The following is an 86,688-nucleotide window of genomic DNA, read 5'->3' as shown; positions in this document are numbered from 1 at the left end:
ATGGTCATGCACTACAAATCCTCCGCAGTGCAGCTCGACCAGCAGCAGATCAACAAACAGTTCGACTCAATCCAGATACCGGGACTGGGCGGAGGCGGACCGGGCGGACTGCCCGGACTGGACCTCAACGCGCCGCCGACGCTCAACCTGCAATAGCGCTGCGGCAGCGACCGCGATCAAGAAAGCCCCGGATCATGGTGATCCGGGGCTTTATTTCATTCGGGACACACTACCTCAGGCTGGAAACGGCCCAGAGAAGGGCTGCCGCCTACCAGCGCTGCCAGTTGCCTTCGTTAAGATTGTTGTCGCGCCGGACGCGGCCGCTGATCACGGCGCGCATCTCACCGACCGGAGACGGGCTGCGCGCCTCGCCATAGAGCATCGCCTCGGCGTTCGAACCGAAGCCTCCGCGCGAGCTGCCATTCTGCGAGCTCTTGCCGAACTCGACACGAACGCCGCCGCCCACCCTGACGCAGGCTGAGGAGCCCTCGAGCCGGACGAAGCCCGGCCCGTATTCGGGACAGGGCCGCGCCGTGGCCGCCGGCGCAGGGCGCGCCGCAGCCGGCTTGCTCTTCGCCGGTCCTCGTCCGGGGATGGGCTCGCCGATCGACTGGGCTGCGGCGAAGCCCGGCAAGGCGCAGAGGGCGAAGGCCGTTGTGAACAGGAGTTTCATCTGCGTCCGTACACCAGGGCGAATGCGGGAGTGTAACGCTGAAAACAAGGCCCTGCTAGGGCAAGCCAGCCGCTGAAACCAGCGAAAACCCCGGCCTTACGGCCGGGGCTCGTCACTGGTCGCAGGACCACCTTTCGGCCCGCGGCGGCCGAACCGGCTTTGGCTTCAGAGATGATTGGCCGCGCGCGCCCTGATCAGGAAATTGTCATAGGTGTATTCGGCGATCTGGAACCAGAGATACTCATCCCCGCGGAAGACCGACATCGCCTCATAGAGCTTCTTGAAGTCGGGGTTCTTGGCGCTCACCTCGGCATAGACCTCCTTGGAAGCCTTGAGGCAGGCCTCGAGGATCTCCTGCGAGAAAGGCCGCAGCTGCGCGCCGCCGCCGACCAGCCGCTTCAGCGCAGCCGGGTTGCGGGCATCGTATTTCGCCTGCATATCGACATTGGCGAGGCCGGCCGCGGTCGCCAAGATCGACTTGTAGGTCTTGGGCAGGGCCTCCCATTTCGCCGTGTTGATGAAGAAGTGCAGGGCTGCGCCGCCTTCCCACCAGCCGGGATAGTAGTAATAGGGCGCGACCTTGTTGAAGCCGAGCTTCTCGTCATCGGCCGGGCCGACCCATTCGGCGGCGTCGATCGTGCCCTTCTCCAGCGCCGGGTAGATGTCGCCGCCGCCGATCTGCTGCGGCACGACCCCGAGCTTGGAGACGACCTGCCCGGCGAAGCCGCCGATGCGCATCTTCAGGCCCTGCAGGTCGGCGACCGTCTTGATCTCCTTGCGGAACCAGCCGCCCATCTGGCAGCCGGTATTGCCGCCGGGAAGCGCGTAGATGTTGTGCTTCTTGTAGAACTCGTTGAGCAGGTCCATGCCACCGCCATGGTAGAACCAGGCGTTCTGCTGGCGCGAATTCAGGCCGAAGGGCACCGCGGTGCCGAAGGCGAAGGTTGGATCCTTGCCAACATAGTAATAGGACGCCGTATGGCACATCTCGACGGTGCTGTTGGTGACGGCATCGGCCGCCTGCAGCGCCGGCACGATCTCGCCAGCGGCGAAGACCTGGATCTGGAACTTGCCGTCGGTCGCTTCCGAGACGGCCTTCGAGAGGACCTCCGAGGCCCCGAAGATCGTATCGAGCGACTTCGGAAAGGACGAGGTGACCCGCCATTTCACCTCCGGCATGGACTGCGCGATCGCCGGTGCGGCAATGGCGCTGGCGGCGGCGCCGGCACCGGCGGCCTTCAGGAATAGACGACGCTTCATGTGGCTGGCTCCTCCCAGAGCGCTGGAGGCGCGCCGGTGTTTCCGGTTCGCGCGCGGCCCCAGAAAAGCGGCGCCGGAACGAAAGCGCAAGGAAAAAGCATATCGACCATGCAAAATTCGCATGGCGTACGACTTTAGTCCGATCGCGCCGCCGGCATCGGCGCGGATGGCGCACTTCCGCGAACCGCGCATGAAAAAGCCCGGCCAAAGGCCGGGCTTTCGCAATTTCAACGGGCGCAGCGAGCGAGCAGCCGCCCGCCCGAGCGCTCAGCGGGCGCGCGAACGGACCTGGAAGATGTCGAAGGTCAGCTCGGCCACCTGCCACCAGAGATACTGGTCGTTGCGGAAGGCCTGCATCGCGTCGATGGCCTTCTTGAACTCGGGGTTCTTGGCCGAAATCTCGGCATAGAGCTCGTTCGACGCCTTCAGGCAGGCCTCGAGGATCTCCTGCGAGAACGGACGCAGCTGCGCGCCGGCGCCGACCAGGCGCTTCAGCGCGGCCGGGTTCTGGACGTCGTATTTCGAGATCATCGAGTTGGTGGCATAGGCGCAGGCCGCGTTCAGCGCCGCCTGGTAGTTCTTCGGCAGCGAGGCCCACTTCTCGGTGTTGATGAAGGCGTGGACCGCCGGGCCGCCCTCCCAGAACCCCGGATAGTAGTAGTACGGAGCCACCTTGGCGAAGCCGAGCTTCTCGTCGTCATAGGGACCGACCCATTCGGCGCCGTCGATCGTGCCCTTCTCGAGCGCCGGATAGATGTCGCCGCCGGCGAGCTGCTGCGGCACGACGCCGAGCTTGGCCATGACCTGGCCGGCAATGCCGGCGATGCGCATCTTCAGGCCCTGAAGATCGGCCGCGGTCTTGATCTCCTTGCGGAACCAGCCACCCATCTGGGCCCCGGTCGCGCCGCACTGGATGGCGTGGACATTGTACTTCTTGAAGAACTCGTTGAAGAGCTCGCCGCCGCCGCCATGCGAAAGCCAGGCGTTCTGCATGCGGGTGTTGAGGCCGAACGGCACCGAGGACGGGATCGCGAAGGTCGGATCCTTGCCGACATAGTAGTAGGCGACGGTGTGGCACATCTCGACGGTGTTGTTCGAGACGGCGTCCAGCGCCTGCAGGCCGGGGACGATTTCGCCGGCGGCGAAGACCTGGATCTGGAACTTACCATCGGTCAGCTCCGACACCATCTTCGCCAGCGTCTCGCCGCCGCCATAGATGGTGTCGAGCGACTTCGGGAAGCTCGACGTCAGGCGCCATTTCACTTCAGGATTGGACTGGGCAATCGCCGGCATGGCGATGGCGGACGCGGCAGCACCGGCGGTGGCGGCCTGGATGAACTGACGACGCTTCATTATGGGCATCTCCTCGGTAGGACCATTATCACCGCGCCGCCGTGAGCCGGCACCGCTGCTTGAGACGTTGGACTGGCGATCAGGATGTGATGCAGTGGCGACATGAGCCTGGCGCCCGGTTGATCCGCGATCGCCATCATCGGCTTCAAATCTAAACCTGCACGGTTTGTGGGCAGCGCTCCCCGATCGTTGCAGGACCGGAAGCCAGGCCGGGGATGCTCGACAAATGCGTCCCTGGCATGGCACGGCTGCATCACAAGCGCATGATCCAATCCCGGAACGCAGTCAACCTCGTCCTTTGGCGAATCCGCCCGCAGCGAAGAGAGCGCATCATGAATCAGGACCGGCTGGCGAAACTGAGGGCCCGCTATGCTGGGGCCAGTGGCGCCGATATCCATGATCCCCGCTTCGCGGAGGTCGCCGCCGGCCAGTTCAAGGGCGATCGGCGCAAATGGCCCTTCTCCGACGTCGCGACTTTCGTCAACGCACCTTACCGGCCCGATGCGCTGTCGCAGCCCGATCTCGGCGGCCTCGACGTCGCGATCATCGGCCTGCCGATGGATCTCGGCGTGACCAACCGGGCGGGCACCCGGCTCGGACCGCGCGCCGTCAGGGCGGTCGAGCGGATCGGGCCGATGGATCATAGCCTCGGCACGGCGCCGCTCGGCATGCTGAAAGTCGCCGATATCGGCGACGTGCCGTTCCGCTCGCGCTATTCGCTCGAAAGCTGCCACGAGGACATCGAGGCCACCTTCAAGACGATCGTGAAGGCCGGCGTCTCGACGCTCGCGGTCGGCGGCGACCATTCGATCACCTATCCGATCCTGAAGGCCGTCGGCGAGAAGCGCCCGGTCGGCATGGTGCATATCGATGCCCATTGCGACACCTCCGGCCCCTATGAGGGCTCGAAATTCCACCATGGCGGGCCGTTCCGTCAGGCGGTGCTCGACGGCGTGCTCGATCCGGAACGCGTGATCCAGATCGGCATCCGCGGCGGAGCCGAATATCTCTGGGAATTCTCCTACGAGTCCGGCATGACCGTGATCCATGCCGACGAGGTCGACCGGATGGGGCTCGACGCCGTGATCGCCAAGGCGCTCGCGGTGATCGGCGACGGGCCGACCTATGTCTCCTTCGACGTCGATTCGCTCGACCCGGCCTTCGCCCCGGGCACCGGCACGCCCGAGGTCGGCGGCCTGACGCCGCGGGAGGCGCTCGCCATCCTGCGGGGGCTGAAGGGGCGCAACATCGTCGCCGCCGACGTGGTCGAGGTCGCGCCGCAATACGACGCGACGAGCAACACCGCCCAATGCGCGGCGCAGGTCTTGTTCACCGAGCTCTGCCTGATCGCCGAGGCACGCGCGGCCGGCAAGGGCCGACTCTGACAGAGCGGCGCATCTGCCAACGCGCAACCGGCATCACCCAGCCGGCTGCGGTTCGTGGCGGTTAGCCCAGCGATCCTGCCAGGTTGGCCGGCAACAAAACTCGTCATGCCAAGAGAGCATGGCGAGCCCGCCTTTGCGCTCGCGCCATGCAAATGACTTGCACTGAAGGCAATGCGGCGGCAGTATGCTGCGATGCAACACGCGTGACGTGCCGCACCAACGACATCCCATTTTCGGACGAGATACATGCCCCCCGCCAGCACGGGCGACGCCGCCATGCGTCCGCTCGCCGAACCGGCACGACGCACCGGCCTGATCCTGTTCGCCCTCGCTCTGGGCGGCTTTGCCATCGGCACCGCCGAATTCGCGGTGATGAGCCTGCTGCCCTATTTCTCGGCCGGGCTCGGCATCGACGAGCCGACCGCCGGACATGTGATCAGCGCCTATGCGCTCGGCGTCGTCGCCGGTGCGCCGGTGATCGCCGTGCTCGCGGCCCGGGTGGCGCGGCGGACGCTGCTGATCGCCCTGATGGCGGCCTTCGCCATCGCCAACGGCCTCAGTGCGCTCGCCCCCTCCTATGGCTGGATGTTGCTGTTCCGCTTTCTCAGCGGTCTGCCGCATGGCGCCTATTTCGGCGTCGCCGCGCTGGTCGCAGCCTCGCTGGTACCGGCGAACCAACGGGCGCAATCAGTCGCGCGGGTCATGCTCGGCCTGACCATCGCGACCATCCTCGGCGTGCCATTCGCGAATTTCCTGGGCCAGACACTGGGCTGGCGCTGGGGCTTCGGCATCGTCGCCGTGCTGGCTCTCGCGACCGCCGTCATGGTCGCCGCCTTCGCGCCGAAGGATGCACCGCAGACCGGCGCGAGCTCCTTGCGCGAACTCGAGGCGCTGCGGAGCCGGCAGGTCTGGCTGACGCTGGCGATCGGCGCCGTCGGCTTCGGGGGGATGTTCGCGGTCTACACCTATGTCGCCTCGACCTTGATGGAGGTGACCGGCGTCTCGGCAGCGACGGTGCCGGCGGTCCTCGCGATCTTCGGGCTCGGCCTGACGGCCGGCACGCTCGTCGCCGCCTGGGCGGCGGACCGGGCGCTGATGCCCGCGATTGGCGCGATCCTGTTGTGGAGCGCGGCCTCGCTGGCGCTGTTTCCGCTGGCGGCGGGGAACATCTGGGCCGTATCGGTGGTGGTCTTCATGATCGGCTGCGGCGGCGGCCTCGGCGCCGCCCTGCAGACCCGGCTGATGGACGTCGCCGGAGAGGCGCAGACGCTCGCCGCCGCTCTGAACCACAGCGCCTTCAACACCGCCAACGCGCTCGGCCCCTGGCTCGGCGGCATGGCGATCGCGGCCGGCTATGGCTGGACCTCTACGGGCTGGGTCGGTACGGGCCTGGCGCTCGGCGGCTTTGCCATCTTCATGGTGGCCTTGTGGGACATGCGGGCAAGCGGCAGCGCCCCCCTGCCCGCTCCGGCCGAATAGCGAGCGCCCCCGGCTCAGCCCGGCAGCGGCGCAGCGACTAGGCGCATCGCCGCCGGAATTGCCGCGCGGCCCGCGTCGAGCTGGTCCGTCAGCACATAATACCAGTTGAAGCCGACATAGAGCCCAAGCCGCATCTCGACTTCATCCAGGCCGATCTCACCACGCGCCACCGCCGCCGCGAACAGGGCGCGGACATCGCACAGACGCTCCGGCAGGAATTTGTCGCGCAAGGCGGCAAGCGCCGCGGCATCGTTCTGGGCTTCCGCGACCAGAGCACGAAACGTCCGGCCGGACGGCGTGTCACGCCAGAAATCCCAGAGCGCGGCGGTATAAAGGGCAAGATCATCCGCCAGGCTACCGGTCGCCGCGGCCTTCACCATCGCCTTCTCGGCGGCGTAGACCTCGATCAGCAGTTCGGCCTTGTTCTTCCACCAGCGATAGATCGTCGGCTTTCCGGCTCCGGCCCGCCGGGACACGGCGTCGATCGAGAAGCCGGCATAGCCCTCCTCCGCGAGAACCGCCCGCGCCGCCGCGAGAATCGCCGCCTGCGATGCCGGGTTGCGGCGCGCGCCGATAGAGGCACGGCGCGGCGCCGAGCGGTCAGTCGCGTTCATTCTTGTCCCACTGCTTCCACCAACCACGCGTGGTGCCTCCTTGCGCCGGCTCCGGCGGCCAGCCTTCGCTCACCAGGCCAGCGCCGCCCCTTGATATCGAAACGATCCGTATCTATCAATCCAATCGAAACGATACGTTTCGTTATGGAGACCTGATATGTCCCTTCCATCCTTGGCCTCAGCCTTGCTCGCCCGCCTGCGATTTCTCGCAACGCTGATGCTCGGCGCCTATCTTCTGATCAATCTGCTGCTGTCGGCGCTTGCGCCGCTGACATCCGGCTGGTCGACCTGGTCGGTCACCGCCCTCGCCGTCCCGCCAATGGTTCTCGGAATGGTCTATCTCGTCATCCCGATCGCGCGTCGCCAGGGCTGAAGCGCCACCGCTTCGAGGCCGCAGGCACGGCGCGGCAGCGATCGAATCGGGCGCACCGGCCGCCGGCCCGGCTGCCGGTGCTCCCAGCCTTTTTCTCCTTCCACTGGAGGAAACGCCTGCGCCCTGAGGCGCTCCAAGAACAGGCCGAAGCGCCGCAGCGCCGGATTTGCTTCGGCAACGCGCTGGCCAGCCGCGGACGAATTGCGCTTTCGTCGCAAGATCCGACAAGCGCCAAAGGCGAGAAAATCCGCAAATAATCGAGCCAAAGCAAAGCCTTGCAGTGCATTTTTCTTGTGCCGGAAGGCTCAGAAAAGCTGCAAGGCGCCCCTTGCGGGCAAGGCCCGTGATCGCACAATCTGCGCGCACAAGCCGGAACGGGAGCTCGAAACGCCCTGCCTGGCGAACCCAAAGGGGAGGCACCATGAAAGGTTTCGTTCGCTTCATCGCCGCCGCAGCGCTCACCGCCATCGGCGCCACCGGTGCCCTGGCGCAGGCCAAGGAATGGAAAGAGGTCAGGATCGGCACGGAAGGCGCCTATCCGCCCTACAACAACCTCAACGCCAAGAAGGAGCTCGAGGGCTTCGAGATCGATTACGGCAACCTGCTCTGCGAGAAGATGAAGGTGAAGTGCACCTGGATCGTGCAGGACTGGGACGGAATCATCCCGGCGCTGCAGGCCAACAAATACGACATCATCATCGCCGGCATGAACGCCACCGATGAGCGCAGGAAGCAGGTCGACTTCACCTCGCCCTACAGCAAGACCCCGATCTGGATGGTCGGCCCGAAGGCGACGACTTCCACCGACATCTCCCCCGCCGCCCTCAAGGGCAAGGCGATCGGCGCGCAGGGCTCGACGATCCACGCGAACTTCCTCGAGAAATTCTACAAGGACTCGACCGCGCGGCTCTATCCGACCCAGGAAGAGGCCAATCTCGACCTGCTGAACGGCCGCCTCGACTACATCGTCGCCGACGCGCTGGCGCTGGCCGACTTCCTCAAGGGCCAGGGCAAGGATTGCTGCAAGCTCATCGCCGAAGTGAAGCGCGACGACGCGATCCACGGCGCAGGCGTCGCCGGTGCGGTGCGCAAGTCCGATACCGCCCTCAAGGCGATGTTCGACAAGGCGATCGCCGAGACGATCGCCGACGGCTCGCAGAAGAAGATCGAAGACAAGTGGTTCAAGTTCAACTGACCCTTGGCTGAGGCCCGCCCGCCGGCCATACTAGGCCGGCGGGAACCACTCCCTCGCGCGCCGGCTCTCCCATGCTCGACAAATTCGCCCTGCTCGGCTTCGGCCCCGGCGGCTGGGGATGGGCCCTGCTGCAGGGCGCCGCCATCACCATCTCGATCGCCCTCGCCACCTTGCCCTTCGGACTGGCACTCGGCCTGATCGTCGCGCTCTGCAAGCGCTCGGAGAGTATCGTCCTGCGCGCCTTCGCAACGGTCTACACCACGGTGTTCCGCGGCGTGCCCGAGCTTCTGACGCTCTACATCATCTATTTCGGCATCCAGATCGTGGTGCAGAAAATCTGGTCGGGCTTCTCGATCCCGCCCTTCGTCGCCGGCATGGTGGCGCTCGGCATGGTGCTCGCCGCCTTCTCCAGCGAGGTCTGGGTCGGCGCGCTGAACTCGATCCAGAAGGGCCAGCGCGAAGCCGCCGCGGCGCTCGGCCTGTCCAAGCCGCAGGCTTTCCGCCTGGTCGTCTTCCCGCAACTGATCCGCGTCGCCCTGCCCGGCCTCGGCAACAACTGGATGGTGCTGCTGAAGGAGACCTCGCTGGTCTCGGTGATCACGCTGCCCGACATCATGTTCATCACGACGCGGGCCAATGTCGTGACCAAGGAACCCTTCCTGTTCTTCGGCGCAGCGATGCTGATCTATTTCGGTTTCTCGCTGATCTCCGCCTGGGGCATCGGCAGGATGGAGAAGCGCACCAATCGCGGCTACGCCGCCTTCGGCGGGACGACGCGATGAACTGGTGCGAATATCCCGGCTATTTCGTCGGCTCCGAGGTCTTCCAGAACTATGGCTGCCGCATGTTCGGCGGCCTCTGGGTCACCTTGCAGCTCGTGGTGATTTCCGTCGCGGTCGGCTTCGCGATGGCCGTCGGCCTCGCCGTCGCCCGGCTCTACGGCCCGCGCTGGGCGCAGGTCGCGATCAACGGCTACACCACCTTCTTCCGCGGGACGCCGCTGCTCTGCCAGCTCTTCCTGGTCTATTACGGCTTCGGCCAGTTCCGCCTGTTCTGGCAGGATATCGGGCTCTGGTGGTTCTTCCGCGAGCCGTTCTATTGCGCGGCCTTCACCTTCACGATCAACACCGCCGCCTATCAGGCCGAGATCCTGCGCGGCGCGATCCAGTCGATCCCGCGCGGCCAGTTCGAGGGCGCGCTGGCGCTCGGCCTGCATCGCTGGTCGTCGCTCCGCCATGTCATCCTGCCCCAGGCGATGATCCTGGCGCTACGTCCGCTCGGCAACGAGCTGATCGTGATGATCAAGGCGAGCGCCATCGCCTCGCTGGTGACGCTGTTCGACCTGATGGGCGCGACGCGGCTCGCCTTCGCGCGCTCCTTCGACCTGTCGATCTATCTCTACGCAGCCCTGATCTATCTCGCTTTGACCGAGCTGATCCGCAGGGTCTGGGACCGGCTGGAACTCAGGCTGACCAAGCATCTGGCGATGCGGTAAGCGGCGCTCCGCTCACGCCGGCAAGGTCAGGATCAGCGGGCCGTTGGCGGTCGCGACGACGGTGTGCTCGAACTGGACGGTCGGGGCGCGTGGCTCGGAATACAGGGTCCAGCGGTCGTCGCCCTCATTCTCGGCCCAGTCGGCGCCCAGCGACAGGAACGGCTCGACCGTGAAGACCAGCCCTTTTTGCATGACACGGCGCTCGGAGCGCTCCGGCCAGGTCGCGATCTCCTTCGGCTCCTCGTGAAGCGAGCGACCGATGCCGTGGCTGGCGAGGTTGCGGACCAGGCTGTAGCCGTTCTTCTGTGCGAAACGGCCGACGGCCTGACCGATTCCGGCCAGCGGCTTGCCGGCGCCGACCTGGCCGAGCCCGGCCCAGAGCGCCCGCTTGCCGTCGCGGCAGAGTCGCTCGATCCGGCGGTCGACGGGCGGCACGGTGAAGGAAGCGCCGGTGTCGGAAAAATAGCCGCCCTTCTCGGCGGAGACGTCGATGTTGACGAGGTCGCCGGCAGCGATGCGGCGCTGCCCGGGAATGCCGTGAGCCACTTCCTCGTTGATGCTGATGCAGGTCGCGCCCGGAAAGCCGTAGACGGTCTCGGGCGCCGAGTGGGCACCATGCCGCTCGAGCATCTCGCGGCCGATCGCGTCGAGCTCGGCGGTCGTCATGCCAGGCTCGAGCGCCTTGCCCATCGCTGCAAGCGTCTCGGCGACGATGCGACCGATCTCGCGCAGCGCCTGCAGTTCGTCATCATTGCTGATCGTCATGCACGGTTCCCTGCCGGATTTCCGGCGGGCGGGCAAGGCATCGGGAGCGCAGCTCCGGATGTCGTGAGCGCAGACGTGCGTTTAGGGACAGGCGGCCTTGGCACCGAGCCGCCTTCCCAGGGTCGCGCCCGCGCGCTAAACGCGCTTGGAAGGCAGAGCATCTCCGCGCTTCTTTGAAACGCGCAAATGCTCTAGTGCCTTGTTCTGTCGCATTTTCTTCACGCGAACCGGAATGGAGCAGTCCCATGGCCAAAGTCGCTTTCCTCGGTCTCGGCGTGATGGGCTATCCCATGGCCGGCCATCTCAAGGCCAAGGGCCATGAGGTCACCGTCTACAATCGCTCCCCCGCCAAGGCGCAGGCCTGGGTCGCGCAGCATGGCGGCGCTTCGGCGCTGACGCCGGCCGATGCCGCCAAAGGCCAGGAGATCGTCTTCTGCTGCGTCGGCAATGACGACGATCTGCGCTCTGTGACGACCGGTGAAGGCGGCGCCTTCGCCGCCATGGGCAAGGGCACGGTCTTCGTCGACCACACCACCGCCTCGGCGAATGTGGCGCGCGAACTCGATGCCGCGGCGAGCGCCGCCGGCTTCGGCTTCGTCGACGCGCCGGTCTCGGGCGGGCAGGCCGGCGCCGAGAACGGCGTGCTGACCGTGATGTGCGGCGGCGACCAGGCGACCTATGCCCGCGTCGAGCCGGTGATCGCGAGCTTCGCCCGGATGTGCAAGCTGATGGGCCCGGCCGGTGCCGGCCAGCTCACCAAGATGGTCAACCAGATCTGCATCGCCGGCCTCGTCCAGGGTCTGTCGGAAGGCGTCCATTTCGCCAAGCGCGCCGGGCTCGACGTCGAAGCGATGCTCGAGGTGATCTCGAAGGGCGCCGCCGGCTCCTGGCAGATGGAGAACCGCGGCAAGACCATGAACGCCGGCAAGTTCGATTTCGGCTTCGCGGTCGACTGGATGCGCAAGGACCTCGGCATCGTGCTCGACGAAGCCCGCCGCAACGAGGCGACGCTGCCGGTCACAGCGCTGGTCGACCAGTTCTACGCCGACGTCCAGAAGCTCGGCGGCGGCCGCTGGGACACCTCCAGCCTGCTGAAGCGCCTGGAGAAGTAAGGGCACCCTGCCCTTCCCGCATCGTCATTCCGGACAAGTCGCGTACCGACGCAGCTCCGGAATGACAGCTCACAGCGACATCAGATTATCCCGCCAGCCTTGCCACCTCGGCGCGCAGGACCGGCAGAAGATCGGCCTCGAACCACGGGTTCTTCCTCAGCCAGCCATTATTACGCCAGGAGGGATGCGGCAGCGGCAGGATGCGCGGACGCCGCTCCTGCCCGAGGATGGCGCGCCAATCGGCAACGGTCGCGGTCAGATCGGCCGCCGCCTTCGGGCCGAGATGCCAGGCTTGCGCATAGCGGCCGATCACCAGCACGAGTTCGACCTCGGACAGGCCGGCGAGCACGCGTGCCCGCCAGGCCGGCGCGCATTCGCGCCGCGGCGGCAGATCGCCGCCCTTGCCGTCCAGACCCGGAAAACAGAATCCCATCGGCACGATCGCAACGCGCGTGCCGTCATAGAAGCGCTCCTTGTCGAGGCCGAGCCAGTCGCGCAGCCGGTCGCCCGAGCGATCGGTGAAGGGCCGTCCGCTGGCATGGACACGGGTCCCCGGCGCCTGGCTGGCGATCAGCAGCCTTGCTCTCGCCGTCGCCTGGATGACCGGCCGCGGCTCATGCGGTAATCGCGGCGGATAAAGCGGCGCATCGCGGCAGAGGCGGCAGGCCCGCAGCTCGGCGAGGACGGCGTCGAGAGGTTCGGGCGCCGCTCGTTCCCGCGGCATCATCGGCCGGCCAGCCAAGTCGCCCCGCCCTGCCGGCGCGAAATCAGCCCGTCACAATTCCAGGCCGGAAGCTTCTCGGTATGGCGGTGCGGATCGCCCGGCTCGATGGTGGCGACGCCGTTGATGCGGCCCTCGCGCTGGGTCCGCAGCACATAGAGCTGACCGCTGCGCTCCACCGTGAAGCAATAGGTCCGGCGCGTCTCGTGCGGGCCGTAATAATAGCAGACCGCCTCCTGCGTCGTGGTCCAGCAGGCATCGCGGTTGAGGACGTGCCGGTTATGGCCGGTGGCCCGACCGTCCTTGTGGTGGAACTCGCTGAACGGGCGGCCATTATTGTAGCGGCCGCTCACCGTGTTGCCCTCGAAGAGCTGGCGGATCTCCTCGCCGGACAGGCGCTCTGCGGCGGAAGCAGGCATGGCCAACGCGGCGAGCGCGATCAGCGCAGCAGCGCGGCGGCGCGCCATTCGGGTCACCGCGCAGCCAGCAGGCGACGCGACATCGGCACGGCCGGCGCGCGCGAGATCAAACCGTCGCAATACCAAGGCTGACCGCCATCATTGTGATTGCGCGGATTGGCGAGTTCGACGGCGGCGACCGCATTGATCCGGCCATTTTCGAGATTGCGCAGCACATAGAGCCGCTGGTTCATCTCGACGGTGAAGCAGTGGATGGTGCGGTCGCTCGGCGGGCCGTAATAATAGCAGACGGCATCCTCCTTGATGATCCAGCAGGCATCGCGGTTCTGCTGCCAGCCATTATGGCCGAGCGCCCGGCCATCCGGGTCGTGATACTCGGTGAAGAAGCCGCCACCGGTATAGCGGCCGCTCACCGTGTTGCCGGTGAAAGCCTGCCTGATCTGTTCGCCGGTCAATCTTTCGGTCGCCAGCGCCGGCAAAGCGAAGAGCAGTGCAAGCAGGACTGTGACACCGCGCACCCGTCAGGCCTTCCAGCTCGGGCGGGCGGAGAGTTCGCCATGCCAGCGCCGGATATTGGCGAGATCCTCGGACAGCGGAATGCGCGACGGCTTCATGAAATCGACCGCGATGCCGGCGGTGATGTCGGCGACGCTCAGCTCGTCGCCGCAGACGAAGCGATTTGCGGCCAGCTGGAGATCGAGCAGCATCAGTTGGTCGTCGATCATCTCGCGATTGGCCTGAGCCCATTCCGGCACCTGGTCCTCCAGCTCGGCCATGGAGGGGTGGCTGTGCCGAAACACGGCGGCGACGCTGGAGAACAGGCCGAGCTCGACCCTACGGTTCCACATCTCGATCAGCGCACCCTGCTTCGGGTCGCGGCCGAACAGGGCAGGCGTCGGATGCAGCCCTTCGATGTAGCGGCAGATCGCCATGGTCTCGGCCAAGGCGGTGCCATCGTCCAGAACCAGCACCGGCAGGCGCTGGGACGGGTTGATGCGGGTGAACTCCGGCGTCTTGTGCTCCTTGCGGCCGATGTCGACCGGGACCAGATCAGGCAGCGGCACGCCCTTCTCGGCGAAAAAGATGCGGACGCGCCGCGGATTGGGCGCTCGCCCGCCATCATAGAGCTTCATCGCCACCCTCACAGCATTCTGGCTTCCAGCCGCATTCAGGGCGCCGAGCGCGCCCTGTCAAGACAAAGCCGGACAACAGGGCGCGAGCATGGCCGAGCGGCCCTGGCCCCGCCGGCCCGGCCTTACGGAACCAGCGCGCCGGCCAATCGCGGGCGATTCCGGAAAGCCCGGCGATGCCTATAGCGCCGGCGCGAGCAGCAGGAGCGCGACCGGCACCGTCAACGCCGCCAGCACCGTCTGCAGGGCGCAGATTCCGGCCATCAGCGGCGCATCGCCGCCGAGCTGCCGCGCCATGACATAGGAAGAGGAGGCCGTCGGCAGGGCATGGAACAGGATCGCGATCAGCGCCGCCTGGCCGCCCAGGCCGAAGGCCTTGAGGACCAGGAAGGTCACGAGCGGCATGAGCACGAATTTCGCGAAGGAGGCGGCGAGCGCCGGACGCAGCCCTCGGCCGAGGGCCCCCCAGTCGAGCGCCGCCCCGACGCAGAGCAGGCCGAGCGGCAGCGAGGCCTGGCCGAGTGCCTTCAGGAAACCCTCGATGCCCGGCGGCAGGCCGAGCCCGGCGGCCTGAATGGCGATGCCGATCAAGCAGGACATCAGCAGGGGATTGAGCGCGAGGCCGCGCAGCACACCGCGCAGGCTCGGCTGGGCCACGCCCCAGCGCGCGAAGACCAGCACGCAGAGCAGGTTCACCGTCGGGACGATCGCGGCATTGGCGACGGCAGCCAGCGAAAGGGCGGGAGCGCCGAGCAGGCTGACCGCGGCGCTGAGTCCAACATAGTTGTTGAAGCGGATGCCACCCTGGAAGACGGAGGTGAAGGCCGCGTCGCTCGAGGCCAGCCAGGGCTTGGCCAGTACCAGCAGCGCCGAGACGACAAGGATCGGGACCACCAGCGCGATGGCGAGAGCGCCGACCGGAACACCGCGCAGATCCGCCATCGACAGCGCATGGATGAACAATGCGGGCAGAAGCACATAATAGCAGAGCCGCTCCGCCTGCGGCCAGAAGCTGTCGGGCAGGAAGCGCCGGCGGTGCATCAGGTGGCCGAGCGCGATCAGCAGGGCGATCGGCGCGAGCGCAAGAAGGATGGCGCCGATCATCGGCCTGCTCCGACTGACCTTCGGGGAGAGAAAGACCGTCTTCTAGAGCCAAGCGGGGAGCGAAGACATTCCCCATGACAGCCCGCTGTCATGCGCCGGCCACATGCCTCGCTGCGGGCGTCAGCGGCGCAGAGGCCGGAGAGGGCATCGGCTCCACCCCGCCATCGCACAATGTCGCTCCGGTTCCGAGAGAATGCGGCACGGGCTAGCGTGGATGGCTCTGGCGCCATTCCGAAGGCCGCTGGAAAGTCAGGGCCCAGAGACCGCGACCGGCGGCCCTCGCCTCCTCCTCCTCGGCCCGGTAGTCGCCATAGGCGAGCGCCTGGCCGTTGCGGACGAGCGCGGCGTTGATCTCGGCCTCGCCCTGGCGGCAGCGGGCGAGGCCGCGGCCATAGCGATCCGGCCGCGAGATGGTGCAGGTGACATTGCCGCGCGCCAGCATGTCGGCGAGCACACGGCGCGCCTGTCGCCCGCAGGCGACATCGCGGCCGCTCCTATCGCGGCAGGTCTGGCGGTATTCGGGCGCGTCTATGCCCTCGAGGCGCAGTTCCTCACCAGCGAGTCTGAGGGAATCGCCGTCGATCGCCTCGGCTGCACCGGTCAGGATTTTGGCAGTGCCCAGCCGATATTGCAGAACCGCGCCGGCCACCGCCAAAAGGCCGATGAAGCCGAGCGCCACGACGAGATCGACCGCGCGACCGACGCGCCGCCAGCCAAATGGGCCATGACCATTCGTCCTGATTCCGAAACGAGACATCAGCACTAGCTTAACGATTTCCTGCCCATCATGGCGAGCCGGTGCCGCAAGGTGCGCCACGGGCCAGGAGCCGCTTTTCTCGGGTATGCCGGAACTCACCGTCGAACAGGTCCAACGCGGTCGCGGACCCGACCCGTCGGCGCTGGCGCGCCGCAAGCTGATCAGCCGCGAGGTGCGATCGGCCCGCGAGCGGCTGACCTCGACGACCGGCCTCGACCGTGCCTTCGACTACGAGCTCGTCCGGCTCTTCGCCCAGTACCGGCTGAACGGCACGGCGGGCACATTGGTGCTAGCGCTGCTCGTCGGCGCAGCGGCCTGCGCCTGGGTGCCGCTCTTCAGGGTCTCCGCCTGGTTCGCCTTCGTGGCGATCGCCTGCGTGCTGATGTTCGTGCTCTGCCGGCGTTTCCTGGCCGAGCCCTCGGCAGAGGCGCGGATCAGCTTCTGGCGCAAGACCATGCCGCTGGCCGAGATGCTGCACGGCGTCTCCTGGGCGCTGCTGCCGGTCCTGTTCATCGGGGTCGAGGCGCCGGGCGCGCGCTTCTTCCTGACGACGACGCTGCTGATCGTCAGCGCGATCACGGTGATGCTCTCCGCCACCATGCCGATGGCGGTCTATGCCGGGCTGGTCCCGGTCACCGGCGCCCTGGTGCTGTTCTTCTCCGGCCGCTCCGACATCGACAGCCTCACCATGCTGATGATGGCAGCCTGCGCCCAGCTCTTCTTCATCTTCCTCGCCAACCGGCTCTACTCGACCTCGGTCGCGACCATCGAATTCCGGGCCGAGAAGGACGCGCTGATCGCGGAGCTCGGTACCGCCAAGGCCAATTCCGACGAGGCACGGCGCAAGGCCGAGGAGGCCAACCTCGCCAAATCGCGTTTCCTGGCGACGATGAGCCATGAGCTGCGCACCCCGCTCAACGCCATTCTCGGCTTCTCCGAGGTGATGAAGAACGAGGTTTTCGGCGAGCATGCCAATAGCGCCTACAAGGAATATTCCGGCGACATCCACGGCTCGGGCCAGCATCTGCTCAACCTGATCAACGAGATTCTCGACCTCTCGCGCATCGAGGCCGGCAAGTACGAACTCAACGAGGAGGCTCTCAGCCTCGCCGGCATCGTCGACGACTGCGCGCACATGATGAATCTGCGGGCCAAGGCGAAGAGCCAGACCATCCGCCAGGCGGTCGAGCCCGACCTGCCGAAGATCTGGGCGGATGAGCGTGCCATCCGGCAGGTCGTGCTCAACATCCTCACCAACGCCATAAAGTTCACGCCGCAGGGCGGCGAGATCTCGGTCAAGGTCGGCTGGACCGCGACCGGCGGGCAATATGTCTCCGTGAGCGACACGGGCCCCGGCATCCCCGAGGACGAGATTCCGGTGGTGCTGCAGAGCTTCGGCCGCGGCTCGCTCGCGATCAAGACGGCCGAACAGGGCTCCGGCCTCGGCCTGCCGATCGTCAAGGGCCTGATCGACCTGCACAATGGCGGCTTCAGCCTGAAATCGAGGCCGCGCGCCGGTACCGAGGTGACGATCACCTTGCCGGCCGAGCGCGTGATGGACGCATTGCCGGCGCTGCCCGAGCCCGGCGAACGCACGGCGGCCTGAACGGGCAATCGCGTCTTCCGGCGGTGCACGGGGCCACCCCGGATTCAGGCAAGCCGCTCAGGAACGGAGCCGGGGCGCAGACCGAGAGCGGGTTGCGCGCCCGCCGGCCTTTCGCTCCGCTATTCGCCCTTCTGCGAGACCTGCGCTTGCGTGAAGGTCGCCATGCCGGAATGGACGCCGGCAGCGGCCTTGACGAGACCGGCGGCCAGCGCCGCGCCCGTGCCCTCGCCGAGCCGCATGTCGAGCGCCAGCAGCGGCTGCTTGCCGATCCGGACCAGCGCCTGCGCATGCGCGCCCTCGGCCGAGAGATGGCCGGCGAGGCAATGGTCGAGCGCGGAGGAGTCGAGCGCGTGCAGGATCGCGGCGGCGGCAGTCACGACATAACCATCGAGGATCACCGGGATGCGCTGCAGCCTGGCGGCGAGGATCGCGCCGCAGATCGCCGCGATCTCGCGCCCACCGAGGCGGCGCAGCACCTCCAGGGGATCGCCGAGATGGGCGGCGTGCAGCTTCAGCCCGGCCGCGACGGCCGCGACCTTGCGCTGCAGCCCGTCATCGTCCACCCCGGTGCCGCGGCCGCACCATTCGGCAGCGCTACCGCCATAGAGCGCGGCGAAGATCGCCGCGGCCGAGGTCGTGTTGCCGATCCCCATCTCGCCGAGCGCCAGCAGGTCGGTGCCTCCGGCGAGCGCTTCCATGCCGAAGGCCATGGTGGCGACGCAGGCCCGCTCGTCGAGCGCGTCCTCCTGGGTGAAGTCGCCGGTCGGCAGATCGAGGGCGAGATCGAAGACCTTGAAGCCGAGGTCATAGGCGGCGCAGATCTGGTTGATCGCGGCACCGCCGGCGGCGAAATTCTCCAGCATCTGGCGCGTCACCGACTGCGGATAGGCCGAGACCCCCTGGGCGACGACGCCGTGATTGCCGGCGAAGACGCAGACCAGCGGCCGGTCGACCCGCGGCGGCGCCTTGCCCTGCCAGGCGGCGAGCCATTCGGCGATCTCCTCGAGCCGGCCGAGGCTGCCGATGGGCTTGGTCAGATCCTTGTCGCGGGCGCGCACGCTGTCGGCGGCGGCCATGTCGGGGCCGGGCATGCCGGCAATGAGTTGGCGGATATCGTCGAAAGGCAGGCCGGAGGAAGACATCGCGTCTCGTCTTTTTGCAAACTTTTGGAATCCGGCGGCTGAGCCATCGCCGCCTGCTTGCCGCTGCTGCTATAGGCTGAGGCGAGCGAAGACAATCTGGGATATCGACGCGGAATGGCCGAAGCCGAAAGCGAGAATGCGCCTGCCGCGCCGCCGACCTGGCCGGGCTGGCTCGCCGCGACGGCCGCCTGCCTCCGCTTCTATTCGCGCCTGCCGGTGCCGGAGATGCCGGGCGAGAGCGCCCATGCGACGCCGGATTTCCGGCTGCTGCCGCGGGCCCTGCCCCTCGCCGCCCTGCTGATCGCGCTGCCTGCGGCGCTCGTCACGCTCGCGACCGGCCTCGCCGGGCTCGACGACCTCGTCGTCGCATCCCTCGGCGTCGCCGTGTTGGTCTTCACCACCGGCGCCTTCCATGAGGACGGGCTGGCCGACAGCGCCGACGGGCTGTTCGGCGGCTGGACGCCCGAGCGCCGGCTCGAAATCATGAAGGATAGCCGCATCGGCAGCTATGGCACGCTGGCGATCGGGCTCGCGCTGCTGCTGCGCGTCTCCGCACTGGCGGCGATCCTCGACGGCGCCGGCGCCTTCGCCGCAGCGGCCGCCATTCTCGGGGCCGCCGCCTGGTCGCGTGTGGAGGGTATCCGCGTCGTTGCGACACTGCCGCCGGCACGAACCGACGGCGCCTCGGCGGCGGTCGGCACACCGGAACGCGCTGTGCTGCCCTTCGCCTACGGCCTCTCTGCTGGCATCGGGCTTCTGCTCGGGCTCGCCGGCGCGCTGCCGCCCGCAGGCCTCGTCATCGGCATCGGGCTTTCGGCGCTGGCGAGCGGCTGGCTGATGCGCACCGCTAAGCGGCTGATCGGCGGGCAGACAGGCGACATCGCCGGGGCCTGCCAGCAATTATCCGAGATCGCGATCTATCTCGGCATCGCTCTCGTTCTCGGCTGGAGCGGGCCATGAGCGCCGTATCGAGCCCCTGCATCCGCATCTGCGTGATCGACCCGGCGAGCAAGCTCTGCGAGGGCTGCGGGCGCACGCTTCAGGAGATCGCGCAATGGTCCCGCCTCTCCGAAGCCGAGCGTCTGGCGATCATGGCGCTATTGAACGAGCGGCTGAAGGCGCGGCCCGAACGGCCTCAGCCGTCATTGCGGGCGGAAGCGAAGCAATGACGGCGGCGTCTCACTCCGCTGCGAGACGGCGAAGTTCCTCGCCGCTCAGCCTGAAGAAGACCTTCTCCGGCTGCGGCGAAGCACCGAGGCTTTCATAGAAGTCCAGCAGGCGGACATCGTCGCGGGCCGCCGTCCAGTCGACACGGCCAAAGCCGCGCGCCAGGGCGAGACGCGCCAGCTCGGCCATCAGGCGGCGCCCTGCGCCGAGGCCCCGCGCTGCCTGCGCGACATAGAGCTCCTTCAGGAAGAAGCCGGCCCGCAGGCCGGGCCCGGGATAGATCGCCGCGAAGGCGGCGAAACCGACGAGCGCATCTCCGTCTGTCGCGACCAGGAGCTCGGCTCCGGCCGGGCGGCCCGCAAGCCCAGCCCGGATCTCGGCATCAGACGGGCATGGCACGCGATAATGCGCCTGCATCTCGGCCATCAGCCGGGCGAGCGCCGGATGATCGGCTTCGATGCCGGCGCGGATCGAGAGCACGGTTCTTCGCCTGCTCAGAAGACCAGCGACCAGAAGAAGCGGGCGCAGACCACCAGCAGGAAAATGCCGAAGGCGACTTCGAGCTTGCGCTTCGACAGCCGGTGCGCCAGGCGCGCGCCGATCGGCGCCGTCCAGATCGAGGTCGGGATGAAGAGCAGGAAGCCGATAAAAGAGACATAGCCGAGCGAGAGCGGCGGCAGAATGTCCATTTTCGGCCAGCCGGCATAGATGTAGCCGAGCGCGCCGGGGATCGAGATCAGCACGCCGAGCCCGGAGGAGGTCGCGACCGCCTGGTGGATCGGGCGGCCGTAGAAGGTCATGAACAGGCTGGAAAGCTGCCCCCCGCCGATCCCCATCAGGGCCGAGAGCACGCCGATGATCAGCCCGTAAATCCGCATCAGGAAGGGCCCGGGCATGTCGTCGCCGAGCTTCCAGCGGTCGGAGGCGAAGAGCAGGCGCATGGCGCTGGCGAAGGCGACCGCGACGAAGACCGCCTTGAACACGTCCGGCGGAGCGTAGCGCGCGATCAGACTGCCGAAGCCGACACCGAGGATCACCGGGAGCGCCCAGATCCGCAGGATTGAGGTGTCGACGAGGCCCTTGGCGAAGTGCGCGCGGTAGGAACGGATCGAGGTCGGGATGATCACGGCCAGCGAGGTGCCGACGACGAGAGGCATGCGCACCTCCTCGGGAACGCCGATGACCCGGAAGACCTCGTACAGCACCGGCACGATCACTGCGCCGCCGCCGACGCCGAAAAGGCCCGCAAGCAGGCCGGTGACGGCGCCGGCCGCGACCAGAGAGACCGCGAGGAAGATCAGGTCGTTCAGGGGAATGCCGGCGATCATAGCGCTTCCGATCCGGGAAAGTTCGGGCTGCTCTTAGGGATTTGCCGAAAAAGGGCAAGGTTGGCAGGGCAGAGCCGCCATGCGCCGGGGCGCTTTTTCTCGTCGGCGGATCCGGCTCAGTCCCGGATGCCTTCGCGGCCGGTGATCGTCATGCAGGTCGCAGTCAGCATGGCGCAGAGCCTGCGCGCCTCGCCGGAGACCGCGAAGACCTCGGCGGTGGCGAGGGTCAGGGTGCGCCCGGCCTTCACCACCTTGCCGAGCGCCCGCAATTCATCACCTGTCGCGGGCGCCAGCAGGTTGATCTTGAACTCGGCGGTGAGGATGCCGGCGCCTTCCGGCATTGCGGTGAGCGCGGCATAGCCGGCGGCGCTGTCGGCGATGGTCGAGACTGCGCCGGCATGGACGAAGCCGTGCTGCTGGCAAAGATGGGCCGAGACCGGCAGGGCGATCTCGACCTCGCCCGGCCCGACGCGCACCAGCCGGGCGCCGAGCGTCGTCATGAAGGTCTGCTTGACGAAACTGCTCTCGATCCGCGCGACCAGCGCGGAATCGACAGCGGCAGGTGCACCCGTCATCGGGAAGGTCTCGTTCATTCGGCAGCGATCGCGGAAGCCGCCTCACGCTCGACATGCGCGATGGCGGCGCGCAGATCGGCGAGGCCGGCACCGGCGCCGACGCAATGCTCGGCGAGATGGCGGCGGAACAGGCGCGAGCCGCGTCGGCCGGGGAAGAGCCCGACGAGATGGCGGGTGAAGGCATGCAGGCGCCCGCCCCGCTCGAGATGCGCCGCGATGAACGGCTCCAGCGCCTCCAGCATCTCGAAGGCGTCGGCGACCGGCGCCGCCTCGCCGAACAGCAGCGGATCGACGCTGAGCAGCACTTCCGGGTTCTGATAGGCCTCGCGGCCGAGCATCACGCCGTCGACATGGGCAAGATGCGGCAGCCATTCTGCGGGCGCGCGGATGCCGCCATTGAGGGCCACCGGCAGATCGGGATTGGCGCGTTTCAGGCGATAGGCCCGCTCATAGTCGAGCGGCGGAATCTCGCGGTTCTCCTTGGGCGAGAGCCCCTGCAGCCAGGCCTTGCGGGCGTGCACGATCAAGGCATCGACGCCCGCAGCGCGGACCGTGGCGGTCAGAGCGTCGAGCGCGACCTCCGGGTCCTGATCGTCGACGCCGATGCGGCACTTCACCGTGACGGGAATGGAAACGACCGCCTTCATCGCCACGACGCAATCGCCGACCAGTTCGGGCTCGCGCATCAGGCAGGCGCCGAAGGCCCCGCCCTGGACACGGTCCGAGGGGCAGCCGCAATTCAGGTTGATCTCGTCATAGCCGAAATCGGCGCCGATCTTCGCCGCCTCGGCCAGCAGTGCCGGATCATTGCCACCGAGCTGCAAGGCGACCGGGTGCTCGAAGGTGTCGTAGCCGATCAGCCGCTGCCGGTCGCCGCGGATCACCGCCTGCGCCGTCACCATCTCCGTGTATAGCAGGGCGCGACGCGACATCAGGCGATGGACCACCCGGCAATGCCGGTCGGTCCAATCCATCATCGGCGCAATGCAGAATTTCCATTCCATTTCAGCGGCTTATACGTTTTGTTCGTCCAGCGCAACGATGAGCAAGTTCTGTTGGCCTATTGTCGGCGACCGCCGGAATCCGTCACATGAAGCCCGGATTTCGCGGAAGATACCGCCTCCAATCGCCGAATTCGCGCGTCGAAACCAGAACCATGGGAAAAGTAATCCGCATCCCGTGCTTGAGAGCGACACCGGGAGCTTCGCTCGGGCCGGGAAGGAACGCTGACACATGCGCGCAACCGCCGGCTGCCGCCAAGTCCAGCGCGGTCGCGAAGGCAGCGCCCATATGGTCCGCTTGCGCGACCGCCAGGGGGCCGATGTGACCGGTCGTCGAGACGTAAGCGTAGCCAACGCAATCGCTACCGTCGTGGAGGAGAACGCCTTTCATCGAGGCGTCGTCCAGAAGATAGCGGTGATGCTTCTCGCGCGAGACCCCCAAGGCGCTTACATCAAGTTGCGCCAAAATGTTGCGATGCGAGGGCGAAGGTTCGATGGCGACGCAGTGGAGCTTGGCGCCCGGCTGATTGGCGGTCAGCCCGGAACTGGCACCGCTGAAAAAGTAGATCGGCAGGCGCGGCAGCAAGCCATGTCGGATATAGAGACCCTGCGAAACGACATTGAATGTGAACGTGATGAGGCTTCTGTTGGTGGCCTTCGATTTTCTGGCATGATCGAGAGTATGGGCCAGCAGCTTATTGCCAACGCCGCGACCTTGCTGACCAGGCGCGACGAAAAGCTCCGCTAGAAACCACAGATCGCCGCACGCCCAACTGAACGCGAAGCCGACAATCTCGCCGCCGGCTTCCGCGACCCATAGGCCGTCGGGATCATCCTTGAGTGAAAACAATTGAAAAACCGGGCGCCGCACGCTGGCCATCGGTCCAAATCCATGACGTTCGGTCAGATCATTGATGCTGCGAACGACGAGTTCCTGGGCCTGCTGCAAATCATCAGCACAGGCGGGTCGGAAGACGAGCGGCATAAGCGTCATCCTCTCGCGGGCTACGGTGATAGCGCACCAAACCGATGCAGCTGCGCGACGATCATGCGTCTTGGGAGCAGTCGTCGGTCACAGGATTCATCGCAATGAAGATTGGAGCCCGGCAGCCTACCGGAACATTCTAACAACCTCGTTCAGTCCGTCCAATCCATCATCGCGGGACAGAGAAGCGAAGCCGCTCAGTAAAGGCCGTAATGCCGTGTTTCACGGGCGTTTCGGTCAAGATCGCGCCTGCTGATGTCTCGTTCCTTGCCGTTTTTCCGGTTCTCGACAGCAGTTTCAGCAGATGCCGTAACGCGGGCGCCGATGCTGCAACAGGCGCGGTCGTCGAAAAGACGGAGCAGCCGCCTGTATGGCGCAATCGCATGCGGCGCGAGAGGGACGCCCGGAGCAAGAAGCGGGAGGCGGAGCCTTCCGAGCCGGGCGTCGTCGCAGCGGCAGATGACATTCCGCGACGCCGTCGACCAAGCTCCCGTCCATGGACGACGCCCGCGAGCGTCTGAGAGCTCCGTTTCGGAGCCTCGGCGGACCTCGCCGCGCGCAGCACGGCGCCGGACCTCAGATCAGTGTGGAAGCGCTGGATCTCGGAAATGCTCATCCGGCCGCCCTCGCCTATTGAGATCGATGCGACACGGTGACAAAATTGAAACAATCAGAAGCTTTCTTTACTTTATGCGTCATCGAAACAATAATTAAGAGAATTCATGAAGCTATATATAATTTATTTTGAAAATAAAATCAGATATTTATACAAATTTAACTTATATAAACAGGTTTATACGAATTCTAAACCACAGAAAGACACGCCGCCCGCCTACGCCGCAAGCCGAAATTTGATTGTCGTCACCTGGATGGCACCAACCTTCCCCCGGGGACCATTCCGCTCGGTTGAACCTCCGCGTTGCGACCACTACCTTTCGGACATGACAGATTCCCCAGACATCATCCGTTCGGCCCTTTGCCGGAGTTTCACCAGCGATGGACTGACGGTGCAGATCGAGATCTACCGGTTCCCAGACAGCGACAGCTGGACGTTGGAACTGGTCGACGACGAAGGAGACTCGATCGTGTGGGAAGAGCAGTTCGCGACTGATGCTGCGGCCTTCGCCGAGTTCACCGAAGGGCTTGAAGAACTCGGCTTGGAAAAGCTGATCGAGCCGGACGAGGAAGACACAGCCACGGTGCATTGAGGTCGGCGCGACCAATCCCTTGACAGCAGGCTCAGCTGCGCGGTCGGTCACCCCATTGTCATGCAAAGATGCCAAGGCTGCGTTTGCAGTCTTCGCTCTTGTTCCGTTCCTGGCGATCACCATAATGGCGAGGATTACGACGTAGCCTGCTCTCGCCGCCGGTGGAGTCGCCTATGTACGAAGACCAGTTGAAGCAATTTTCCGCGCGATCGATCGAAAAGACGCTGCGCGCCGGCTTGCCAGCTTACATCATGGACGAGGCCCGAGGCGAAGGCGTCATTCGCTTCCGCGTCGATGGCGTCAAAGAGCGCATAGTCATCGTCAGAGGAAAGGCTGTGATCGAGCCTTTTGAAACGCGCCCGAGCTGCAGCGGATCTTCCTCCTGGCGATGAAACGGACGAACCCGCTTCTCGCCATCTGAGCGCCGCGCGCGCCACGCCTCAGCGAATTCGAACAGGCCCGAAACCGGCTGGTGATGAGCCCGGCTGCAAACAACCCGGCCAGGGCCGGGTTGCATGGTCGGTATCGCCGCCAGGGCGGGCCTCGAAGGCGGTCGCCTCAGGCGAGTTCGGCGGCGCCGATCCGGTTGAGCAGGGCAAGCCGGTCCGCCGGATCGGCAGCGCCTGGAGCGAGCGCCTGCTCGATCAGTCCGGTGAGCTGCTGCAGCGCGCTCTCCGCGACGTCGAGCGGCAACGGGCGGCGATCATAGGCTTCAGAGAAACGGCCGGCCAGATCGGCGAGCAGGCGCAGCAGCGCGGCATGCTCGGGCTCGGCGGCGCGCAGTTCGAGGGCGCGGCCCTGGAATTCGAGATAGGTATTCATGCTGCCCTTCTGCTGGAGCAGCCAGTTCAACAGCTCGTTCATCATCCTCTCCGGGTAGGCGGCCGTCCGATTGTGCGGCGGCCGATCGTTCAGGCCCGCGCCTTTCCGGCGGGCTTCGGGCGCGACGGGGCCGTCATCGCCTCGATCTTCAGGAGCTCGTCGAGCTCGGCACGACTGAGCAGGCCTTCCTCGAGCACGATCTCGGCGACCTTGCGCTTCTCGGCGAGGGCGCGGCGCGCCACGCGCGAGGAGGCCTCGTAGCCGAGCCGCGGCCCCAGCGCCGTGACGAGGCCGATCGAGTCCTCGACCAGCGCCATGCAGCGCTCGCGATCGGCCTCGATGCCGGTGACGCAACGCGTCGTCAGCGTCGTCACCGCGGCGGTGAGATGGCGCAGCGAGGAGAGCAGGCAATAGCCGATGGTCGGCTCGAAGGCGTTGAGCTGGAGCTGACCACCCTCGGCGCAGAGCGTCACGGTGAGGTCGTGGCCGATGACGAGATAGGCGACCTGGTTGACCACTTCCGGGATCACCGGATTGACCTTGCCCGGCATGATCGAGGAGCCGGCCTGCACCGCCGGCAGCCGGATCTCACTGAAGCCGGCGCGCGGGCCGCTGGAAAGCAGGCGCAGATCGTTGCAGATCTTGGAGAGTTTGACCGCGACGCGCTTCAGCACGCCGGAGAACAGCACGAAGGCGCCCATGTCGGAGGTCGCCTCGATCAGGTTCGTCGCCGGCACCATGGGCTGGCGGGCGGCGCGGGCCAGTTCCTCGATGGCGAGTGAGGCATAGCGCGCATCGGCGGTGATGCCGGTGCCGATCGCGGTCGCGCCGAGATTGACCTCGCGAAACAGCGCCGCCGCCTCGCGCAGCCGCGAGACATCCTCCTTGATCGTGGCGAAGAAGGCGTCGAATTCCTGGCCGAGCGTCATCGGCACGGCGTCCTGGAGCTGGGTCCGGCCGATCTTCAGCACATCGGCGAACTCGACCGCCTTGGCCTTGAAGGCGAAGGCGAGCTCGTCCAGCGCCGCGATCATCGGCTCGGTGGCGAAGATCACGGCGAGGCGCAGCGCCGTCGGGTAGGCGTCGTTGGTCGACTGCGCCATGTTGACGTCGTCATTGGGATGGAGCGCGGCGTAGTCGCCCTTGGCCTGGCCCATCAGCTCGAGCGCGACGTTGGCGATGACCTCGTTGGCGTTCATATTGGTCGAGGTGCCGGCCCCGCCCTGGACGGCATCGACGACGAACTGGTCGTGGAAGCGGCCGTCGCGCGCGATCAGATCGCAGGCGCGCTCGATCGCGTCCGCCTTGGCGGCGGGAAGATTGCCGAGGCGGCGATTGGCGCGCGCCGCCGCCTGCTTGACCAGGGCCAAGGCCCGCACGAATTCCGGGAAATGACCGACCGGCACGCCGGTGATCGGGAAATTGCCGACGGCGCGCAGCGTATGCACGCCCCAATAGGCGTCGGCCGGCACGTCGATCTCGCCGAGCAGATCATGCTCGCGGCGGGTTTTGACCTCGGCGAGCGCGATCGTCTGCGTCGTCGCGAGCTGGACGCTGTCGGCCTGCGGCGGCGCGGTGATCGGCGTTGCTGCTGCGGCATCGGCCATGGCGGAATCCTTGCGGGATCTGGGCTTCATCACAGGCCCTGCGTGTCAGACGCGCGGGGAAAGGCTGACGCGGCCGCCATGGCGGGTCGACCAGGCGACGGGATCGGCCAGGAAGCGCTCGATCTCGGCACGATCCTCGGCCGCGAGCTCCTTGCCGGCATCGGCACGCAGCACATCGGCCCAGGTGGCGAGCGGGTGCAGGGAAAGCCCGGCCTCCTGCAGGCGCTCGCCGGCGCCCGGAAAGACGTCGTGATAGAAGATCGTCAGGATGTGCTCGACGCTGGCGCCGGCAGAGCGCAGGCCGCGGGCGAAGCCGAGCTTGCTGCCGCCATCGGTGGTCAGATCGTCGACCAGGAGCACGCGCAGCCCATCGACCGGGCCGCCCTCGACCTGGGCATTGCGGCCGACGCCGAGCGGGCGCTTGCGGACATAGCGCAGCTTCAGCCCGGTGCGGTCGGCGAACCAGGCCGCGAAGGGAATACCGGCGGTCTCGGCCCCGACGACGGCATCGAAGCTGCCGGCGGGAAAGGCCGCCTCGGCATAGCGGACGGCGAGATCGGTGACGGCGCGGCGCAATTGCGGATCGCCGAGCAACAGGCGAACGTCGACATAGACCGGGCTCGCCCAGCCGGCCGCGAGCACATAGGGCTGCTGGCGGCTGACATGAATGGCGCCGGCCCGGAACAGCAGCCGGGCGACCGCCTCGCCGATCTCGCCGGCGCTCACGGACGCACCTCGCCGATCGACCAGGGCAGGTTCTCGGCGCCGCGGAAGATCACGACCTCGCTGTCCTCGACCTCGACCGCGGCGAGCGCCCGGCTCGGCTTGCGCTCCAGGGTGATGGTGCCCTCGTTCAGCGGCAGGCCGTAGAAGCGCGCGCCATTCTCGGAGGCGAAGGCCTCGAAGCGGTCGAGCGCGCCCGCCTCGTCGAAGACCTGGACATAGGTCTGCAGCGCGGTGGCGCCGCCGAAGACGCCGGCCGAGCAGCACTCGGCCTGTTTGGCGCCGCGCAGATGCGGGGCGGTGTCGGTGCCGATGAAGAAGCAGGCATCGCCGGAGGTCACGGCCTCGCAGAGGGCGAGGCGGTGGCTCTCGCGCTTGGCGACCGGCAGGCAATAGAGATGTGGACGCAGGCCGCCCTGGAAGAGCGTGGTGCGGTTGATGACCAGATGGTGCGGGGTGATCGTGCCGGCGGCGCGCCCGGCATGAGCCCGGACGATCGCGACCGTCTCGGCTGTGGTGACATGCTCGATCACGACCTTGAGGCCGGGATGGCGCTTCAGAAGGGGCAGCATCTCCTGCTCCATGAACACGGCCTCGCGGTCGAAGATGTCGACGGCCGGGTCGGTCGCCTCGCCATGGACGAGGACAGGCATGCCGATCTTCTCCATGCGCTCCAGCACGGGAGCGAGCTTGGGAATATTCGTGACGCCGTGATGGGCATTGGTGGTGGCGCCGGCCGGATAGAGCTTGGCGGCGGCCCAGACGCCCTCCCGGAAGCCGCGCTCGATCTCGTCCGGCACGGTGGTGTCGGTGAGGTAGCAGGTCATCAGCGGGATGAAATCGCAGCCCTCGGGCCGGGCGGCGAGGATGCGCTCGCGATAGGCGGCTGCCGCGGCGATGGTCGTCACCGGCGGCACGAGGTTCGGCATGATGATGCCGCGGGCGAACTGGGCGGCGGTGAACGGTAGCACCGCCTTCAGCATGGCGCCGTCGCGCAGATGGACGTGCCAGTCGTCGGGCCGGCGAATGGTGAGCGAAACCGGCGCCTCCGCATCCGCAGCCGGCGCACCGTCGAAGAGTTGCGAAACGCTCATTGTACCGCCTCCCGGATGGCCGCCCGCATCACCGCAATGCCGGCTAGGAAATCATCGATCGCCATCGCTTCCCTGGGATTATGCGATCCGTGCTCGTTACGCACGAAGATCATCGCGCTCGGGATGCCGGCATTGGCGAAGACCGCCGCATCATGGCCGGCGCCGCTCGGAATCTCCTCGTCGGGAAGGCCGAGTCCGCGCGCCGCCGCCTTCAGCCGGGCGATCCAGCCAGCATCCATCACCGCCGGGGCCGATTCGAGGCGGCGGTCGAAGCTGAATTCGACCCCCCTCTCCTCGCCGACCAGCCCGCACTCCGAGAGGAATAGGTCGTAGAACGCCTCCAGCGTCTCGCGATTCTGGCTGCGCACCTCAAAGGAGAAGCTGACCTTGCCGGGAATCCGGGCGATGGCGTGCTCCTGCGGGTCGGTGCCGAGCACGCCGGCCGTCACCACCACGTCGCGGCCGCGCTCCAGCAGGGTGCGCCAATGCCGGTCGAGATGGGTGATCAGCTCGGCCGTCGCGAAGACCGCGTCGCGCCGGAGCCAACGCGGCACCGCGCCGGAATGGCCGGCCTCGCCGAGGCATTCGACGCTGCGATGGCGGACATTGCCGCGGATGCCGGTGACGATGCCGACCGGCAGATCGCGCGCGACCAGCACCGGTCCCTGCTCGATATGCAGCTCGATCCAGGCCGCGACGGTCGCGGGGTCGAGCAAGGGCTCGCCCTTCTCGACCCGGGCCATGTCGACTCCGATATCGGCCATGCACTGCGCCAGGTTTCGGCCGGTGGCATGGTCGCGCACCGCGAGATCGGCGGCGGTGAGTTTCCCGAACAGCGCGCTCGAACCCATATAGGCCTTGCCGAAGCGGGCACTTTCCTCGCCGCGCAGCGCATAGACCTTGATGGTCCGGCGCGGCACGAAGCCTTCCTCCTTGAAGCGGGCGAGGATGGCGAGCCCGGCGATGACGCCGGCGGCGCCGTCGAAATTGCCGCCCTGCGGCACCGAATCGAGATGCGAGCCGCAGGCCAGGAAGGGCAGCTCCGGCTCGGCACCTTCCAGCGTCACCACCAGATTCGCGCCGGCGTCGCGCTCGGTGATAAGCCCGAGTTCGCGCGCCTTGGCCTCGACGAGGTCGAGCGCCAGGGATTCGCGCTCGCTATAGGCCTCGCGGGTGATGCCGACACCGTCGCCCGTCGCCTCGCGCAGCGCGTCGAACAGGGCCTCGGACAGGACGCGGTCGCCCTCGTCACCACTGAAGACGTTGCTCAGATTGGCGGGGTGCGCGGTCACGATACGGGATCCAGCCAGGCGAGGTCCGGCTCGTCGGCTTCCTCGATGACGACGCCGCGGATCAGATCGGTGATGCGCGGGATCTCGCGATGCAGGCAGAAGCTCCTGAGACCGTCGATGATCGTGGTCATCGCCGCCGGCTGCAGGAAGGTCGCGGTGCCGACCTGCACGGCGCTGGCGCCGGCGAGCATGTATTCGATCGCGTCCTCGGCGGTGGAGATGCCGCCGCAGCCGATCACCGGGATCTTCACCGCCTTGGCGCATTGGAAGACCTGGCGCAGCACGATCGGCTTGATCGCCGGGCCGGAGAGCCCGCCCATAATGTTGCCGAGGCAGGGCTTGAAGGTCTTGAGGTCGATCGCCATCGACAGAATCGTGTTGGCGACCACCACCGCATCGGCGCCGGCGGCTTCCGCGGCACGCGCCACCTCCGGCACGTCGCCGGTATTGGGCGTCAGCTTGACCCAGAGCGGCAGGTTCGTCGCCTCGCGCAATTGCCGCGTCACCTTCTCGGTGGATTCGGCGCGCATCGCGAAGGCCTTGCCGTCCTCCTCGATGTTCGGACAGGAAATATTGGCCTCGATCGCGGCGATGCCAGGGATCGAGAGTTCGGCGGCGAGGCTGGCGAAGCCCTCGGCGGTCGGCGCCGAAATGCTCACCACCAGCGGCGTGTCATAGGCCGCATAATGCGGCATCGTCTGCTCGACGAAATAGCGCACGCCCTTGGAGGGGATGCCGATCGCATTGATCAGGCTGCCCGGCCGCTCGACGACGCGCGGCAGCGGGTTTCCGGCGCGCAGCTCGCGGGTGATCGTCTTGGTGACGAAGGCGCCGAGCCGGTTGAAGTCCATCACCTTCTCCAGCCCTTCGGCGAAGGTGCCGGAGGCCGGCATGACCGGATTGCGCAGGGTCAGACCGCCAATGGCGACCGAGAGATCGATCTCCGACGTCAGGCTCATGGCAGCGCCTCCATCAGGTCGAAGACCGGGCCGTCCCAGCAGACGCGCCGGTTGACGATCTCGCCATTGACGTTGAAGTCGCGCACGCAGCAGTAGCAGAGCCCGATTCCGCAGGCCATCTGCTGCTCCATCGCGACCTGGCCGGGCAGGCCGAATTCCTGCGCCAACCGCTGCTGCACGCGCATCAGCCGGCTCGAGCCACAGGTGAAGAAGGCATCGCAGGCCCCGTCGGCGATCAGCCGGCGCAGGATGCGCTCGACATTGGCCGGACCGCTGGTCGATTCGGAATCGGTGACGGCGATGACGTCGGCACCATGGCTGTGGAAGAGATCGACCGAGACGAGCAGGTCCGGCCGGCGGGCGCTGAACACCGCGGTGACGCGTGTGCCGTTGGCCTTGGCCGCCTTCGCCAGCGGAGCGAGCGTCGCAAGGCCGGCGCCGCGGCCGACCGCGACGATGCTGCGCCAGGACGGATCGAGGACGAAGCCCGTGCCGAGCGGCCCCATGATGTCGAGCCGGTCGCCGACCCGCAGCGTATCGAGGCCGCGGGTGCCGGCGCCCGTCACCTTGTAGAGGAACTCGACCTGGCGCTTCTTCGGATCCGCCCCGTAGAGGCTCATCGGGCGACGCAGGAAGGGCTGCTCGCCGACCGGCTGGGGGCAGAGCAGCTGGAAGAACTGCCCCGGCTCGGCCGCAGCGGCTTCGGCGCTGCAGCGGACGACGAGGTGGCGGTATTCGCCGTTGACCGCCTCATGCGAGACGACCTCGGCGAGTTCCGCGACGACGCTGGCCTTCCAGGAGGCGCAGGAAGCCGCGGCTCCCGCGCCGCCTGTCGTGGCGGCGAGCGAGCCCTGGTGAAGCGGTTGCATCGACATGGCTCGCTCCTTTCAGCGGCTCAGGAGAGCTCGGCGCCGCGGCGCTCGGGGATCAGCAGCCACATGGCCAGGATGTCGAGCACGTAGAGCGTCGCCAAAAGGCCGATCGCCAGTTCGAAGCTGTAGGTGGCGGCGATCGCGCCAACCACGACCGGTCCGAAGCCGCCGACGCCGCGCCCGATATTGAACAGCACGTTCTGGGCGGTGGCGCGGGCCGTGGTCGGGAAGAGCTCGCTGATCAGCGCGCCATAGCCGCCGAGCATGCCGTTGACGAAGAAGCCCATCACCGCGCCGCCGATCAGGAGATGGATCGGGTCGGTCAGCCGCGAATAGACCACGACCATCACGGCGGCACCGAGCATGTAGCCGAAGAAGGCCGGGCGCCGGCCGATCCGGTCGGCGATATGGCCGAAGGCGAAGATGCCGAGCGCCATGCCGGCGATGGTGACCGAGGTCCAGACGGCAGACTGGGTCAGGGCGAAGCCGAAGCGGGTCGCCAGATAGTTCGGCAACCAGATCATCACGCCGTAATAGCCGAAGTTCTGGACCGAGCAGAGGATGACCATGCCGAGGCTGAGCTTGGTGGTGTCCCAATCCTTGACGAGGGCACGCAGCGCGGATTCCTTCGGCTTGTCCTTGGTGCGGGCGACGAAGACGTCCGGCTCATGCAGCGAATGGCGGATGAAATAGGCGGCGATCGCCGGCAGCACGCCGATGGCGAACATGCCGCGCCAGCCGATCGTGGGCAGCAGCAGCGGAGTCGCGATCGCCGCGGCGAGCACGCCGACCTGCCAGCCGAGGCCGACGTAGGAGGAGGCGCGGGCGCGCTTCGAAGCCGGCCAGGCCTCGGCGACGAGCGCCATGCCGATGCCGAATTCACCGCCAAGGCCGAGTCCAGCGATGGTGCGATAGATCAGGAGATCCCAATAGCCCTGCGCGAGGGCGCACATGCCGGTGAAGACGGCGAAGAGGACGATGGTCCAGGTCAGCACGCGCACGCGGCCGAGCCGGTCCGAGAGCATACCGAAGCCGATACCGCCGATCACGGCGCCGACCAGCGTCGCGGTGACGAGCGAGGCGCCCTGCGCCTGGGTCAGGTTGAGATCGGCCGAGATCGCCCGCAGCATGAAGCCGAGGATCAGGAGATCGAAGCCGTCCATGGCATAGCCGATGGCCGAGCCCCAGAGAGCCTTCCTGGCCTCGCTGTCGACCTCTGTCGGTGCGGAATGGGCGATTGAGCCGGCGGTTGCGGCCTGGTTGTCACTCACGGCGGAGTCCCCTGTCTGGCTTCTGATGACGTGCACAGGAACGCAAATGCATCAGGGCACGCCCCGTGCGTGCCGCTGCCTGCCGTCCCTAGGAGTTTGGGCGTGCACCCATCTTCTCCGGACGCTTCTGCGTCACTTGACGGCCGACCGCTAGGGCCTGCCGCGAGAAGCTCACCGCTGCGCGAGACATAGCCCCTCCGCGCTGCACGGCGGCATGATTGTCACGGCACTATCTCATTTGCAATCCTAAATCTCAATTTTGCGACACTTTCGGAAAGCGGCGGAGTTTCCACAAGCATCGCCGTGTCGGAGCGCGATTCAGGGATTGACCTCGACCGTCATCGCGCTGAGAAGGGGCCGTTTGCGAGCCCGACATTGCCCCGCCCGAACGCCTCAGCCGGCGAACGATGGCGCTCAGCCCCTGGAGAAGAAGACCATGCCCAATCTCTACATGCCGGTCGACAGGGACACGATCGCCCTCGAGGCGGCCAAGATGCTGCTCGAAATCAAGGCCGTCCATTTCTACAAGGACAAGCCCTTCATCTTCACCTCGGGCTGGGCGAGCCCGGTCTATATCGATTGCCGCAAGATCATTTCCTTCCCGCGGCTGCGCTCCTCTCTGATCGACTTCGCCGCGACCACTATCGTGCGCGACATCGGCTATGAGTCGATCGACATCGTCGCCGGCGGCGAGACGGCCGGCATCCCCTTCGCCGCCTGGATCTCCGACCGGCTGGCGCTGCCGATGCAGTATGTGCGCAAGAAGCCCAAGGGCTTCGGCCGCAATGCGCAGATCGAAGGCGAGGTGGTCGAGGGCGCACGCACGCTGCTGGTCGAGGACCTCGCCACCGATGGCGGCAGCAAGGTGAACTTCTGCAAGGCGCTGCGCGACGCCGGCGCCAAGGTCGATCATTGCTTCGTGCTGTTCTACTACGACATCTTCCCGCAGGGCCGCGAGATGATGAAGGAAATCGGCGTCGGCCTGCACTATCTCACCACCTGGTGGGACGTGCTCAAGGTCGCCAAGGCGAGCGGCCATTTCGAGCCGAAGGTGCTCGACGAGGTCGAGAGCTTCCTCAACGAGCCGGCCAAGTGGTCGGCCGCGCATGGCGGAATCTCGGACTTCAACCAGGCCAAGCAGGGCTGAGCCACCACGCCATGCGCCTCATCCTCGATCGGGCGCATGGCCGCCTCAGCGACGACCGTGGCGGCAACTTCGATGCCGCCACGCGGCAATGGCAGCCGGACGGTGCGTCCGCAGAGGGCGAGCCAGTCTCGCCGACGCAGGCCCTGCACTGGCTCCAGCATGGCAGTGGCCGGCCCTTGCGCACGCCGGTCGCGGTGATCGGCACGCGAACACCCACGCAGGCACAGGAGCAGGCGGCCGAACAGACCGGCCTCCTGCTCGCCCGGAACGGCCTGACGGTGCTGTGCGGTGGGCGCGCCGGCGTGATGGAAGCCGTCTGCCGCGGCGTCGCCGAAGGTGGCGGCCTCTCGATCGGGCTGCTGCCCGACACCGAGCCGGAAGCCGCCAATCCCTATGTCACCGTGCCGCTCGCGACCGGAATCGGCGTCGCGCGTAACGCCCTGATCGCGCGCGCCGCGCACAGCCTGATCGCGATCGGCGGCGGCTATGGCACGTTGTCCGAGATCGCCTTCGCGCTGCAGTTCGGACGCCCCGTCTTCCTGCTGGAGGGCGCACCGGCGGTGGACGGCGCGATCCGCTGCGCAAGCCCGGGTGAAGCCCTCGAACAGGTCGCCCGCGCGGTGCTGCGCCTGCCGGAATCAGAGGCTGGCTGAGGAAAGGTCCGGCGCGCGCTCGACTGTCGCGCCGGAGCGCGCCAGCACGGCGCGCAGCACGGCCCCGGCCTCGCTGCCCTTCAGCGCCCGGCGCCAGAGATCCTCGGCCAGCGCCTCATAGAGCCTGACCGGCTGCTCATCCGCCGTGAGCATGGCGATGCCGGAGCGGATATTCGGCAATTCACCGCCGAGCCGGAACGGGCTCAGGCCGAGCAGCGTCTTCTCGGCGGTCCGGAACAGCTGGAAAGTCATGTTCGGCAGGGTTTCCTCGATCAGCCCGATCTGGATGCCCATCGGCTCACTCTCGATCAGCGCCAGGAGATGCTCGACCTCGGCCCGCGCGGCGAGACGCCGCCGGGCGAGCTCGTCTTCCGGGAGATTGAAGCGGCCGACGATGCCGAGCTTCAGCCAACGCTCGATCTCCAGCACGTTGACGAAGTTGACGACGCTGAGCCGGCGACGCTCGCGCGCCTTGCGGCGCTCGTCGAGGATGGCGATGACCGCATCGATCTCGCCCTCGGCCTTGTCGCGGTCCTCGACATGAGGCGGCAGGGCCTCGACCAGCGTCCGCCGAAGATAGGCGGCATAGTCGCCGGAGGTCAGCAGATAGGAGAGCGGCGGAAAATGCGCGACGACCTGGTCCGCCTCTTCCTCGATCTGCCGCATGCGCTCGAAATAGGCGACGGGGCTCGCATAGTATTCGACCCCGGCCCCGAGCAGCGACGCCACCGTGGTCTCGAGGACCGTCGCCAGCCGCTCGAGCGTCTCGATCTTGACGACGCCGCCGGCCTCGATGCGATAGACTGCGGCGCGCGAAATGCCGAGCCGCTCGGCGACTTCCTCGGCCAAAAGCCCGCGCCCGAGCCGGTAGGCCTTCAGCCGGTGGCCGATCTCGTCGAAGCGGATAGCCATCGGGTCGGCCCTGTCGTCGCGTAGAATCTCAGATTTTAGACAAGCTAGCCCAGTTCGCTGCGGATGCGAAGCGGCGCGACTGACACAGCAGGCCGTTTCCCGCCGGGCCGGCATCGGCTCCGGCTCTCGGCATCAGCCCTTCCGGCGAAGCAGATAGGTGTCCATGATCCAGCCATGGCTGGCGCGGGCTTCGGCGCGGCGCTCCGCAATCTCCCCTGCGACCTCGGCGAGCGGGCCGGAAGCGAGGATTTCCTCCTCGGCGCCGAGATAGGCGCCCCAGTAGATGTCCAGCCCCTCCGGCGGGATCTTCGCGAAGGCCTGCTCGCCATCGAGCATGACGACGACGCTACCCTGATCCCCCGGCATGCCGCTCTCGGCGAGCTTCCGGCCGGTGGTGATCAACACCGGCTCGCCGATGCGGTTCAATACCAGCCGGTGCGCCGCTGCCAGCGCCTGGACGCTGCTGATTCCGGGAATGACGTCGTAGTCGAGGGCGAAGCCGCGGGCACGCACCGCCTCGATGATCCGCAGCGTGCTGTCATAGAGCGCCGGATCGCCCCAGACGAGCAGGCCTCCGACCTCGCCCTCGCCAAGTTCGTCGGCAAAGAGACGCTCATAGGCTTCGGCCAGCGCCGCATGCCAGTCATCGACGCTGCCGCGATAATCGGAGCCGGCGGCAGCACGCTGCGGCACGCGCAGCGGCACCATGCGGTAATCCTGCTTCTCGATATAGCGCCGGCAGATCTCCTCGCGCAGCTCGCGCAAAGCCGCCTTCTCCTCGCCCTTGTCGGGCACGAAGAAGACATCGACCTCGTTCAGCGCCCTGACCGCCTGGAGCGTCAGATGCTCCGGGTTGCCGGCGCCGATGCCGATGATCCTGATCCTGCGCATGGGGTCCCTCGTGGCGGCCGGCTCGAGCCGCCATAGCACGATCTTCCCGATCGAACAGAAGGCACCGTCATTCCGGACAAGCCGCGCAAGCGGCGCAGATCCGGAATCCATCGTAGCGCGCTGAGCCCTATGATGGTTTCCGGCGCTCCGCTGCACAGCGGCCGGAATGACGGGTAGCTTGCCCGCCCTACCCCAGCAGATTCCGGATCGTGCGCATGAAGACGCGGGCGCCCGGGGCTATCAGGGCGTCGGGGAAATCGTAATCGGGATTGTGCAGCGGCGGCGTATCCTCGCCGGAGCCGAGCAGGAACATCGCCGATTTCGAGGAGCGGCCGAACAGGCCGAAATCCTCTGAGCCGCGCTGCGGCGGCGTCTCGCCATGGGCGATGCCCTCATCGTCAAGCGCTCGGCGCAGATGCGCTACCGCCTCGGGATGATTCTCGCAGTGATGGAAGACGTCGAAATAGTCCATGGTGACCGAGAGCCCGCCGGCTTCGGCCGCCTCGCGCGCCAGCGCCTCCGCTTCGGCGCAGAGCGCGCCCATCAGCGAATCGTTCAGGGTCCGCAGCGTCGCCCAGATCTCCGCCCGGCCGGGCGTGATTCCGAAGGCCTGTTCGCCCATGCTGGCATGGGTGACGGTGACGAGCCGGTAATTGGCATCGAGCGCCGCGCCCGGACCGAGGGCCGTCAGCCCCGGCAGCAGACGGGCGAGCGCCTTCATCGGCGAGATCGCATGCTCCGGCGTCGCGGCATGCGAGGTGCGGCCGTTCAGCACGATCTTGAGGCCGCGCGAGGCGCAGTTCGCAGCCCCCTCGGACAGACGAATGGCGCCGAGCGGCATACCCGGCTTGTTGTGCAGCGAGAAGGAGAAGTCCGGCGCGATCTCCGGGAATTTCGGATCGGCAATGACCGCCGCGGCGCCCGCGCCGGTTTCCTCGGCCGGCTGGAACATCAGGATCGCCCTGCCCCGCCGTGGCCTCTGGCGCCCGAGCCCGCGCGAGAGCGCCGCAAGGATGGTCATGTGGCCGTCATGGCCGCAGAGATGCCCCTTGCCCGGCACCTGCGATGAGTGCGGCACGCCGGAGAGCTCCTCGATCGGGAGCGCATCGAGCTCGGCCCGGACCAGCACGGTCGGGCCCGGCTCGCTACCCTCATAGATCGCGGCGACGCCATGGCCGCCGATCCCGGCGACGACCCGGTCGGGCGAGCTCGGGGCGAGGAAGCCGACGATGGCCCGCGCCGTCTCGCGCTCCTCGCCCGACACCTCAGGCTTGCGGTGCAGCGCATGCCTGAGCTCGATCAGATCGACCATGTCGGAATTGGTGAGAAACATGCTGGCGCTTCCTCGGCTGGTTTTGTCCGAGCTTCACCACTGGACAGCGCATCGCAAGCCCCGGCAGCCGGATTTGTCGGGCGGCGGCCATGCACTGCGGTCAGGTCATGCCGCCAGCAATCCCAGCGCCCGTTCGATGCGCGAGCAGCCGCCGCGCGCCCTCGCCCGGCGATAGACCCGCTGCAGCTTGCCGCTGGCATAGGAGCTGACCACGATGGCGTGGACATAGCTCTTGCGAACCACCGCCGGTGTGTTGACCAGCCGCTCCGAGATGGCGCGCATGATGTCGGCGAGCTGACGCTTGCGGCCGCGCTCGCTGGTTGCGATGTCGGTCGCGAGCAGGAGCTCGGCCGCCGCGGCATTGGCGGCGAGCATGCGCAGATCCTTGCTCGACACCGGCAGGCCGGCGGCCTCGCGCAGATAAGCGTTGATCTCGGCGGCGCTGATCAATGCGACCGCGCCGTCCTCGTCGCGAAACTGGAAAAGCCGCCGGCCCGGCAGCGTGGCGAGGCGCGTCAGGGCGCGGGCGAGCGGCGCGTCGTCGCGAGCGCAGGCGATGTCCTTGCCGCCCTTGCCGCGGAAGGACAGCGCGACATGCCTGCCGGTGACGGCGATATGGCGCTTGAGCAGGGTCGAGGCGCCATGGCTGCCGTTGCTGCGCGCATAGACCTCGTTGCCGACGCGGATATGGCAGCGGTCGATGATCGCGGCGGCGCAGGCCAGCGCCTTGGCACGCGAAAGTTCCCTTCCCTTCAGATCGGCTGCGATGCGTTCCCGCAGCCGCGGCAAGGCCTCGACCAGTTGCGCCAGGCGCTTCAGCTTGCGGCGCTCGCGCACCTTTTCCCAATCGGGATGATAGCGATGCTGGATGCGCCCGGCCTCGTCGCGCCCGACGGCCTGGAGATGGCCGCGCGGATCGCTGGCGATCTGCACGTCGCGATAGGCCGGCGGGATCGCCAGTGCGCGAATGCGGGCGAGCGTCGGCTCGTCGGTGATCTTGCCGCCCTCGGCATCGCGATAGCCAAAGTTGCGGCCGACGCGGATGCGGGTGATCGAGAGATCCTCGGGCGTGGTCCGGCGAAGCCGGCCCGAAGCACTGGCCTCGCCTGTCTTGCGCCTTGCGACCATGGCACCCTCCGCAGCTCGAACGGCTGCGGAGGAATGCGGGAGGCGGCGCGAAGTTCCCGGGAGCCGGATCCGATCAGGTTGAACCAACCTGATCGGATCCGGCTCTCACCTTGAGTTGGAGACCGCTTGTCCAATCGGCTTGCATCGCAAGCCGATTGGAACGGGCTCTATCGCTTAGCCCGCGCCACGATCTGCGTCGGATTGACGAAACGCAGCGCGATGACGAGCCAGATCAGCGTCGTCGCCATGTAGATCACCGCCATGGCGTCGATCGACTGCACGGCGCGCACGCCGGCGGCGAAGACCGCATAGTAGAGCGCCACCACCAGCGTCTGGCTGGTCGGCCCCGCCGTGAGGAAGGTCAGCTCGAACATGGCGATGGTCCTGACCAGCACGAGCAGGAGCGCGGCGAGGATGCCGGGCATCAAGAGCGGCAGCAGGACATGGATGAAGAGCCTGAAGGTGTTGGCGCCGAAGACCCGCGCCGCCGCCTCGATCTTGGTGTCGATCTGCTCAATGAACGGGATCATCACCAGGATGACGAAGGGCACGGTCGGCACGAGATTGGCCAGCACGACGCCCGACATCGAGCCTGCGAGCCCGGTCCGGTAGAGCACCGTCGCCAGCGGGATGCCGAAGGTGATCGGCGGCACCAGAAGCGGCAGCAGGAAGAGCAGCATGACCAGCTTCTTGCCGGGGAAATCGCGCCGCGCCAGCGCATAGGCGGCCGGCACGCCGATCAGCCCGGAGAGGAAGACGACGAGGAAGACGATCTGGAAGGTGACCGTCAGCACGTCGCCGAGCTGGAATTCCGCCCAGGCGGCGCCGTACCAGCGCGTGGTCCAGCCATCGGGCAGCCAGGAGCGCAGCCAGCGCGTCGAGAACGAGCTGGTGAGCACCGTCGCGATCATCGCGAACAGGTTGACGATGAAGAAGCCGATCAGCGTCCAGTTGGCCGCAGCCCAGAGCTTGGTCGAGAGACGTGTATCCTTGACCATCGGATCAGCCCTTTCCGCCGCCGGCCGGACCGCGATAGAGCATCCCGCGCAAACCCAGCACCGCGACGACGATGGCGAGCTGGACGAGCCCCATGATCATCGCGACAGCCGAAGCCATGGAGTAGTCGTACTCCTCGAAGGCCGCCTGATACGCCGCGATCGAGATCACGCGGGTCGGCCCCGCTGGCGCTCCCAGCAGAACCGCCGAGGGAAAGACCGAAAAGGCCTGCACGAAGCTGAGGCAGAAGGTGATGGCGAGCCCGGGCAGCAGCAGCGGAAAGAGGATGTGCTTGAAGCGCTGCCAGGGACCGGCGCCGAGCGTCGCGCCCGCCTGTTCCAGCGCCGGGTCGACGCCGGTGAGATAGGACAGGGTCAGGAGAAAGGTGAAGGGGAAGCCGGTGATCACCAGCGAGAGCATTACGCCCCAGTAATTGTGCAGCAGCTTCACCGGCGAGGAGATCAGGCCGATCGTCATCAGCGTACGGTTGAACCAGCCCTGCGGGCCGAGATAGTTCAGCAGCCCCTGGGCGACCAGCACGGTGCCGAGCGTGATCGGGATCACCAGGATGGTGGTGAGCAGGCGCTGGTTCTTCATCAGCCGGACGCGGAAGGCGATCGGGATGGCGAGCAGCAGCGTCACGATCGTCACCGGCAAGGCGAGCCAGAGCGTGGTCGCGATCGTCCCGTAGAGGAAGGAATCGGAGAAGAAGCGCTGATAGTTCGCCAGCGCCCCGCCGGCCTTGGGCGTGAAGGAGAGGAACAGCCCGTAGAAGAACGGGTAGACGAAAAGCGCCAGCAGGAAGATCACCGCCGGCAGGACGAGGAGGGTCAGCCCGTCGAGGCCGCGCGCGGCGAGGCGCTGCGAGAACGGGATATCGGGAGAGGCCGGGCTCATGCGGCGCCCCCGAAGACCAGCACCCGTTCCTTGTCGGCGGCGAGACGGATGTCCGTGCCCGGCGCGATGCGCCGATCGGCCAGGAAGGTCAGCGGCGTATCGTCGGCCATGCGGGCGAAGCCGACGAATTCGCGGCCATGGAACTCGGTCGAGACGACCTTCGCCTCGAGCCCCTCCCCGCCCTCGGATACGGGATGCAGATCCTCGGGACGGATCGAGAGATGGGCGCTCTCGCCGGCCGCCGCCTTGGTGCGAACACGGCCGGTGACGCCGACATTGCCGATGGTCACGGTCGCGAGATCGCCGGCGACGCTCGCCACCTTGCCGGAGACCTTGTTGCGGAAGCCCATGAACTCGGCGACATCGAGATGGTCGGGCCGCGAGAACAGGTCCTCGGGCCCGCCGACCTGGCGGATCTCGCCATCGCGCATCACGACGATGCGGTCGGCGAGCGACAGCGCCTCCTCCTGGTCGTGCGTGACATAGATCGTGGTGGCGCCGAGCGTGTTGTGAATGCGCCGGATCTCGGCGCGCATTTCCAGGCGCAATTTGGCGTCGAGATTGGAGAGCGGCTCGTCCATCAGCACGAGCGGCGGCTGCACGGCGATGGCACGGGCGATGGCGACGCGCTGCTGCTGACCGCCGGAAAGCTGGCCGGGGAGCTTGTCCTCCTGGCCCTGAAGCCGAACCAGCGCCACCGCCTCGGCGACGCGGCTCTCGCTCTCGGCCTTGGGCATGCCGCGCATCTTCAGGCCGAAGCCGATATTCTTGCGCACGCTCATATGCGGGAAGAGCGCGTAGCTCTGGAAGACCATGCCGAAGCCGCGTTCTTCGGGACGCAACGGATCGATGCGCTTCTCGTCGAGCCAGATGCCGCCGCCGGTCGCCGGCAGGAGGCCCGCGATCAGGTTCAGCGTCGTCGACTTGCCGCAGCCGGAAGGGCCGAGCAGCGCGATGAATTCGCCCTGCCGGATGGTCAGCGAGACGTCCTTGACGGCGTTGTGGCTGCCGAAATCGCGGCAGAGCCGGTCGAGCCTGAGTTCGCGGAAGTTCGCAGCATGTATCGTCATGTGGACCATCTGGTTCGGACGGACGGCGGGCGTCCGGAGACAGGCGACAGCAAGGCGACAGGCCGGTCAAGGACCGGCCTGTCGGGTAGCGGAGGGTGCAGGTTACTTGCGCTTGGCGCCGCCGACCTGCTCGTCCCACATGCGGAAGGCGACGACCATCTTGTCGGGGTCGAGCGGGGTTTCCATCGGGTTCTCGGCGATCAGCTTCTCGTATTCCGGGCGACCATATTCCTGGATCGCCTTCTGGCTCGACTCAGGCGCCATCGAGAGCGGCACGTCCTTCACCGCCGGACCCGGATAGAAATAGCCCTCGTCATAGGTGTAGGCCTGCTGCTGCGGCGTCAGCATGTGGCGGATCAGGTCGAGCAGCACGGCGAGCTTCTCGTCGGAGACGCCCTTGGGGATCATCATGTACTGGGCGTCGGTGACCCAGTGGAAGCCCTTCAGCGTCTGGATCTTGGCTTCCTTCGGCACGACGCCGAGGACGCGCGGATTGATGTCCCAGCCGGTTGTCGAGACGATGATGTCGCGGGTGCCGTCGCCGAGCTCCTTCATCGTCGCACCGGTGCCGCCGGGATAGTACTCGATGTTCTCGCCCAACGCCTTGAGATAGGCCCAGGTCTTGTCCCAGCCCTTGGCCGGATCCTTGGGGTCGCTGTCGCCGAGGATGTAGGGCAGGCCCATGATGAAGGTGCGACCGGGCCCGGAGTTGGCCGGGCGGGCATAGAGGAAGCGGTTCTTGTTCTGCTTGGTCCAGTCGAGCAGCTCCTGCGCGGTGGTCGGCGGAGTCTTGACCTTGTCGGGCATGTATTCGAGCAGCGGGCCGGACGGATAATAGACCATCGCCATCCCCTGCCCCGCCCCGAGATTGTGCATGGCGAGCGCTGGCTTGAGGAAGATCTCCTCGGGCTTCGGCAGCTCGGCCGCGAAACGCGGCAGCAATTCGACCCAGAGCTTCTGGTCGATGCCGGCGGAGAGCACGTCGAGACCACCGATGACGAAGTCGATATCGACGCGGCCGGCGGCCTGCTGCGCCTTCAACTTGGCCGGCAATTCGGGCGCCGGCGCCTTGGTGAAGGTCATGCGCGAAACGAGCTTGGGGTTCGCCTTGGCGTAGTTCTCCAGCGGCTGCTGCACCAAAGCGAGCGCACCGCCGACATCGATGATGCTGATCCCGAGCGGCGATGACGGCAGCTTGAGCTGCTGGGCGAAAGCGGCCGGCGCGTGCGCCAGCCCGGCCACACCGGCGACGCCGCCAAGGAACGTACGCCTGTTGATGCTGTCCTGGACCATGTTTCCCTCCTCGCGGCGGCTTTGCCGCTTCTTTGCTTGCGCCGAAACCGGCGCCGGCCATCTTGTGCCGGCCCCTGTCCGGCCCTTATCGCACGCAAGGCATTCGGAGTTGACGCCTCCCTGCCTTGACCAGTATCCTAGTATACTAGTGAACAAGAGCTTGGCAATGGGCATCGCAGCAGCACGGCAGACCACGGAGCAGATCCATCGCGCCTTGCGGAGCGACATACTGAACGCGGTGCTGCGCCCGGGGGAAGCGATTTCCGAAGCACGCATGGCGCTGCAGTTCGGCGTCAGCCGCACGCCCGTGCGCGAGTCCTTCAAGCGGCTGGTCGAGGAGGGCTTTCTGCTGGTCGTCCCGCAGGTCGGCACCTTCGTCGCACCGATCGACCTTGCCGCCGTCTATGACAGCCAGTTCGTGCGCGAGACGCTGGAGTGCCGCACTGTCGCCCTCGCCGCTCAGCGCATCGACGCGGAGGGCAAGACCAGCCTCGCGCAATTGATCCGCCAGCAGGAACAGGCGCTCGCGGCCGGAGACCGCGCCGGTTTCTTCCGCAGCGACGAGGCCTTCCATGCCGAGCTTTCGCGCCTTTCCGGCCATCCTTCGGTCTGGGGGCTGATCGAGGGCGTCAAGGCCCAGCTCGACCGGGTGCGCTGCCTGTCGCTGGAGACCAGCGGCTGGTCCGACATGATCCTCTCCGAGCATCGGCAGATCGCCGCCGCGGTCAGCGCCGGCGACGAGGCGGCGGCCGAGACGACCATGCGGGCACATCTGCGCACCGTCTTCGACGCGATCGAGACCATCGCGCGCAACCAGGTCGACGCCTTCGCCGCCACCGGCGGCCTGAACAAGCCCGCCTGAGACGGCAACGACAGAGCCCGCAAGAGGACATCCGACAATGGAACAGAGCTGGCGCTGGTTCGGCCCGGACGATGTGGTGACTCTTGCCCAGGCGCGGCAGGCGGGCGCGAGCGGCATCGTCAACGCGCTGCACCAGATCCCCTATGGCGTGGTCTGGAGCATCGAGGAGATCGAGAAGCGCAAGGCGATCATCGAGGCCGACAAGAGCCTCGGCCTGCGCTGGTCGGTGGTCGAGAGCCTGCCGATCCATGAAAGCGTCAAGATCGGCGAAGGCGATCTCGAGCCGGTCCTAGCCAATTACCGCCAGTCGATGCGCAACCTCGCCGCCTGCGGGCTCGAGGTAATCTGCTACAATTTCATGCCGGTGCTCGACTGGACCCGCACGGAACTCGCCGAGCCCCTGCCCGGAGGCGGCACGGCCCTGCGCTTCAACCTGCACGAATATGTCGTCGTCGACCATTTCATGCTGCAGCGTCCGGGCGCCGATCAGGGCCATCCGGCAGAGGTGATGGACAAGGCGAAAGCCTGGTTCGAGCGCTCCTCCGAGGCCGATCGCGCCCGCCTCCTCGCCAACATCATGGCGGGCCTGCCCGGCGCCTATGACCGCTATGACGTGCCGGGGCTGAAGCGCATGCTGGAGCGCTATCGTGGCATGAGCCATGAGCGCCTGCGTGCCAATCTCAAGCGCTTCCTCGAGGCGGTGATCCCGACGGCGGAAGAGGTCGGCATCCGCATGTGCATCCATCCGGACGACCCGCCACGCCCGCTTTTCGGCCTGCCGCGGATCTGCTCGGACGAGGAGGACATCGCCTTCATCCTCGGCGCGGTCGACAGCCCGTCGAACGGGCTCACCCTGTGTTCGGGCTCGCTCGGCGCCAATCCGAAGAACGACGTGCCGGCCATCGCCAGGCGCTTCGCCGACCGGATCTGGTTCGCGCATCTGCGCAATGTCGCCAAGGACCCCGACGGCTCCTTCATGGAGGCCGAACATCTCGGCGGCGACACCGACATGGTGGCGCTGGTCGACGCGCTGATGAGCGAGCAGACCCGCCGCAAGGCCGCCGGCTGGAAGCACTGGCGCATCCCGATGCGGCCCGACCATGGCCATGAACTGCTGGACGACGCCGGCAAGGGCTCGTTCCCGGGCTATCCCGCGGTCGGGCGGCTGCGCGGCCTTGCGGAGTTGCGCGGCGTGATGACAGCGCTCGCCAGCGTGAAGGGCTACGCCGCCTGAGATTGAGCGGCTGCCGGCGCGGGACCGCGCCGGCAGGGTCGCGGCTTACTGCCCGACGACTTGCGGCAGCGTCTGCACGCGCGTGACCGGCGGCGGATTCCATTTACCGGTAAGCGCTTCCGATTTCGGCCCGTAGAGCCGCATCGTCAGGTTGAAGCCGTCCTTCGGCGCCGGAAGCCAGTTGGCTTCCTTGTCCTTGCCGGGGCTCTCATTCTGGAAATAGAGGTCGAGCGAGCCGTCGGCATTGTATCTGAACGGCATCCAGCTGCTCACCGCGAAGCGGTTCAAGACATTGCCGACCTGGAAGCCCTGCGGATCGTAGAGCGTGATCGACCAGAAGGCGTTGACCGGCGGGGCAGCCCCCTTCTCGAAGTGCAGCATGTATTTGTTGGCGCCGTCGAGCGGCCGCCCGGCCTCATCGGCAAGGTTGAGCGGGTAGATCGCATCCTCGGGCAGGTTCGCTCCGAGTCCCTGCTGCGCGACGATGGCGCGCTTGAGATAGTAGTTGCCGTAGACGCCCATCGTGTCGGTGTTCATCGACCAGTTGTTCGTGACGCGGGCGAGCGTCGGCAGTTTCCAGAGCATCAGTCTCTGCCCCGCCTCCGGCGCACCTTCGAGGCCTTTTTTCACCGCGGCCGGCAATGCCGCGAAATCGAAGCTCTGGCCCGGCACGATGCCGATGCGCTTCATCTGCGCGACGATCGGCTGGTCGGTGAGATGTGGCGGGTGGAGCTTCAGCAGTTCGGCGGCATAGGCGAAATACTTGTCCGCCGGCATGCTGTCGGCCTGGGTCTTGGGCGGCGTCTTCATGTCGATGCTCGGGTCGATCTTCGCCTCGACCGGCTTCGGCGCCTTGCCCCAGTCCGACAGGGCCGTGACCTTGTAGCCGGCCTGGATCTTGTGGACGGCGTCATAGTCCGAGGGACCATCCGTCTTCGTCCGCCCGATCACCCAGGTATAGGGCGTCGGCGCGCTGATCCGCGACATCTCGGCTGGCACCGTTCCGGTCCAGCCGGGCGGCGTGACGAGGAAACTGCCGGCCTGCGTGCCGGTAGTGCGCCATCCCGGCGACGCGAACACATCCGACCACATGTCCAGCATCGGCAGGAGATAGAAGCGCCCGCCGGTATCCGGCGCGGAGACGATTTGCGGTTCCTTCGTGAGGTCGAGCCAGGCGATGGAGTAGAGCGTGTCGAAATTGACCCTGACAACCAGCTTCATGTCGGCCGAAGGAAATGACGGCACGTTGACGAACATGTTCATCGGGCCTTTGCCGAATTCCTTGCCGGCCTCGATATTGGTCGATTGCTTGCGCGTGATGTCCATCGTGACCAGTGGATAGAAGTAGATATAGGCATCGACACCGATGGCATGAGCCTCGGCCTCAGTCAGCGCAGGCTGAGCGCTTTGAGCTGAGACGCCCTGGACCAGCGCGGGGGCGAGGAAAAGACCTAGAAAAACTGCAACGATGCTCCTGCTCATATCGCAACTCCCCAATTGCCGGATCGAAACTCCATGTGACTGACGAAAGAGAGATCAATACTTCAGCCAATGCTAATGACCTCGCGTCAGGCGAAAACATTAACATGACTCAGTATTTCGACAATCGCGCCTTGCCGGCGGATACAACGGTAGTTCCGCTACGAAAGCACAAATTCGTTACTTCCGAGGCGAGCGGTGCAGGCAGGAGCCTGCACCTTCGACCTCGCGCTCAGGCGAGGATGCGCTGATCCACCAGATGCACCACCCGCCCGCCGGCAATGGTCGCGACGATGCGCGGCTGCGGCTCGGCTGCGACCAGCACGAGATCGGCGCGCTTGCCGGGTGCGATGACACCGCGATCGAAAAGGCCCAGCGCCTCGGCCGGCCCCTGCGAGACCAGTTTCCAGGCCTCCTCGAAGCTCGCCGCCCCGCGCTCGGCGAGAATGAAGGGCGCGAGCGGCAGCGCCGGATAATAATAGTCGGAGGCGAGGATGGTGCAGAGCCCCTGACGCACCATCTCCTCGGCGGCCGGGCAGCCGGTATGCGAGCCGCCGCGCACGACATTGGGCGCGCCGAAGACGATCGGCTCGCCATGGGCTGCGGCCTCGCGCGTCGTCTCCTCGTCGATCGGGAACTCGGCCACGCTGACGCCGAGGTCGCGGTACCAGCGCCGCATCTGCGGGGTCATATCGTCATGCGAGAGGGCCGGCACACCGGCCGCCCGTGCGGCGGCGGCGAGCCGCGCGATCGAAGCAGGGACCTCGTCGCGGCGGCTATGGACGTTCTCGACCAGCAGCATGAAGTCCTCATGCGAGAGGCCGGTGCGCTCGACCATCTTGCCGGCCTTGTCCGGCCGGCTGCGCGATTTCAGCGTGCCCTCCATATGGTCGTTGAAGGCGAGCAGGCCGACGCGGCCGGCGGCCAGCCAGGCGAGGATCTCCGGCTCGGCATCGAGATTATAGGTCTCGTGGCGGAGGTGAAAACGCGTATCGGCGCCGAGCTCGGGTCCGAGCCGCTCGATCGCCTCGATCAGGCGCCTTGCATTCTCGGCTCCGCGCAGGCCTGGCTCCCAGGACCAGGTGACGCCGTGGAAGGCGGTGGTGATGCCGCTGGCGAGCAGAGCCCGGTCGGCATCACGCAAGGCGAGATCGATGTCGAAGGAAACGCCGGGGCGCGGCATGATATGGCGCTCGAAGGCATCGCCATGGCAGTCGACCAGGCCGGGCAGGACGAGCAGGCCGATGGCATCGAGGCGCAGGGCATTGTCCGGCAGCGCCGTGTCGGACGGGGCGATCACGCCATCGCGCACCCGCAGATCGGCGATTTCGAGGCCGCCGGCCAGCACCCGGCCACCAGAGATCAACAACGCCACCGCATCCACTCCTTGTCTCTGGCGCCGGATCATCCGCGCCACTTCGGGCGAAGGCGCATGCGACCGGCAGATGACAGCCGCATGACGAGACCGGTCACTCAACCGTCGCGCCACTGTCACCGCAACGTCGCACGGGCACTTTAGCGCCGCCTCCGAACCCCGCAGGAGGACGTCCATGCTGAAAAAGCTGGCTTATGCATTCATCGCGGCTGCCGCCGCCTTCGTAACCCCGGCCGCGCAGGCGCAGGAGACGATCCGCTTCGCCGTGACCGATGTCGACGGGCTGGAATCGCTGCAGCGCGAATTCGGCCCGTTCAAGGCCGCCTTCGAGAAGCTCTCCGGGCTGAAGATGCAGTTCTTCGCGGTCTCCGGCCGCACCGCGGCGGTCGAGGCCATGGCCGCCGACCAGATCGATTTCGTGCTGACCGGCCCGGCCGAATATGTGGTCTTCAAGGCGCGCACCGGCGCGGTGCCGGTCGTCGGCTGGCAGCGGCCCGACTATTTCTCGCAGGTCGCCGTGCTCGCGAACGGCCCGATCAAGACGGTCGCCGATCTCAAGGGCAAGACCGTCTCCTTCGGCGAGATCGGCTCGACCTCGCAGCATCTCGGCCCGGCCCAGGCGCTGGCCGATTTCGGGCTCAAGTACAATGTCGACTACAAGCCGATCTTCGTGAAGCGCAATGTCGCGGCCGAAGCGATCAAGCGCGGCGACATCGCGGCGGTCGGCCTCAATCTCGGCCATCTCAACAGCATCCGCAAATCCGATCCGAAGACCGGCTTCACGGTGGTGGCACGCGGCCGCGATCTGCCCAACGACGTGATGATCGCCAGCCCGAAGGTGAAGCCGGAGGTGCTCGCCAAGGTCCGCAAGACCTTCCTCGACAATGGCCAGGAGCTGATGAAGGCCGTGGTCTCCGACACCGACGACAACAAGAAGTTCGCCGGCGGCGTCTTCCTGCCCGAGGTCAAGGACAGCGACTACGACTATGTCCGCTCGATCTACCAGACCATCGGCATCACCGAGTTCAACAAGTTCATCGAGTGATGACAACGCATCTGCAGACGGAACAGACCACGGGCGCGCAAGCGCCCGTGGTCGCCATTTCCGGCCTCGCTAAGAGCTTCGGCACGCGCCGGATCATCGAGCGGCTGGACCTCACCATTCCCCAAGGTGAATCGCTGGCGCTGATCGGCGCCAACGGCACCGGCAAGTCGACGCTGCTGCGCATGATCGTGCGCCTCGCCGAGGCGGATGCCGGCACGATCTCGGTCTTGGGCGACGAGGTCGGAAGCCTGCGCGGAGCCGCGCTGAAGCGCTTCAGGGCGCGGGTCGGCGTCGTCTTCCAGAAGCACAATCTGGTCTCGCGGCTGAGCGCGCTGAGCAATGTCGTGCATGGCGTCCAGTCGCGCCGCTCCGGCCCGCGCACCTGGGCGCAGGCGCTGGCCCCGGCCGAAATCCGGGACGAGGCGATGGAATGCCTTGCCGCCGTCGGGCTCGCGGACAAGGCGATGCAGCGGGCGGATTCGCTTTCCGGCGGCCAGTCGCAGCGCGTCGCGATCGCCCGCATGCTGATGCAACGGCCGCAGATCGTGCTCGCCGACGAGCCCGATGCCAGCCTCGACCCGCGCGCCGGGCGCGAGGTGATGGAACTGCTGTTCCGGCTGACGCGCGACAAGGGGCTCACCCTCGTCTTCGTCTCGCACCACATGGCGCATGCCAGGCGCTTCTCCGACCGTATCGTCGGCCTCGGCAATGGCGGCATCGCGCTCGACCGGCGCGCCCTGCACTGCAACGAAGCCGAGCTTGCCGCCTTCTTCGAGGAGCCGGCCGAGGACGTTCCCGCCGCACAGCCGGCCCTGGTGTTCGCATGAGCCTGCAATCCACCCCACACAGCCTCCATGCCGGCGACCGTTTCGCGCGGCCGAGCGCCGCCGCCTTCATGGGCTGGTTCCTGGCGCTGGCGCTGCTGGTCTGGTCGTTCAGCGGCTCCGAGCTCTCGGCCGAGAAGCTCGTGCGCGGCCTGCCCTATATGGGCAACATCCTGTCGCGGATGTTCCCGCCAGACCTCGCCAGGCTCGACAGCATCCTCGCCTCGCTGGCGACGACCTTCCAGATGGCGGTCTCGGGCTGCGTGCTCGGGCTGATCCTGAGCTTTCCGCTGGCCGTGCTCGCGGCGGAAGGCCTCTCGCCGCATCCCATCATCCGCGCGCTGACCCGCGGGCTGATCGCGCTGTTCCGCACCGTCCCGGACCTGATCTGGGCGCTGTTCTTCGTGATCGCGGTGGGCCTAGGCCCCGCTGCCGGCGTGCTGGCACTGATGATCGACACGATCGGCTATGCCGGGCGCTTCTTCGCCGAGGCGATGGAAGAGACCGACAAGGGCCCGCGCGAGGCGCTTTCGACCATCGGCGCGAGCCGGACCGGGCTGATCTTTTCGGCGGTGGTGCCGAATGCGATGCCGTCCTTCATCGCGACCTCGCTGTTCTGCGTCGAGAAGGCGACCCGGGCCTCGGTCGTGCTCGGGCTGGTCGGCGCCGGCGGCATCGGCGTCGAGCTCAAGGTCGCTTTCGACCTGTTCGACTACGACACTGCGCTGACGATTATCCTGGCGATTTTCGCGCTGGTCGTGGCGGTCGAGCAGATCGGCGGCTATCTCCGGCGCCGGATCATCTGAGGGCTGGGCACATAACTCAAAGCCCTCATCCTGAGGAGGCCTGAAAGGCCGTCTCGAAGGATGAGGATTGAGGGAATTCTCGGCCAGACTCTCTGGACTGGCCGCCGGCCTTCAGCCGGCCAGGATGGCGACGCCCGCGAGGGCGAGCCCGCCGCCCGCGACGCGCGCGAGCACAGGGGCATGCTGCGCCAGCCGCGCCGCGAGGAAAAGGCCGACGCCGTGCAGCGCGGCGGTCGAGATGACGAAGCCGGCGGCATAGGCGAAGCCGCTGGCGTTCTCCGGCAGCTCCGCTCCATGCGCGAAGCCGTGGAAGATCGCGAAGATGCCGCAGGCGAGCGCGCCGGCCGCCAGCGGCGGCGAGGCTTTCAACGCGATGGCGAGCCCGAGGATGACGATCGAAACGGCGATGCCGATTTCGGCGCCGGGCAATTGCCCGCCGGCCATGGCCCAGGCACCGGCCAGCCCCATCGTCGTGACGAAGGCGACGGGATAGGCAATGCGCGCTTTGCCTCCGACGAGCCCGGCCCAGAGACCGACCGCGACCATGGTCAGGACGTGATCGAGCCCGGTCAGCGGGTGCAGCAGCCCATGCGCCAGCCCCTCGACGGAGCCGACGCCGGTATGGGCCAGCGCCGGAGCGACAGCCCCCGTCAGCAGGAGCGTCAATGCCGCGGCCATGCCTCTCGCCGTCGTCCTGCGTGCCATCGCCTCAAATCCCTCAACTCCGCGCCGTGGCCTTCAGCCCTCCGGCGGTCTCGATGAAGTCGACGACCTGATCGACACCCTCCCCCGCCCGCGTATTGGTGAAGGCGAAAGGACGCTTGCCGCGCATGGTCTTCGAATCCCGGTCCATCACTGCAAGATCCGCGCCGACATGCGGGGCGAGATCGGTCTTGTTGATGACGAGGAGGTCGGAGCGGGTGATGCCCGGCCCGCCCTTGCGCGGGATCTTCTCGCCGGCGGCGACGTCGATGACATAGATCGTCAGGTCGGCGAGCTCGGGCGAGAAGGTGGCGGCGAGATTGTCGCCGCCGGATTCGATCAGGATCAGGTCGAGCGCCGGGAACCTGCCGCGCATTTCGGCGACCGCGGCGAGGTTGATCGAGCAATCCTCGCGGATCGCGGTGTGCGGGCAGCCGCCGGTCTCGACGCCCATGATCCGCTCCTCCGGCAGCGCGCCGGAGACGGTGAGGATGCGGGCATCCTCCTTGGTGTAGATGTCGTTGGTGATCGCGGCGATCTCGTAGCGATCGCGCATGCGCTTGCACAGCGCCTCCATCAGCGCGGTCTTGCCGGAGCCGACCGGGCCGCCGATGCCGACCCGCAAAGGGCCATGGGGGGAAGCGCTCATGAGCGGAACAGCCTCGAATACTGGGTTTCGTGACGCAAGGCGGCGAGGTCCGAGCGGAAGGCGCAGCTGCCGAGCGCATCCAGCGCGGCGGCTTCCGCCCTCGCCGCGGCGCTACGCAAGAGCGGGGCCAAGCCGGCCGTGACGCGCTGGCCGTCGGTCTGGCCGACGATGCCGAGCCGGACCGCGGCCGAGACCAGATTGGCGACGAAGGCGAGCGAAAAGGCCTCGAGCGAAGGCAACAGCGGCAGCCCGTGGCCGCTCGCGGCGACGGCGACGGCGACGGGATAGGCGACATCGCCCGGCCAGGCCGCCTTCAGCGCTTCGATCGAAGTGCAGGGCCAGGAAGCGGCGATGGCGGCGACGAAGGCATTGCCCTGCGTCACCGTCTCCAGCCGCCGCTCGGTCGAATTGGCAAGGGCGAGCGCGAGCTCCGCCACCTCCCCCAGTCCCTTTGCATCGCCATCGCCGCTGGCACGCCAGGCGGCGGCGAAGAGGATGAGGTCATTGCGCAGCGAGCCGTGCTCGACGAGCGCGCCGAGCCAGTCCTCCAGGCCTGGCGCGTCGGTGAGGTCGCCGGTCTCGAAGGCCGATTCCAGCCCATGGGAATAGGCGAAGCCGCCGACCGGGAAGGACGGCGACAGCCAGATCATCAGGGGCAGCTGAACCCCGGTCATGGCTCAGTGGTCGTGCTTGTGGCCCTTATGGCCGTGCTCGGCGCCATGATGATGGCCATGATCATGCTTGTGACCATGGTCGTCATGATGGTGGTCATGGCCGCAGCCGCAGGAGGCGCCGTGGGCGTGCTCGTGCTTGTGCTCGCCATGGCTGTGGTCGTGGGCATGCGCCTCGCCATGGCCGGCATGGGAATGGCCATGCCCGTGATCATGATGATGGTCGTGACCGCAGCAGGCAGCACCATGCGCGTGATCATGCCCGTGCGCGTGGTCGTGATGCTCATGGCCGTGATGATCATGGCCGCAGTTGGAATGATCGTGGTCATAGGCGCCGCGCTCGGGCTGGAACGGCCGCTCGACATCGCTCATCGCGCAGCCCTGGCCGCGGACCATCTCGGCCAGCACATGGTCATGCTCGATATAGATCGCGTCGGCGGTGATCTCCGCCGGGGTGTGGCGGTTGCCGATATGCCAGGCGACGCGCATCAGGCGCAGCGGATTCTCGGCCTTGATCTCGATCAGCTTCTGCGCGGCAGCCTTGATCAGGACGAGCGAGCCGTCCTCCAGCTTGACGGCATCGCCATCGTTCAGCGCCGTCGGCTTGTCGAGATCGAGGAGGATGTCCTGCCCGCCATCGCCCTTCAGCGCGACGCGGCGGCGGTTACGGTCCTCATGGTCGAGGGTCAGGGTCTCGACGACCCGGTCCTGCTTGACCGCGGCCTTGCGGACGACGGAAGTGGCGCGCTGCATGTGACTAAACCCGTGGCGTGTTGGATCAAAGGCGATCGACCGATCGCGGTTCCACCACTTCGACCACCGGAGCGAGGCCGACGCAAGTCCCGGGCCGGCTCCGATGAGGCGAGCCGGACGGAACAGGGCGCGCCGCTGCTGGAGCGGCAGCGGAACCGGACCGCCACTCTACTAAAAAACAATTTTAATTCAATATCTTAGCCCTCAATCGTGAGCCGAAACCAGTTAGCCGCATAAATACCGTGGCGCCCGGCGCAGCGATCCTGTTAGATCGGCGGGTTACCACGCCTGCCTGGTCTTTCGATCGGCAAGGACAAGGATAAAAGGGGAAGCCGACATGACCAGGATTTCACTGCCCGCTCTGCGCGGGTTCGCGGGCGCGCTCGCCGGCATCGGCCTGAGCGTCGCCATGGCCGGGGCGGCAGCGGCGCAAACGACGATGGAACGGATCAAGCAGCGCGGCAACCTGATCTGCGGCGCCAGCCATGGCGTGGCCGGCTTCTCGCTGCCGGATGCGCAGGGGCAATGGCGCGGCTTCGACGTCGATATCTGCCGGGCGTTGGCGGCGGTGATCTTCAACGACCAGGAAAAGGCGAAGTACATCTCGCTGGCCTCGAAGGACCGGCTGACGGCGCTGCAGAGCGGCGAGATCGACGTGCTTTCGCGGACCACGACCTGGACCCTCGGCCGCGATGCCGGCTTCGGCCTCAACTTCACGGCGATCAATTATTTCGACGGCCAGGGCTTCCTGGTGCGCAAGAGCACCGGCGTGAAGGAGGTCAAGGCGCTCGACGGTGCCTCGGTCTGCGTCGCCCAGGGCACGACGACCGAGCTCAACCTCGCCGATTATTTCCGCACCCACAACATGAAGTACGAGGTCATCGCCTTTGCCGGGCTGGACGAGACGATCCAGGCCTATGAGGCCGGCCGCTGCGACGCCTACACCACCGATCTCTCGCAGCTCGCCGCCAACCGCATGAAGCTCAAGGTACCGGCGGATCACGAGCTGCTGCCCGAGATGATCTCGAAGGAGCCGCTCGGCCCCTGGGTCCGCCAGGGCGACGATGCCTGGTTCGATATCGTGCGCTGGACGGTCTACGCGCTGATGAACGCCGAGGAATACGGGATCACGCAGGCCAATGTCGACGAAATGATGAAGTCGACCAATCCCGAGATCCGTCGCCTGCTCGGCACCGAGGGCAAATTCGGCGAGAGCCTCGGCCTGACCAATGACTGGGTGGTCCGGATCGTCAAGGCGGTCGGCAATTATGGCGAGAGCTTCGACCGGCATCTCGGCGCCAAATCGCCGCTCAACCTGCCGCGCGGCATGAACAGGCTCTGGACGCAGGGCGGCCTGCAATACGCCCCGCCGGTGCGCTGAACGGCAGCTCTTCAGTTACGGGGTTTCTACTCGAACCGCATCGTCATCCTGGACAAGCCGCGTAGCCGCGCAGCCCAGGATGACGATCTCGACACATCAGCGCGGCAGCGCCTTCACCTCGTCGTCGAATTTCTTCAGGAGGCGCGAGCGCTCGGCCGGGCTGCCCCAGCGCGGGGTGTCGTAGTCGATCAGCTTGATCTCCTCGAACTTCGGCGCATCAGGTGAGAGCTTGGCGTTCTTGTTGGAGGGGATCGAGTTGATCTTGAGCTTGGCGTTGATGTCCTGCGCCTCGGGCGAGAGCGTGAAGTCGACGAATTTGCGCGCCGCCTCCGGGTTCTTGCCGCCCTTGATCACCGAGACCGAGCCGGTCTCGTAGCCCGTGCCCTCGCAAGGGGCGACGATACCGATCGGCGCGCCCTGCAGCTTCTGCGTCAGCATGTCGTGCATGAAGGCGATGCCGACCCCGGTCTCGCCGAGCGCCGTCGCCTTGACGGGGGCGATGCCGGATTTCGTGTACTGGCTGATGTTCTTGTGCAGGGTCTTCAGGAACTCGAAGCCCTTCTCCTCGCCGAGCCGCTGGACGGTCGTCGCGAGGAAGACATAGGCCGTGCCCGAGGAGCTGGGATCGGCGACCTGGACCTCGTCCTTGAACTTGGGATCGAGCAGATCGGCCCAGCATTTCGGCTCGGGCAGCTTCCTGCTCTTCAGGGTCTCCAGATTGTAGCCGATGCCGAGCGCGCCGAGATAAATGCCGGAGGTGCGGAACTTCGACTGCTCGGCATGGCGCTGCGCCCAGTCGTGCAGCTCGGCGAGCTTCGGCGACTTGTACTCGTCGAGCAGACCTTCCTCGGCCGCCTGCAGATGCGGCTCACCCGGCCCGCCCCACCAGACATCGCCGCGCGGATTGGAGGCCTCGGCCTTGACCTGGGCATAGACCTCGCCGGTCGACTTGCGCACCATCTGGACCTTGATGCCGGTCGACTTCTCGAAAATCGCCGCGCCCTCGCGGCACTGCTCCTCGAGGATCGAGCAATATACGGTGACCTGGCCCTGCGCGGCGGCGGGGCCGGCATAGGCGGCGACGGCCAGCGTGGCCGTGGCCAGGGCGTGACGAAGACTTGGCAAGGTTTCCTCCAGGGCGATTTTTCTTAGCCGGCGAGATGAAGGCCAAGAGCCCAGCCCTGTCAACCGCGCCGGCTTGCGCCGCGATCAGCGCCGCCGCGTGCGGTCGGGAAGCTTGTCGATCGCCTCGTCAGCACCCTGCTTCCCGCCGAGCACGCCCTCGCGCAGGACCTTGGTGGCGGCGTCCTGCTTGAGCGCCGGCGAGGTCTTCAGCGGCGCCGTCGCCTTCGTCGCCTCGAGGCCGATCTCCTTGGGCTTGCGCCCGTCATTGCGGGCGCTGGCGGCGAAGGTGGCGAGTGCCTCCGGCTGCTGGCCTTTCGGATCGGCGACTTTGGACTTGGCCATGGCTGGTCTCCCTGCGGCGTTTGGCGATCAACGCCAGGGCTCCACAGGGAGTTCCGCGCCGCGACGGCTCAGAACAGGAAATAACGCTGCGCCAGCGGCAGCTCCTTGGCGGGCTCGCAGACCAGCAACTCGCCATCCGCCACCACCGCATAGGTCTCTGGGCCGATCTGGATGTCCGGCGTCGCGTCGTTATGGATCATGCTCTTCTTGGAGATGCCGCTACGGGTGTTCTCGACCGCGACCATCTGCTTGTCGGTACCGAGCCGGCCCCTCAGCCCGTTCGCCAGCGCCGCCTGCGAGACGAAGACCAGCGAAGTCGTGCTGACGGCCTTGCCGAAGGCGCCGAACATCGGCCGGTAATGCACCGGCTGCGGCGTCGGGATCGAGGCGTTGGGATCGCCCATCGGCGCCGCTGCGATCATGCCGCCCTTCAGCACGAGGTCGGGTTTGGCGCCGAAGAAGGCCGGCGACCAGATCACGAGGTCTGCGAGCTTTCCCACTTCGACCGAGCCGATATGGCGGGATATGCCGTGCGAGATCGCCGGATTGATCGTGTATTTCGCGACATAGCGCTTGGCGCGGAAATTATCGGCGCCGGTGCCGGCATCCTCCGGCAACGGCCCGCGCTGGACCTTCATCTTGTGGGCGGTCTGCCAGGTGCGGGTCACGACCTCGCCGATCCGGCCCATGGCCTGCGAATCCGAGGACATCATCGAGAGCGCGCCGAGATCGTGCAGGATGTCCTCGGCCGCGATCGTCTCCTTGCGGATGCGGCTCTCGGCGAAGGCGAGGTCCTCGGGGATCGAGGGCGACAAATGATGGCAGACCATCAGCATGTCGAGGTGCTCGTCGAGCGTGTTGACGGTGAAAGGCCTTGTCGGATTGGTCGACGAAGGCAGCACATTCGGCAGCCCTGCCACCTTCATGATGTCGGGCGCATGGCCGCCGCCGGCCCCTTCGGTATGGAAGGCGTGGATGGTGCGGCCCTTGAAGGCCCTGATCGTGTCCTCGACGAAGCCGGACTCGTTCAGCGTGTCCGAGTGGATCATCACCTGGACGTCGTATTCGTCAGCGACCGAGAGGCAGTTGTCGATCGCGGCAGGGGTCGTGCCCCAGTCCTCATGCAGCTTGAGTGCGCAAGCGCCGGCCTCGACCATCTCGATCAGGGAGCCCGGCACGGCGGCGTTGCCCTTGCCGGCGAAGGCGAGATTGATCGGGAAGGCGTCGGCGGCGCGGATCATCTGGCCGAGATGCCAGGGGCCGGGCGTGCAGGTGGTCGCCAGCGTACCATGGGCCGGGCCGGTGCCTCCGCCGAGCATGGTGGTCAGCCCGCTCATCAGCGCATCCTCGATCTGCTGCGGGCAGATATAGTGGATATGGCTGTCGAAGCCGCCGGCGGTGATGATCTTGCCCTCGCAGGCGATCACCTCGGTGCCGGGGCCGACGATGATCGTCTCCTCCGGCGCGAAATTGCCGAAACCGTCCTGGATATCGGGATTGCCGGCCTTGCCGATGGCGCAGATGCGACCGGCCCTGATGCCGATATCGGCCTTCACGATCCCCCAATGGTCGAGGATCAGCGCGTTGGTGATGACGGTATCGACCGCGCCGTCGGCATTGCGCACCTGGCTCTGGCCCATGCCGTCGCGGATGACCTTGCCGCCGCCGAACTTCACCTCCTCGCCATAGATGGTGAAGTCCTTCTCGACCTTGATGACGAGCTCGGTATCGCCGAGGCGCACCGTGTCGCCGGTGGTCGGGCCGAACATGGCGGCATAGGCATTGCGCGGAAAGGCGAAGGGCATGGTCGGTTCCCGATCTGGTCCTGCGATGTCCCTCGCAATTCTCAGGCCGAAGCGGAGCCCGGCGCCGGCGGCTCGACATTTCTGGGCTTGCGAGGGCCCTTCTTCTTGCGAGCAGCGGCCTTGGCGAGCTTGCGGGCCTGGTCGCGCTGCGTCTCCTGCATCATCTCGAGCTGGACCTGCTGGATCTCGGCGAGGCGCTGCCACTGCTTGGTGATGAGATGATCGATCTTCTCGTGCAGGTGCCGGATCTCGAGCTCGGCCTTGAGATTGACCTGGTAGTCGTTGGAGGAGCGGGCGCGGTCCTTCTGCTCCTGGCGCTTCTGGCTCATCATGATGATCGGCGCCTGGATCGCCGCGATGCATGAGAGCACGAGATTGAGCAGGATGAAGGGATAGGCATCAAAGGCCCCCGGTCCCTCTGCGATATTGATCAGCATCCAGACCACCAGCACGCAGCCGAAGCTGATCAGGAAGGCCCAGGAGCCGCCAAAACTGGCGAGCCCGTCCGAGACGCGCTCGCCGAAACTGCGCTTCTCGTCGAACTCGTCATCTGTGTTGGCCGCGATCGTGTCCTGACGGGCGATGCTCTCGACGACCTCGCGATCGAGATCGGAGTATTCGCCGTGCTCCTCGCGCAGGATCTCCTCGACATAGCGGGTACGGTAGCGCGCCAGCTCGGTGCGCGAGATCAGACTGTGCTCGGTCAGCTGCGGAAAATCCGCCAGAATGCGCTCGGTGAGAGAGGGGCGCAGCGTCTCAAGCGAGACCAGGTTCTTACGCGGGATCTCGGCACCCGAGATCGCACAGATGCCGTATTTCTTTTTACCGTTCGCAGGAAGATGGGAGGGCTGCACGTCTGCTGCTTCGGTCATCGGCCGGCTCCGCCATTCGCTTTGTGCAGCTACAGCTTACCCATCACCTCCTGACGGAAGCCATAGACCTCGCGCTTGCCGGCCAGCGCCACCAGCCGGACCTCGCGGGTCTGGCCGGGCTCGAAACGCACCGCCGTGCCGGCGGGAATATCGAGCCGGAAGCCTCGCGCCTTCTCACGCTCGAAGGCGAGCGCCGGATTGGCCTCGAAGAAATGGTAATGCGAACCGACCTGGATCGGCCGGTCACCGGTATTGGCGACGCTGAGCGTCAGGCTCTCGCGGCCTTCGTTGAGGATGAGATCACCCGGCAGGGTCGTGACCTCGCCCGGCTTCAGGCGGCCGGCGGAACCGCGGATCGGCTCGTGCACGGTGACGAGCTTGGTGCCGTCCGGGAAGGTCGCCTCGACCTGAACGTCGTGCAGCATCTCGGCGATGCCATCCATGACCTGATCGGCGGTGAGGACATGCGCGCCGGCCTCCATCAGCTCGGCGACGGATCTGCCGTCGCGCGCGCCCTCGACGACGAAGTCGGTGATCAGCGCGACGGCTTCGGGATGGTTCAGCTTGACGCCGCGCTCGAGCCTGCGCCTCGCCACGATGGCGGCCATGGCGATGAGCAGCTTGTCCTTCTCGCGCGGCGTCAGGTTCATGCGTTGGCCTTCTCTGCCTCTTCCTCGTCTTCGCCATCCTCGGAGTCGTCGTCCTCGGACTCCTCGGCGTCGTCTTCCAGATCGTCCTCATCCACCTCGCTGAGCGAAGCGTATTCATAGGCGAAGATGATCTCGCCGCTCTCCAGATCGAAGCTGCTGGAGGTCGATTCCTCGAAAGCGGCGATCAGCATCTCGGCGTCGGCGGGACCGTCGACGTCGAAGCGACGCACCGCGACCTCGCTTTCCGCGCCGATCAGCACGAGCTCGATCGCCCAGGCCCGCGAGCCGGTATCGTAGACGCATTTCAGACCCTGGATCGGCAGCATGGCGTTCTCCTCAGATTGACCAGGTGCGCGGCAGCGCACGCCCGGTCAGATGCCCGAGCAGCATGACGAGGGCGCGACGCAAGGCCTGCGCGTCGCTGCTGAGAAGCCGGATCAGGAGAAAGCCTTCATGCGCACCGGCAGCGGCCTCGACATCGGAAAAGGCGGCTTCCTCGGCGAGGAACACCCTGACCTCGTCGAGCCGCCCCGGTACCGTCGCGAGCACGGTCGAGACGGCGCGCGCGCCCTGCCCCACCGCCTTGCGGCGTAAGGTCTGGTCGATCGCGCCTTCGAGGCGCAGATCCTCGGCGAAGACCAGCCGGCCCTCGCGCCTTATGCGCCAGCGGTCATGCAAAGCGCCGTGAAGCAAGGTCTCGCCCATCGCGGCGCGACCGAAATAGAGGGTTTCACAGGCGATGAAGCCTGAATCCGCTGCAAGCTCGACGCTCAGGCTGCGCGCCAGCCGCGCGCCCGAGAACAGGATCGTCTCCTGCGGCAGCCAGGCGAGTTCGGCCCGCGCCGCGACGGCGATCTGCGTATCGACATGGGTATCTGAGCCCTGGCTGCGGTAGATCTTCTCTGCCGCCTGTGTGGTGACGACGGCCTGCGCCCCGGCATCGAGCCCGATCCGGGTGATGGCCCGGTCGCCGCCGGCCATGCCGCCAGCCGTGTTGATCAGCACCGCTTCGCAGCGGCCGTCATGGCTGGTCGGGAAACGGGCGCGATAGCCACCGCTCTCGGCGACCTCCAGGCGCATCGTGCGCGCTCCGACCGCACCAAAGCGCAGGCGGACGCCGCCGCTGGCCCGGACATAGTCCGGCAGCTGCGGATCGACGGGCAAGGGCAATGTGGGAGCATACATGGCAGGCCGGCTCTGGCGGACCGCTGCAGTCTTCCGTGCCCGGAATTCATCGGCAAGGGCCAGCCCGCCGGGCACTGCCCAAATTACGAGCAGCGGCGCTCAGCGCGCAGGCAGTCAGGGATGCGCGGCCAGGAAACGCTCGACCTCCTCGCGCTTCGGCGTGCCGGCCCGGCCACCGAAACGGGTGCATTTGATCGCGGCGACAGCCGAGGCGAAGCGCACCGCTGCCCGCTCGCTCTGTCCTTCGGCAAGCGCCAGCGCGAAGGCGCCATGCCAGACATCGCCGGCGCCGAGCGTGTCGACCGCCTCGATCGGGAAGGCCGGCAGATGGGCGATGCCGCCATTCTCCATGAACAGCACGCCGCGATGGCCGAGCGTGACGGCGAGCCAGTTCTCAGCCCCCCGCGCCAGCCCGGCCAGGGCCTCGCGCGGGTCGCCCTCGCCGCAGATCTCGGTGAGCGCCTTTTCGCTGAAGGCGACATGGCTGGCGGTCGTGATCATCTCCGGATGGGTCGGCTGGCGGTCGCCATCGATGACGCCGGGCACACCCGCCGCTCGCGCCAGCTTCAGCGCCGCGAGGGAGCCCTCGCCCCAGCGCGTATCGACCAGCACCGCATCGGCGCCCACCGGCAGCGCAGCCGGCAGCCAGTCGGGCTCGATCGGGGTCTCGGGGTCGGTATAGGACACCACCATGCGCTCGCCCTGGGCGTCGACCAGGATCGCGGAGACAGGCGAGCGCAGGCCGGGAAAGCGCCTGGCGAAGGCAGTGTCGACGCCGTCGCGATGCAGATCAGCGAGGATGGCGTCGCCGGTCAGGTCGTCGCCGAGCCGGGTCGCGAGCCAGGCCTTGCCGCCCGAACGCGCGACCGCGACCGAGCCGCTGCCGGCGCAGCCGCCGCCGGTGACGACGAGGTCGCGGGCGCGATCCTTCTCGCCGGGGCTCGGGACATGCGAGACGCTGTAGACATAGTCGAGGGTCGCGATACCAAGACAGAAGACACCGGCCATGAAGCTCAGACTCCGAACCTGAATTCACTGAGCTGGCGATAAACCTCGCCCGGCCGCAGCACCGTTGAGGGAAAATGCGGCAGGTTCGGCGAATCCGGCACATGCTGCGGCTCCAGCGCTATCCCGGCATTGGCTCCATAGGCAACACCGTCCAGCCCGGGCACCGGGGTAGCGAGCTTGGCGCCGTCATAGACCTGCAGCGCCGGCTCGGTGGTCCAGATCTCCATGGCGAGCCCCGAGCGCCGTGAGCGCAGCGTCGCGGCATGGGCGAGTTCGAGTCCACCAGCCGCCGGCTCGCGCCGGTCGCGGCGCAGCACATAGTTGTGGTCGTACCAGAAGCGGCCGCCATCCTGACTGGCGAAGCGGATCGGCCGGGCCTTGCGGAAATCGAAGGGCGTGCCGGCGACATCGGCGAGCGAGCCGTCGGGGATCAGGTCGGCATCGACCGGCGTGGTCAGATTGGCGCGGACCTCGAGCTCATGGTCGAGGATGTCGGGTCCGTCATCGAGCCGGAAATAGGAGTGATGCGCGAGATTGACGATGGTCGGCGCATCGGTGGTGGCCGAGAGTTCGAGGCGCAGCGTCGCGCCGTCGACGAGGGCGTAGCGGCACCAGACCCGCAGCGTGCCGGGATAGCCGGCATCGCCATCGGCCGAGACCAGCGCCAGCGTCACGCTCGCCTCGTCGTGCTGGATCATCGTCCAGGGCCGCTTGCCGAAACCCTGGCCGCCGCCATGCAGCGAGTGCTTGCCGCCTTGATTCAGCGGCGTGCGATGGGACACGCCGTCGAGCATGAAGCGGCCATGGCCGATGCGGTTGGCGAAACGGCCGGCGATCGCACCCATATGCGGCGAATACGCGGGATAATCCGCGAAGTTCGGGAAGCCGAGCACGACGCGCTGGCGGCCGCCACCCGGCAGCGGCACGACGAGGTCGCGCAGCACGGCGCCCCATTCCATCACCCTGGCCTCGGCGCCGCCGGGCGAATGCAGCTTCGCTTCGTGAATCGGCGTGCCGTCGTCGAGATGTCCGATGAGAGCTTTGTTCAAAACCACCCCCCTTTAGCGACGCCTCGACCGGGGCGCCGGCCTGACTGGCCATATCGCCGAAAAGACCGGGCGGACAAGCCGCCCGGTGGGAGGCTCGCTCACCAGACGCCGGTGTTCGGCATGCTCAGCCACGGCTCGGCCGGCGGCTTGGGATCGCCCTTCTGCAGCAATTCGATCGAGATGTTGTCGGGCGAGCGGATGAAGGCCATGTTGCCGTCGCGCGGCGGCCGGTTGATGGTGATGCCGGCCTTCATCAGCTTGTCGCAGGTGGCGTAGATATCGTCGACCTCATAGGCGAGGTGGCCGAAATTGCGGCCGCCGGTGTAGACCTCCGGATCCCAGTTATAGGTCAGCTCCAGGGTCGGCCGGCCCCGGCTGCCCTGCTCTTTCACATGCGGCGCGTCTTCCGGCGCGGCCAGGAAGACGAGGGTGAAACGGCCCTTTTCGCTCTCCATGCGGCGGGTTTCGACCAGACCGAACTTGGTCACGTAGAAATCGAGTGCGGCATCGAGGTCGGTGACGCGCACCATGGTGTGGAGATATCTCACGGCTCTTCTCCCAGGGTTGATCTGGCCGATAGATCGGGCCAAATCCGCCATTCGCCAAGAGGGCTCACGCGGACATATCATGAGCGACACGCAGGATCGCATGCCGGCGGCGGCGGCTTCGGCCGAGATGTCGCAGATCAAGCAGAGAGCGGCGGCGCTCTCGGTGGCCGCCAGCCTCCTGCTGACGCTGGCGAAGTTCGCGGCGGCGCTGGTCTCCGGCTCGCTCGCCCTGCTGACCGACGCGCTGCAGGGGCTGATCGATATCGGCTCGACCCTGTTCACCTGGTTCGCAGTGCGCGCCGCCGACAAGCCGGCCGACGACAAGCATCATTACGGGCACGGCAAGGTCGAGGCGCTGGCGGCGCTGCTCGAAACCGCGATCCTGTTCGGCCTCTCGGGCGCGATCCTGTGGGAGGCGATCAACCGTCTGCGGGCGGGCACCGAGCCGCCTGTCGAGGTGACCGCGCTCGTCGTCGGCGTGCTCCTGTTCTCACTGATGGTCGACGCGACGCGCTGGCGAGCCCTGACCACCGTGGCGCGAGACACCCGCAGCGAGGCGCTCGCCGCCGAGGCGACGCATTTCGCCACCGATTTCGTCGGCACCGCGCTGGTGCTCGCCGGCCTCGTCCTGTCGCGGATGGGCGTGCCCATGGCCGACAGCGCGACGGCGCTCGGGCTCGCGGTCTACATGATCCTGACCGCCTATCGGCTCGGCCGGCGCACCATCGACACGCTGATCGACGCCGCCCCGAAAGGGGTTTCGGAGCGGCTGAGGCAGGCAGCTGCCGAAGTGCCCGGCGTCGTCGGCATCGAATGGCTGAAGCTGCGCCCCGCCGGCGGACAGGTGCAGGGCGAGATCGGCATCCTGGTCTCGCGCACCCTGCCGCTCGACCGCGTCACGGCGATCAAGACGGAGCTGCTCGCAGCCCTGGCCGCGGCAGAGCCCGGAGCCGAAATCACCGTCACCGCCAATCCCGTCCAGGTCGATGACGAGACGGCCCTCGAACGCGTCCTGCTGATCGCGCTCAAGATGAAGGTGCCGGTGCACCATGTCAGCGTCCACTCGATCGGCGAACGCCTCTCGGTCTCGCTCGACATGGAGGTCGATGCCGGCCTGCCGCTGTCCGAGGCGCACGACATCGCGACCCGTCTTGAAAGCGCGATCCGGGCGGAATTCGGCGGCGAAACCGAGGTCGAGACTCATATCGAGCCGATGGAGACCAGCCAGCCGAGCGGCCACAACGCCGCCTGGGAAACGGTCGAGGCGATCGGCAAGGCGATCGCCCAGGAGGCGGCGCGCGCCGCCGAGGCCGGAGGGCCGATCCGCGACATCCATTCGGTGCGCGTGCGCGAGACCCGCAACGGCCTCGTCGTCAACTATCACTGCCGGGCCGAGGGCGCGCTCGATGTCGCCGCCGTGCACAATGCCGTCGATGCGATCGAGCGGGCGGTCCGGCAGGCGCGGCCCGATGTCTGCCGACTGGTCAGCCATGCCGAGCCGGTCGCCAGCGCGGAACGCCATTAGCCTGGTCACGAGCCGGTTTTCGGATCGCCCGCCCAGCCTGTAAGACAAGCAACCAGCCTTTCCAATGATCGGACGAGCCATGCGCGCCGAAGATGCCCCGATGATCCGCCTCGAGGACTACCGCCCTTCCGACTGGCTGATCGACACCGTCGACCTCGACATCCTCCTCGATGCGAACCGCACGCGGGTGCGCTCCCTGCTGAAGCTCCGGCCGAACCCGCAGGGCCGCCAGGGCGCGCCGCTGGTGCTCGACGGCGACGAGCTCGCGCTCGGCTCGATCGCGCTCGACGATGTGCCGCTCGCTCCCACTCTCTATACGGCGACGCCGCAGTCTCTGACTCTGCCCTCCCCGCCCGATCGGGCCTTCTCGCTGCGGATCGAGACGGAGCTGAACCCGGCCGCCAACACCAAGCTGATGGGCCTCTACCGCTCCAGCGGCGTCTATTGCACGCAATGCGAGGCCGACGGCTTCCGGCGCATCACCTATTTCCTCGACCGACCGGACGTGATGAGCGTCTACACGGTCAGGCTGGAGGCGGTGAAGGCCGAGGCGCCGGTTCTGCTGGCGAACGGCAACCTCGTCGCCTCCGGGGAGCTCCCCGGCGGCGAGCGCCATTTCGCCGTCTGGCATGACCCACACCCCAAGCCGGCCTATCTCTTCGCCATCGTCGGCGGCCGGCTCGACCATATCCGCCAGCCCTATGTCACCGCCGAGGGCCGCAAGGTCGAGCTCGCGGTCTATGTCGAGCCGGGCAAGGCCGGGCGCGCCGGCTGGGCGCTCGACTCGCTGGTGCGCTGCATGCGCTGGGACGAGCGCGTCTTCGGCCGCAACTACGATCTCGACGTGTTCAACGTCGTCGCCGTGTCGGACTTCAACATGGGCGCGATGGAGAACAAGGGCCTCAATATCTTCAACGACAAATATGTCCTGGCCGATCCCCTGACGGCCAGCGACGGCGACTACATCTCGATCGAGGCGATCATCGCCCATGAGTATTTCCATAACTGGACCGGAAACCGCATCACCTGCCGCGACTGGTTCCAGCTCTGCCTGAAGGAGGGTCTCACGGTCTTCCGCGACCAGGAATTCTCCTCCGACGAGCGCTCGCGCCCGGTGAAGCGCATCTCCGATGTCCGCACTCTGCGCTCGACCCAGTTCTCCGAGGATGCCGGCCCGCTCGCCCATCCGGTCCGGCCGCGCGCCTACAAGGAGATCAACAACTTCTACACGCCGACGGTCTATGAGAAGGGCGCGGAAGTCATCCGCATGCTCAAGGTTCTGACCGGCGACGACGCCTTCGCGCGTGGCATGGACCTCTATTTCGAGCGTTGCGACGGCACAGCCGCGACGATCGAGGAGTTCCTCGACTGCTTCATCGAGACCTCCGGCCAGGATTTCACGCATTTTGCCAGATGGTACGAGCAGGCGGGCACGCCGACAGTCGTCGCCTCCGGCCATTATGATGCGGCAGCAGGCAGCTACACGCTCGAACTCGCGCAATCGACACCACCGACGCCGGGGCAGGAGGAAAAGGCGCCCGTCGTGATCCCGTTGGCGCTCGGCCTCGTCGGGAAAACCGGCGACCTGCCGCTCAACAGTATCTCCCCGGCACTGAAGGCGGGCGGGGTCGTCGTGCTCGACCAGCCCTCGCTCAACCTGACCTTCACCGGCCTTTCCGAGGCCCCCACCCCGTCGCTGCTGCGCGGGTTCTCGGCCCCGGTGCGGCTCGAGCTCGATCTCGGCGATGCCGAGCTGCTGCGCCTGTTCACCGCCGACAGCGATTCCTTCAACCGCTGGCAGGCCTTCCAGACCGTGGCGACCCGGGCATTGGTGCGCGCGGGCAAGAGCGGCAATCTCTCCGAGCTCGCCGACAAGGCCCGCGAACTCGCGGCCGCCCTAGCGGATTTCCTCGCCGGCCCGGCCATGGCCGACCCGGCCTTCGCCGCGCAGGTCCTGCGCCTGCCGAGCGCCGCCGACATCGCCCGCGAGATCGGCAAGGATGTCGACCCCGATGCCGTGTTCGCGGCCCATCGCGCCTTGTCCCGGGCGATCGGAGCGGCCCTGGCGGAGCCGCTCTCCGCATTGCAGGCGCAGCTGCGCCAGCACGGCCCCTATTCGCCGGCGGCCGGCCCCGCCGGCCAAAGGGCGCTGCGCAACGAAGCGCTCGGCCTGCTCGCCCTCGCCCTGCCGGTCGAAGCCAGCGCCCTGGCACAAGCCCGGTACGCCGAGGCCGACAACCTCACCGACCGGCTCGCGGCGCTGGCCGCCATGACGCTGATCCCCGGCGAGGCGCGCGAGGCTCTGATCGGCCGCTTCGCCGAGCTTTATGCCGACGAACCCCTCGTCCTCGACAAATGGCTGATGGCGCAGGCGCTGATCCCGGAAGCCGGCACGCTCGACCGCGTCAAGGCATTGATGGCGAGCCCGGCCTTCTCGCTCGGCAACCCCAATCGCGTGCGGGCGCTGATCGGCGGCTTCTCCGCCAATCTGACGCAGTTCAACCGCGCCGACGGCGCCGGCTACGGCTTCATCGCCGGCATCGTCACCGAGCTCGACCGCGCCAATCCCCAGGTTGCATCGCGTCTGCTCGGCGCGTTCAAGACCTGGCGCATGCTCGAACCGGGCCGGCGGGACCTGGCCAGGAGCGCGCTGCGCATGGTCGCGGCGACGCCGGGGCTGTCACGCGACGTTTCCGATATCGCGGCCCGCTCGCTGGCCTGACGTTACGGCAAAAGCGGCGCTCCGGCGCCGCCAGTCGAAATGGTTAACGCTTCATTACGCGCACAGGATTCATCGACAATTTTAAGCAACCATAGCGCGTAAAGTGCGTGTATCACTCAACTCAAAGCTAGACAAAAGACCGCCCGCGGATTCAACTGAAACTGATTCGGGGATGCGGCACGTCTCCCGATCTTACTGACGGTACATCTTCCGAAGGGGGACGGGCATGGCGCGTGCAAACGCGGCTTGCGCAAACGTGCGCGCTGGCTCAATTCTGGGGGTCGCAAGATCCCTGACGCACCCGCTCTACCAGCGCTTTGAAAAGCTGGAACCTACCTTCCGCAAGGTAATACCGGCTCTGGTCGCCTGTTTTGTCGTGATCATGGCGCTCGGCGCCTATGTCCAGACCAGCGCGCTGCGAGACGACACTCTCGCCGATACAGAAACAGATCTGGATATTCTCGCCACCCTGCTGGCTCGCGAGCTCGATCTTGCCTCCCGCGACGAGAAAAACCTGCGCGCCATCCTTGCCGGCCTGAGCACCAGGCACATCGCCGGCCGTGGCCGCATCGTGCATGTCAGCGACGTATCCGGCCGGGTGATCGCCAGCGAACCGATGCTGGGCAGCGGCAGCCGCAGCCTCGTCGAGCTGCTCGGTCCGGCCCAGGCCCTGACGGTATTCGCCGAGCGCGCCGGGGTGATGAGGATCATGCTGCCGGGCGGCCTCGAGACGCTGGCGACCGTGCGCAACCTCGCCGCGCCCTTCGGCCAGGTCGCCGTGCTCCAGCCGGTCAAGGGAGCCCTGTCGCTCTGGGAGGAGCGGAGCCGCTCGATCCTCGTGCTGTTCGTCTCGGCCGCGATCGTGCTCGCCGGCATCACCCTCGCCTTCATCCTGCAGTCGAAGCGCGCCCGCGCCGCCGACGACGATTGCGACTGCGTGCGCGAGCGCATCGACACCGCCCTCAGCCGCGGCCATTGCGGCCTCTGGGACTGGGACCTGGCGAAGGGCCGGATCTACTGGTCGGATTCCATGTACGCCATGCTCGGCTACGACCGCATGGGCGAGTTCATGTCCTTCGGCGAAGTGAACGCCTTCATCCACCCCGACGATGCCGATCTCTATGCGCTCGCCGACGCGATCAGCCGCGATGAGGCGACCCATCTCGACCAGGAGTTCCGCGTCCGCGACGCCAGCGGTCAATGGATCTGGCTGAAGGCCCGCGCCGAGCTGGTGATCGACCGCCGCACCGGCGCCCGCCATCTCGTCGGCATCGTCGTCGACATCTCCGAACAGCACCGCATGGCCGCCCGCACCGCGACCGCCGATGCGCGCCTGCGCGACGCCGTCGAGGCGATCTCGGAAGCCTTCGTGCTCTGGGACGCCGACCGCAAGCTCGTGCTCTGCAACGCCAAATACCAGCAGCTCCACCAGCTCCCGGCGGAACTGATGCGCGCCGGCACCAGCTACGAGGCGATCATGGGCTGCAGCGCCCAGCCCAGCGTCGACCGCGAGCCGGTCCGCAGCTCGCGCGCCGAACCCGGCAGCCATTCCTACGAAGCCAAGCTCTCGGACGGGCGCTGGCTCCAGATCAACGGCCGCCGCACCAAGGATGGCGGCTCGGTCTCGGTCGGCACCGACATCACCACGCTGAAGCAGCAGGAAGAGCGCCTGACCCGCTCCGAGCACCAGCTTCTGACCTCGGTGACCGACCTCAAGGCCTCGCGCCAGAAGCTCGAGGCCCAGGCCCAGCAGCTCGCGGAGCTCGCCGAGCTCTATCTCGAACAGAAGGCCTCGGCCGAGAGCGCCAACCGGGCCAAGTCGGAATTCCTCGCCAATATGAGCCATGAGCTGCGCACGCCGCTCAACGCCATCATCGGCTTCTCCGAGATCATGGAGGCGCGGCTGTTCGGCGATCTCGGCTCGGAGCGCTATGAGGAGTATGTCCGCGACATCCGCTCCAGCGGCGGCTATCTGCTCGCCGTGATCAACGACATCCTCAACATGGCCAAGATCGAGGCCGGCAAGGTCACGCTGGAAAAGACCGAGGTCGCGCTCGATCCGGTCATCGCCGAGGCGGCACGGACCCACCAGGAAGCGATCGCCGGCAAGCAGCTTTCCTTCTCCTGCGAGGTGCCCGGCGACCTGCGCCTCGAGGCGGATTCGCATGCCCTGTTCCAGATCCTCTCCAACCTGCTCGACAACGCCGTGAAGTTCACGCCGGAAGGCGGCACGATCGCGGTCCGCGTGCGGCCGGCGCCGGGCGCCCTCAACATCTATGTCGAGGATTCCGGCATCGGCATCCCGCCTGAGAAGATCGGCCGGATCGGCCGCCCCTTCGAGCAGGTCGAGGGCGAGCTGGCGCGCAGCTACAAGGGCTCGGGGCTGGGGCTGGCGATCGCCCGCTCGCTGGCCGAGCTGCATGGCGGCGGCCTGCGCATCCGTTCGGTGATGGGCTCGGGCACCATCGTCATGGTGCACCTGCCTTTGAAGCACGAAAGCAGCCCGAGCTTCGATCTCGTCGCCGCCTGATCGCGGCCTGCCGCCGGCGGCCTTGGCCTTCAGCCCTTCGCCGCGGCCAGGATCTGGCGAAACAGCGCCCGGACCCGCCCGCGCGTCTCGTCGAGTTCGGCCTTCAGCACCTTGGCGTCCGGCAGGCCAACGGCCGTCGCGATCCGGCGCAGCACGCGTTCCGGCACCGCCTTGGGATCGAAGCGCTCCTCGACCGTGAAGCGCTGCCAGAGCTGGACGTCGCCGAGCAACCGCGCCGCTTCGGCGAGACGCAGCGCATCCTCCTCCGCGATCAGGCCGGTGCCGCGCGCCGCCTGGAACACCCCCGCCGTGGTCCGGGCCAGTAGTTCCGGGTGATCATGGGCATGGGCGAGGACGAGGAACTGGGCGAGGAAGTCGAGATCGGTCAGGCCACCGGCGGCGAGCTTGAGGTCCCAGGGATCGGCCTCGCCCTTCTCCTTCGCGATCAAAGCGCGCATCTCGGCGACCGCCGCCGCGACCTTGGCCGGGTCGCGCCGACGCCGCAGGATATCGCGGATGGCGGCTTCGGCGCGCTGGCCCAGCGCCGGATCGCCCGCCACGATGCGGGCGCGGGTCAGCGCCATCTCCTCCCAGATCTCAGCCTCGCCCTGATGATAGGCGATGAAACCCTCGAACTGCGTCGCAGCAGGGCTCTTGTTGCCGGAGGGACGCAGACGCAGATCGACCTGATAGAGCGTGCCCCGCCGCGTCGGCACCGTCAGGGCCGCGACCAGGCGCTGGCTGAAGCGCACATGCCAGGTGACCGGATCGAGTGGGCGCGCACCGGCGCTCGGCTCGGCATGCTCGGGCCGGTCGTAGAGCAGCATCAGGTCGAGGTCGGAGGACGGGGTCAGCTCCCCGGCTCCGAGCCGGCCGAGACCGACCACGACAGCCTCGGCGTCGGGGATGACCCCATGCTCGGCGACGAAGGCGGTGCGGGTATCCTCGAAAGCCGTCCGCAGGCAGGCCTCGGCGACCGCCGCATAGCCATGGCTGGCCTGCTCGGCGGTGATCACCCCCGACAGCAGGCGGGCACCGACCAGGAAATTCTCCTGGCGCGCCGCATCGCGCATCCGGTCGAGCCCGTCCTCGACGCTCTCGGGCATGCCGACGACCGCCCGGACGCGTCTTGCCACCGCCTCGCCGCCCTGGCCGGGCGTGCCGAAGGCGGGATCGATCACGGCGTCGAGCACATGCGGGTAGAGCGCCGCGACCTTGGCGAGGCGCGGCGCACTGCCGAGGATCTCGGCGAAGATGCCGAGCAAAGCCTCGCGGGAGCGCAGCAGGGTCAGAAGTTCGACTGCCGCCGGCATGCGCACGAAGGCGTTGTCGAGATGGGCGAGCGCGCCATCGGGATCGGTGGTGCGCCCGAGCGCGACCAGCAGGGCTGGGGTGAGCTCGGTCAGGACCTCGCGGGCGCGGGCGCTGGTCACGGCCGGCCGGCGGCCGAAATGCCAGCCGCGCACCGTCTCGGCCGCCACCGAGGGCTGGCGGAAACCGAGCTTGCGCAGCGTTTCGAGCGTCTCCGGATCGTCCTCGGTGCCAGTGAAGGAGAGCGCCCCGGCATCGCTGGCGAGACTCGGCGCATCCTCGAAGAGCAACGCGTAATGGCTCTCGACCCGCCTGGCATGCGCGGTCAGCGCCTTGTCGAAGGCAAGGGTAGAGGGATAGCCGCAGAAGCGGGCGAAAGCTTCCAGGTCCTTGGCTTCGGCCGGCAGGGTCTGGGTCTGCTCGTCATGGCGCATCTGCAGGCGATGCTCGATGGTGCGCAGGAAGCGATAGGATTCGGTGAGCTCGTCGCGGGCCTGCGGGTTGATCCAGCCCTCATTGGTCAGCTCGCCCAGCATGTCGACGGTCCGCGGCCCGCGCAGCGCCGGCCTGCGGCCGCCGAAAACGAGCTGCTGGGTCTGGACGAAGAACTCGATCTCGCGGATGCCGCCACGGCCGAGCTTGACGTTGTGGCCGGGCAGGCTGAGCGTCTCGAAGCCCTTCACCGACTGGATCTGCCGCTTCATCGCATGGATGTCGGCGATGGCGGCGAAGTCGAAATATTTGCGCCAGATGAACGGGGCGAGATCGGCGATGAAGCGGCGGCCGAGTTCGAGGTCGCCAGCGACCGGGCGGGCCTTGATCATCGCCGCGCGTTCCCAGTTCTGGCCGACCGTCTCGTAATAGGAATAGGCGGTGGGCAGGGCGACCGCGACATGGGTCGAGCCGGGGTCGGGCCGCAGCCGCAGATCGACGCGGAAGACATAGCCGTCCGGCGTGCGCTCCTGGATGATGCGGGCGATCTGCTGGGTGAGCTTGACGAAGAAGCTCGAGGGCTCGGCGACACCGGCCGCCTCGGCGACCTCCGGATCGAAGAAGACGACGATATCGATATCGGAAGAGTAGTTCAGCTCGCCGGCGCCATGCTTGCCGAGCGCGAGCACGACGAGGCCCGAGCCGGCGCCGGGATCGCCTGCATCCGGCAGCGTGATCCGGCCGAGATCGGCCGCCTGGCGCAGCGCATGCTCTGTCGCGAGCCTGACCGCCATGTCGGCCGTCGCACTCAGGGTCTGCGTGACCTCCTCGACCGTCCAGGCCCCGCCGATATCGGCCAGCGCGACGAGCAGCGCCATCGCCTGCCGGAAACGGCGCAGCTCGCGCATCAGATCGGCGGTGGCCGTCTCGGGACCGGAAGCCTCCGCGATCCCACGCAGCAGCCCGTCGCGACGCTCGGCCGGGTCGGCAGTCAGGGATGCGAGCAGCCCGGCCGGGTCGCGCCGCATGATCTGGGTGAGGAAGGGCGAATGGGCGAGGATGCCGGCAACGAGATCCTGCGCGGCCGGATACCCGGAAAAATGCGCGGCGAGCGCCGCGCCCGCCTCCGCATCATGAAGCCGCTCAAGCAACTCACGCGCGACCAGCGGCTCGGCCCTCGTCCTTGCCGGCAGGACCGGCGCCGCCTTCAAGCGCTCGCATAGCGGCTCGCCCATGAGGCCCTCTCCCCGGCAACGGCCCGATTCAGGCCGACTGGAACCCTGCCGGCTTTGGCGGGGAAGTCGAGCCCGCAGGCTCTTCCACGGCCGGACTTTCCACAGCGGGCGGCGCCAGCGGCAGGGACATCTCGACACGCAGCCCGGGCGCATTGTCCGCGAGTTGCACCGCACCGCCATGCAGGCGCGCCACCGCGGAAGCCAGCGCCAGGCCGAGGCCGAAGCCCGGCTTGCTGCGGCTCTTGTCGAGCCGGACGAAACGCTCGAGCACCCGGGCTCGGTCGGCTTCGGGAATGCCCGCGCCATGATCGGCGACGCCGAGCTCGACCATGTCGCCGACGCGCCTTGCCGTGACCTCGACCGTCGCCGGCGCCTCCCCCTCCGGCTTGCCGTATTTCAGGGCGTTGTCGATGAGATTGGCCAGCGCCTGGCCGATCAGCTCGCGATTGCCGGTCAGCGAAAGCTCGGGCTCGACTTTGACCGAGAGCGCGAGCCCTGCCTCCTCGGCCAGCGGCTCGTAGAGCTCGCCCAGCCCGTCGACGATCTCGGCGAGGTCGAGCGGGGCCATGCTGTCGCTGATTTGCCTGGTCTCGAGGCGGGCGATCATCAGGAGCGCGTTGAAGACGCGGATCAGCCCGTCGGCCTCGTCGATCGCTCCGTCCAATGCGGCGCGCAGCTGCTCCGGCGTCTCCGCGGTGCGCAGCGCCTCCTCGGCGCGGTTGCGCAGGCGCGTCAGCGGCGTCTTGAGGTCATGGGCGATATTGTCGGAGACCTGCTGCATGCCGCTCATCAGCTCGCCGATGCGGTCGAGCATCGCGTTGAGATTAAGGGCGAGACGGTCGAGTTCGTCACCGGTGCCGGAAACGGCGAGCCGGCCCTTGAGGTCGCCGGCCATGATCGAGCGGGCGCTGTCGGTCATGCCGTCGATGCGCTTGAGCACGCGCCGCGCCACGAACCAGCCGCCGAAGCAGCCGAGCACCACGACGAGCACGAGCGACCAGGCGGCGGCGCGCTTGATGATGACGCGCAGCCGCTCGCGCTCCTCGACATCACGGCCGACGAGCAGCCGGAAACCGGCCGGCAGCATGAAGACGCGGACGATCGCGTGGTTGACCTGGTCGAGCGCCTCCGACGAGCGCGCATACTGGATTTCCTTTTCACCCGGTCGGTCGAGCGTGCCGGGCTGGAGCGCCTCGATGTTCCCCGCGACGCGCTCGCCCGTCGGCGTGACCACGAGATAGAGCGAAGCGCCCGGACCGCGCGAGCGCCGTTCGATGACCTGGACCAGCCGCCGGATGCCGCCAAGGCGCTGCTGCTCGGCCAGGCCCTGGATCTCCGCATCGATGGTCGAGCGGATCTGGTCGTCGAGCAGACTCTTGGCGTTCCAGGCGACATAGCCGAGCACGAACGCGGCGAAGAGCGCGAAGACGACGAGATACACCGCCGTCAGCTTGAAGGCGGTGGTGCGGAAGAGGTTCGGCAGGAAGCGCTGGCCGCCGGCCGGCGCCGGATCAGCGAGCTGTGTCACGGACCATGTATCCCGCGCCGCGGATGGTGTGGATCATCGCATGCTCGAAGCCCTTGTCGATCTTGGCGCGCAGCCGCGAGACATGGACGTCGATGACATTGGTCTGGGGGTCGAAATGATAGTCCCAGACGTTCTCCAGCAGCATGGTGCGGGTCACGACCTGCCCGGCATGCTTCATCAGATATTCGAGCAGGCGGAATTCGCGCGGCTGCAGCACGATCTCCTCGCCGGCGCGGGTGACGCGATGGGCGAGCCGATCGAGCACGAGATCGCCGACCCGGTAGGTGGTCGGCTCGGAGGCCGGAGCGCCGCGCCGGCGGGCCAGAACCTCGACGCGGGCGAGCAACTCGGAGAAGGCGTAGGGCTTGGGCAGGTAGTCGTCGCCGCCGGCCCGCAGGCCCTTGACCCGGTCGTCGACCTGAGCGAGCGCCGAAAGGATCAGGGCCGGCGTCGCGTCGTCCTGCTCGCGCAGCGAGCGGATCAGCGAGAGCCCGTCCATGCGCGGCAGCATGCGGTCGACGACCAGCACGTCGTAGCCGCCGCCCTGGGCGAGCGCATAGCCCTCCAGCCCATCGGCTGCATGGTCGGGAACATGCCCGGCTTCACGGAAAGCCTTGACCAGATAGGCCGCCGCTTCGGCGTCGTCTTCGACGATCAGGAGTCGCATGGCGGCAAGTTACCTCAGCAAAAGGAAAAGCGGCAGGCCGGATGTGACGATCCGACCTGCCGCGGAAGCGGTGGGGTTCCCCGGCATGGGGGCGACGTGACAGCCGGGGAAATCCATCCGCCCGGAGCATGTTCCAGCTATAAGTTACACTGACGCGCTGGAACACGCCCGACTTGGACTAGCCCGGATCAGGCCGCCGGCTGGCGACCGACCTCGAAGGAGAACTCGCGCTCCTTCCCGTCGCGCCAGACGGTCAGCTTGGTCTTGCTGCCCGGCGCGAAGGTAGCGATCTTGCGGGAGAGATCGCGAGCGTCGGCGATCTTCTCGCCATTGACGGCCAGGATCGTGTCGCCGCGCTTCAGGCCGGCCTTGGCGGCCGGACCGTCGACCTGCGCCGAGGCGATCAGGGCGCCCTTGGCGTCCTTCAGGCCGATGGCATCGGCGACCTCGGCCGTGACCGGCTGGATCTGCACGCCGATGAAGCCGCGCGCCACCGTGCCGTCCTTCTTCAGCGATTCGACGACGCTGTTGACGGTCGCCGCCGGAATGGCGAAGGCGATGCCGACATTGCCGCCGGACGGCGAGAAGATCGCGGTGTTGACGCCGACGACCTCGCCCTTGAGGTTGAAGGTCGGGCCGCCGGAATTGCCACGGTTCACCGCCGCGTCGATCTGCAGGAAGTCGTCATAGGGACCCGAGCCGATGTCGCGGCCCTGGGCCGAGACGATGCCGGCCGTGACCGTGCCGCCAAGACCGAACGGGTTGCCGACCGCCATCACCCACTCGCCGATGCGCGGCTTGGCGCCGGCCAGCTGGACGAAGGGATAGTTGCCGGACTCGTTGACCTTGAGCAGAGCAAGATCGGTGCGCGGATCGGTGCCGACGACCTTGGCGGTCAGGGTCTTGCCATCATCGGTGACGAGCTCGACCTGGGACGCCTTCTCGACGACGTGGTTGTTGGTGACGACATAGCCGTCCTGGCTGACGAAGAAGCCCGAACCCTGCGACATCGCGCGACGCTCCGGCGCCGGCCGGCCGAGGCGCGGGTTCTGCTGCTCGTCGAACTGGCGGAAGAAGCGCTCCAGCGGGTGGCCGGGCGGCAGGACGTTCGGGCCGCCCTCGCCTTCCTCACCGGTGGCGGCGAGGCGCGAGTTGACGCGGACCGAGACGACGGCCGGCTTCACCTTCTCGGCGACGTCGGCGAAGGAGGGTAGCTGCATCTGCACGCCCGAAAGCTGGATCGGCTGGGCGTTGGCGCCGCCATGGCTGGTCAGCAGGTTGTCGGCAAGACCGGCCATCAGGCCGATGCTCAGGGTCGCAGCGCCGGCGATCAGCGCGCCGCGCTTCAGGATCGAGCGGGCCGGAGCCGGCTGACGGAAGGTGTTCTCGGTCTTGTTCTCGTTGGTATTCATGATGCAAACCTCGCGGCGGATCGCAGGGTCTTTCCTGCTTCGTCCCCTGCACCATGAGGCTTGGCGCCTTACCCGGATTTCGCCCGAGCATGACGATTTCGTAAGGTTCGCTGTGAGGCTTCGACCGGGCTCAATCGGACTCGGCGCGCGTCAACTCGTCGAGGCGGCGCTGCTCGTCGGCTGTCAGCGCCGGGGTCGCCGTGGCAGGCGCGTCGTTCATCCGCCGGCGCCGCCAGAGGAAGAGCAAGCCGGCGGCCAGGATCGTGAAAGGCGCCATCCAGAGCGCGAGCGTGCGGGCATTGACCGGCGGCCGCAGCAGCACGAAGTCGCCATAGCGGGCCACGACGAAATCGGTAACGGCACGATCGCTGTCGCCGGCGACCAGCCGCTCGCGCACGAGGATGCGCAGATCCTTGGCCAGCGGCGCATCGGAATCGTCGATCGACTGGTTCTGGCAGACCAGGCAACGCAGCCCCGAGGAGATCTCGCGCGCTCGCTGCTCGAGCGCAGCGTCGGGCAGGATCTCGTCGGGCTGAACGGCCATGGCCGGCCCGGCGAAGGCGAGCCCGAGGCAGAGCAGCAGAGAGGCGAAGCGCATCGACCTCACTCCGCCGGCTGCGGCATGGTAGCGGCAGGCGCGGCGCGCCGCGGCGCAGCCACCCGGAAGCGCCGGTCGGTCAGCGAGAGCGCGCCACCGAAGGCCATGATCAGCGAGCCGATCCAGATCAGCAGGACCAGCGGCTTGTCATAGGCCCTGACGGCGATGCTGCCATCGGCCTCGCGCTCGCCGAGGCTGACATAGGCCTGGCTGAATCCGTCGCTGCGGATACCAGCCTCGGTCGTCGGCATGGCGCGCGCCGTATACATCCGCTTCATCGACTCGACCGGCTTCATCTCGCGCTCGCCGGACCGGATCTTGAAGCGCGCGACCTCCTCGGTGAAGTTCGGCCCGCTGCGCGGCGCGATCGATTCCAGCGTGAAGGTGTAGCGGCCGCTGGTCAGGCTCTGGCCGGGCTTCAGGAAGCCGATCCCTTCCGTGCTCCAGGCGGTCGCGGCGATGCCGATCACGGTGACGCCGACGCCGGCATGGGCGAAGGCCGTGCCCCAGATCGAGCGCGGCAGGCCGCGTGCCCGCGACCAGATCGCGGCGGCGCCGCTGGCGCGGGCGACGACGCGCTCGCCGAGATCCCAGAACGCGCTCACGACCAGGAAGACGCCAAGCCCGACGCCGAGCGGGGCGAGTACGGGGCCGCCGCGCGTCAGGGCGAGCAGCGCGATCGTCACCAGCACGGCGAAGCCGAAAGCGAACTGGGCGCGCTGGGCCGCACCGAGCAGATCGCCACGCTTCCAGGCGAGCGACTGGCCGATCGGAAGCAGCAGCAGCAGGGGCACAATCACCGGCACGAAGGTCGCGTTGAAGAAGGGCGGGCCGACCGAGATCTTGTCGCCGGTCAGCATTTCCAGCACCAGCGGATAGAGCGTTCCGACGAAGACGGTGGCGCAGGCGGTGGCGAGGAAGAGATTGTTGACGACGAGCGCGCTCTCACGCGAGATCGGCGCAAACAGCCCCCCCTGCCGCAGGAGCGGTGCCCGCCAGGCGAACAGCGCCAGCGAGCCGCCGACGAAGAAGACCAGAATGGCCAGGATGAACAGGCCGCGCTGCGGGTCGGTGGCGAAGGAATGCACCGAGGTCAGGACGCCCGAACGGACGATGAAGGCGCCGAGCAGCGAGAGCGAGAAGGTCAGGATCGCAAGCAGGATCGTCCAGACCTTGAGCGCGTCGCGCTTCTCCATCACTACGGTCGAATGGATCAGCGCCGTACCGGCGATCCAGGGCATCAGCGAGGCGTTCTCGACCGGATCCCAGAACCACCAGCCGCCCCAGCCGAGCTCGTAATAGGCCCAGTAGGAGCCCATGGAGATGCCGAGCGTCAGGAAGGTCCAGGCCAGCAGCGTCCAGGGCCGGACCGCGCGCGCCCAGACGGCATCGATGCGCCCGTCGATCAGCGCCGCCACGGCGAAGGCGTAGGAGATCGAGAAGCCGACATAGCCGACATAGAGCAGCGGCGGATGGATCGCGAGACCGAGATCCTGGAGCAGCGGGTTGAGGTCCTGCCCCTCGGCCGGCGCCGGGACGAGTCGGCGGAACGGGTTGGAGGTCAGCAGCGTGAAGGCAAGGAAGGCGACCGTGATGGAGCCCTGGGCGGCCAACGCGCCGGCCCGCAGCCGCGCCGGAAGCGAGCGCCGGGACAGCGCGACCAACGCGCCGAAAAGGACGAGGATGAGGACCCAGAGCAGCATCGAGCCCTCATGGTTCCCCCAGACCGACGTCAGCTTGAAGATCAGGGGCTGCGCCGAATGCGAATTCGAAGCGACGTTCTCGACCGAGAAATCCGAGGCGACATAGGAGAACATCAGGCTGCCGAAGGCGAGCGCGACGAGCAGGAAGCAGGCGATCGCCGCGGCCGGGCCGACCGAAGCCAGCACGGGATCCTGACGGGCGACGCCCCAGAGCGGCACCACCGTTTGGATAACGGCGACGCCCAGCGCCAGCGCCAAGGCGAAGTGACCAATTTCGACGATCATCGCTTTAGCCCTATTTCGCCGGCGCCGGCGTGGTGGCGGCGTCCACCCCCGCCTTGGCGTCACCCGGCTGCCAATGTCCCTGCTTCTTCAAAGCGTCCGCGACTTCGCGAGGCATGTAGTTCTCGTCATGCTTGGCGAGCACCGAGTCGGCGCGGAAGCGGCCTGGCGCTTCGAGCACGCCCTCGGTGACAACGCCCTGGCCCTCGCGGAAGAGATCGGGCAGGAGGCCGGTATAGTTGACGGTGATCGTCGTCTTGGCATCGGTCACCGTGAAGCTGACCTTCTGGCCAGGCGTGCGCACGACCGACCCCTCGCCGACCAGACCGCCGAGTCGCAGGCGCGTGCCCGGCATGAGCCCCTTTTCGACCACCTCGGTCGGCCCGTAGAAGAAGACGATGCTGTCGCGCAGCGCATAGGCGACGAGCCCGGCCGAGATCGCGAGCACCGCTCCGGCCGAGGCGATCAGCACCATCCGGCGCTGCTTTCGCGTCATGCCCTTGCGCACCGGGCTGCGTGGAAAGCCGGTCTGCGCGGTCATCGGGATGCCTCCTGCAAGCCGAGTTCGCCAGCGAGCGCGGCCAGCGCCGCGAGCGCGTCGGGATCGGCCGCGAGCCGCTCGCGCGCCGTCGCCAGGGATTTGAGAGCCGCCGGCCGATCCGCGAGCACGCTCTGCGAGCGGATCAGGCGCGACCACTCGGCCAGCGTGCCGCCGCCCTCGCCGAGCCTGGCGGCCAGGCTGTCGACCATGCCGCGGATCGCGGCCGACTGGTCCTGGGCGGGCAGTTTGGCGATCGCGGCCGCGGCAGAATCTGCCGGGCCCTGCAGACTTTCGAGACGCGCCGTGACCGGCGCCCTCCAGGGTGCATCCGCCGGCGCGCCGGCGAGCAGGGCCTGGAGCGAGGCGATCGCCTCCGGAATCTTGCCGTCCTGCTCCTGGCCGATCGCCAGGAAGAAGCGGGCGCGGGGGTTGGCGGGGTCAAGCTTGACCGCTTCCGCCAGAGCCTCGCGCGCGCCGACGGTGACGACCCCTCCGGCCGCCAGGATCAAGGCCTCGCCGCGCCCCGCATGGCGCTCGGCAGTCGGACCGTCCAGGCGGATAGCGGCGGCGAAAGCCTTCGCGGCGTCCTCGAAGCGGCCCTGCCGCAGATAGACCGGCGCCAGGACCGACCAGCCCTTGCCGTCATTCGGATTGGCTGCGAGATGGGCCTCTATCCGCGCCAGCGCGATCGCGAAATCCTGCCCGGCGGCATCGGATTTGAGGCGCGCCGCCAGCGGCTGGTCCGGCATGCTCGGCGAGCCATAGGCACCATAGACGAGCAAGGCCAGCAGCGGCACGCAAGAGAGCGCGATCGCCGAAGCGGCGCGGCGCCGGCGCAGGGAAGGTTCGCTGTCGCCCGCAGGCGCGGCTTCGACCTCGGCCGCCCGCAGCAGCCGGCGCGCCGCCTCGGCCTTGGCGGCCTCCGCCTCGGCGGCACCGATCAGGCGACGGCCGAGATCGCGCTCGATCTCCGCGACCTGGGCCCGGTAAAGCGAAGCCGCCCCCGCCGTGTCGGCGAAGATCGGCGGCTGGCGGCGGCCGAGCGGCCAGAGCACGGAGAGGACCGCAGCCCCCGTCATGACCGCAAAGATGATCCAGATCAACATCGGCCGTTAATAACCAATCGCGCGACGCGCTTCATGCCCGAAGATGGCGACAAAGGGTCACGCGGGCAATGCGCGGCATCAAACAGCCGGCAGAATCAGCCGGGCCCTGAGACCGCCCAGCGGCGAGTGCTCGAGCGTCAGCCCACCGCCATAGAGCTTGGCGAGATCGACGACGATGGAGAGCCCGAGCCCCGAACCCGGCGTGGTCTCGTCCAGCCGGCGGCCGCGCTTGATCACATCGGCCATGGCCTCGTCCGGCAAGCCGGGACCGTCGTCGTCGATCAGCAGGGCCAGGCGCCCCTCCGGCAAGTCGCGGCCGGTATCCAGGCTGACCCGGACCTGAGAGCGAGCCCATTTGAAGGCGTTGTCGAGCAGGTTTCCGAGCATTTCCTCGAGATCCTGCCGCTCGCCGCGGAACCTGGCGTCGGGTGCGACGTCATGCCCCCCCCGGACGGCGCGCCCATGCGCGATCTTCTGAAAGGTCCGGATCAACGCATCAAGGGAAGGCGCGATCTCGGTGACGCCGCCGAGCGCACCGGACAGTGCCGCCGCCCGGGCACGGTCGAGATAGTACTGGACCTGATCGCGCATGATTGCCGTCTGGTGGCGAACGGTCTGGGACAGCGGCCCCTGCGCGGCTTCAGCCTCGTTCTGCATCACGCTGAGCGGCGTCTTCAGCGCATGAGCGAGGTTGCCGACCTGCGTCCGCGCCCGCTCCAGGATCTCACGGTTGGCGTCGATCAACTGGTTGAGCTCGCCGGCGAGCGGAGCGAGATCAGGAGGATATTCGCCGCCGATGCGGGCGCTCTCGCCGGTACGGACCTTGCCGACGGCAGAGCCGAGACGAACCAGGGGGCGCAAACCGAAGCGGACCTGGATCAGGGTCGAAGCGACGAGCGCCAGGCCGAGCAGCAGGAAGGTCAGGGTCAGGGCGAAGCGGAAATCGCGGATATCGCCGTCGATCTCGTCGGCGGGGGCGGCGACGCCGACAGTAAAGCGGCCATCCTCGCCGACATCGATCTCGCGCTCGAGAATGCGCAGCTCGCGATCGTCAGGCCCCGAGATATAGCTTTCGCGCAGGCCGCGCGCATTGGGCCGCAAGGGCTGGTCGAGCAGCTTGGGCAATTGCCCGCCGACCAGCGAGCGCGAAGTGCGGACGTTCGGGCGCTCGCCGTCGAGCCTGATGATCTGCCAGTACCAGCCGGACAGCGGCAGATCGAAACGCGGCTCGCCGAGATCGCCGATAGCCTGCCGCTCGGCTTCGGGCGGGGCTGCGAGATCGGCGACGAGTTCCTTGATGTAGACGCTGAGGCGCTCGTCGAAGCCGCGCTCGGCCGAACGGCGGTAGAAGGTGGTGAGGCCGAAGCCCGCGAGGATCAGCACCAGCGCGCAGCAGATCACCGCCGAGACGAACAGCCGCGCCCCGAGCGAGAAACGGCGTCGCGAGGCGGGCATGATGCGCGTCAGGCCTTGGCGGCCGCGGCGATATAGCCCAGGCCGCGCACGGTTTCGATGATCTCGACCCCGAGCTTCTTGCGCAGACGGCCGACGAAAACCTCGATCGTGTTGGAGTCGCGGTCGAAATCCTGGTCGTAGAGATGCTCGACCAGTTCGGTGCGCGAGACGACGCGCCCCTGATGGTGCATCAGATAGGCCAGAAGCCGGTATTCGTGCGAGGTCAGCTTGACCGGATTGCCGTCGACGACGACGCGGCTGGCGCGCGTGTCGAGGCGGACGGGACCGCAGGTCAGTTCGGAGGTGGCGTGCCCGGCAGCCCGGCGCAGCAGCGCGCGCACCCGGGCAAGCAGTTCCTCGATATGGAAAGGCTTGACGACATAGTCGTCGGCGCCGGCGTCGAAGCCGGCGACCTTGTCGCTCCAGCGGTCGCGCGCGGTCAAAATCAGGACGGGCATCGTCTTTTCCGCCCGGCGCCAGCCCTGGAGCACCGAGACGCCGTCGATCTTCGGCAGGCCGAGATCGAGGATGACGGCGTCATAGGGCTCGGTCTCGCCGAGATAGAGCCCCTCCTCGCCGTCGAAAGCCTTGTCGACGGCATAGCCGGCATTCTCGAGCGCGTTGACGATCTGGCGGTTGAGGTCCTTGTCGTCCTCGACGACGAGCAGTCGCACGGCGGGATCACTCCATTGCAAATGTCAGGGGGAAATAGCCGAACTAGCGGATATCCGCCACCTTGCCCGAATGCCCGTCGAGGGTCACGCGAGCGACCCGCCCGTCGCGCTTCAAGGTCGTGACGACATAGACATAGTCGTCGCCGAGCCGGCAGAGGCGGATCCGGACGACCTCTCCGGGCGCCGCATCGCGCGCGTGCCGGGAGGCCGCGGCCGGCTGCATGACCTTGCCTTCCGAAACCGCATCGCGTGTCTCGCTGGCCGACAGGCAGGAGATCGGCGGCGCGGTGTCGGCCGTGATCACCGGCGAAGCCGCGAGCGTCAGCGTGGCGAAGATGGCGGTGGTCGAAGCGAGCGGCATCATCAGCATGCGCTAATCCTGCCCGCGTGAATGCGCCATGAACACCCCTGCCCGGCAGGTTTCCGAAGCGCTGAAGGCCGGGCAAGCCCCAACCATTTCCGCCCCTCTCCTGAATCGCGTCGATTCCCCGATAGGCCGGCTTATCGCATTGTCTTCACGCAAACCGATACCCGCTTCGTTCGAAAACACGTCAGCTCAGCGAATCGTGACGAGGCCGCGCCAGGCCTGCCCGGCGCCGGCCGCGGTGCTGAGCTGCGCGACCGCGATGTCCAGCTGCGGCTGCACCGCCCCGAAATCCGCGATCTCACTGGCGGAAGTGTAGAGCAGGCTCGAACGGTCGGTATCGATGATGCGTATGACCGCGCCCGCCCGATGGATGGTCAGCCGATAGGCTTCGCTCTCCTCGCCGAGGGGCGCCTCGAAGGCTTCCCAGGAATCGCCGTCGATGCGCGTGCGCCTGATCCAGCTCAGCATCACGCCCTCCGTCAGGCGGCGGGCCCGCGGATGTACCGGCGCCAAAGGACGCAATGCCAGGCTGCCGACGGTCGCGACGAACTCGCGCATCGCCGTCCCGCCCAGATCGGCGTTGGCAGGGCCGACCCGGTAGCGCCAGGCACGACCGATATCGTCATGGGAGGAGCTCAGCGGCTCGAGGGCGCCATCGAGAACGACCAGGCGTGAACCGGCCGCCAGAACCCGCCCGGTGGCCGGCTCGGAGCCGCCGAGGCCGCGGACCAGATGCGAAAGCCGAAAACGCCGCGGACCGATCAGCTCGACGCGCGCAGCGGTCAGGAGCTCGACCACACCGTCCCCGTCGAGCAGGGCGAACGCGTTGGCGCCGGCAAGGGCCGCCTCCTGCGTGACCGAGGCCAGCGCACCGCCTCGCAGGCGGATATCGACACTGGCTTGCCGATCCGTCCGCCAGAGCGGCCCGGGCGCCAGCACGGTCAGCGTCTCGCCCATGAGCGATGGTGCCGCCACGAGGCCGTGCAAGCCGAAAGGCATGCCTTCCGCCGCACGCCAGATCGCCAGCGCACCCGGCCAGGGATCGGCGAAAGCTGCGAGGTATTGCAGTGCCGGCGGATTTTCGCGGGCGATCGGCAGATCGAGCATCAGCACATCCGGGCGCCCCGCCACCCGCGGCGCGAGCTTCACCGCGCGCCCAGCCACAGCGCCCGGCGTGGCGGCCCGGTAGATCGCCGGCTCGACCGCCCGGGCGCTCGCCTTGCGCGTGCTACCGTCGCTGATCCGCACGAGCCTGAACAGGCGGGCATGCCCGGCGACCTCCAGCGAGACGACATCGCCGGGTTCGAGATCGATGCAGCGGGGAGAGAGTTCGAGGTCCAGCGTCTCGCGACCGGCCCATGTTTCCTGGAGACGTTGCTCGGCCAGGCGCTGGCCCTCGCTGCGCCGGGTCACGATCGCGGTTTCAATCGCGCTTTCGCGCCGGGCGGCCCCGGCAAGCCGACGCGAACGCGCGGCAACGCGGCGATAATCGCTGTCGCCATCGATATGAGCGAGGCGCAGCTCGCGCGGCAGTTCGCTTTCCTCCGCCCGGCGAAGCTCGAAAGGCTGCCCATCGCGATCCAGCACCAGATCGTCGGAGGAAAGCCGGCGCGGGACCGCAGCGCCGCGGCCCCGAAAGCACAGCCGGCCGGAAGACATGGTGACGTCGAAGCCGAAAGCCTGGGCGAGCGGTTCGAGAGCCTGCCGCACCGAAAGCGGCCGGTCGAGGACATAGCCGTCGAGGAAGCCGTCGATCGCGATCTCGTCGGGGACCGGCAGCCCGTATTCGGCGAGGATCGCTCTTACCAGCCGATCCAGCGTCGCCCCTTCGATCCGGCCGTTGATCCAGTGGCCGGTGTCGTAGTTGGGACCATCCGCCCAGACCGTTTCCAGCTCGGGAAAGGCGGGAAAAGGCCTAGCATCCCAGGTCCAGACATAGACATTGGCTGGATCGACCATGCGCTGCCCGCCCGGCCCGAAAATCGGATTGATCGCCGGATCGAAGCCCGGCAGCGCCGGATCGAAACCGGAGAGGAGCGCCTCGAGGCCGCGCGCCTGCACGAGATCGTCGCGAGCGCGGGTCGAGAAATGCGGATAGCCGCCATCGACCGATTTCGGATCGGGGAACACGTTCGGCGAATTTCCGCCCTTGTCGACCGCAGGCAGCCCGATCTCGGTCAGCCAGATCGGCTTCGAGCCAGGTTGCCAGGGCGTGGCGGAGCCGAGCTCGAAGCCGAGCCAGCGTTCGACATGGAGGTTGGACCACCAGCCCGGCAGGTCCTTGGGCCGGAAGATCCAGGGCTTGCCATAGGCCCCGTCGCTGATCGGCAGGCGCGGGAGGGGCCGGCGCTAAACCACGGGCAGATGAAAACCGGCAAAGCCCCCGCCCCCGAGCCACCGCGCGCGCAGGTGGGGGGCAAGCGGCCGC

General features: G+C 67.3%; 84 protein-coding genes. 23 read left to right on the top strand and 61 right to left on the bottom strand.

The window, feature by feature from the left end; translation table 11 throughout:
* Positions 1-268 precede the first annotated feature (268 nt).
* The 3 genes from ACWGRX_RS23710 to ACWGRX_RS23700 all read right to left on the bottom strand — a co-directional run bounded on the left by ACWGRX_RS23710 (position 269) and on the right by ACWGRX_RS23700 (position 3,286).
* On the bottom strand, positions 269-673 hold the full coding sequence (locus tag ACWGRX_RS23710; protein ID WP_452119571.1) for a porin: 405 nt from the start codon (positions 671-673) through the stop codon (positions 269-271).
* Between the two features lie 165 nt (positions 674-838).
* A complete protein-coding gene (locus ACWGRX_RS23705; RefSeq protein WP_452119570.1) occupies positions 839-1,933 on the bottom strand; it encodes a TRAP transporter substrate-binding protein in 1,095 nt (364 codons plus the stop codon).
* A gap of 267 nt (positions 1,934-2,200) precedes the next feature.
* The gene (locus ACWGRX_RS23700) at positions 2,201-3,286 is read right to left on the bottom strand and encodes a TRAP transporter substrate-binding protein (RefSeq protein ID WP_291635029.1); all 1,086 of its coding nucleotides are present in this window, start codon (positions 3,284-3,286) and stop codon (positions 2,201-2,203) included.
* Between the two features lie 332 nt (positions 3,287-3,618).
* On the opposite strand from ACWGRX_RS23700, the gene speB reads away from it, so the two are divergent.
* Both speB and ACWGRX_RS23690 read left to right on the top strand, forming a co-directional pair.
* The gene (gene speB, locus ACWGRX_RS23695; protein WP_291635027.1) at positions 3,619-4,671 is read left to right on the top strand and encodes an agmatinase; all 1,053 of its coding nucleotides are present in this window, start codon (positions 3,619-3,621) and stop codon (positions 4,669-4,671) included.
* Between the two features lie 246 nt (positions 4,672-4,917).
* The gene (locus ACWGRX_RS23690) at positions 4,918-6,150 is read left to right on the top strand and encodes an MFS transporter (RefSeq protein ID WP_452119569.1); all 1,233 of its coding nucleotides are present in this window, start codon (positions 4,918-4,920) and stop codon (positions 6,148-6,150) included.
* Between the two features lie 14 nt (positions 6,151-6,164).
* Here ACWGRX_RS23690 and ACWGRX_RS23685 read toward each other — a convergent pair whose 3' ends face one another.
* Positions 6,165-6,764 carry a TetR/AcrR family transcriptional regulator gene (locus tag ACWGRX_RS23685; RefSeq protein WP_452119568.1) on the bottom strand — a complete coding sequence of 200 codons (600 nt, stop codon included), beginning with the start codon at positions 6,762-6,764 and terminating at the stop codon, positions 6,165-6,167.
* A gap of 157 nt (positions 6,765-6,921) precedes the next feature.
* Here ACWGRX_RS23685 and ACWGRX_RS23680 point away from each other — a divergent pair, with 157 nt between their 5' ends.
* The 4 genes from ACWGRX_RS23680 (at position 6,922) to ACWGRX_RS23665 (ending at position 9,827) form a co-directional block, all read left to right on the top strand.
* On the top strand, positions 6,922-7,137 hold the full coding sequence (locus ACWGRX_RS23680; protein ID WP_291648776.1) for a hypothetical protein: 216 nt from the start codon (positions 6,922-6,924) through the stop codon (positions 7,135-7,137).
* A 421-nt stretch (positions 7,138-7,558) separates the two neighbouring features.
* The gene (locus ACWGRX_RS23675) at positions 7,559-8,332 is read left to right on the top strand and encodes a transporter substrate-binding domain-containing protein (RefSeq protein WP_291648774.1); all 774 of its coding nucleotides are present in this window, start codon (positions 7,559-7,561) and stop codon (positions 8,330-8,332) included.
* A 71-nt stretch (positions 8,333-8,403) separates the two neighbouring features.
* The gene (locus ACWGRX_RS23670; protein WP_291635019.1) at positions 8,404-9,114 is read left to right on the top strand and encodes an ABC transporter permease; all 711 of its coding nucleotides are present in this window, start codon (positions 8,404-8,406) and stop codon (positions 9,112-9,114) included.
* Positions 9,111-9,827 carry an ABC transporter permease gene (locus ACWGRX_RS23665; protein WP_452119567.1) on the top strand — a complete coding sequence of 239 codons (717 nt, stop codon included), beginning with the start codon at positions 9,111-9,113 and terminating at the stop codon, positions 9,825-9,827. The genes ACWGRX_RS23670 and ACWGRX_RS23665 overlap by 4 nt, the downstream gene beginning before the upstream one ends.
* 12 nt (positions 9,828-9,839) lie before the next feature.
* On the opposite strand, the gene map is transcribed toward ACWGRX_RS23665, so the two are convergent.
* The gene (gene map / locus ACWGRX_RS23660) at positions 9,840-10,592 is read right to left on the bottom strand and encodes a type I methionyl aminopeptidase (RefSeq protein ID WP_452119566.1); all 753 of its coding nucleotides are present in this window, start codon (positions 10,590-10,592) and stop codon (positions 9,840-9,842) included.
* A gap of 245 nt (positions 10,593-10,837) precedes the next feature.
* Here map and ACWGRX_RS23655 point away from each other — a divergent pair, with 245 nt between their 5' ends.
* Positions 10,838-11,704, top strand: coding sequence for an NAD(P)-dependent oxidoreductase (locus ACWGRX_RS23655; RefSeq protein ID WP_452119565.1), 867 nt, complete (start codon positions 10,838-10,840; stop codon positions 11,702-11,704).
* A gap of 85 nt (positions 11,705-11,789) precedes the next feature.
* Here ACWGRX_RS23655 and ACWGRX_RS23650 read toward each other — a convergent pair whose 3' ends face one another.
* The 6 genes from ACWGRX_RS23650 to ACWGRX_RS23625 all read right to left on the bottom strand — a co-directional run bounded on the left by ACWGRX_RS23650 (position 11,790) and on the right by ACWGRX_RS23625 (position 15,835).
* Positions 11,790-12,428: a uracil-DNA glycosylase family protein gene (locus ACWGRX_RS23650; protein WP_452119564.1), complete on the bottom strand. Its 639-nt coding sequence runs from the start codon at positions 12,426-12,428 to the stop codon at positions 11,790-11,792.
* Positions 12,428-12,892 (bottom strand): hypothetical protein, encoded by a 465-nt coding sequence (locus ACWGRX_RS23645; RefSeq protein WP_452119563.1) that lies wholly within the window; start codon positions 12,890-12,892, stop codon positions 12,428-12,430. Before ACWGRX_RS23645 ends, ACWGRX_RS23650 begins: the two co-directional genes overlap by 1 nt.
* Positions 12,893-12,897: 5 nt before the next feature.
* Entirely contained in the window at positions 12,898-13,362 is a 465-nt protein-coding gene (locus ACWGRX_RS23640) for a hypothetical protein (protein ID WP_291635003.1), read from the bottom strand.
* A 3-nt stretch (positions 13,363-13,365) separates the two neighbouring features.
* Positions 13,366-13,977 carry a glutathione S-transferase family protein gene (locus ACWGRX_RS23635; protein ID WP_291648765.1) on the bottom strand — a complete coding sequence of 204 codons (612 nt, stop codon included), beginning with the start codon at positions 13,975-13,977 and terminating at the stop codon, positions 13,366-13,368.
* Between the two features lie 177 nt (positions 13,978-14,154).
* A complete protein-coding gene (locus tag ACWGRX_RS23630; protein ID WP_452119562.1) occupies positions 14,155-15,078 on the bottom strand; it encodes an AEC family transporter in 924 nt (307 codons plus the stop codon).
* A 205-nt stretch (positions 15,079-15,283) separates the two neighbouring features.
* Positions 15,284-15,835, bottom strand: a complete 552-nt coding sequence (locus ACWGRX_RS23625; RefSeq protein ID WP_291634997.1) for a thermonuclease family protein — start codon at positions 15,833-15,835, stop codon at positions 15,284-15,286.
* Between the two features lie 85 nt (positions 15,836-15,920).
* On the opposite strand from ACWGRX_RS23625, the gene ACWGRX_RS23620 reads away from it, so the two are divergent.
* A complete protein-coding gene (locus tag ACWGRX_RS23620) occupies positions 15,921-17,441 on the top strand; it encodes a sensor histidine kinase (protein ID WP_452119561.1) in 1,521 nt (506 codons plus the stop codon).
* Between the two features lie 119 nt (positions 17,442-17,560).
* Here ACWGRX_RS23620 and cobT read toward each other — a convergent pair whose 3' ends face one another.
* Positions 17,561-18,583 carry a nicotinate-nucleotide--dimethylbenzimidazole phosphoribosyltransferase gene (cobT, locus tag ACWGRX_RS23615; protein WP_452119560.1) on the bottom strand — a complete coding sequence of 341 codons (1,023 nt, stop codon included), beginning with the start codon at positions 18,581-18,583 and terminating at the stop codon, positions 17,561-17,563.
* 114 nt (positions 18,584-18,697) lie between these two features.
* On the opposite strand from cobT, the gene ACWGRX_RS23610 reads away from it, so the two are divergent.
* Both ACWGRX_RS23610 and ACWGRX_RS23605 read left to right on the top strand, forming a co-directional pair.
* Positions 18,698-19,543 (top strand): adenosylcobinamide-GDP ribazoletransferase, encoded by an 846-nt coding sequence (locus ACWGRX_RS23610; RefSeq protein WP_452119559.1) that lies wholly within the window; start codon positions 18,698-18,700, stop codon positions 19,541-19,543.
* A complete protein-coding gene (locus ACWGRX_RS23605; protein WP_291648756.1) occupies positions 19,540-19,752 on the top strand; it encodes a DUF1289 domain-containing protein in 213 nt (70 codons plus the stop codon). The genes ACWGRX_RS23610 and ACWGRX_RS23605 overlap by 4 nt, the downstream gene beginning before the upstream one ends.
* A 10-nt stretch (positions 19,753-19,762) precedes the next feature.
* Here the strand turns inward: ACWGRX_RS23605 and ACWGRX_RS23600 are convergent, their stop codons facing one another.
* The 5 genes from ACWGRX_RS23600 to ACWGRX_RS23580 form a co-directional block, all read right to left on the bottom strand.
* Complete coding sequence (locus tag ACWGRX_RS23600) at positions 19,763-20,167, bottom strand: GNAT family N-acetyltransferase (RefSeq protein WP_452119575.1); 405 nt, start codon at positions 20,165-20,167, stop codon at positions 19,763-19,765.
* A gap of 77 nt (positions 20,168-20,244) precedes the next feature.
* The gene (locus ACWGRX_RS23595; protein WP_452119558.1) at positions 20,245-21,078 is read right to left on the bottom strand and encodes a sulfite exporter TauE/SafE family protein; all 834 of its coding nucleotides are present in this window, start codon (positions 21,076-21,078) and stop codon (positions 20,245-20,247) included.
* 116 nt (positions 21,079-21,194) lie between these two features.
* Positions 21,195-21,653, bottom strand: coding sequence for a PaaI family thioesterase (locus ACWGRX_RS23590; protein WP_452119557.1), 459 nt, complete (start codon positions 21,651-21,653; stop codon positions 21,195-21,197).
* A 14-nt stretch (positions 21,654-21,667) separates the two neighbouring features.
* Positions 21,668-22,657, bottom strand: coding sequence for a tRNA dihydrouridine(20/20a) synthase DusA (gene dusA / locus ACWGRX_RS23585; protein WP_452119556.1), 990 nt, complete (start codon positions 22,655-22,657; stop codon positions 21,668-21,670).
* An 82-nt stretch (positions 22,658-22,739) separates the two neighbouring features.
* Positions 22,740-23,639 carry a GNAT family N-acetyltransferase gene (locus ACWGRX_RS23580; protein WP_452119555.1) on the bottom strand — a complete coding sequence of 300 codons (900 nt, stop codon included), beginning with the start codon at positions 23,637-23,639 and terminating at the stop codon, positions 22,740-22,742.
* A 722-nt stretch (positions 23,640-24,361) separates the two neighbouring features.
* Between ACWGRX_RS23580 and ACWGRX_RS23575 the strand changes: the two genes are divergently transcribed.
* Positions 24,362-24,847, top strand: a complete 486-nt coding sequence (locus ACWGRX_RS23575) for a hypothetical protein (protein WP_452119554.1) — start codon at positions 24,362-24,364, stop codon at positions 24,845-24,847.
* Positions 24,848-25,020: 173 nt separating this feature from the next.
* Complete coding sequence (locus ACWGRX_RS23570; protein WP_452119553.1) at positions 25,021-25,239, top strand: hypothetical protein; 219 nt, start codon at positions 25,021-25,023, stop codon at positions 25,237-25,239.
* A 166-nt stretch (positions 25,240-25,405) separates the two neighbouring features.
* Here ACWGRX_RS23570 and ACWGRX_RS23565 read toward each other — a convergent pair whose 3' ends face one another.
* Genes ACWGRX_RS23565 through ACWGRX_RS23530 form a run of 8 tightly spaced genes read right to left on the bottom strand, consistent with a single transcriptional unit; the run spans position 25,406 to position 33,487 of the window.
* Positions 25,406-25,711, bottom strand: a complete 306-nt coding sequence (locus ACWGRX_RS23565) for a hypothetical protein (protein WP_452119552.1) — start codon at positions 25,709-25,711, stop codon at positions 25,406-25,408.
* A 47-nt stretch (positions 25,712-25,758) separates the two neighbouring features.
* Positions 25,759-27,276 carry an aspartate ammonia-lyase gene (locus tag ACWGRX_RS23560; protein WP_452119551.1) on the bottom strand — a complete coding sequence of 506 codons (1,518 nt, stop codon included), beginning with the start codon at positions 27,274-27,276 and terminating at the stop codon, positions 25,759-25,761.
* Positions 27,277-27,321: 45 nt separating this feature from the next.
* Positions 27,322-28,002: an orotate phosphoribosyltransferase gene (locus ACWGRX_RS23555; RefSeq protein ID WP_452119550.1), complete on the bottom strand. Its 681-nt coding sequence runs from the start codon at positions 28,000-28,002 to the stop codon at positions 27,322-27,324.
* Complete coding sequence (gene pyrC / locus ACWGRX_RS23550) at positions 27,999-29,093, bottom strand: dihydroorotase (protein ID WP_452119549.1); 1,095 nt, start codon at positions 29,091-29,093, stop codon at positions 27,999-28,001. Before pyrC ends, ACWGRX_RS23555 begins: the two co-directional genes overlap by 4 nt.
* The gene (locus tag ACWGRX_RS23545) at positions 29,090-30,385 is read right to left on the bottom strand and encodes a Zn-dependent hydrolase (RefSeq protein ID WP_452119548.1); all 1,296 of its coding nucleotides are present in this window, start codon (positions 30,383-30,385) and stop codon (positions 29,090-29,092) included. Before ACWGRX_RS23545 ends, pyrC begins: the two co-directional genes overlap by 4 nt.
* The gene (locus ACWGRX_RS23540; protein WP_452119547.1) at positions 30,382-31,344 is read right to left on the bottom strand and encodes a dihydroorotate dehydrogenase; all 963 of its coding nucleotides are present in this window, start codon (positions 31,342-31,344) and stop codon (positions 30,382-30,384) included. The genes ACWGRX_RS23545 and ACWGRX_RS23540 overlap by 4 nt, the downstream gene beginning before the upstream one ends.
* Positions 31,341-32,219: a dihydroorotate dehydrogenase electron transfer subunit gene (locus ACWGRX_RS23535; RefSeq protein WP_291634966.1), complete on the bottom strand. Its 879-nt coding sequence runs from the start codon at positions 32,217-32,219 to the stop codon at positions 31,341-31,343. Before ACWGRX_RS23535 ends, ACWGRX_RS23540 begins: the two co-directional genes overlap by 4 nt.
* A 20-nt stretch (positions 32,220-32,239) precedes the next feature.
* Positions 32,240-33,487 (bottom strand): MFS transporter, encoded by a 1,248-nt coding sequence (locus ACWGRX_RS23530; RefSeq protein WP_452119546.1) that lies wholly within the window; start codon positions 33,485-33,487, stop codon positions 32,240-32,242.
* A gap of 436 nt (positions 33,488-33,923) precedes the next feature.
* Between ACWGRX_RS23530 and ACWGRX_RS23525 the strand changes: the two genes are divergently transcribed.
* Both ACWGRX_RS23525 and ACWGRX_RS23520 read left to right on the top strand, forming a co-directional pair.
* The gene (locus tag ACWGRX_RS23525; protein ID WP_291634963.1) at positions 33,924-34,634 is read left to right on the top strand and encodes an orotate phosphoribosyltransferase; all 711 of its coding nucleotides are present in this window, start codon (positions 33,924-33,926) and stop codon (positions 34,632-34,634) included.
* 11 nt (positions 34,635-34,645) lie between these two features.
* Positions 34,646-35,287 carry a TIGR00725 family protein gene (locus ACWGRX_RS23520; RefSeq protein WP_452119545.1) on the top strand — a complete coding sequence of 214 codons (642 nt, stop codon included), beginning with the start codon at positions 34,646-34,648 and terminating at the stop codon, positions 35,285-35,287.
* On the opposite strand, the gene ACWGRX_RS23515 is transcribed toward ACWGRX_RS23520, so the two are convergent.
* The 8 genes from ACWGRX_RS23515 to ACWGRX_RS23480 all read right to left on the bottom strand — a co-directional run bounded on the left by ACWGRX_RS23515 (position 35,273) and on the right by ACWGRX_RS23480 (position 43,807).
* Complete coding sequence (locus tag ACWGRX_RS23515) at positions 35,273-36,199, bottom strand: helix-turn-helix domain-containing protein (RefSeq protein ID WP_452119544.1); 927 nt, start codon at positions 36,197-36,199, stop codon at positions 35,273-35,275. The two genes, ACWGRX_RS23520 and ACWGRX_RS23515, sit on opposite strands and share 15 nt — an antisense overlap.
* Before the next feature lie 132 nt (positions 36,200-36,331).
* A complete protein-coding gene (gene cobF, locus ACWGRX_RS23510; protein WP_452119543.1) occupies positions 36,332-37,090 on the bottom strand; it encodes a precorrin-6A synthase (deacetylating) in 759 nt (252 codons plus the stop codon).
* 187 nt (positions 37,091-37,277) lie between these two features.
* Entirely contained in the window at positions 37,278-38,423 is a 1,146-nt protein-coding gene (locus tag ACWGRX_RS23505; RefSeq protein WP_452119542.1) for an amidohydrolase, read from the bottom strand.
* Positions 38,424-38,528: 105 nt separating this feature from the next.
* Positions 38,529-39,551, bottom strand: coding sequence for a DNA topoisomerase IB (locus ACWGRX_RS23500; protein ID WP_452119541.1), 1,023 nt, complete (start codon positions 39,549-39,551; stop codon positions 38,529-38,531).
* Positions 39,552-39,718: 167 nt separating this feature from the next.
* On the bottom strand, positions 39,719-40,549 hold the full coding sequence (locus ACWGRX_RS23495) for an ABC transporter permease (protein ID WP_291634953.1): 831 nt from the start codon (positions 40,547-40,549) through the stop codon (positions 39,719-39,721).
* Between the two features lie 4 nt (positions 40,550-40,553).
* A complete protein-coding gene (locus tag ACWGRX_RS23490; RefSeq protein WP_291634950.1) occupies positions 40,554-41,444 on the bottom strand; it encodes an ABC transporter permease in 891 nt (296 codons plus the stop codon).
* On the bottom strand, positions 41,441-42,514 hold the full coding sequence (locus ACWGRX_RS23485) for an ABC transporter ATP-binding protein (protein WP_452119540.1): 1,074 nt from the start codon (positions 42,512-42,514) through the stop codon (positions 41,441-41,443). Before ACWGRX_RS23485 ends, ACWGRX_RS23490 begins: the two co-directional genes overlap by 4 nt.
* Positions 42,515-42,616: 102 nt before the next feature.
* Positions 42,617-43,807: an extracellular solute-binding protein gene (locus tag ACWGRX_RS23480; protein WP_452119539.1), complete on the bottom strand. Its 1,191-nt coding sequence runs from the start codon at positions 43,805-43,807 to the stop codon at positions 42,617-42,619.
* A 166-nt stretch (positions 43,808-43,973) separates the two neighbouring features.
* Between ACWGRX_RS23480 and ACWGRX_RS23475 the strand changes: the two genes are divergently transcribed.
* Together ACWGRX_RS23475 and uxuA are read left to right on the top strand one after the other, a co-directional pair.
* Positions 43,974-44,669: a GntR family transcriptional regulator gene (locus ACWGRX_RS23475; RefSeq protein WP_291634944.1), complete on the top strand. Its 696-nt coding sequence runs from the start codon at positions 43,974-43,976 to the stop codon at positions 44,667-44,669.
* A gap of 37 nt (positions 44,670-44,706) precedes the next feature.
* A complete protein-coding gene (gene uxuA, locus ACWGRX_RS23470; RefSeq protein WP_452119538.1) occupies positions 44,707-45,903 on the top strand; it encodes a mannonate dehydratase in 1,197 nt (398 codons plus the stop codon).
* Between the two features lie 45 nt (positions 45,904-45,948).
* On the opposite strand, the gene ACWGRX_RS23465 is transcribed toward uxuA, so the two are convergent.
* A complete protein-coding gene (locus tag ACWGRX_RS23465; RefSeq protein WP_452119537.1) occupies positions 45,949-47,385 on the bottom strand; it encodes a DUF1254 domain-containing protein in 1,437 nt (478 codons plus the stop codon).
* 229 nt (positions 47,386-47,614) lie between these two features.
* On the bottom strand, positions 47,615-48,757 hold the full coding sequence (locus tag ACWGRX_RS23460) for an alpha-D-ribose 1-methylphosphonate 5-triphosphate diphosphatase (RefSeq protein WP_452119536.1): 1,143 nt from the start codon (positions 48,755-48,757) through the stop codon (positions 47,615-47,617).
* Between the two features lie 175 nt (positions 48,758-48,932).
* Between ACWGRX_RS23460 and ACWGRX_RS23455 the strand changes: the two genes are divergently transcribed.
* The 3 genes from ACWGRX_RS23455 to phnE are packed head-to-tail and all read left to right on the top strand — an operon-like array spanning position 48,933 to position 51,432.
* Complete coding sequence (locus tag ACWGRX_RS23455) at positions 48,933-49,802, top strand: PhnD/SsuA/transferrin family substrate-binding protein (protein ID WP_452119535.1); 870 nt, start codon at positions 48,933-48,935, stop codon at positions 49,800-49,802.
* Positions 49,802-50,629 (top strand): phosphonate ABC transporter ATP-binding protein, encoded by an 828-nt coding sequence (locus ACWGRX_RS23450; protein WP_452119534.1) that lies wholly within the window; start codon positions 49,802-49,804, stop codon positions 50,627-50,629. Before ACWGRX_RS23455 ends, ACWGRX_RS23450 begins: the two co-directional genes overlap by 1 nt.
* On the top strand, positions 50,626-51,432 hold the full coding sequence (phnE, locus tag ACWGRX_RS23445; RefSeq protein WP_452119533.1) for a phosphonate ABC transporter, permease protein PhnE: 807 nt from the start codon (positions 50,626-50,628) through the stop codon (positions 51,430-51,432). Before ACWGRX_RS23450 ends, phnE begins: the two co-directional genes overlap by 4 nt.
* A 111-nt stretch (positions 51,433-51,543) precedes the next feature.
* On the opposite strand, the gene ACWGRX_RS23440 is transcribed toward phnE, so the two are convergent.
* From ACWGRX_RS23440 to ACWGRX_RS23425, 4 genes are read right to left on the bottom strand one after another with little or no spacing between them, the layout of a single operon-like run.
* Positions 51,544-52,110: a HupE/UreJ family protein gene (locus ACWGRX_RS23440; RefSeq protein ID WP_452119532.1), complete on the bottom strand. Its 567-nt coding sequence runs from the start codon at positions 52,108-52,110 to the stop codon at positions 51,544-51,546.
* Positions 52,111-52,150: 40 nt separating this feature from the next.
* Entirely contained in the window at positions 52,151-52,783 is a 633-nt protein-coding gene (ureG, locus tag ACWGRX_RS23435; protein ID WP_452119531.1) for an urease accessory protein UreG, read from the bottom strand.
* Positions 52,780-53,457, bottom strand: coding sequence for an urease accessory protein UreF (locus tag ACWGRX_RS23430; RefSeq protein WP_452119530.1), 678 nt, complete (start codon positions 53,455-53,457; stop codon positions 52,780-52,782). Before ACWGRX_RS23430 ends, ureG begins: the two co-directional genes overlap by 4 nt.
* 3 nt (positions 53,458-53,460) lie before the next feature.
* On the bottom strand, positions 53,461-54,207 hold the full coding sequence (locus ACWGRX_RS23425) for an urease accessory protein UreE (protein WP_452119529.1): 747 nt from the start codon (positions 54,205-54,207) through the stop codon (positions 53,461-53,463).
* A 409-nt stretch (positions 54,208-54,616) separates the two neighbouring features.
* Here ACWGRX_RS23425 and ACWGRX_RS23420 point away from each other — a divergent pair, with 409 nt between their 5' ends.
* Entirely contained in the window at positions 54,617-55,588 is a 972-nt protein-coding gene (locus tag ACWGRX_RS23420; RefSeq protein ID WP_452119574.1) for an amino acid ABC transporter substrate-binding protein, read from the top strand.
* Positions 55,589-55,684: 96 nt separating this feature from the next.
* Here the strand turns inward: ACWGRX_RS23420 and ACWGRX_RS23415 are convergent, their stop codons facing one another.
* The 10 genes from ACWGRX_RS23415 to ACWGRX_RS23370 form a co-directional block, all read right to left on the bottom strand.
* Positions 55,685-56,713: an ABC transporter substrate-binding protein gene (locus tag ACWGRX_RS23415; protein WP_452119528.1), complete on the bottom strand. Its 1,029-nt coding sequence runs from the start codon at positions 56,711-56,713 to the stop codon at positions 55,685-55,687.
* Positions 56,714-56,797: 84 nt separating this feature from the next.
* A complete protein-coding gene (locus tag ACWGRX_RS23410; protein ID WP_452119527.1) occupies positions 56,798-57,055 on the bottom strand; it encodes a hypothetical protein in 258 nt (85 codons plus the stop codon).
* A 68-nt stretch (positions 57,056-57,123) separates the two neighbouring features.
* Entirely contained in the window at positions 57,124-58,860 is a 1,737-nt protein-coding gene (gene ureC, locus ACWGRX_RS23405; RefSeq protein WP_452119526.1) for an urease subunit alpha, read from the bottom strand.
* Positions 58,861-58,901: 41 nt separating this feature from the next.
* The gene (locus ACWGRX_RS23400) at positions 58,902-59,732 is read right to left on the bottom strand and encodes a DUF1003 domain-containing protein (protein ID WP_452119525.1); all 831 of its coding nucleotides are present in this window, start codon (positions 59,730-59,732) and stop codon (positions 58,902-58,904) included.
* A gap of 29 nt (positions 59,733-59,761) precedes the next feature.
* The gene (locus ACWGRX_RS23395; protein WP_452119524.1) at positions 59,762-60,382 is read right to left on the bottom strand and encodes an urease subunit gamma; all 621 of its coding nucleotides are present in this window, start codon (positions 60,380-60,382) and stop codon (positions 59,762-59,764) included.
* On the bottom strand, positions 60,379-60,708 hold the full coding sequence (locus tag ACWGRX_RS23390; protein WP_452119523.1) for a hypothetical protein: 330 nt from the start codon (positions 60,706-60,708) through the stop codon (positions 60,379-60,381). The genes ACWGRX_RS23395 and ACWGRX_RS23390 overlap by 4 nt, the downstream gene beginning before the upstream one ends.
* A gap of 10 nt (positions 60,709-60,718) precedes the next feature.
* Positions 60,719-61,567: an urease accessory protein UreD gene (locus ACWGRX_RS23385; RefSeq protein ID WP_452119522.1), complete on the bottom strand. Its 849-nt coding sequence runs from the start codon at positions 61,565-61,567 to the stop codon at positions 60,719-60,721.
* Positions 61,568-61,681: 114 nt separating this feature from the next.
* Positions 61,682-62,575 carry a PfkB family carbohydrate kinase gene (locus ACWGRX_RS23380; protein ID WP_452119521.1) on the bottom strand — a complete coding sequence of 298 codons (894 nt, stop codon included), beginning with the start codon at positions 62,573-62,575 and terminating at the stop codon, positions 61,682-61,684.
* Positions 62,576-62,580: 5 nt separating this feature from the next.
* Positions 62,581-63,624, bottom strand: a complete 1,044-nt coding sequence (locus ACWGRX_RS23375) for an aldose epimerase family protein (RefSeq protein WP_452119520.1) — start codon at positions 63,622-63,624, stop codon at positions 62,581-62,583.
* A gap of 98 nt (positions 63,625-63,722) precedes the next feature.
* Positions 63,723-64,172, bottom strand: coding sequence for a VOC family protein (locus tag ACWGRX_RS23370; RefSeq protein ID WP_291648693.1), 450 nt, complete (start codon positions 64,170-64,172; stop codon positions 63,723-63,725).
* 79 nt (positions 64,173-64,251) lie between these two features.
* Between ACWGRX_RS23370 and ACWGRX_RS23365 the strand changes: the two genes are divergently transcribed.
* The 3 genes from ACWGRX_RS23365 (at position 64,252) to ACWGRX_RS23355 (ending at position 70,949) form a co-directional block, all read left to right on the top strand.
* A complete protein-coding gene (locus tag ACWGRX_RS23365; RefSeq protein ID WP_452119519.1) occupies positions 64,252-65,697 on the top strand; it encodes a cation diffusion facilitator family transporter in 1,446 nt (481 codons plus the stop codon).
* Positions 65,698-65,776: 79 nt separating this feature from the next.
* Positions 65,777-68,419: an aminopeptidase N gene (gene pepN / locus ACWGRX_RS23360; RefSeq protein ID WP_452119518.1), complete on the top strand. Its 2,643-nt coding sequence runs from the start codon at positions 65,777-65,779 to the stop codon at positions 68,417-68,419.
* A gap of 256 nt (positions 68,420-68,675) precedes the next feature.
* Entirely contained in the window at positions 68,676-70,949 is a 2,274-nt protein-coding gene (locus tag ACWGRX_RS23355; RefSeq protein ID WP_365876462.1) for a PAS domain-containing sensor histidine kinase, read from the top strand.
* Positions 70,950-70,978: 29 nt separating this feature from the next.
* Here ACWGRX_RS23355 and ACWGRX_RS23350 read toward each other — a convergent pair whose 3' ends face one another.
* The 12 genes from ACWGRX_RS23350 to ACWGRX_RS23295 form a co-directional block, all read right to left on the bottom strand.
* Positions 70,979-73,927 carry a bifunctional [glutamine synthetase] adenylyltransferase/[glutamine synthetase]-adenylyl-L-tyrosine phosphorylase gene (locus tag ACWGRX_RS23350; protein ID WP_452119517.1) on the bottom strand — a complete coding sequence of 983 codons (2,949 nt, stop codon included), beginning with the start codon at positions 73,925-73,927 and terminating at the stop codon, positions 70,979-70,981.
* Positions 73,928-73,955: 28 nt separating this feature from the next.
* Positions 73,956-75,455, bottom strand: coding sequence for a HAMP domain-containing sensor histidine kinase (locus ACWGRX_RS23345; RefSeq protein WP_452119516.1), 1,500 nt, complete (start codon positions 75,453-75,455; stop codon positions 73,956-73,958).
* The gene (locus tag ACWGRX_RS23340; protein WP_066470705.1) at positions 75,439-76,122 is read right to left on the bottom strand and encodes a response regulator transcription factor; all 684 of its coding nucleotides are present in this window, start codon (positions 76,120-76,122) and stop codon (positions 75,439-75,441) included. The genes ACWGRX_RS23345 and ACWGRX_RS23340 overlap by 17 nt, the downstream gene beginning before the upstream one ends.
* A 188-nt stretch (positions 76,123-76,310) precedes the next feature.
* On the bottom strand, positions 76,311-77,534 hold the full coding sequence (locus ACWGRX_RS23335) for a trypsin-like peptidase domain-containing protein (RefSeq protein WP_452119515.1): 1,224 nt from the start codon (positions 77,532-77,534) through the stop codon (positions 76,311-76,313).
* Positions 77,535-77,664: 130 nt separating this feature from the next.
* Positions 77,665-78,132 carry a cytochrome c-type biogenesis protein gene (locus ACWGRX_RS23330; protein ID WP_452119514.1) on the bottom strand — a complete coding sequence of 156 codons (468 nt, stop codon included), beginning with the start codon at positions 78,130-78,132 and terminating at the stop codon, positions 77,665-77,667.
* Between the two features lie 5 nt (positions 78,133-78,137).
* Positions 78,138-80,120 (bottom strand): heme lyase CcmF/NrfE family subunit, encoded by a 1,983-nt coding sequence (locus tag ACWGRX_RS23325; RefSeq protein ID WP_452119513.1) that lies wholly within the window; start codon positions 80,118-80,120, stop codon positions 78,138-78,140.
* Between the two features lie 10 nt (positions 80,121-80,130).
* Positions 80,131-80,613, bottom strand: coding sequence for a cytochrome c maturation protein CcmE (ccmE, locus tag ACWGRX_RS23320; RefSeq protein ID WP_452119573.1), 483 nt, complete (start codon positions 80,611-80,613; stop codon positions 80,131-80,133).
* A 41-nt stretch (positions 80,614-80,654) separates the two neighbouring features.
* Positions 80,655-81,764 (bottom strand): c-type cytochrome biogenesis protein CcmI, encoded by a 1,110-nt coding sequence (gene ccmI, locus ACWGRX_RS23315; RefSeq protein ID WP_452119512.1) that lies wholly within the window; start codon positions 81,762-81,764, stop codon positions 80,655-80,657.
* Positions 81,765-81,842: 78 nt separating this feature from the next.
* The gene (locus tag ACWGRX_RS23310; RefSeq protein WP_452119511.1) at positions 81,843-83,219 is read right to left on the bottom strand and encodes a sensor histidine kinase; all 1,377 of its coding nucleotides are present in this window, start codon (positions 83,217-83,219) and stop codon (positions 81,843-81,845) included.
* A gap of 8 nt (positions 83,220-83,227) precedes the next feature.
* Complete coding sequence (locus tag ACWGRX_RS23305) at positions 83,228-83,893, bottom strand: response regulator transcription factor (protein ID WP_291634883.1); 666 nt, start codon at positions 83,891-83,893, stop codon at positions 83,228-83,230.
* Positions 83,894-83,936: 43 nt separating this feature from the next.
* The gene (locus tag ACWGRX_RS23300; RefSeq protein ID WP_452119510.1) at positions 83,937-84,263 is read right to left on the bottom strand and encodes a PepSY domain-containing protein; all 327 of its coding nucleotides are present in this window, start codon (positions 84,261-84,263) and stop codon (positions 83,937-83,939) included.
* A 186-nt stretch (positions 84,264-84,449) separates the two neighbouring features.
* The gene (locus ACWGRX_RS23295; protein ID WP_452119572.1) at positions 84,450-86,585 is read right to left on the bottom strand and encodes a baseplate megatron protein TIM-barrel domain-containing protein; all 2,136 of its coding nucleotides are present in this window, start codon (positions 86,583-86,585) and stop codon (positions 84,450-84,452) included.
* Positions 86,586-86,688: the final 103 nt, after the last annotated feature.

The organism is Allobosea sp. NPDC055594, assembly GCF_053618995.1.
This window is presented reverse-complemented; position numbering and strand designations above follow the sequence as displayed.

Bases quoted from the DNA above. Each gene is read 5' to 3' on its own strand.
- ACWGRX_RS23390 (WP_452119523.1), bottom strand. From the start codon at position 60,708: ATGCTGCCGATCCAGGGTCTGAAATGCGTCTACGATACCGGCTCGCGG.
- ACWGRX_RS23650 (WP_452119564.1), bottom strand. From the start codon at position 12,428: ATGCCGCGGGAACGAGCGGCGCCCGAACCTCTCGACGCCGTCCTCGCC.
- ACWGRX_RS23515 (WP_452119544.1), bottom strand. From the start codon at position 36,199: ATGGCTATCCGCTTCGACGAGATCGGCCACCGGCTGAAGGCCTACCGG.
- ACWGRX_RS23450 (WP_452119534.1), top strand. From the start codon at position 49,802: ATGACAACGCATCTGCAGACGGAACAGACCACGGGCGCGCAAGCGCCC.
- ccmE (WP_452119573.1), bottom strand. From the start codon at position 80,613: ATGACGCGAAAGCAGCGCCGGATGGTGCTGATCGCCTCGGCCGGAGCG.
- ACWGRX_RS23420 (WP_452119574.1), top strand. From the start codon at position 54,617: ATGGCCGGGGCGGCAGCGGCGCAAACGACGATGGAACGGATCAAGCAG.
- ACWGRX_RS23560 (WP_452119551.1), bottom strand. From the start codon at position 27,276: ATGGCCGATGCCGCAGCAGCAACGCCGATCACCGCGCCGCCGCAGGCC.
- ACWGRX_RS23705 (WP_452119570.1), bottom strand. From the start codon at position 1,933: ATGAAGCGTCGTCTATTCCTGAAGGCCGCCGGTGCCGGCGCCGCCGCC.
- ACWGRX_RS23500 (WP_452119541.1), bottom strand. From the start codon at position 39,551: ATGGTCGCAAGGCGCAAGACAGGCGAGGCCAGTGCTTCGGGCCGGCTT.
- ureC (WP_452119526.1), bottom strand. From the start codon at position 58,860: ATGCCCTTCGCCTTTCCGCGCAATGCCTATGCCGCCATGTTCGGCCCG.
- ACWGRX_RS23455 (WP_452119535.1), top strand. From the start codon at position 48,933: ATGCTGAAAAAGCTGGCTTATGCATTCATCGCGGCTGCCGCCGCCTTC.
- ACWGRX_RS23525 (WP_291634963.1), top strand. From the start codon at position 33,924: ATGCCCAATCTCTACATGCCGGTCGACAGGGACACGATCGCCCTCGAG.
- uxuA (WP_452119538.1), top strand. From the start codon at position 44,707: ATGGAACAGAGCTGGCGCTGGTTCGGCCCGGACGATGTGGTGACTCTT.
- ACWGRX_RS23350 (WP_452119517.1), bottom strand. From the start codon at position 73,927: ATGGGCGAGCCGCTATGCGAGCGCTTGAAGGCGGCGCCGGTCCTGCCG.
- ACWGRX_RS23625 (WP_291634997.1), bottom strand. From the start codon at position 15,835: ATGTCTCGTTTCGGAATCAGGACGAATGGTCATGGCCCATTTGGCTGG.
- dusA (WP_452119556.1), bottom strand. From the start codon at position 22,657: ATGGAATGGAAATTCTGCATTGCGCCGATGATGGATTGGACCGACCGG.
- ACWGRX_RS23665 (WP_452119567.1), top strand. From the start codon at position 9,111: ATGAACTGGTGCGAATATCCCGGCTATTTCGTCGGCTCCGAGGTCTTC.
- ACWGRX_RS23505 (WP_452119542.1), bottom strand. From the start codon at position 38,423: ATGTTTCTCACCAATTCCGACATGGTCGATCTGATCGAGCTCAGGCAT.
- ACWGRX_RS23645 (WP_452119563.1), bottom strand. From the start codon at position 12,892: ATGGCGCGCCGCCGCGCTGCTGCGCTGATCGCGCTCGCCGCGTTGGCC.
- ACWGRX_RS23465 (WP_452119537.1), bottom strand. From the start codon at position 47,385: ATGAGCAGGAGCATCGTTGCAGTTTTTCTAGGTCTTTTCCTCGCCCCC.
- ACWGRX_RS23430 (WP_452119530.1), bottom strand. From the start codon at position 53,457: ATGACCGGGGTTCAGCTGCCCCTGATGATCTGGCTGTCGCCGTCCTTC.
- ACWGRX_RS23340 (WP_066470705.1), bottom strand. From the start codon at position 76,122: ATGCGACTCCTGATCGTCGAAGACGACGCCGAAGCGGCGGCCTATCTG.
- ACWGRX_RS23575 (WP_452119554.1), top strand. From the start codon at position 24,362: ATGAAGCTATATATAATTTATTTTGAAAATAAAATCAGATATTTATAC.
- ccmI (WP_452119512.1), bottom strand. From the start codon at position 81,764: ATGTTGATCTGGATCATCTTTGCGGTCATGACGGGGGCTGCGGTCCTC.
- ACWGRX_RS23490 (WP_291634950.1), bottom strand. From the start codon at position 41,444: ATGAGCCCGGCCTCTCCCGATATCCCGTTCTCGCAGCGCCTCGCCGCG.
- ACWGRX_RS23495 (WP_291634953.1), bottom strand. From the start codon at position 40,549: ATGGTCAAGGATACACGTCTCTCGACCAAGCTCTGGGCTGCGGCCAAC.
- ACWGRX_RS23410 (WP_452119527.1), bottom strand. From the start codon at position 57,055: ATGGCCAAGTCCAAAGTCGCCGATCCGAAAGGCCAGCAGCCGGAGGCA.
- ACWGRX_RS23710 (WP_452119571.1), bottom strand. From the start codon at position 673: ATGAAACTCCTGTTCACAACGGCCTTCGCCCTCTGCGCCTTGCCGGGC.
- ACWGRX_RS23590 (WP_452119557.1), bottom strand. From the start codon at position 21,653: ATGACGGGTGCACCTGCCGCTGTCGATTCCGCGCTGGTCGCGCGGATC.
- ACWGRX_RS23330 (WP_452119514.1), bottom strand. From the start codon at position 78,132: ATGCGCTTCGCCTCTCTGCTGCTCTGCCTCGGGCTCGCCTTCGCCGGG.
- ACWGRX_RS23335 (WP_452119515.1), bottom strand. From the start codon at position 77,534: ATGAATACCAACGAGAACAAGACCGAGAACACCTTCCGTCAGCCGGCT.
- ACWGRX_RS23690 (WP_452119569.1), top strand. From the start codon at position 4,918: ATGCCCCCCGCCAGCACGGGCGACGCCGCCATGCGTCCGCTCGCCGAA.
- ACWGRX_RS23520 (WP_452119545.1), top strand. From the start codon at position 34,646: ATGCGCCTCATCCTCGATCGGGCGCATGGCCGCCTCAGCGACGACCGT.
- phnE (WP_452119533.1), top strand. From the start codon at position 50,626: ATGAGCCTGCAATCCACCCCACACAGCCTCCATGCCGGCGACCGTTTC.
- ACWGRX_RS23670 (WP_291635019.1), top strand. From the start codon at position 8,404: ATGCTCGACAAATTCGCCCTGCTCGGCTTCGGCCCCGGCGGCTGGGGA.
- ACWGRX_RS23480 (WP_452119539.1), bottom strand. From the start codon at position 43,807: ATGGTCCAGGACAGCATCAACAGGCGTACGTTCCTTGGCGGCGTCGCC.
- ACWGRX_RS23680 (WP_291648776.1), top strand. From the start codon at position 6,922: ATGTCCCTTCCATCCTTGGCCTCAGCCTTGCTCGCCCGCCTGCGATTT.
- ACWGRX_RS23425 (WP_452119529.1), bottom strand. From the start codon at position 54,207: ATGCAGCGCGCCACTTCCGTCGTCCGCAAGGCCGCGGTCAAGCAGGAC.
- ACWGRX_RS23600 (WP_452119575.1), bottom strand. From the start codon at position 20,167: ATGCAGGCGCATTATCGCGTGCCATGCCCGTCTGATGCCGAGATCCGG.
- pyrC (WP_452119549.1), bottom strand. From the start codon at position 29,093: ATGAGCGTTTCGCAACTCTTCGACGGTGCGCCGGCTGCGGATGCGGAG.
- ACWGRX_RS23395 (WP_452119524.1), bottom strand. From the start codon at position 60,382: ATGAACCTGACGCCGCGCGAGAAGGACAAGCTGCTCATCGCCATGGCC.
- ACWGRX_RS23475 (WP_291634944.1), top strand. From the start codon at position 43,974: ATGGGCATCGCAGCAGCACGGCAGACCACGGAGCAGATCCATCGCGCC.
- ACWGRX_RS23610 (WP_452119559.1), top strand. From the start codon at position 18,698: ATGGCCGAAGCCGAAAGCGAGAATGCGCCTGCCGCGCCGCCGACCTGG.
- cobT (WP_452119560.1), bottom strand. From the start codon at position 18,583: ATGTCTTCCTCCGGCCTGCCTTTCGACGATATCCGCCAACTCATTGCC.
- ACWGRX_RS23440 (WP_452119532.1), bottom strand. From the start codon at position 52,110: ATGGCCGCGGCATTGACGCTCCTGCTGACGGGGGCTGTCGCTCCGGCG.
- speB (WP_291635027.1), top strand. From the start codon at position 3,619: ATGAATCAGGACCGGCTGGCGAAACTGAGGGCCCGCTATGCTGGGGCC.
- ACWGRX_RS23630 (WP_452119562.1), bottom strand. From the start codon at position 15,078: ATGATCGGCGCCATCCTTCTTGCGCTCGCGCCGATCGCCCTGCTGATC.
- ACWGRX_RS23580 (WP_452119555.1), bottom strand. From the start codon at position 23,639: ATGCCGCTCGTCTTCCGACCCGCCTGTGCTGATGATTTGCAGCAGGCC.
- ACWGRX_RS23605 (WP_291648756.1), top strand. From the start codon at position 19,540: ATGAGCGCCGTATCGAGCCCCTGCATCCGCATCTGCGTGATCGACCCG.
- ACWGRX_RS23655 (WP_452119565.1), top strand. From the start codon at position 10,838: ATGGCCAAAGTCGCTTTCCTCGGTCTCGGCGTGATGGGCTATCCCATG.
- cobF (WP_452119543.1), bottom strand. From the start codon at position 37,090: ATGCGCAGGATCAGGATCATCGGCATCGGCGCCGGCAACCCGGAGCAT.
- ACWGRX_RS23380 (WP_452119521.1), bottom strand. From the start codon at position 62,575: ATGGCCGGTGTCTTCTGTCTTGGTATCGCGACCCTCGACTATGTCTAC.
- ACWGRX_RS23685 (WP_452119568.1), bottom strand. From the start codon at position 6,764: ATGAACGCGACTGACCGCTCGGCGCCGCGCCGTGCCTCTATCGGCGCG.
- ACWGRX_RS23540 (WP_452119547.1), bottom strand. From the start codon at position 31,344: ATGAGCCTGACGTCGGAGATCGATCTCTCGGTCGCCATTGGCGGTCTG.
- ACWGRX_RS23675 (WP_291648774.1), top strand. From the start codon at position 7,559: ATGAAAGGTTTCGTTCGCTTCATCGCCGCCGCAGCGCTCACCGCCATC.
- ACWGRX_RS23400 (WP_452119525.1), bottom strand. From the start codon at position 59,732: ATGACCGAAGCAGCAGACGTGCAGCCCTCCCATCTTCCTGCGAACGGT.
- ACWGRX_RS23325 (WP_452119513.1), bottom strand. From the start codon at position 80,120: ATGATCGTCGAAATTGGTCACTTCGCCTTGGCGCTGGCGCTGGGCGTC.
- ACWGRX_RS23635 (WP_291648765.1), bottom strand. From the start codon at position 13,977: ATGAAGCTCTATGATGGCGGGCGAGCGCCCAATCCGCGGCGCGTCCGC.
- ACWGRX_RS23385 (WP_452119522.1), bottom strand. From the start codon at position 61,567: ATGTATGCTCCCACATTGCCCTTGCCCGTCGATCCGCAGCTGCCGGAC.
- ACWGRX_RS23535 (WP_291634966.1), bottom strand. From the start codon at position 32,219: ATGTCGATGCAACCGCTTCACCAGGGCTCGCTCGCCGCCACGACAGGC.
- ACWGRX_RS23300 (WP_452119510.1), bottom strand. From the start codon at position 84,263: ATGCTGATGATGCCGCTCGCTTCGACCACCGCCATCTTCGCCACGCTG.
- ACWGRX_RS23595 (WP_452119558.1), bottom strand. From the start codon at position 21,078: ATGATCGCCGGCATTCCCCTGAACGACCTGATCTTCCTCGCGGTCTCT.
- ACWGRX_RS23310 (WP_452119511.1), bottom strand. From the start codon at position 83,219: ATGCCCGCCTCGCGACGCCGTTTCTCGCTCGGGGCGCGGCTGTTCGTC.
- ACWGRX_RS23365 (WP_452119519.1), top strand. From the start codon at position 64,252: ATGAGCGACACGCAGGATCGCATGCCGGCGGCGGCGGCTTCGGCCGAG.
- pepN (WP_452119518.1), top strand. From the start codon at position 65,777: ATGCGCGCCGAAGATGCCCCGATGATCCGCCTCGAGGACTACCGCCCT.
- ACWGRX_RS23570 (WP_452119553.1), top strand. From the start codon at position 25,021: ATGTACGAAGACCAGTTGAAGCAATTTTCCGCGCGATCGATCGAAAAG.
- ACWGRX_RS23620 (WP_452119561.1), top strand. From the start codon at position 15,921: ATGCCGGAACTCACCGTCGAACAGGTCCAACGCGGTCGCGGACCCGAC.
- ACWGRX_RS23565 (WP_452119552.1), bottom strand. From the start codon at position 25,711: ATGAACGAGCTGTTGAACTGGCTGCTCCAGCAGAAGGGCAGCATGAAT.
- map (WP_452119566.1), bottom strand. From the start codon at position 10,592: ATGACGATCAGCAATGATGACGAACTGCAGGCGCTGCGCGAGATCGGT.
- ACWGRX_RS23700 (WP_291635029.1), bottom strand. From the start codon at position 3,286: ATGAAGCGTCGTCAGTTCATCCAGGCCGCCACCGCCGGTGCTGCCGCG.
- ureG (WP_452119531.1), bottom strand. From the start codon at position 52,783: ATGAGCGCTTCCCCCCATGGCCCTTTGCGGGTCGGCATCGGCGGCCCG.
- ACWGRX_RS23485 (WP_452119540.1), bottom strand. From the start codon at position 42,514: ATGACGATACATGCTGCGAACTTCCGCGAACTCAGGCTCGACCGGCTC.